At 73.6% G+C, this 111,157-nt stretch carries 108 protein-coding genes and 1 pseudogene (2 of these 109 running past the window's edge); 61 read left to right on the forward strand and 48 right to left on the reverse strand.

What is annotated here, in order from left to right; translation table 11 throughout:
• On the forward strand, positions 1-361 hold the end of the coding sequence (locus tag ACIBK9_RS10530) for a sensor histidine kinase (RefSeq protein WP_397156913.1). The gene continues 776 nt to the left of window position 1, outside the view; 361 of the gene's 1,137 nt are visible here — the last part of the coding sequence; its start codon lies off the left edge, out of view; it ends in the stop codon at positions 359-361.
• Positions 358-963: a response regulator transcription factor gene (locus tag ACIBK9_RS10535; RefSeq protein ID WP_358286887.1), complete on the forward strand. Its 606-nt coding sequence runs from the start codon at positions 358-360 to the stop codon at positions 961-963. Before ACIBK9_RS10530 ends, ACIBK9_RS10535 begins: the two co-directional genes overlap by 4 nt.
• 25 nt (positions 964-988) lie before the next feature.
• Here the strand turns inward: ACIBK9_RS10535 and ACIBK9_RS10540 are convergent, their stop codons facing one another.
• Positions 989-2,092, reverse strand: a complete 1,104-nt coding sequence (locus ACIBK9_RS10540) for an FAD-dependent monooxygenase (protein WP_397156916.1) — start codon at positions 2,090-2,092, stop codon at positions 989-991.
• A gap of 98 nt (positions 2,093-2,190) precedes the next feature.
• On the opposite strand from ACIBK9_RS10540, the gene ACIBK9_RS10545 reads away from it, so the two are divergent.
• Entirely contained in the window at positions 2,191-2,778 is a 588-nt protein-coding gene (locus tag ACIBK9_RS10545; protein ID WP_397156918.1) for a TetR/AcrR family transcriptional regulator, read from the forward strand.
• On the opposite strand, the pseudogene bla reads toward ACIBK9_RS10545, so the two are convergent.
• A pseudogene (gene bla, locus ACIBK9_RS10550) lies at positions 2,771-3,532 on the reverse strand (class A beta-lactamase); the annotation flags it as partial. The gene ACIBK9_RS10545 and the pseudogene bla sit on opposite strands and share 8 nt — an antisense overlap.
• 102 nt (positions 3,533-3,634) lie before the next feature.
• On the opposite strand from bla, the gene ACIBK9_RS10555 reads away from it, so the two are divergent.
• The 11 genes from ACIBK9_RS10555 to ACIBK9_RS10605 all read left to right on the forward strand — a co-directional run bounded on the left by ACIBK9_RS10555 (position 3,635) and on the right by ACIBK9_RS10605 (position 14,550).
• Positions 3,635-4,225, forward strand: a complete 591-nt coding sequence (locus ACIBK9_RS10555) for a TetR/AcrR family transcriptional regulator (RefSeq protein WP_397156920.1) — start codon at positions 3,635-3,637, stop codon at positions 4,223-4,225.
• On the forward strand, positions 4,222-4,977 hold the full coding sequence (locus tag ACIBK9_RS10560) for an ABC transporter ATP-binding protein (RefSeq protein WP_397156922.1): 756 nt from the start codon (positions 4,222-4,224) through the stop codon (positions 4,975-4,977). Before ACIBK9_RS10555 ends, ACIBK9_RS10560 begins: the two co-directional genes overlap by 4 nt.
• Positions 4,962-6,710: a hypothetical protein gene (locus tag ACIBK9_RS10565; protein ID WP_397156924.1), complete on the forward strand. Its 1,749-nt coding sequence runs from the start codon at positions 4,962-4,964 to the stop codon at positions 6,708-6,710. Before ACIBK9_RS10560 ends, ACIBK9_RS10565 begins: the two co-directional genes overlap by 16 nt.
• A gap of 59 nt (positions 6,711-6,769) precedes the next feature.
• Positions 6,770-7,303 (forward strand): PadR family transcriptional regulator, encoded by a 534-nt coding sequence (locus ACIBK9_RS10570; RefSeq protein WP_397156926.1) that lies wholly within the window; start codon positions 6,770-6,772, stop codon positions 7,301-7,303.
• Positions 7,300-8,028 (forward strand): ABC transporter ATP-binding protein, encoded by a 729-nt coding sequence (locus ACIBK9_RS10575; RefSeq protein ID WP_397156928.1) that lies wholly within the window; start codon positions 7,300-7,302, stop codon positions 8,026-8,028. The genes ACIBK9_RS10570 and ACIBK9_RS10575 overlap by 4 nt, the downstream gene beginning before the upstream one ends.
• A 5-nt stretch (positions 8,029-8,033) precedes the next feature.
• The gene (locus ACIBK9_RS10580) at positions 8,034-9,824 is read left to right on the forward strand and encodes an FtsX-like permease family protein (protein WP_397156930.1); all 1,791 of its coding nucleotides are present in this window, start codon (positions 8,034-8,036) and stop codon (positions 9,822-9,824) included.
• 310 nt (positions 9,825-10,134) lie between these two features.
• Positions 10,135-11,292 (forward strand): Cmx/CmrA family chloramphenicol efflux MFS transporter, encoded by a 1,158-nt coding sequence (locus ACIBK9_RS10585; protein ID WP_397156932.1) that lies wholly within the window; start codon positions 10,135-10,137, stop codon positions 11,290-11,292.
• Between the two features lie 151 nt (positions 11,293-11,443).
• Positions 11,444-11,857, forward strand: coding sequence for a helix-turn-helix transcriptional regulator (locus tag ACIBK9_RS10590; protein ID WP_357979097.1), 414 nt, complete (start codon positions 11,444-11,446; stop codon positions 11,855-11,857).
• A 13-nt stretch (positions 11,858-11,870) separates the two neighbouring features.
• A complete protein-coding gene (gene modA / locus ACIBK9_RS10595) occupies positions 11,871-12,674 on the forward strand; it encodes a molybdate ABC transporter substrate-binding protein (protein WP_397156934.1) in 804 nt (267 codons plus the stop codon).
• Between the two features lie 86 nt (positions 12,675-12,760).
• The gene (locus tag ACIBK9_RS10600; protein ID WP_364336169.1) at positions 12,761-13,522 is read left to right on the forward strand and encodes an ABC transporter permease; all 762 of its coding nucleotides are present in this window, start codon (positions 12,761-12,763) and stop codon (positions 13,520-13,522) included.
• Positions 13,504-14,550, forward strand: a complete 1,047-nt coding sequence (locus ACIBK9_RS10605) for an ABC transporter ATP-binding protein (RefSeq protein WP_397156936.1) — start codon at positions 13,504-13,506, stop codon at positions 14,548-14,550. Before ACIBK9_RS10600 ends, ACIBK9_RS10605 begins: the two co-directional genes overlap by 19 nt.
• Positions 14,551-14,668: 118 nt before the next feature.
• On the opposite strand, the gene ACIBK9_RS10610 is transcribed toward ACIBK9_RS10605, so the two are convergent.
• Positions 14,669-15,838: a zinc-dependent alcohol dehydrogenase gene (locus tag ACIBK9_RS10610; RefSeq protein ID WP_397156938.1), complete on the reverse strand. Its 1,170-nt coding sequence runs from the start codon at positions 15,836-15,838 to the stop codon at positions 14,669-14,671.
• Positions 15,835-16,728: an SRPBCC family protein gene (locus tag ACIBK9_RS10615; RefSeq protein ID WP_397156940.1), complete on the reverse strand. Its 894-nt coding sequence runs from the start codon at positions 16,726-16,728 to the stop codon at positions 15,835-15,837. Before ACIBK9_RS10615 ends, ACIBK9_RS10610 begins: the two co-directional genes overlap by 4 nt.
• Positions 16,729-17,080: 352 nt before the next feature.
• Here ACIBK9_RS10615 and ACIBK9_RS10620 point away from each other — a divergent pair, with 352 nt between their 5' ends.
• The gene (locus tag ACIBK9_RS10620; RefSeq protein WP_397156942.1) at positions 17,081-17,833 is read left to right on the forward strand and encodes a hypothetical protein; all 753 of its coding nucleotides are present in this window, start codon (positions 17,081-17,083) and stop codon (positions 17,831-17,833) included.
• 47 nt (positions 17,834-17,880) lie between these two features.
• Here the strand turns inward: ACIBK9_RS10620 and ACIBK9_RS10625 are convergent, their stop codons facing one another.
• A complete protein-coding gene (locus ACIBK9_RS10625; protein ID WP_358286916.1) occupies positions 17,881-18,207 on the reverse strand; it encodes an STAS domain-containing protein in 327 nt (108 codons plus the stop codon).
• Positions 18,204-22,379 carry a SpoIIE family protein phosphatase gene (locus ACIBK9_RS10630; protein ID WP_397156945.1) on the reverse strand — a complete coding sequence of 1,392 codons (4,176 nt, stop codon included), beginning with the start codon at positions 22,377-22,379 and terminating at the stop codon, positions 18,204-18,206. Before ACIBK9_RS10630 ends, ACIBK9_RS10625 begins: the two co-directional genes overlap by 4 nt.
• A 246-nt stretch (positions 22,380-22,625) precedes the next feature.
• Between ACIBK9_RS10630 and ACIBK9_RS10635 the strand changes: the two genes are divergently transcribed.
• Complete coding sequence (locus ACIBK9_RS10635) at positions 22,626-23,873, forward strand: PP2C family protein-serine/threonine phosphatase (protein WP_397156947.1); 1,248 nt, start codon at positions 22,626-22,628, stop codon at positions 23,871-23,873.
• Entirely contained in the window at positions 23,852-24,208 is a 357-nt protein-coding gene (locus ACIBK9_RS10640; protein ID WP_397156949.1) for an STAS domain-containing protein, read from the forward strand. The genes ACIBK9_RS10635 and ACIBK9_RS10640 overlap by 22 nt, the downstream gene beginning before the upstream one ends.
• Before the next feature lie 4 nt (positions 24,209-24,212).
• Here the strand turns inward: ACIBK9_RS10640 and ACIBK9_RS10645 are convergent, their stop codons facing one another.
• Genes ACIBK9_RS10645 through trpB form a run of 3 tightly spaced genes read right to left on the reverse strand, consistent with a single transcriptional unit; the run spans position 24,213 to position 26,974 of the window.
• Complete coding sequence (locus ACIBK9_RS10645; protein ID WP_397156951.1) at positions 24,213-24,968, reverse strand: GntR family transcriptional regulator; 756 nt, start codon at positions 24,966-24,968, stop codon at positions 24,213-24,215.
• Positions 24,969-24,977: 9 nt separating this feature from the next.
• Positions 24,978-25,775, reverse strand: a complete 798-nt coding sequence (trpA, locus tag ACIBK9_RS10650) for a tryptophan synthase subunit alpha (RefSeq protein ID WP_397156953.1) — start codon at positions 25,773-25,775, stop codon at positions 24,978-24,980.
• Positions 25,772-26,974 (reverse strand): tryptophan synthase subunit beta, encoded by a 1,203-nt coding sequence (trpB, locus tag ACIBK9_RS10655; protein WP_397156955.1) that lies wholly within the window; start codon positions 26,972-26,974, stop codon positions 25,772-25,774. Before trpB ends, trpA begins: the two co-directional genes overlap by 4 nt.
• Before the next feature lie 140 nt (positions 26,975-27,114).
• Here trpB and ACIBK9_RS10660 point away from each other — a divergent pair, with 140 nt between their 5' ends.
• A complete protein-coding gene (locus ACIBK9_RS10660; protein ID WP_397156957.1) occupies positions 27,115-27,423 on the forward strand; it encodes a hypothetical protein in 309 nt (102 codons plus the stop codon).
• A gap of 6 nt (positions 27,424-27,429) precedes the next feature.
• Here the strand turns inward: ACIBK9_RS10660 and ACIBK9_RS10665 are convergent, their stop codons facing one another.
• Positions 27,430-28,395, reverse strand: a complete 966-nt coding sequence (locus ACIBK9_RS10665; protein WP_397156958.1) for a helix-turn-helix transcriptional regulator — start codon at positions 28,393-28,395, stop codon at positions 27,430-27,432.
• 52 nt (positions 28,396-28,447) lie between these two features.
• On the opposite strand from ACIBK9_RS10665, the gene ACIBK9_RS10670 reads away from it, so the two are divergent.
• Positions 28,448-29,593 (forward strand): epoxide hydrolase family protein, encoded by a 1,146-nt coding sequence (locus ACIBK9_RS10670; protein WP_397156960.1) that lies wholly within the window; start codon positions 28,448-28,450, stop codon positions 29,591-29,593.
• A 77-nt stretch (positions 29,594-29,670) separates the two neighbouring features.
• Here ACIBK9_RS10670 and ACIBK9_RS10675 read toward each other — a convergent pair whose 3' ends face one another.
• Together ACIBK9_RS10675 and ACIBK9_RS10680 are read right to left on the reverse strand one after the other, a co-directional pair.
• The gene (locus ACIBK9_RS10675) at positions 29,671-30,318 is read right to left on the reverse strand and encodes a response regulator (protein ID WP_397156962.1); all 648 of its coding nucleotides are present in this window, start codon (positions 30,316-30,318) and stop codon (positions 29,671-29,673) included.
• A complete protein-coding gene (locus ACIBK9_RS10680) occupies positions 30,315-31,457 on the reverse strand; it encodes a sensor histidine kinase (protein WP_397156964.1) in 1,143 nt (380 codons plus the stop codon). The genes ACIBK9_RS10675 and ACIBK9_RS10680 overlap by 4 nt, the downstream gene beginning before the upstream one ends.
• Before the next feature lie 110 nt (positions 31,458-31,567).
• Here ACIBK9_RS10680 and ACIBK9_RS10685 point away from each other — a divergent pair, with 110 nt between their 5' ends.
• The gene (locus tag ACIBK9_RS10685; protein WP_397156966.1) at positions 31,568-32,701 is read left to right on the forward strand and encodes an alpha/beta hydrolase family protein; all 1,134 of its coding nucleotides are present in this window, start codon (positions 31,568-31,570) and stop codon (positions 32,699-32,701) included.
• 34 nt (positions 32,702-32,735) lie between these two features.
• Here the strand turns inward: ACIBK9_RS10685 and ACIBK9_RS10690 are convergent, their stop codons facing one another.
• Both ACIBK9_RS10690 and ACIBK9_RS10695 read right to left on the reverse strand, forming a co-directional pair.
• Positions 32,736-33,599 carry an alpha/beta fold hydrolase gene (locus ACIBK9_RS10690; RefSeq protein WP_397156967.1) on the reverse strand — a complete coding sequence of 288 codons (864 nt, stop codon included), beginning with the start codon at positions 33,597-33,599 and terminating at the stop codon, positions 32,736-32,738.
• Positions 33,600-33,757: 158 nt separating this feature from the next.
• Positions 33,758-34,372 carry a TetR/AcrR family transcriptional regulator gene (locus ACIBK9_RS10695; protein ID WP_397156969.1) on the reverse strand — a complete coding sequence of 205 codons (615 nt, stop codon included), beginning with the start codon at positions 34,370-34,372 and terminating at the stop codon, positions 33,758-33,760.
• A 342-nt stretch (positions 34,373-34,714) separates the two neighbouring features.
• Between ACIBK9_RS10695 and ACIBK9_RS10700 the strand changes: the two genes are divergently transcribed.
• Both ACIBK9_RS10700 and ACIBK9_RS10705 read left to right on the forward strand, forming a co-directional pair.
• Positions 34,715-35,299 (forward strand): DinB family protein, encoded by a 585-nt coding sequence (locus ACIBK9_RS10700; protein ID WP_397156970.1) that lies wholly within the window; start codon positions 34,715-34,717, stop codon positions 35,297-35,299.
• Between the two features lie 507 nt (positions 35,300-35,806).
• On the forward strand, positions 35,807-36,619 hold the full coding sequence (locus tag ACIBK9_RS10705) for a hypothetical protein (protein WP_397156972.1): 813 nt from the start codon (positions 35,807-35,809) through the stop codon (positions 36,617-36,619).
• 369 nt (positions 36,620-36,988) lie between these two features.
• Here ACIBK9_RS10705 and ACIBK9_RS10710 read toward each other — a convergent pair whose 3' ends face one another.
• Positions 36,989-37,129, reverse strand: coding sequence for a hypothetical protein (locus ACIBK9_RS10710; RefSeq protein ID WP_397156974.1), 141 nt, complete (start codon positions 37,127-37,129; stop codon positions 36,989-36,991).
• 201 nt (positions 37,130-37,330) lie between these two features.
• On the opposite strand from ACIBK9_RS10710, the gene ACIBK9_RS10715 reads away from it, so the two are divergent.
• Positions 37,331-38,128 (forward strand): maleylpyruvate isomerase family mycothiol-dependent enzyme, encoded by a 798-nt coding sequence (locus ACIBK9_RS10715; protein ID WP_397156975.1) that lies wholly within the window; start codon positions 37,331-37,333, stop codon positions 38,126-38,128.
• 912 nt (positions 38,129-39,040) lie between these two features.
• Here the strand turns inward: ACIBK9_RS10715 and ACIBK9_RS10720 are convergent.
• Positions 39,041-39,475, reverse strand: coding sequence for a VOC family protein (locus ACIBK9_RS10720; protein WP_397157573.1), 435 nt, complete (start codon positions 39,473-39,475; stop codon positions 39,041-39,043).
• A 521-nt stretch (positions 39,476-39,996) separates the two neighbouring features.
• The gene (locus tag ACIBK9_RS10725) at positions 39,997-41,232 is read right to left on the reverse strand and encodes a hypothetical protein (RefSeq protein ID WP_397156977.1); all 1,236 of its coding nucleotides are present in this window, start codon (positions 41,230-41,232) and stop codon (positions 39,997-39,999) included.
• Between the two features lie 772 nt (positions 41,233-42,004).
• Between ACIBK9_RS10725 and ACIBK9_RS10730 the strand changes: the two genes are divergently transcribed.
• Positions 42,005-42,526: a GNAT family N-acetyltransferase gene (locus ACIBK9_RS10730; protein WP_397156979.1), complete on the forward strand. Its 522-nt coding sequence runs from the start codon at positions 42,005-42,007 to the stop codon at positions 42,524-42,526.
• Between the two features lie 428 nt (positions 42,527-42,954).
• Here the strand turns inward: ACIBK9_RS10730 and ACIBK9_RS10735 are convergent, their stop codons facing one another.
• Together ACIBK9_RS10735 and ACIBK9_RS10740 are read right to left on the reverse strand one after the other, a co-directional pair.
• Positions 42,955-43,533, reverse strand: coding sequence for a TIGR03086 family metal-binding protein (locus ACIBK9_RS10735; RefSeq protein WP_397156981.1), 579 nt, complete (start codon positions 43,531-43,533; stop codon positions 42,955-42,957).
• Positions 43,534-43,590: 57 nt separating this feature from the next.
• Complete coding sequence (locus ACIBK9_RS10740) at positions 43,591-44,004, reverse strand: TMEM175 family protein (RefSeq protein WP_397156982.1); 414 nt, start codon at positions 44,002-44,004, stop codon at positions 43,591-43,593.
• Between the two features lie 289 nt (positions 44,005-44,293).
• On the opposite strand from ACIBK9_RS10740, the gene ACIBK9_RS10745 reads away from it, so the two are divergent.
• The 3 genes from ACIBK9_RS10745 to ACIBK9_RS10755 all read left to right on the forward strand — a co-directional run bounded on the left by ACIBK9_RS10745 (position 44,294) and on the right by ACIBK9_RS10755 (position 46,917).
• Positions 44,294-44,890, forward strand: a complete 597-nt coding sequence (locus ACIBK9_RS10745; RefSeq protein ID WP_397156984.1) for a TetR/AcrR family transcriptional regulator — start codon at positions 44,294-44,296, stop codon at positions 44,888-44,890.
• A 216-nt stretch (positions 44,891-45,106) separates the two neighbouring features.
• A complete protein-coding gene (locus ACIBK9_RS10750; protein ID WP_397156986.1) occupies positions 45,107-45,850 on the forward strand; it encodes an SDR family NAD(P)-dependent oxidoreductase in 744 nt (247 codons plus the stop codon).
• A 161-nt stretch (positions 45,851-46,011) separates the two neighbouring features.
• Positions 46,012-46,917 (forward strand): RNA polymerase sigma-70 factor, encoded by a 906-nt coding sequence (locus ACIBK9_RS10755; RefSeq protein ID WP_397156988.1) that lies wholly within the window; start codon positions 46,012-46,014, stop codon positions 46,915-46,917.
• Positions 46,918-46,925: 8 nt separating this feature from the next.
• Here the strand turns inward: ACIBK9_RS10755 and ACIBK9_RS10760 are convergent, their stop codons facing one another.
• Complete coding sequence (locus ACIBK9_RS10760) at positions 46,926-47,903, reverse strand: helix-turn-helix transcriptional regulator (protein ID WP_397156989.1); 978 nt, start codon at positions 47,901-47,903, stop codon at positions 46,926-46,928.
• Positions 47,904-48,023: 120 nt separating this feature from the next.
• Here ACIBK9_RS10760 and ACIBK9_RS10765 point away from each other — a divergent pair, with 120 nt between their 5' ends.
• From ACIBK9_RS10765 to ACIBK9_RS10775, 3 genes are all read left to right on the forward strand, one after another.
• A complete protein-coding gene (locus ACIBK9_RS10765; RefSeq protein ID WP_397156991.1) occupies positions 48,024-48,437 on the forward strand; it encodes a VOC family protein in 414 nt (137 codons plus the stop codon).
• Positions 48,438-48,475: 38 nt separating this feature from the next.
• Complete coding sequence (locus tag ACIBK9_RS10770) at positions 48,476-49,570, forward strand: winged helix DNA-binding domain-containing protein (RefSeq protein WP_397156992.1); 1,095 nt, start codon at positions 48,476-48,478, stop codon at positions 49,568-49,570.
• Positions 49,571-49,668: 98 nt separating this feature from the next.
• Positions 49,669-51,435: a SpoIIE family protein phosphatase gene (locus ACIBK9_RS10775; RefSeq protein ID WP_397156994.1), complete on the forward strand. Its 1,767-nt coding sequence runs from the start codon at positions 49,669-49,671 to the stop codon at positions 51,433-51,435.
• A gap of 13 nt (positions 51,436-51,448) precedes the next feature.
• On the opposite strand, the gene ACIBK9_RS10780 is transcribed toward ACIBK9_RS10775, so the two are convergent.
• Positions 51,449-54,988: a WD40 repeat domain-containing serine/threonine protein kinase gene (locus tag ACIBK9_RS10780; protein WP_397156995.1), complete on the reverse strand. Its 3,540-nt coding sequence runs from the start codon at positions 54,986-54,988 to the stop codon at positions 51,449-51,451.
• 6 nt (positions 54,989-54,994) lie between these two features.
• Positions 54,995-55,699, reverse strand: coding sequence for a TioE family transcriptional regulator (locus ACIBK9_RS10785; RefSeq protein WP_397156997.1), 705 nt, complete (start codon positions 55,697-55,699; stop codon positions 54,995-54,997).
• A gap of 78 nt (positions 55,700-55,777) precedes the next feature.
• Between ACIBK9_RS10785 and ACIBK9_RS10790 the strand changes: the two genes are divergently transcribed.
• Complete coding sequence (locus tag ACIBK9_RS10790; RefSeq protein WP_397156999.1) at positions 55,778-56,962, forward strand: erythromycin esterase family protein; 1,185 nt, start codon at positions 55,778-55,780, stop codon at positions 56,960-56,962.
• 2 nt (positions 56,963-56,964) lie between these two features.
• On the opposite strand, the gene ACIBK9_RS10795 is transcribed toward ACIBK9_RS10790, so the two are convergent.
• On the reverse strand, positions 56,965-58,044 hold the full coding sequence (locus ACIBK9_RS10795) for an ABC transporter substrate-binding protein (RefSeq protein ID WP_397157001.1): 1,080 nt from the start codon (positions 58,042-58,044) through the stop codon (positions 56,965-56,967).
• Positions 58,041-58,574: a SigE family RNA polymerase sigma factor gene (locus ACIBK9_RS10800; RefSeq protein WP_397157003.1), complete on the reverse strand. Its 534-nt coding sequence runs from the start codon at positions 58,572-58,574 to the stop codon at positions 58,041-58,043. The genes ACIBK9_RS10795 and ACIBK9_RS10800 overlap by 4 nt, the downstream gene beginning before the upstream one ends.
• A 364-nt stretch (positions 58,575-58,938) precedes the next feature.
• Between ACIBK9_RS10800 and ACIBK9_RS10805 the strand changes: the two genes are divergently transcribed.
• Positions 58,939-60,309, forward strand: coding sequence for a hypothetical protein (locus ACIBK9_RS10805; RefSeq protein WP_397157005.1), 1,371 nt, complete (start codon positions 58,939-58,941; stop codon positions 60,307-60,309).
• A gap of 26 nt (positions 60,310-60,335) precedes the next feature.
• On the opposite strand, the gene ACIBK9_RS10810 is transcribed toward ACIBK9_RS10805, so the two are convergent.
• From ACIBK9_RS10810 to ACIBK9_RS10835, 6 genes are all read right to left on the reverse strand, one after another.
• The gene (locus ACIBK9_RS10810; protein ID WP_397157007.1) at positions 60,336-61,334 is read right to left on the reverse strand and encodes a HEAT repeat domain-containing protein; all 999 of its coding nucleotides are present in this window, start codon (positions 61,332-61,334) and stop codon (positions 60,336-60,338) included.
• A gap of 6 nt (positions 61,335-61,340) precedes the next feature.
• Positions 61,341-62,009 carry a HEAT repeat domain-containing protein gene (locus tag ACIBK9_RS10815; RefSeq protein WP_397157575.1) on the reverse strand — a complete coding sequence of 223 codons (669 nt, stop codon included), beginning with the start codon at positions 62,007-62,009 and terminating at the stop codon, positions 61,341-61,343.
• 71 nt (positions 62,010-62,080) lie between these two features.
• A complete protein-coding gene (locus ACIBK9_RS10820) occupies positions 62,081-63,475 on the reverse strand; it encodes a cytochrome bc complex cytochrome b subunit (protein WP_397157009.1) in 1,395 nt (464 codons plus the stop codon).
• 159 nt (positions 63,476-63,634) lie between these two features.
• Positions 63,635-64,444, reverse strand: coding sequence for a carbohydrate ABC transporter permease (locus ACIBK9_RS10825; RefSeq protein ID WP_358286995.1), 810 nt, complete (start codon positions 64,442-64,444; stop codon positions 63,635-63,637).
• Positions 64,441-65,292 carry a carbohydrate ABC transporter permease gene (locus ACIBK9_RS10830; RefSeq protein ID WP_397157011.1) on the reverse strand — a complete coding sequence of 284 codons (852 nt, stop codon included), beginning with the start codon at positions 65,290-65,292 and terminating at the stop codon, positions 64,441-64,443. Before ACIBK9_RS10830 ends, ACIBK9_RS10825 begins: the two co-directional genes overlap by 4 nt.
• The gene (locus ACIBK9_RS10835; protein ID WP_358286997.1) at positions 65,289-66,605 is read right to left on the reverse strand and encodes a sugar ABC transporter substrate-binding protein; all 1,317 of its coding nucleotides are present in this window, start codon (positions 66,603-66,605) and stop codon (positions 65,289-65,291) included. Before ACIBK9_RS10835 ends, ACIBK9_RS10830 begins: the two co-directional genes overlap by 4 nt.
• Before the next feature lie 170 nt (positions 66,606-66,775).
• Here ACIBK9_RS10835 and ACIBK9_RS10840 point away from each other — a divergent pair, with 170 nt between their 5' ends.
• The gene (locus ACIBK9_RS10840) at positions 66,776-67,441 is read left to right on the forward strand and encodes an SDR family NAD(P)-dependent oxidoreductase (protein WP_358286999.1); all 666 of its coding nucleotides are present in this window, start codon (positions 66,776-66,778) and stop codon (positions 67,439-67,441) included.
• Positions 67,442-67,547: 106 nt separating this feature from the next.
• Here the strand turns inward: ACIBK9_RS10840 and ACIBK9_RS10845 are convergent, their stop codons facing one another.
• Entirely contained in the window at positions 67,548-68,603 is a 1,056-nt protein-coding gene (locus ACIBK9_RS10845) for a saccharopine dehydrogenase family protein (protein ID WP_397157014.1), read from the reverse strand.
• An 86-nt stretch (positions 68,604-68,689) separates the two neighbouring features.
• Here ACIBK9_RS10845 and ACIBK9_RS10850 point away from each other — a divergent pair, with 86 nt between their 5' ends.
• Positions 68,690-69,670: a helix-turn-helix domain-containing protein gene (locus tag ACIBK9_RS10850; RefSeq protein ID WP_397157016.1), complete on the forward strand. Its 981-nt coding sequence runs from the start codon at positions 68,690-68,692 to the stop codon at positions 69,668-69,670.
• Here ACIBK9_RS10850 and ACIBK9_RS10855 read toward each other — a convergent pair.
• Positions 69,643-70,080 (reverse strand): cupin domain-containing protein, encoded by a 438-nt coding sequence (locus ACIBK9_RS10855; protein WP_397157018.1) that lies wholly within the window; start codon positions 70,078-70,080, stop codon positions 69,643-69,645. The genes ACIBK9_RS10850 and ACIBK9_RS10855 overlap by 28 nt on opposite strands.
• 107 nt (positions 70,081-70,187) lie before the next feature.
• Here ACIBK9_RS10855 and ACIBK9_RS10860 point away from each other — a divergent pair, with 107 nt between their 5' ends.
• The gene (locus tag ACIBK9_RS10860; RefSeq protein ID WP_397157019.1) at positions 70,188-73,460 is read left to right on the forward strand and encodes a BTAD domain-containing putative transcriptional regulator; all 3,273 of its coding nucleotides are present in this window, start codon (positions 70,188-70,190) and stop codon (positions 73,458-73,460) included.
• A gap of 81 nt (positions 73,461-73,541) precedes the next feature.
• Here ACIBK9_RS10860 and ACIBK9_RS10865 read toward each other — a convergent pair whose 3' ends face one another.
• Positions 73,542-74,804 carry a serine hydrolase domain-containing protein gene (locus ACIBK9_RS10865; protein ID WP_397157020.1) on the reverse strand — a complete coding sequence of 421 codons (1,263 nt, stop codon included), beginning with the start codon at positions 74,802-74,804 and terminating at the stop codon, positions 73,542-73,544.
• A 152-nt stretch (positions 74,805-74,956) separates the two neighbouring features.
• Between ACIBK9_RS10865 and ACIBK9_RS10870 the strand changes: the two genes are divergently transcribed.
• From ACIBK9_RS10870 to ACIBK9_RS10885, 4 genes are all read left to right on the forward strand, one after another.
• Complete coding sequence (locus ACIBK9_RS10870) at positions 74,957-75,301, forward strand: VOC family protein (protein WP_397157021.1); 345 nt, start codon at positions 74,957-74,959, stop codon at positions 75,299-75,301.
• An 18-nt stretch (positions 75,302-75,319) separates the two neighbouring features.
• Positions 75,320-76,198: a helix-turn-helix domain-containing protein gene (locus ACIBK9_RS10875; protein ID WP_397157023.1), complete on the forward strand. Its 879-nt coding sequence runs from the start codon at positions 75,320-75,322 to the stop codon at positions 76,196-76,198.
• A gap of 60 nt (positions 76,199-76,258) precedes the next feature.
• Positions 76,259-76,696: an SRPBCC family protein gene (locus tag ACIBK9_RS10880; protein WP_397157025.1), complete on the forward strand. Its 438-nt coding sequence runs from the start codon at positions 76,259-76,261 to the stop codon at positions 76,694-76,696.
• Between the two features lie 78 nt (positions 76,697-76,774).
• Complete coding sequence (locus ACIBK9_RS10885; protein WP_352356660.1) at positions 76,775-77,131, forward strand: PRC-barrel domain containing protein; 357 nt, start codon at positions 76,775-76,777, stop codon at positions 77,129-77,131.
• A 94-nt stretch (positions 77,132-77,225) separates the two neighbouring features.
• On the opposite strand, the gene ACIBK9_RS10890 is transcribed toward ACIBK9_RS10885, so the two are convergent.
• Positions 77,226-78,074 (reverse strand): helix-turn-helix transcriptional regulator, encoded by an 849-nt coding sequence (locus ACIBK9_RS10890; protein ID WP_397157027.1) that lies wholly within the window; start codon positions 78,072-78,074, stop codon positions 77,226-77,228.
• A 104-nt stretch (positions 78,075-78,178) separates the two neighbouring features.
• Between ACIBK9_RS10890 and ACIBK9_RS10895 the strand changes: the two genes are divergently transcribed.
• Positions 78,179-79,660 (forward strand): MFS transporter, encoded by a 1,482-nt coding sequence (locus tag ACIBK9_RS10895; RefSeq protein ID WP_397157029.1) that lies wholly within the window; start codon positions 78,179-78,181, stop codon positions 79,658-79,660.
• A gap of 11 nt (positions 79,661-79,671) precedes the next feature.
• On the opposite strand, the gene ACIBK9_RS10900 is transcribed toward ACIBK9_RS10895, so the two are convergent.
• Positions 79,672-80,433: an alpha/beta fold hydrolase gene (locus tag ACIBK9_RS10900; protein WP_397157031.1), complete on the reverse strand. Its 762-nt coding sequence runs from the start codon at positions 80,431-80,433 to the stop codon at positions 79,672-79,674.
• A 145-nt stretch (positions 80,434-80,578) separates the two neighbouring features.
• On the opposite strand from ACIBK9_RS10900, the gene ACIBK9_RS10905 reads away from it, so the two are divergent.
• Positions 80,579-81,232 carry a class I SAM-dependent DNA methyltransferase gene (locus ACIBK9_RS10905; RefSeq protein WP_397157033.1) on the forward strand — a complete coding sequence of 218 codons (654 nt, stop codon included), beginning with the start codon at positions 80,579-80,581 and terminating at the stop codon, positions 81,230-81,232.
• 12 nt (positions 81,233-81,244) lie between these two features.
• On the opposite strand, the gene mltG is transcribed toward ACIBK9_RS10905, so the two are convergent.
• Positions 81,245-82,159 (reverse strand): endolytic transglycosylase MltG, encoded by a 915-nt coding sequence (mltG, locus tag ACIBK9_RS10910; protein WP_397157035.1) that lies wholly within the window; start codon positions 82,157-82,159, stop codon positions 81,245-81,247.
• Positions 82,156-82,509: a sigma-70 family RNA polymerase sigma factor gene (locus ACIBK9_RS10915; protein WP_397157037.1), complete on the reverse strand. Its 354-nt coding sequence runs from the start codon at positions 82,507-82,509 to the stop codon at positions 82,156-82,158. The genes mltG and ACIBK9_RS10915 overlap by 4 nt, the downstream gene beginning before the upstream one ends.
• 124 nt (positions 82,510-82,633) lie before the next feature.
• Between ACIBK9_RS10915 and ACIBK9_RS10920 the strand changes: the two genes are divergently transcribed.
• The 4 genes from ACIBK9_RS10920 to ACIBK9_RS10935 all read left to right on the forward strand — a co-directional run bounded on the left by ACIBK9_RS10920 (position 82,634) and on the right by ACIBK9_RS10935 (position 85,902).
• Positions 82,634-83,218: an NADPH-dependent FMN reductase gene (locus tag ACIBK9_RS10920; protein WP_397157039.1), complete on the forward strand. Its 585-nt coding sequence runs from the start codon at positions 82,634-82,636 to the stop codon at positions 83,216-83,218.
• Positions 83,215-84,687 (forward strand): DHA2 family efflux MFS transporter permease subunit, encoded by a 1,473-nt coding sequence (locus ACIBK9_RS10925; protein WP_397157041.1) that lies wholly within the window; start codon positions 83,215-83,217, stop codon positions 84,685-84,687. The genes ACIBK9_RS10920 and ACIBK9_RS10925 overlap by 4 nt, the downstream gene beginning before the upstream one ends.
• Complete coding sequence (locus ACIBK9_RS10930) at positions 84,684-85,070, forward strand: MerR family transcriptional regulator (RefSeq protein ID WP_358287032.1); 387 nt, start codon at positions 84,684-84,686, stop codon at positions 85,068-85,070. The genes ACIBK9_RS10925 and ACIBK9_RS10930 overlap by 4 nt, the downstream gene beginning before the upstream one ends.
• A gap of 82 nt (positions 85,071-85,152) precedes the next feature.
• On the forward strand, positions 85,153-85,902 hold the full coding sequence (locus ACIBK9_RS10935; RefSeq protein WP_387674733.1) for an SDR family oxidoreductase: 750 nt from the start codon (positions 85,153-85,155) through the stop codon (positions 85,900-85,902).
• Between the two features lie 20 nt (positions 85,903-85,922).
• Here ACIBK9_RS10935 and ACIBK9_RS10940 read toward each other — a convergent pair whose 3' ends face one another.
• Positions 85,923-86,741 carry a phosphotransferase family protein gene (locus tag ACIBK9_RS10940; protein ID WP_397157044.1) on the reverse strand — a complete coding sequence of 273 codons (819 nt, stop codon included), beginning with the start codon at positions 86,739-86,741 and terminating at the stop codon, positions 85,923-85,925.
• Between the two features lie 148 nt (positions 86,742-86,889).
• On the opposite strand from ACIBK9_RS10940, the gene ACIBK9_RS10945 reads away from it, so the two are divergent.
• Positions 86,890-87,942, forward strand: a complete 1,053-nt coding sequence (locus tag ACIBK9_RS10945) for a P1 family peptidase (protein WP_397157046.1) — start codon at positions 86,890-86,892, stop codon at positions 87,940-87,942.
• Between the two features lie 49 nt (positions 87,943-87,991).
• On the opposite strand, the gene ACIBK9_RS10950 is transcribed toward ACIBK9_RS10945, so the two are convergent.
• A complete protein-coding gene (locus tag ACIBK9_RS10950; protein WP_397157048.1) occupies positions 87,992-89,116 on the reverse strand; it encodes an FAD-dependent oxidoreductase in 1,125 nt (374 codons plus the stop codon).
• Positions 89,117-89,169: 53 nt separating this feature from the next.
• On the opposite strand from ACIBK9_RS10950, the gene ACIBK9_RS10955 reads away from it, so the two are divergent.
• The 6 genes from ACIBK9_RS10955 (at position 89,170) to ACIBK9_RS10980 (ending at position 95,247) form a co-directional block, all read left to right on the forward strand.
• Positions 89,170-89,862, forward strand: coding sequence for a TetR/AcrR family transcriptional regulator (locus ACIBK9_RS10955; protein WP_397157050.1), 693 nt, complete (start codon positions 89,170-89,172; stop codon positions 89,860-89,862).
• 44 nt (positions 89,863-89,906) lie between these two features.
• On the forward strand, positions 89,907-91,091 hold the full coding sequence (locus ACIBK9_RS10960; RefSeq protein WP_397157052.1) for an MFS transporter: 1,185 nt from the start codon (positions 89,907-89,909) through the stop codon (positions 91,089-91,091).
• Between the two features lie 142 nt (positions 91,092-91,233).
• Positions 91,234-92,046 (forward strand): phytanoyl-CoA dioxygenase family protein, encoded by an 813-nt coding sequence (locus ACIBK9_RS10965; RefSeq protein WP_397157054.1) that lies wholly within the window; start codon positions 91,234-91,236, stop codon positions 92,044-92,046.
• Positions 92,047-92,108: 62 nt separating this feature from the next.
• Positions 92,109-92,975 (forward strand): GyrI-like domain-containing protein, encoded by an 867-nt coding sequence (locus ACIBK9_RS10970; protein WP_397157056.1) that lies wholly within the window; start codon positions 92,109-92,111, stop codon positions 92,973-92,975.
• Positions 92,976-93,196: 221 nt separating this feature from the next.
• The gene (locus tag ACIBK9_RS10975; protein WP_397157058.1) at positions 93,197-94,687 is read left to right on the forward strand and encodes a hypothetical protein; all 1,491 of its coding nucleotides are present in this window, start codon (positions 93,197-93,199) and stop codon (positions 94,685-94,687) included.
• Positions 94,684-95,247, forward strand: a complete 564-nt coding sequence (locus ACIBK9_RS10980; RefSeq protein ID WP_397157060.1) for a GNAT family N-acetyltransferase — start codon at positions 94,684-94,686, stop codon at positions 95,245-95,247. Before ACIBK9_RS10975 ends, ACIBK9_RS10980 begins: the two co-directional genes overlap by 4 nt.
• 71 nt (positions 95,248-95,318) lie before the next feature.
• On the opposite strand, the gene ACIBK9_RS10985 is transcribed toward ACIBK9_RS10980, so the two are convergent.
• Complete coding sequence (locus ACIBK9_RS10985; RefSeq protein ID WP_397157062.1) at positions 95,319-96,176, reverse strand: helix-turn-helix domain-containing protein; 858 nt, start codon at positions 96,174-96,176, stop codon at positions 95,319-95,321.
• Between the two features lie 94 nt (positions 96,177-96,270).
• Between ACIBK9_RS10985 and ACIBK9_RS10990 the strand changes: the two genes are divergently transcribed.
• The 3 genes from ACIBK9_RS10990 to ACIBK9_RS11000 all read left to right on the forward strand — a co-directional run bounded on the left by ACIBK9_RS10990 (position 96,271) and on the right by ACIBK9_RS11000 (position 98,497).
• Positions 96,271-96,951 (forward strand): polymer-forming cytoskeletal protein, encoded by a 681-nt coding sequence (locus ACIBK9_RS10990; protein ID WP_397157064.1) that lies wholly within the window; start codon positions 96,271-96,273, stop codon positions 96,949-96,951.
• A 218-nt stretch (positions 96,952-97,169) separates the two neighbouring features.
• On the forward strand, positions 97,170-97,715 hold the full coding sequence (locus ACIBK9_RS10995; protein WP_358287058.1) for an isochorismatase family cysteine hydrolase: 546 nt from the start codon (positions 97,170-97,172) through the stop codon (positions 97,713-97,715).
• Positions 97,703-98,497, forward strand: coding sequence for a GntR family transcriptional regulator (locus ACIBK9_RS11000; protein ID WP_397157066.1), 795 nt, complete (start codon positions 97,703-97,705; stop codon positions 98,495-98,497). The genes ACIBK9_RS10995 and ACIBK9_RS11000 overlap by 13 nt, the downstream gene beginning before the upstream one ends.
• 44 nt (positions 98,498-98,541) lie before the next feature.
• Here ACIBK9_RS11000 and ACIBK9_RS11005 read toward each other — a convergent pair whose 3' ends face one another.
• Positions 98,542-99,507 carry a GDSL-type esterase/lipase family protein gene (locus ACIBK9_RS11005; RefSeq protein WP_397157068.1) on the reverse strand — a complete coding sequence of 322 codons (966 nt, stop codon included), beginning with the start codon at positions 99,505-99,507 and terminating at the stop codon, positions 98,542-98,544.
• 62 nt (positions 99,508-99,569) lie between these two features.
• On the opposite strand from ACIBK9_RS11005, the gene ACIBK9_RS11010 reads away from it, so the two are divergent.
• From ACIBK9_RS11010 to ACIBK9_RS11025, 4 genes are all read left to right on the forward strand, one after another.
• Complete coding sequence (locus ACIBK9_RS11010) at positions 99,570-100,241, forward strand: ArsR/SmtB family transcription factor (RefSeq protein WP_397157070.1); 672 nt, start codon at positions 99,570-99,572, stop codon at positions 100,239-100,241.
• The gene (locus ACIBK9_RS11015) at positions 100,241-101,548 is read left to right on the forward strand and encodes an MFS transporter (RefSeq protein WP_397157072.1); all 1,308 of its coding nucleotides are present in this window, start codon (positions 100,241-100,243) and stop codon (positions 101,546-101,548) included. Before ACIBK9_RS11010 ends, ACIBK9_RS11015 begins: the two co-directional genes overlap by 1 nt.
• A 180-nt stretch (positions 101,549-101,728) precedes the next feature.
• Positions 101,729-102,193 (forward strand): MarR family winged helix-turn-helix transcriptional regulator, encoded by a 465-nt coding sequence (locus tag ACIBK9_RS11020; RefSeq protein WP_397157074.1) that lies wholly within the window; start codon positions 101,729-101,731, stop codon positions 102,191-102,193.
• A 40-nt stretch (positions 102,194-102,233) separates the two neighbouring features.
• Positions 102,234-103,139 (forward strand): NADP-dependent oxidoreductase, encoded by a 906-nt coding sequence (locus tag ACIBK9_RS11025; protein WP_397157076.1) that lies wholly within the window; start codon positions 102,234-102,236, stop codon positions 103,137-103,139.
• A gap of 12 nt (positions 103,140-103,151) precedes the next feature.
• On the opposite strand, the gene ACIBK9_RS11030 is transcribed toward ACIBK9_RS11025, so the two are convergent.
• Positions 103,152-103,994 (reverse strand): LysR family transcriptional regulator, encoded by an 843-nt coding sequence (locus tag ACIBK9_RS11030; protein WP_358287121.1) that lies wholly within the window; start codon positions 103,992-103,994, stop codon positions 103,152-103,154.
• Between the two features lie 73 nt (positions 103,995-104,067).
• Between ACIBK9_RS11030 and ACIBK9_RS11035 the strand changes: the two genes are divergently transcribed.
• On the forward strand, positions 104,068-105,318 hold the full coding sequence (locus ACIBK9_RS11035) for an MFS transporter (protein WP_397157078.1): 1,251 nt from the start codon (positions 104,068-104,070) through the stop codon (positions 105,316-105,318).
• On the opposite strand, the gene ACIBK9_RS11040 is transcribed toward ACIBK9_RS11035, so the two are convergent.
• Positions 105,257-105,784 carry a DUF1062 domain-containing protein gene (locus ACIBK9_RS11040; protein ID WP_397157080.1) on the reverse strand — a complete coding sequence of 176 codons (528 nt, stop codon included), beginning with the start codon at positions 105,782-105,784 and terminating at the stop codon, positions 105,257-105,259. The genes ACIBK9_RS11035 and ACIBK9_RS11040 overlap by 62 nt on opposite strands.
• 165 nt (positions 105,785-105,949) lie before the next feature.
• The gene (locus tag ACIBK9_RS11045; RefSeq protein WP_352356769.1) at positions 105,950-106,324 is read right to left on the reverse strand and encodes a VOC family protein; all 375 of its coding nucleotides are present in this window, start codon (positions 106,322-106,324) and stop codon (positions 105,950-105,952) included.
• 162 nt (positions 106,325-106,486) lie between these two features.
• Between ACIBK9_RS11045 and ACIBK9_RS11050 the strand changes: the two genes are divergently transcribed.
• Positions 106,487-107,611 carry a glycoside hydrolase family 26 protein gene (locus ACIBK9_RS11050; RefSeq protein ID WP_397157082.1) on the forward strand — a complete coding sequence of 375 codons (1,125 nt, stop codon included), beginning with the start codon at positions 106,487-106,489 and terminating at the stop codon, positions 107,609-107,611.
• Here ACIBK9_RS11050 and ACIBK9_RS11055 read toward each other — a convergent pair.
• The 4 genes in view from ACIBK9_RS11055 to ACIBK9_RS11070 are tightly spaced (each overlapping or abutting the next) and all read right to left on the reverse strand, a layout consistent with a single transcriptional unit that may run on beyond the window.
• Entirely contained in the window at positions 107,557-108,720 is a 1,164-nt protein-coding gene (locus ACIBK9_RS11055; RefSeq protein ID WP_397157084.1) for a glycosyltransferase, read from the reverse strand. The genes ACIBK9_RS11050 and ACIBK9_RS11055 overlap by 55 nt on opposite strands.
• Positions 108,717-109,835, reverse strand: coding sequence for a GNAT family N-acetyltransferase (locus ACIBK9_RS11060; RefSeq protein WP_397157086.1), 1,119 nt, complete (start codon positions 109,833-109,835; stop codon positions 108,717-108,719). Before ACIBK9_RS11060 ends, ACIBK9_RS11055 begins: the two co-directional genes overlap by 4 nt.
• Positions 109,832-110,446, reverse strand: coding sequence for a hypothetical protein (locus ACIBK9_RS11065; RefSeq protein ID WP_397157088.1), 615 nt, complete (start codon positions 110,444-110,446; stop codon positions 109,832-109,834). Before ACIBK9_RS11065 ends, ACIBK9_RS11060 begins: the two co-directional genes overlap by 4 nt.
• A protein-coding gene (locus tag ACIBK9_RS11070; RefSeq protein ID WP_397157090.1) for a glycosyltransferase crosses the window boundary here: on the reverse strand, positions 110,443-111,157 show its 3' portion. It continues 386 nt past the right edge of the window; the window shows 715 of its 1,101 coding nt (coding positions 387-1,101); its start codon lies beyond the right edge, outside the window; its stop codon occupies positions 110,443-110,445. Before ACIBK9_RS11070 ends, ACIBK9_RS11065 begins: the two co-directional genes overlap by 4 nt.

The following is a 111,157-nucleotide window of genomic DNA, read 5'->3' on the forward strand; positions in this document are numbered from 1 at the left end:
CACCGAGATCGACGGCGCGGCTGCCCTGCTCGGCGCGGCCGGGGTCGGCACCCGGCTCGACGTGGCCGCGCTGCCGCCGCTGTCCGGCCCGGCCCACGACGCGCTGGCGTGGGCCATCCGCGAGGGCACCACCAACCTGCTGCGGCACAGCGAGGCCACGACCTGCGCGATCACCGTGGCCCGCGGCGGCGGCAGGGTACGGTTGGAGATCGTCAACGACGGCGTGCGCGGCGTCGGGCGGCCGGGATCGGGGCTCGCCGGGGTGACCGAACGCGCCCGCGCGGCGTCCGGCTCGTCGTCCACCGCCGTCCACGACGGCCGTTTCCGGTTGTCGGTCGAGGTTCCCGAGGAAGGCCCGTGATCCGCGTACTGATCGCCGAGGACATGCACATGATCCGCTCGGCCCTGGTCGCCCTGCTCTCGCTGGAGGACGACATGGAGGTCGTGGCCGAGATCGAGCGTGGCGACGAGGTGCTGGCCGCCGCCCTCCGGGTGCGCCCGGACGTCGCGGTGCTCGACATCGACATGCCCGGCCTGGACGGTCTGTCGGCCGCCGAGCAGCTGTCGCAGCGGCTGCCGGACTGCCGCACGCTCGTGCTCACCGGGCTCAGCCAGCCGGGGAACCTGCTGCGCGCGCTGAAGGTGCACGCGCGGGGGTTCATCGTCAAGGACGCCCCCGCCCAGACCCTGACCGACGGCATCCGGCGCATCGCCCGCGGCGAACGGGTGATCGACCCCGAGCTCGTCGCCGCCGCCCTGGAGACCGGCAGCAGCCCGCTCACCGCCCGGGAGACCGAGGTGCTGCGCGCCGCCGCGTCCGGCATCCGCACCGCGCAGATCGCCACCCAGCTCTCGTTGTCGCAGGCCACCGTGCGCAACTACCTGTCGAACGCGATCAGCAAGGTCGGCGGGCGCAACCGCATCGACGCCATCCGCATCTCCCGCGACGCGGGCTGGCTCTGAGCCGCCGGGGTCTTCGGCCACGGCCTCAGAGCGCGTACTCCTTGAGCGGGACCGTGTCGTCGACGTCGTCCGGCATGGGCTCGTCCGGCGCGCCGAAGAACCAGCGGGCCGCGGCCCGGCCGTGCCGCTGGTTGCGCTCGACGTAGTCGCGCATCCGGTGCTCGTAGGCGGCCAGGCCCGCGGCGTGGTCGGGCGCCTCGGCCAGCTCCCCGGCCAGCACGTACGCGCCGATCAGGGCCTGTGAGGTGCCGCGGCCGGAGGTCGGCGCCGCGCAGTAGGCCGCGTCGCCCAGCAGCGTGACCCGGCCGTTCGTCCAGGTGTCCATCACGACCTGGCCGGAGGAGTCGAAGAAGAACTCCTCGGCCTCCCGCATGGCCGCCAGCAGCCTGGGCACCTGCCAGCCCGCCCCCGCGTAGTGCTCGGCCACCAGGCGTTCCTGCTGGGCGCGGTCGCGCCGGTCGTAGACCAGGTCGTCGGCGGCGAACGACAGGCCGACCCGCAGCTCGGTGTTGCCGTGGGCGGTGAAGGCCAGGGCGCTGCGGCCGGGGGTGTTGTGCATCAGGCCCGCGTCCCGCAGGTCCAGGATGTTGCCGGTGGTGAACAGCGCGCCGTAGATGCCGAGGTCGCGCACGTAGCGCGACTCGGGGCCGAAGGCGAGCGCGCGCACCTTGGAGTGCATCCCGTCGGCGCCGACCACCAGGTCGAACGTGCGCGGCGCGGACTTTTCGAACCGCACCCGCACCTCCGCCGCGTCCTGGTCGAGCGCGGTGACGGTGTCGTCGAACAGGTACTCGACGGTGTCGCGGGTGGCCTCGTACAGGACCTTCGTGACGTCGGACTTGAGCACCTCCAGCTCGCCGGAGATCGCCTCGGCGGGCAGCACCGCCAGCGCGTCGCCGGCCTCGTCGACCAGCGTCATGGAGGTCATCGTGGTCGCGTGCCGGCGCATCTCGGCCAGCAGGCCCATGCGGTCCAGCACGTCCAGGGCCGAGCCGCGGAAGTCGATGGCCGCGCCGCCGCCGCGCGGGGCCGGGGCGCGCTCGACGACGGTGACCTGGTGGCCGTGACGGTGCAGCCAGTAGGCGAGGGCGGGGCCGGCGACGCTGCCGCCGGAGATCAGGATGCGCATTGCATGTCCTCTTTCGTCGGTGAACGCTCCACACCGTACGCAGATTTGGGCAAATGCGCAAGACAGTCGTCTAAGGCGTGCGTGCTAGGCTTCCGGCCATGGGAAATCGCGAAGACCTGCTGGCCGGGGCGCGGCGCTGCCTGGAGGAGAAGGGCTGGGGGCGCACCACCGTCCGCGACATCGCCGCGGCCTCGGGCGTGAGCATGGCCGCCATCGGCTACCACTTCGGCTCGCGGGAGGCGCTGCTCAACGCGGCCCTGGTCGAGGCCATGGGCGAATGGGGAGAGAAGGTCGGCGCGGCCCTGGCCGCCCTCGACGACCCCGGCAGGTCACCCGCCGAGAGCTTCGAGGCGCTGTGGGAGCAGCTGATCGGCTCGATCAACGAGCACCGCACGTTGTGGCTGGCCAACCTGGAGGCGCTGGTCCAGGCGGAGCACTCGCCGGAGCTGCGCGAGCAGCTCGTGGCCGGTCAGCGCGAGGGGCGGCGGGGCATGGCCGCGCAGCTCACCGGGGTGCCGGAGGAGGAGATCGCCGACGGCGAGGTGCGCGCCGTCGGCTCGGTGCAGCTCGCGCTGCTGCTCGGGGTGATGGCCCAGTGGCTCAACGACCCGCAGGCCGCGCCCTCGGCCACCGACGTGATCGAGGGGCTGCGGGCCGTCACCGCCCGGTTCGGGCTGGTCAGGTGAGCGAGGCGACGATCACCCGGGTGGCCTCGGCGATCAGCGCCTCCCTGGGCGGCGTGCCGTAACCGGGGCGGTCGGTCATGACGGCCACCACCAGCGGCGCCCCGCCCGGCGGCCACACCACGGCGATGTCGTTGGCCCTGCCGTAGTTGCCGGTCCCGGTCTTGTGCGCCAGCTTCCACCCCTTGGGCAGACCGGCCCTGACGCGCGCCGCGCCGGTGGTCGTGCGCAGCAGCCAGCCTTCGAGCAGCGCGCGCTTGGCCGGGGGCAGCACGTCGCCGAGCAGGATCTCCCGGTAGTCGGCGGCGATCGCGCGCGGGGTGGTGGTGTCGCGCGGGTTCTTCGGGCCCATCCTGTTGAGCTCCGGCTCGTAGTGGTCGATGCGGCTGACCCGGTCGCCCAGCCCGCGCAGGAAGGCGGTGAGCCGGGCCGGGCCGCCGGCGTCACGCATCAGCAGGTTGCCCGCGGTGCCGTCGCTGTGCCGGATAGCGGCGTCGCAGAGCTGCCGGACGGTCATGCCGGTGGCGACGTGCCGCCGGGTGATCGGTGAGATGGAGTCGATGTCGGCCCAGGTGTAGGTGACGCGGTCGTCCAGGTGGCCGAGCGGGTTGCGGTGCAGGACCGCCGCCGCGGCCAGGGCCTTGAAGGTGGAGCAGAACGCGAAGCGCTCGTCGGCGCGGTGGGCCGGCGTGGCGCCGGTGCCGGTGGCCGGCGCGTACACGCCGAGGCGGGCGCCGTGCCGGCGTTCGAGCGCAGCCAGGTCCCCCGGGCCGGTCGATCTTCCCGCCACCACCCTAGGCGTGCCGCCCAGGTCAAACCGTCTTTGCCATCCTTTGAATGACCGTTTAATATCTTGAACGTGCCATCAGGAGAGCGGACGTTCGTCGAGGAGAACCGGCGGGCCCAGATCATCGACTGCGCCGTCGAGGCTTTGGCGACGCTCGGATACCAGCAGGCGTCGATGGCGAAGATCGCCAAGCTCGCCGGCATCACGCCGGGCCTCATCGCCTACTACTTCGGCAGCAAGGACGAGCTGATCGAGGCGGTCGTCGGGCACGCGGTCAAGCTCGCCACCGACCTGATGGTGCCGCGCATCCTGGCGCAGACCACCGCCACCGACGGGCTGCGCGTCTACTTCGAGACCAACCTCGAGTTCATGCGGGTGCACCGCAAACCCCTGCTGGCGCTGGTCGAGATCATCACCCACGACCACGACGGGCCCTACGCGGGCCAGCAGGGCACCGCCATCGACGACATCGAGAAGCTGCTGGCGTGGGGCCAGCAGACCGGCGAGTTCCGGGAGTTCCAGCTGCGGCCGATGGCGATCGCGATCCGCGGCGCCATCGACGCCGTGCCGAGCTACGTGCTGAAGGACCCCGGCTACGACCTCGGCACTCTCGCCGCCGAACTGGCCACCATCTTCACCCTCGCCACCAGGAGAACCTCATGACGCCGGCGCTCGAGATCAACGGGCTGACCAAGAGATTCGGTGACAAGGTCGCCGTCGACGCGATCCACCTCACCGTCCCCCAGGGGTCGTTCTTCGGGCTCGTCGGCCAGAACGGCGCCGGCAAGACCACCACCCTGTCCATGGCCGTCGGCCTGCTGCGCCCCGACGCGGGCGGCGCCACGATCTTCGGCCAGGACGTCTGGTCGGCTCCCGAGCAGGCCAAGGCCCTGGTCGGGGTGCTGCCCGACGGCATGGCCATGCCCGAGCGGCTGACCGGCCGCGAAGTGCTCACCTACCTCGGCCTGCTGCGCGGCCTGCCCAAGGACGAGGTGGCCCGGCGCGCCGACGAACTGCTGGCCGTGCTGGAACTGGACGGCGCCGGCACCACGCTGGTCATCGAGTACTCCACCGGCATGCGCAAGAAGATCGGGCTGGCCACCGCGCTGCTGCACGCGCCCCGGCTGCTGGTGCTGGACGAGCCGTTCGAGGCGGTCGACCCGGTCTCGGCCGCCACGATCAAGCGGATCCTGCGCGGGTTCGTCGCCAACGGCGGCTCGATCGTGCTCTCCAGCCACGTCATGGCCCTGGTGGAGCAGCTCTGCGACCGGGTCGCGGTGATCGACAGGGGCACGGTGGCCGCGGCCGGCACCCTCGACGAGGTGCGCGGCGGCCGCTCGCTGGAGGACACCTTCGTCGCCCTCGTCGGCAATGACGACACCGGCGTGAAGGAGCTGTCGTGGCTGTCACACTGACCCCGCCGAACACCCTGGCCACCATGGCCCGGATGAAGGTCGCGCTCCTGCGCCACGCCTTCCGGGGCACCCGGGCCCAGACCGCGGGCACGGGCGCCGCGCTGGGCGCGCTGCTCGCCGCCGGGACGATCTACCTGGCCTTCGCCGACCCCGAGCTGCTGGCCGCCGCCTACGCGGTGTGGCTGCTGGGCTGGATGCTCGGCCCCGTCTTCATGGGCGGCGGCGACGAGACATTGCGGCCGGAGTACTTCACGATGCTCGGCCTGCCGCCGCGCCGCCTGGCATCCGGGCTGCTGGTGGCGGCCTTCGTCGGCGTCGCGCCGCTGGTCAGCCTGACCGCGCTGCTCGGCCTGCCGATCGCGGGCGCGCGGCTCGGGCCGGTCAACGCCCTGGTGGCCGTGCCCGCCATGGTCTTGCAGCTGGCCGTGTTCGTGCTGCTGTCGAAGCTCGCGGTGGCGCTGGTCGGGCAGGCGCTGCGGTCCCGGGCGGGCGCGATCGCCTCCGGCGTGCTCAACGGCGCGATCCTGGCGGCGCTCGGCCAGATCTGGATCTTCTTCGTGGCCTTCGGCCAGACCGGCATGCCGTCGTTCGTCCGGTACCTGCCCTCCGGGTGGGGGCTGCTGGCCGTCCAGGGCGAGTGGTGGGCGCTGCCCGCCCTGGCGCTCCTGGCCGTGCTGCTGCTCGGCGCGTGGGCGGTGCTGCTGGGGCGGCGCGCGGGGGCGACGCAGCGGTCCGGGCGCACCCGGCGTCCGATGACGGCCGCCACCGCCAACCGGGCGATCGTCGCCAAGGAGCTGCGCACCTGGTCACGTGATCTGGTGCGCAACCACCAGCTCACGTTCGCGCTGTCGTACGCCGTCTGCTTCGCGGCCGTCCCGCTGGTCGTCGGCTGGAACGGCATGCTGCCCTACGCGGGCCCGATCTTCGTCGTGATGGCCGCGGCCATGGCCGCCAACCAGTACGGCGCCGACGGCACCGCGCTCTGGCTGACCCTGATGACCCCCGGCGCGAGCGACGTGCGCGGCCGGCAACTGGCGTGGCTGACGGCGCAGACGCCGGTGGCGGCCGTGCTGACCGTGGCGTTCACCGCGATCACCGGCGGTCCGTGGCCGCTGGTCCTGGCGCTGCTGGCGGCCCTGCTGGGCGGCGCGGCCGGGCTGGTGCCGCTGATCTCGGTGTACGGGCTGGTGCCCGGCACCGACCCGCACCGCCGCGCCGGCAACCCGCTGCGCACCAGCGAGGACGACGGCGGCCTGACCGGGCTGGCCTACCTGACCCTCGCCCTGGTGGCTCTCACCGGGCTGCCCGCGGCGCTGGTCGCCCTCCGGTACGGCTGGGCCGGGGTCGCCGTCGGCGTCCTGACGGGGGCTTTGTGCGTCTGGGGCCTCGGCCTGCTCGCCGAACGCCGCCTGCGCGCGCAGGGCCCCGAGCTGCTGGACCTGATGCGCACCGGCCGCAGGCAGCGGCCCGCCGTGGCCTCCCGCTTCGACCGGCTGTCCACGACGCAGCGCATGGTCACCTGGTGGTGCTTCGGCCTCGGCGCGATCCCGCTGGTGCCGCAGGGCATCCTCGCGGCCGTCTTCGTCTCCAACGACATGCTGCGCCACTCCTGGTTCCTGGCCACGTACATGCCGGCCGGGCTGCGCTATCCGGTCGCCGCCGGGTTCATCCTGCTCGGCCTGGCGATGTACGGCCTGGGCCTGTGGATGATCAGGCCGCGCCCGTCCCTGTAGGTTTTGACACCTCCTACGGCTAACCGCTATCTATTGGCTAACCGTTAGGGGGTGAGGCCGTGCAGGACGCGGTGCTGGCGATGCTCGCCAAGGAGCCGTCGCACGGCTACGACCTGCGCGCCCGCCTGCGGCACAGCCTCGGCCCGCTGGGCGAGTCGATGAACCCCGGCCAGATCTACGTGACCCTGGCCAGGCTGGAGAAGGCCGGGCTCGTCGCCTGCGAACGGGCCGACGGCCTCCCCGAGCGGCCCGACCGCAAGGTCTACGCGCTGACCCCCGACGGCCAGCGCCGGGTGGCCGCCTGGCTCGCCGAGGTCGGCTGGCCGAAACCGGACCTGGCCGAGTTCCATCTCAAACTCGCCGCCGCGGCCGCGGCCCGGCTGGCCGACCCGGTCGAGCTGATCGCGGCGCAGCGCCGCGAGCTGCTGCGCCGCCTGCGCGAGGTCCAGCGGGCGACGCTGGACGAACCGCCCGGATCACCCGCCGGCCTGCTGCTGGAAGGGGTCGTGCTGCGGTTGCGGGCCGACCTGCGCTGGCTGGACGCCTGCGAGCGCACCTGGTCCGGGGCCGAAGACGAAGACGAGGGCGCATGAACGTGTTACAGGCCCGCGGCCTGGTGAAGACGCACGGCCAGGGGCAGAGCCGGGTCCGCGCGGTGGACGAGGTCGACCTGGAGATCCCCCAGGGGCAGACGCTGGCGGTGACCGGCCCGAGCGGCTGCGGGAAGTCCACCCTGCTCCACCTGCTCGGCGGCCTGGAACGGCCCACCGGCGGAGAGGTGTGGCTGGCCGGCCGGCGCGTCGACACGCTGAGCGAGCGGGCCCTGGTCCGCCTGCGACGCCGGTCGGTCGGGTTCGTCTTCCAGGCGTTCCACCTGGTGGAGGAGCTGTCGGCGGCCGAGAACGTCGAGCTGCCCGCGCTGCTGGCCGGCCGCTCGCGCCGCCAGGCCAGGCGGCGAGCCCACGCGCTGCTGGACCGGGTCGGGCTCGCCGCCCGCGCCCGGCACCTGCCCTCGCAACTGTCCGGCGGCCAGCGCCAGCGCGTCGCCGTCGCCCGCGCGCTGGTCAACGACCCGCTGGTGGTGCTGGCCGACGAGCCCACCGGCAACCTCGACACCGCCGCCACCCTCGACGTGCTGAGGATCTTCGGCGAGCTGCGTTCCGCCGGGCAGACCCTCGTGATCGTCACGCACGACGAGCGGGTGGCGGCGACCGCCGACCGGCTGGTCTCGATGCGCGACGGCATGTTCGTCGACGACACCCACCTGGCCGCCGCCCGCCCGCGGGGGCTGGGCGGCCTGATCGGGCTGGAGGACTGACCGTCATGGGCACTGTCCTGCTCGTCACCCGGCTGGTGCTGGCCGACGTGCGGCGGCACCGCGTCCAGGCCGCGATGCTGCTGCTCGCGGTGACCGTGGCCACCGCGACGATGGCCCTGGGCCTGTCCCTGGGCGACGCCAGCCGCTCCCTGTACGCGCAGACCCGCGCGGCCACCGCCGGACCGGACGTGGTGGCACTGTCCGGCGGCTCGGGCCGCGCGGCGACCTCCGCCCTGGCCTCGCTGGCGGACGCCCCCGAGGTGGCCGCGCACCACGGCCCGTACCGCATCGTCTATGCCGACCTCACCGCGCGTGGCTCGACGTCGTCCCAGGTGGTGGTGCACGGCTTCGCCGAGCGGCCCGGCCCGGTCAACCGGCCGCTGGTGACCTCGGGCCGGTGGGTGCGCCCCGGCGGCGCCGTCCTCGAACGCGGCTTCGCCACCGCCCTGGACGTCGGCGTCGGCGACCGGGTCACCATCGCCGGCCGGCCGTACCCCGTCGTCGGGATCGCCGTCACCGCGGCCACCTCCGTCTACCCCTGGGCGGCGCAGATCGGGCCGGGCGGCGGCCCCAGCGACTACGCCGGCCTGGCCTGGCTGACCAGCTCGGACGCCCGCACGCTGGCCTCCGCCCGGCGCCTGCCGGTCACCACGGCCATCGACCTCAGGCTGCGCGACCCCGCCGCCACCGAGGCGTTCCGCGACGCGCACCGCGACCCGGACCTGCGGGTCAACTTCCACTCCTGGCAGTTCACGGCCGAGCAGGACACCGCCATCCTCAAGGACAGCCAGCCGATCCTGGTGGTCGGGAGCTGGCTGCTCAGCTTCCTGGCCGTCACCGGGGTCGCGGCGCTGGCCGCCGGGCGGGCAGCCGCGCAGACGCGCCGGGCCGGGCTGCTCAAGGCCGTCGGCGCCACCCCCGGGCTGATCGCCACCGTCCTGCTCACCGAGTACCTGGCGCTCGCGCTGGCCGGCGACGCGCTGGGGCTGGCGATCGCCCGCCTGACCGCGCCCGCCCTGGCCGGCCCCACGGCCAGCCGGATCGGCGACGCGGCCGAGCTCGGCGGCTCCGTCGTGGTCACCGCGACCGTCCTGGCCGTGGCGGTCGCGGTGCTGTCCACGCTGCGTCCCACGCTGCGCGCCATGCGGACGGCCACCGTCAGCGCGCTGTCCGCGACCGCGCGCCCGCCCCGGCACCGGCCCCTGATCACCGCCCTGTCGGCGCTGCTGCCCACGCCGCTCCTGCTCGGGCTGCGGCTGACCGCCCGCCGGCCCGGCCGGGCGGTGCTCCAGGCGTGCTCCACCGCCACCACGGTGATCGCGATGGTCGCCCTGCTGACCCTCCACGTCCAGCCGGAACGCGGCTACGGCCTGGACGGCTCCTCCGTGCTGCCCAACCTGCGCGGCGAGCAGGACCGCCGGCTGATGCTCGCCGTCACCGCCCTGCTGATCGTCCTGGCCATCGTCAACACCGTCACGCTCACCTGGACCACCGCCATGGAGGCGCGCGCCACCATGGCCGTCGCCCGCACGCTCGGCGCCACTCCCGGGCAGGTCGCCGCGGGCCTGTCCAGCGCCCAGCTGCTGCCCAGCCTGCCCGGCGCCGTCGTCGGCGTCCCCCTGGGCCTCGGCCTGCTCTCGCTCTTCGCGGCCGGGAACTCGGTGCAGGCCCCCTTCTCATGGCTGGCCGCCGCCGTGCCGGCCACCCTCCTGGCGACCGCGGCGTTCGTCGCCCTGCCCGCCCGGCTGGCCGCCCGCCGGCCCGTGGCCCAGGCACTCAGCGCCGAGACCACGTGACCGGCCGCGCGGGAACCCGGTGGACGGCTTCCATGATCTCCGGCTAGGGTGTGGCGCATGTCCGGTCCCGAGGCGTCAAGACGCTAGCCACCGATCGTCGGTGGCTTCTCGTGATGTCCTGCGGCCGCGCCGTCCCTGAGACCGCGCGCCCCTCCGGCATCCGATCACCTTCGTACGGACCGGTTCCTCCCGGCTGTTCCGCCACCGTCGTGGCGTCGAACCCGGGCCTTCCCTCCTCGCGGTAGCGCCCGCGCCCCGCTGTGCCGCCGGCGCGCCGCGTTCCTTCGTGCTGCTTTTTGGAGTACCGCTCGTGCCTTTCGCCATCTACGTTCTCGGGCTGGCCGTGTTCGCCCAGGGAACGTCGGAGTTCATGCTGTCCGGGCTGGTTCCGGCCATCGCCGCCGACCTGGGCGTGTCCGTCCCGGCCGCGGGCGCGCTGACGTCCGCGTTCGCCGCGGGCATGGTCGTCGGGGCGCCGCTCATGGCGCTGCTCAGCCTGCGCTGGCCACGCCGGCAGGCGCTGCTCGTCTTCCTCGTCGCCTTCGTGCTCGTGCACGTGGCGGGCGCGCTCACCACCGACTTCGCCGTGCTGCTAGTCACCCGCGTCCTCGGGGCGCTGGCCAACGCCGGTTTCCTCGCCGTGGGCCTGGCGACGGCGGCCGGCATGGCCGCCCCCGACGCCAAGGGCCGGGCCACGTCCGTCCTGCTCGGCGGGATCACGCTGGCGTGCGTCGCCGGGGTGCCCGCGGGCGCCGTGCTCGGCCAGGCGTTCGGCTGGCGGTCGGCGTTCTGGGCGGTGGCGCTGGTGTCGCTGCCGGCCGTCGTCGCGGTCGTGCGGTCGGTGCCGGCCGGCGGGCAGGAGAGCGCCCGTCCGCGGGCCCGGCACGAGCTGCGGGCGTTGCGCGAGCCGCGCCTGCTGGTCGCGCTGGCGCTGGGCGCGCTGGTCAACGCCGCCACCTTCGGCACCTTCACCTACCTGTCGCCGCTGCTCACCGAGGTGAGCGGCGTCTCCGAGGGGTGGGTGCCGGTGCTGCTCGCGCTGTTCGGGCTGGGGTCGTTCGCCGGGGTGACCGCCGCGGGCCGGCTGTCGGACGCGCGGCCGGCGCTGGTGCTGGTCGCGGGCGGGCTCGCCTTGCCGGCCGGGTGGGCGCTGTTCGCGGTCGCGGCGGACGTTCCGGCCGCGGCGTTCGTGCTGGTCTTCGTCCAGGGCGCGCTGTCCTTCGCGGTCGGCTCGACCCTGATCGCCCGCGTCCTGTACGCCGCCGCCGCGGCGCCCTCGCTCGGCGGCTCCTTCGCCACGGCGGCGCTCAACGTGGGGGCCACCGCGGGCCCGGCGCTCGGCGGCGCGGCCATCGCCGCCGGGCTCGGCTACCGGTCGGCGCTGTGGGTCAGCGCCCTGCTGGTGGTCGTGGCGCTCGCCGTGGCGGCCGTTGTCCACAGGTCGCCGGCGAGCGTCACGCCGCGCTGACGCGGGGCGGGAAGATGGTCCGGCGGCGGTGACCGGGCGCGGTCGCCGGGCGTGCTCTCGTGAATGCGATGGCATGCCCGATGATCGGGTCGCTGTTGCGTAGCCAGGCGGGGCTTCAGGGTGGATTATGCGGAAGGTAGGGTGTGGGCTTGTGACGACGTTCCGGATCAGCGAGGCCGCGGCGCTGCTCGGGGTCAGCTCCGACACCGTCCGGCGGTGGGTCGACGCGGGCCGGCTGGCGGCCGAGCGCGACGAGCACGGCCACCGGCGCGTCGACGGCGCCGACCTGGCGGCCTTCGCCCGCTCGCAGATCGAGTCCGACGGCGAGGGCGGCCGCTCCTCGGCGCGCAACCGCTTCCGCGGCATCGTGACCGAGGTGATCCGCGACGCGGTGATGGCCCAGGTCGAGATCGCCGCCGGGCCGTTCCGCGTGGTGTCGCTGATGAGCCGGCAGGCGGCCGACGAGCTGGGCCTCCAGGTGGGGGTGGTGGCGGTCGCCGTGATCAAGTCCACCAACGTCGTCGTGGAGATCCCCGGCCACGAGCGCGTGGCCAGTCAGGTGTGAGGAGCCCCCCTTGGTGTTCAGGCGTCTTTCCCGATGGTCGATCGCCCTGCCCGTCGCCTTCGCGCTGGCCGGCCTGGCCGGCTGCGGCTCGGGCGCGCCGGCCACGTCCGCCTCGTCCGCTCCCGCCGCGTCCGCCGGTGGGGGCGCCGGGGAGGTGACGGTGTTCGCGGCGGCCTCGCTGACCGGCACGTTCACCGAGCTCGGCAAGCGCTTCGAGAGCGCCCATCCGGGAACGACGGTGAGGTTCAACTTCGGCTCCAGCGCCACCCTGGCCCAGCAGATCGTCCAGGGCGCCCCCGCCGACGTGTTCGCCGCCGCCAGCCCGGCCACCATGAAGACGGTCACCGACGCCTCCCTCGCGGGCGCCCCGGCCACGTTCGTCCGCAACAAGCTGCAGATCGCCGTGCCCGCCGCCAACCCGGCCAAGGTCGACGAGCTGAAGGACCTGGCCGACCCCGCGGTGAAGGTGGCGCTCTGCGCCGAGCAGGTGCCGTGCGGGGCCGCCGCGGTCAAGGCGCTCGGCGCGGCCGGTCTCAAGGTCACGCCGGTGACCCTGGAACAGGACGTCAAGGCCACCCTCACCAAGGTGCAGCTGGGCGAGGTGGACGCCGCGCTGGTCTACCGCACCGACGTGATCGCCTCCGGCGGCAAGGTGACCGGCATCGACTTCCCCGAGGCCGCCCAGGCGATCAACGACTACCCGATCGCGGCCCTGACCAAGGCCCCGGCCGGCGACCTGGCCAAGCAGTTCGTCGACCTGGTGCTGTCCCAGCAGGGCAAGGACGTCCTGGCCAAGGCCGGTTTCGAGGCCGCGTGAGCGCTCGCTCCCGGCGTCCGGGCCCGGCGGACCCGCCCGCCGGGCGCCCGGCCGCGGGCCGTGAGATCTCGGGGCGGGCGCCGTGGATGCTGGTCGTGCCCGCGCTGGCGGGGCTGGCGTTCCTGGTGCTGCCGCTGGCCGGGCTGCTGATCCGGGCCCCCTGGTCCACGCTGCTCCAGCGGCTGGCCGAGCCGCACGTGCTGGAGGCGCTGCGGTTGTCGCTGCTGTGCGCCACCGTCGCCACGGCCTTCTGCCTGCTGCTCGGCGTGCCGCTGGCCTGGTTGCTGGCGCGGGTGTCGTTCCCGGGGCGGCGGCTGGTGCGCGCGCTGGTCACCGTGCCGCTGGTGCTGCCGCCGGTGGTCGGCGGCGTGGCGCTGCTGCTGGTGCTGGGGCGGCGCGGCCTGGCCGGGCAGTGGCTGGAGTCCGCCTTCGGCATCACGCTGCCGTTCACCACGGCCGGTGTGATCGTCGCAGAGGCGTTCGTCGCGATGCCCTTCCTGGTGATCAGCGTGGAGGGCGCGCTGCGCGGCGCCGACCAGCGCTTCGAGGAGGCCGCCGCGACGCTCGGCGCCTCCCGCTGGACGGTGTTCCGCCGGGTGACGCTGCCCATGGTGATGCCGGGCGTGGTGGCCGGGGCCGTGTTGTGCTGGGCGCGGGCGCTGGGCGAGTTCGGGGCGACGATCACGTTCGCCGGCAACTTCCCCGGCACCACCCGCACGATGCCGCTGGCGGTCTACCTGGCGCTGGAGACCGAGCCGGAGGCGGCGATCGTGCTCAGCCTGGTGCTGCTGGCCGTCTCGGTGGTCATCCTGGCCAGCCTGCGCGACCGGTGGGTGAGCGCGCCGTGACCCTCGACGCCCGTCTGGTGGTCACCCGGCCGGCCTTCACCCTCGACGTCTCGCTGCGGGTCGCCGCCGGCGAGGTGGTGGCGCTGCTCGGCCCCAACGGCGCCGGCAAGACCACCGCCCTGCGCGCCCTGGCCGGGCTCACCCCGATGACCGGCGGGCGGATCAGCCTGGGCGGCGCGCCGCTGCACACGCTGCCCGCCGAGGGCCGCCCGATCGGCATGGTCTTCCAGGACTACCTGCTCTTCCCGCACCTGTCGGCGCTCGACAACGTCGCCTTCGGGCCGCGCTGCCAGGGCGTGCCCAAGGCCGAGGCCCGCCGGACGGCCGCCGCGCTGCTGGAGCGGGTCGGCCTCGCCGCCCACGCCGCCGCCAGGCCGCGACGGCTGTCCGGCGGGCAGGCGCAGCGGGTCGCCCTCGCCCGCGCGCTGGCCGTGCGGCCCGAGTTGCTGCTGCTGGACGAGCCGCTGGCCGCGCTCGACGCCCACACCCGGCTGGAGATCCGCTCCCAGCTGCGCCGCCATCTGGCCGACTTCGAGGGCGCGACCGTGCTGGTCACCCACGACCCGCTCGACGCGATGGTGCTGGCCGACCGGCTGATCGTCATCGAGCACGGCACGGTCGTGCAGGAGGGCCCGCCGGCCGAGGTCGCCCGCCATCCGCGTACCGACTACGTGGCCCGCCTGGTCGGGCTCAACCTCTATCGCGGCGTGGCCGAGGGCGTGCGGGTCAAGGTCGGCGAGGTGCTGCTGCACACGTCGGAGGAGCTCGACGGGCCGGCGTTCGTGGCCTTCCCGCCCGCGGCCGTGGCGTTGTACCGCAGCCGCCCCGACGGCAGCCCGCGCAACCTGTGGCAAGCCCGGATCGAGGGCATCGAACGGCACGGCGACAACGTGCGCGTGCACCTCGACGGCCCCCTGACGGCCTTCGCCGACATCACCCCGGCCGCCGTCGCCGACCTCGACCTGACCCCCGGCCAGCGGATCTGGGCCTCCGTCAAGGCCACCGAGACGCACGCCTACCCGGCCTGAACGGGGTCCTGGTCATACGCCGCTCACCGTCGCTGTGGCCCGCCGCTCCGCCGCCTTGGCGGAGCGGCGGGCCGCCGAGGAAATCGGGCGGAACCGGCTATGGGCCGCGAAGGCGGGCTTACGGAGTGAGGACGACCTTGTTGCACTCGTCCTGCTTGTGCTTGAACAGCTCGAACCCGCGCGGCGCCTCGCTGAGCGGCATGCGGTGCGAGACGACGAAGCTCGGGTCGATCTCGCCCGCGCGGATCCGCTGCAGCAGCGGCTCGGTGTAGCGCTGCACGTGGCACTGTCCGGTGCGGATGGTCAGCGACCGGTTCATGACGGTGCCCATCGGGAACTTGTCGACGAATCCGCCGTAGACGCCGATGACGGAGACCACGCCGCCGTTCCGGCAGGCCATGATGGCCTCGCGCAGCGCGTACGGCCGCTCGGTCTCCATCCGGGCGGCCTGCTTGGTGCGGTCGTAGGCGTACATGGCGGGGGTCGGGTGGTGGGCCTCCATGCCGACGGCGTCGATGCAGGCGTCGGGGCCGCGCCCGCCGGTCATGTCGCGCAGTGCGTCCAGCACGTTCACCTCCTCGTAGTTGAGCACCTCGGCGCCGGTGCGCTGGACCCGCCGCAGCCGGTACGGGAACCGGTCGATGACGATGACCCGCTCGGCGCCGAGCAGGAACGCGCTGGCCGCGGCGAACTGCCCGACCGGCCCCGCGCCCCAGATCGCGATGGTGTGGCCCGGCTTGATGTCGCACATCTCCGCACCCATGAAGCCCGTCGGGAAGATGTCCGACAGGAACAGCACCTGCTCGTCGGTCAGGTCGTCCTCGATCTTGATGGGGCCGACGTCGGCGAACGGGACGCGCACGTACTCGGCCTGCCCGCCGGCGAAGCCGCCCAGCATGTGGGAGTACCCGAAGATCCCGGCGGGCGCGTGGCCCATCAGCTTCTCGGCCATGCCCGCGTTGGGGTTGGAGTTCTCGCACAGCGAGTACAGCTCGGCCTCGCAGGCGAAGCAGGCCCCGCAGGCGATGGGGAACGGCACCACGACGCGGTCCCCGGCGTGCAGGTTGCGCACGCCGGGGCCGACCTCGACGACCTCGCCCATGAACTCGTGGCCGAGGATGTCGCCCTTCTTGACGGTCGGGATGTAGCCGTCCACGAGGTGCAGGTCGGAGCCGCAGATCGCGGTCGAGGTGACGCGGACGATCGCGTCACGCGCGTTGAGGATCTGCGGGTCCGGGACGTCTTGGATCTCCAGGCGGTTGCGGCCCGCCCACACGTTGGCCTTCATGCCCGTCCTCCGATCGGTTGTGCGGGACGCTGGTGGAGCTGGCGCCGGGCGCGGTGCCCCTCGGGGCTGCCCTCGGAGCGGACCACCTCGCCGGTCTCCATGACCTGTTTGAAGCGGCGCAGGTCGTCGCGGAGCTGCTGCTCGGGGTGTTCGCCGAACATGCGGGCGACGGCGGCGGCGAGCTTGCGGCCGGGCGCGCCGTACTCCAGGGAGACGTCCACGACCGTGCCGTGCCCGGCGGGACCGTCGGTGAAGCCGACCAGGCCGGCGGTGGCGATGCCGGTGCCGGGAACCGACCGCCAGGCGATCAGGTCGCCGAACCGCTCGTCGATGATCTCGGCCTCCCACTCCAGGTCGACGATCGGGCCCTTGGCCTTCCAGCGGGAGTGGCGCTGGTTGATGGTGCGCACCGAGTCCAGGTGGCCCATGAACGTGGGCAGGTTCTCCAGGTCGCGCCAGAAGCGGTAGACGTCGTCGCGGGGCTTGTTGATGGTGATGGAGGCGCGCACCTGCAGCGGGCCCTTGGCCTTGGCGGTGCCGCGCCGGGCGCAGGCGGCGTCCAGGACGGTGAGGCCGGCGACGGCGCCGAGCGCGGCCAGCGCGCGGGTGCGGCGGGCGCCGGTGCGGCCGGCCGCGGCCCGGCCCAGGACGCCGAGGTCCATCGTGTCGCCGGCGACCCTGGTCCACACCCACTGAGCGGGGTTCTTGGCGCCGAGCAGCAGCGCGGCGTGCAGGAGCTCGCGCCCGCCGACGAGCCTGGCGACGGCCGTGGCCCCGGGCGCGTCGTCGACGCCGCACAGGCGGGTCACCGCCCGTGGTGCCCCCAGTTGCGCCGCGCCCAGCGCGAGGCTGGCCCACCCGAGCGCACGGGCGAATTTGTCGGTCATCATGTGTCCTAACGCAGGTTGCAGTGGTTGATGCGTACGCCGCAGGCGGCCTCCGGTCTGCTGACGCCCCCGCGTCCCTTGCCCCCGACAAAACGGCTGACACCAGCGGATTCAGGCAAGAAAGGTGGAGGTCGTCTGGATGGTCGTCCACGACGGGCCGGACGTCGCCATGTCGTGCCGGCACGAGGAGCCCGAACGCCGCAGGTCGTCGGGCGACCGGCTTGCCCGACTGGACGATATCCACCTGGACCTTGTCCATCCCGGCGCCGGAGCATCACCCGATACACGATGCATGTGCCGCGCGACTGTGGGTATTCGGTCCCGGGATCCACCCGGCTACCGGCGAGGAGCGCTCATGGCCATCAGTGAGCAGCATCGGCCGGAGATCGTCGTCGGGCTCGTGGCGACCCCGCCGGACTATCCGGCGCAGGTGGTCGCGCGGCTCGCCGCCGAGCTGGCCGACCGGCTCGCCGAGCAGGTGGACCCGCACGTGCGGTGGACCGTCCGGGCAGGCTGGGGTGACGTGGCGCCGCGCCGCGACGGCGGGGTCGAGGCGCTGCTCGACGATCTCGCCCGCCGGCGCGCCGACGCCCGGTGGGACGTCGCGATCTGCCTGACCGACCTGCCGCTGCACACCGAGCGGGTGCCGCTGGTCGCGCAGACGTCCGCCCGGCGCCGCGTCGCGGCGGTGTCCCTGCCCGCGCTGGGGCTGTGCCAGCTGCGAGCGCTCCGCGCCGCCATCCCGGGTCTCGTGAGCCGGCTGCTCACTGACACCTCCGAGGACCGGGAGACATCGGCCGAGCTGGCCCGGCTGTTCAACCTGGGCACGGTCCTCACCCTCACCCTGGCCGCCGCGGTGTCCTATCTGGTGCTGTTCGCCGGAACGACACTCGTCGCGGCGCTGCTGATCGACACCTCCGTGCTGGCACGGAACCTGCAGCGGCCGGTCGATCTCACCGACTATCTGAAGCTGGCCTGGATCATCAGCTCGCTGGCCACCGTCGGCGGCACGATCGGCTCCGGGCTGGAGGACGAGGACACGGTGCGGGCCGCCGCCTACGGCTACCATCCCGAACCCGGCGGCTGGCGGGACGAGCGGGACGCGTGATCCCCGCCTCGGGCCAGGGCGTGTCCAAGAAGCGCAGCCGGCGGCGTTCAGGCGCTGTGGCCGTCCTGGGACGGGTCGACGTACGTGATCTCCTGGATGGCGGCGACGTCGGCGAAGCCGGCGATCGTCAGGACGGGTTCGAGCACCGGGTTGGCGACGAGCCGGATCCGTGAGGCGTGCGTGAACAGCACGGTCAGGCCCGCGCTGTCCAGGTACTCCACCTCGCTCAGGTCGACGAGCACCATGCTGTCGCCGGTTCGGGCCAGCGCCTCCTCCAGGGCCCCGGCGTTGCTCATGTCGATCTCGCCGGCGGCGGCCAGCACCTGGGTGCCGTCCGGCCGCGTCGAGGCCGCAAGGGTCAGAGGGGTGGTCATGAGCTGATCCTCGCTTGCATGTCGACGGTGGTACCGGCCGCGCCGGGTTCGATGGTGACCTCGTTCATCAGGGCGCGCATGAGCGCCACGCCCCGGCCCCGGTGCGGGTTCGCCTCCGGCTCCGGAGGCTTCCAGCGGCCGGTGTCGGCGACGGTGAGCCGCAGGTCGCCGGGGGTGGCGACGGCCCGCAGGCGGATCGTCCGGCCGGGGGCGTTGCGGTGGCCGTGCTCGATCGCGTTGGCGCACGCCTCCCCCGCCGCCACGAGCACGTTCTGCACCAGCGAAGGGGTGAGCTGGCAGCGGGCCAGCCACTCCCGCAGTGCCGAGCGCACGGGGGCGAGCTGGCTCGACTCGGCCGGGAAGTCCACCTCCAGCGGGGCGGGCTGGCGGTAGAGCAGCAGCGCGACGTCGTCGTTGAAGCCGCCGTCCGGGGCGAGGGAGGACATGACGTCGCTGGCCAGTTCCTCGATCGGGATGGACCGCCCGACCTGGACGGCGGTGCTGGCCTCGCCGATGCCCGCGGTCAGCGGACGCCGCCGCCGCTCGACCAGGCCGTCGGTGTAGAGCAGCAGGGTGGACCGGGGCGGCATGGTGCACCTGGCCTCGGTGCGCCCGCGGGCCGACCGTACGGCCAGCGGCGTCGAGCGGCCCTCCTGCAGCAGCTCGGTGCTGCCGTCGGCGTGGGCCAGGATGCCGGGGGGATGGCCGGCGCTGGAGTAGACGAGGTCGCCGGTGGCGGTGTCCAGGACGCCGCAGAAGGCGGTGGTGCACTTGGCGCCCGGGATGAGGGCGGCGAACCGGTCGAGCGCGGTGAACACCTGGGCGGGCCCGGCGTCCTGGAGCAGCAGGGCCCGGCAGGCGCTGCGCAGCTGTCCCATGACGGCCGCGGCCTCCAGCCCGCGCCCCACGCAGTCGCCGACGACGATGCCGATGCGCTCGCCGGACAGCGGCACGATGTCGTACCAGTCGCCGCCGACCTCCAGCGGGCTGGTGGCGGGCTCGTAGCGCACGGCGAAGCCGCTGGGCAGCCGGGACGGGCCGAGGATGGCGCGCTGGAGCGCCACGGCCGCCTCGCGCTGCTGGTCGAGCTGGTGCACCCGGTGCAGCGCCTGGCCCAGGTGGCCGGCCAGCAGCGCCAGCAGGGTCTGGTCCTCGTGGGTGAACGGCCGGTTCTGGCCCACGTCGATCCAGACGGCGAGCAGGCCCTCGGGGTGCTCCAGGGTGATGCCGGCCCCGTCCGTCTCGGAGGCGACGGCCCGCAGGGGCGGCTGCTCGCGCAGGCCCGCCAGCTTGGCCCGCACCTGTTCCGGCAGGTCCTGCCAGGCCGGGCCGGACGGCGCGGCGACCAGGCCGCGGGAGCCGTCCTCGTCCCAGACGACGGCCGCGACCTGCCGGGCGTGCCAGACCTCCTGCAGCGCGTCCAGCCCGCCGGCCAGGGCGTCGTTCATGTTGCCCGCCTGCGAGACGCGCAGGCCCAGCGCGGCGAGCGCGCTCTCGCGCTGCACGAGGTAGTGCTCGGCGGTCACGTCCCGCAGGGTGCCCACGACGCGGCGCCGCCGGGTGTCTGGGTCGGTGACCGAGTTGAATGTGACCGCGACCCACACCTGGTGCCCGTCGCGGTGGGTGACGGGGATGACCGCGCTGCCCCTGCCCTCGCCGACGAGCCGGCCGAACGCCTCGGCGACCAGGCCGTGGGCCTGCGGGTCGCGCTGCTCGTCCGGCCACCAGGGGTGCCGGGGCCGGTAGGGCAGGCCGTCGGGGCCGTAGCCGAGGATGTCGGTGAACGCCGAGTTGATCTCGATCACCGCGCCGTCCTCGTCGGTCACGAAGAACGCCTCCTGCAAGGAGTCGATCATGGCGTTGCGCCAGCGGGTGTGATGGTTGCGCAGCCGCGCCAGCTCCACGTTGGCCCGCGCCCGCGCCAGCAGCTCGGCCGCGGAGAACGGCTTGACCAGGTAGTCGTCGGCGCCCGCCGCCAGGCCCTCGATCGAGGCCTCCTGCCCCGCGCGCGCCGACAGCAGCAGCACCGGCACCCCGGCGGTACGCGGATCGGCCCGCAGGGCCGCGACCAGGGCCAGGCCGTCCAGGCGCGGCATCATCACGTCGCTGACCACGAGGTCGGGCTCCTCGGCGTGCACGGCGTCGAGCGCCTGGAGACCGTCGCCGACGGCGGTGACGTGGTAGCCGGCGCCCTTGAGCAGCCGGACGAGGTACTCGCGCATGTCCCGGTTGTCGTCGGCGATCAGCACCCGGGCCGGCGGGCCGGCGCTCGGCCCCTGGGAGCCGCCGCCGTCCGCCGAGACGTCCGAGGACGTCCCCGCGCCGGTGACGTCGTCCTCGGGCAGCCAGCGCAGCGCCTCCTGCACGAACGGCTCGGCGCCGGACGGGACCGACTCCGCCGGGCGGGCCGGCACCAGGCTCCCGGCCGGGAGGTGGTCGGCGCCGAAGGGCAGCCGGATGGTGAAGGTCGTGCCCTTGTCCTCGGCGCTCTCGGCGGTGATCGTGCCGCCGTGCAGGCCGACGAGCTCCTGGACGAGAGCCAGCCCGATGCCGCTGCCCTCGTTGGAGCGGGAGCGGGCGCTCTCGATCCGGTGGAACCGTTCGAACAGGCGCGGCAGCTCCTCGGCCGGGACGCCGATGCCCGTGTCGGAGACGGTCACCACGGCCTGCCCGTCCCGCACGCCCACCTGGACGGCGATCGAGCCGTCGAAGGTGAACTTCAGCGCGTTGCTCAGCAGGTTGAGCACGACCTTCTCCCACATGGTCCGGTCGATGTAGACCGGTTCGTCCAGCGGCGGGCAGTCCACCTGGAAGGACAGGCCGGCCTTGTCGACCGCCGAACGGAAGACGCTGGCCAGGTCGGCGGTCGCCGCCGCCAGGTCGACCGGCTCGTAGCGGGCCTGCATGCGGCCGGCCTCGATCCGGGAGAAGTCGAGCAGCGTGTTGACGAGCCGGCCCAGGCGCAGGGCGTTGCGGTGGACCACCTCCAGGTCCTGGCGCACCTCGGGGGCGGCGCCGGCCAGCGTGTTCCGCAGCTCCTGCACCGGGCCCATGATCAGGGTGAGCGGCGTGCGGAACTCGTGGCTGATGTTGGAGAAGAAGACGGTCTTCGCCCGGTCGAGCTCGGCCAGCTCCTCGGCCCGCCGCTGCTGGGCCTGGTAGCTGCGGGCCGAGGAGATGCCGGTGGCGACGTGCCCCGCGGCCAGCTCGACGAACCCGCGGTACCCGTCGTCCAGGGCGCGGTAGCGGTTGAGCGCGGCCACCAGGAACCCGTACGGCCTGCCTCCCTGCTGCAACAGCGGCATCACCAGCGCGTGCGTGGGCGGCTCCGGCCATTCCCCCGGCGGCAGCCCGGCGTACGGGGCCGCGTCGAGCGCCACGAGCGCCGGCTCGCCGCGGGCCGGGGCCTGGACCGGCCACACCGCGTCCGGGTCGCCGGGCGGGACGACGGCAGGGGCGGCCGGATGCCCGGCGGGCAGCCCGGTCGAGCCGGCCAGCCGCGCCCGGCCGTCGTCGTCGAACAGGTACGTCAGGGTGAAGGGCAGGTCCTGGAGGTTGCGGCCGAGCTGGCGGCAGGCGAAGGCGAGCATCTCCTGCTCGGTGCGGACCACGCTGGGGTCGGAGCCGAGATCGCGCAGGGTGGCCATGCGGCGTTCGCCGATGACCCGCTCGGTCTCCTCGCTGACCACGCAGAGCATGCCGACCACCGAGCCGTCGTCGTCGCGCAGCGGGCTGTAGGAGAAGGTGTGGTACGTCTCCTCCGGGTAGCCGGCCCGCTCCAGGAACAGCAGCAGCGCCTCGTCCCAGGTCGCCTTCCCGGTGGTCAGGACGGCGTCGATCCGCGGGCCGATGTCGTCCCAGATCTCCGCCCACACCTCGCGGGCCGGCCGGCCCAGCGCCCACGGGTACTTCTGGCCCAGCGTGTCGCGGCGGTAGGCGGCGTTGCAGAAGAACGTCAGCTCCGGCCCCCACGCCATCCACATGGAGAACCGGGACGACAGCAGGATGCTGACCGCCGTCTGGAGGCTCTGCGGCCAGTGCTCCGGACTGCCGAGCGGGGTCGCCTCCCAGTCGACCTCGGCCAGGTCGCGGCCGACCTCGTCGTCCACGGTGAAGATCCCGGCACCGGCCGCCGCCGCCGGCCGCCGCTCACCGTGGTCGTCGTGTGTCATCCGGCTCCCCCTCGTTCGCTGCGGGCGCGCCTACCCCGCGTCGCGCCGGTGATGCCGCCGCGGCCGTGGACCAGCAGGTCAGGTATCACCTCGACCGTAGGTAGAATAGGGCAAATCACTCCGGGGGTCGGGCCTCCGCCCCTGCTCGGCGCCTGTGCCGGCGGAGCTGAGCGGAAGGAGCCGGACGTCAGCACCGCCCAAGACACGCACCGCGCGGCGGCCCTTCAGGGGCACGAACTCCCCGCCGTGCCGGGCCAGGCGACGCTGGACCGGGTGGCCTCGCTGGCGGCGCGCATGTTCCAGGCCCCCATGGCGACCGTGACGTTCGCCGGTGACGAGGGGGTGCGCCGGGTGGCCGCCCACGGCACGCCGGCCGGCTCGTTCCCCGGCGGCTGCGAGGAGAGCCTGTGCGCCGCCGTGCTCGCGCGGGGCGAGGTGTGCGTGATCCCGGACGTCACGGCCGACCCGGCGATGGCCGCCGATCCGTCCGGCGGGACCGGCGTGCGCTTCTTCGCGGCGGCCCCGATCACCGTCCCCGACGGCCGCTGCGTGGGCAGCGTCAACGTCATGGACGTCCGTCCCCGGCAGGCCGCGGACGAGGACGTCAGCGCCCTGCGCGATCTGGCCGCCCTGGTCATGGACGAGCTGGAGCTGCGCCTGGCCGCCTCGCGCACCCTGGCCACCGAGCGCGCGTTGCGCGCCGACGCCGAGCGCCTGGCGCGCACCCTGCAGCAGACGCTCGTCCCGCACACCCTGCCGGAGGTGCCGGGCCTGCGCGCGGCCGCCGCCTACCACCCCGTCTCGGTGGACGAGGTCGGCGGCGACTTCTACGACCTGTTCCCGCTCGACGGCAACCGCTGGGCGTTCTTCCTCGGGGACGTCTGCGGCAAGGGCGCCGACGCGGCCGTGCTGACCTCGCTCGTCCGCTACACCCTGCGCGCCGCCGCCGTCTACGACCCCGACCCGTGCGCGGTGCTGGCCAACCTGGACGCGGTCCTGCAGCAGGAGCACGCCGGTCAGGTCATGCCGCCGCCGTACTGCACGGCGGTCTTCGGCGTGCTCGACCCGGTGGCGGGCGGCTTCGAGGTCACGCTGGCGGGCGGCGGGCATCCGCCCTCGCTGGTGGTGCGCGCCGCAGGCGCGGTCGAGGCCGTCCATCCCGAGGGCGGGCAGCTCATCGGCATCCTGCGCGACCCGTACTTCGCCCAGGTGAGCACCCGCCTGGGGCCCGGCGACGCCCTCCTGCTCTACACCGACGGCCTGACCGAGGCGCGCACCGGCACCGGGGCCAGGCTGGACGATGAGGGCCTGGCCGCCTATCTGGCCGCCGCCGCCCCCACCAGCGCCGACGGCCTGCTGGCCACGGTGCACAAACTGATCACGACCCTCGGCGACGGCGTGTCGGACGACACCGCGGTGCTCGCCCTGTCCGTCCCCGCCCGCTCGACGGGCGTCTGTTCTGAGGAGCCCCAGTGCAGCACGACCACGGTCTGACCATCACCTCTCAGCCCCACTCGGGACGCGTCCGCGTCCTCACGGTGGCCGGCGACCTCGACCACCACACCTCCCCCCGCCTGCACGAGGCCCTGGACGAGCTCGGCCTCGCGCCCGGCGACGGCCTGGTGATCGAGATGTCGGGGCTGCGGTTCTGCGACTCCACCGGCATCTCCGTGCTGGTCAGCGCCCATCAGCGGGCCCAGGACGCGGGCGCCGGCCTGGCGCTGGCCGGGCTCAGCCCGGACATCGAGCACCCGTTCAAGATCATGGGGCTGACCCGCCTGCTGTCCTTCCACGACGACGTCGACAAGGCCGTCGCCGCCCTGCGGTGAGGCGCTAGCTGGTGGCCCGCCAGGCGAGCGAGAGGCCGGTGGCCGCCCGTTCGGTACGGATCTCCATCATGGTGCCCAGGATGGTGGCGTGGTCGGACACGACGGGAACGCCGTCGGGCGTGTAGGTGATCCGGGTGCTGACCAGCACGGCGCTGCCCTCGGGCTCGTTCAGGCGGCGCGCGGCGGCGGCGTCGAGCAGGCCGGGCCCGACCACCTCCGACGCGCGGGCGACCGCCACCCCCGCGTCGGCGAGCGCCGCGTAGAGGGAGACGGCGGTGAAGTCACGGTCGCGGATCTGGTCGGCCACCGGCCTGCGCACCCACGACACCTGATGGACGGCCGCCCGCCCGGCGAACTCCCGCACCCGCTCCAGCCGCAGAGCCGTGTCGCCGGGACGCAGCCGCAGCTCCGCGGCGATCCGGTCGGGGGCCCGGCGCATCGCCCGCCCGGCCACCACGGTCCGCACGTCATGACCCTGTTCCCGCAGGTCGTCGGCCAGGCTGCGGAGCGAGCCGAGCTGGTAGGCCAGGTGGGGCGGGGCCACGTACGTGCCCTTGCCGGGCCGCTGCACGATCAGGTGCTCGTCGCTGAGCTCACGCAACGCCTGGCGCAGCGTCATGAGGGTGACCCCGTAGGAGGCGCTCAGCTCCCGTTGCGGAGGAAGCGCCTCTCCGGGGGCGTAATGGCCCGACCGGATCTTCGCGGCGAGGTCGGCGGCGATGGCGCGGTATCTCGCCTCGTGCCCGGCGTCGGGGGTCATCGTGGTGCGTCACTCCTGGTCGAGGGCCTTCCGCAGGGTCGCGACGAAGGCCCGCAGGTCGTCCGGCCCGGCGCCGTCGAGCACCCGCCGCATGACCGCGGCCCCGACCACCACTCCGTCGGCGTGCCGGCCGGCCTCCCGCGCCTGGTCAGGCGTGGAAATGCCAAATCCTAGCAAGATCGGCCGGTCGGTGCCGCGTCTGAGCCGGGCGGTGAGCTCCGCCGCCGAGGCAGCCAGGGTGGCCCGCTCGCCGGTGGTGCCCATCAGCGACACCGCGTAGACGAATCCGCGGCTGCGGCGCGCGATCTCGGCCAGCCTCGGCTCCGGCGTCGCCGGTGAGGCCAGCAGGACCAGGTCGATCCCGGCGGCGGCGGCCACGTCCGCCAGCTCGTCCGCCTCGTGCACCGGCAGGTCGGGCACGATCAGGCCGTCGACGCCGGCCCGCCGGAGCGCCGCGCAGAACGCCTCGGGCCCGTCGTGCAGCACGAGGTTGTAGTAGGTGCTGGCGATCAGCGGCACGCCCACGTCCCGCACGTCGGCCAGGTCGGCGAGGATCCGGCGGGTGCTCGCCCCCCGGGCCAGCGCCGCCTGGCTCGCCTGCTGGACGGTGACGCCGTCCAGCGTGGGGTCGGAGAAGGGCAGGCCGACCTCGACGGCGTCCGCGCCGGCCGCGGCGAACGCCCGCAGGTAAGCCGTCCACCCGGGCGTGATGCCGCCGGTGACGTACGGCATGAGCAGGGCGCGGCCGGTGTCCCGGCGGGCACGCAGGTGGCGCTCGACCGCGCCGGGGGTCAGGATGTCGGTCACAGCAGCTCCTTCAGGGCGGAGACGTCCTTGTCGCCCCGGCCCGACAGCGTCATCAGGACGGTCGATCCGGCGGGCAGCTCGCCGCCGGCCGCGCGGATCACCCAGGCCAGGGCGTGCGCCGATTCGAGCGCCGGGACGATGCCCTCGGTGCGCGCCAGCCGCAGCGCCGCGGCGACGGCCTCCTCGTCGGTCACCGTGACGTACCGGGCCCGGCCCAGTTCGCGCAGGTGGGCGTGCTCGGGGCCGACGCCCGGGTAGTCCAGCCCGGCGGCGACGGAGTGGGCCTCGACGATCTGGCCGTCGTCGTCCTGGAGGAACAGCGAGCGGCAGCCGTGCAGGACGCCGAGCCTGCCGCGGGCCGCCCCGGCGCCGCCCTCCGCCTCGACGCCGACGAAGCGCGCCGTGGTGCCGGCGAAGCCGGCGAACGTGCCGGCCGCGTTGGAGCCGCCGCCGACGCAGGCGACGACGTGGTCCGGGACGCCGGTCGGCTGGCCGGCCGCGAACTGGGCGCGCGCCTCCTCGCCGATGACCCGCTGGAAGTCCCTGACCATCCACGGGTAGGGGTCCGGCCCGATGACCGAGCCGACGCAGTAGTGGGTGTCGCCGGTGACGCCGACCCAGTGCCGCATCGCCTCGCTGGTGGCGTCCTTGAGCGTGCGGCTGCCCGTGGTGACCGGGACCACCTCGGCGCCCAGCATGCGCATGCGGAAGACGTTCAGGCCCTGCCGCTCGATGTCGCGCTCGCCCATGAAGACGGTGGCCTCCAGCCCGAGCAGCGCGGCGGCGGTCGCGGTGGCCACGCCGTGCTGGCCCGCTCCCGTCTCGGCGATCAGCCGGCGCCGGCCCATCCGCCTGGCGAGCAGCGCCTGGCCCAGCACGTTGTTGATCTTGTGGGAGCCGGTGTGGGTGAGGTCCTCGCGTTTGAGGAGGAGCCGCACGCCCAGCTCCCCCGACAGCCGGCGGGCCGGGGTCAGCGGGGTCGGCCGTCCGGCGTGCAGCGCGAGCAGTTCGGCCAGCTCGCCGCGGAAGCCGGGGTCCGCCCACGCCTGCCGGAACGCCTCGTCCACCTCACGGCACGCCTCCACCAGGGACTCCGGCGCGTACCTGCCGCCGTACTCGCCGAACCGGCCGCGGGCTCCCGGCTCGCCCATCAGCCCGGCCGCCGGGACGGGCTCGCGCAGTGGCGTCGCTTCTCGCATCCTGCTCACCTCGTTCTATAACTCTGACAAGAGTTCTATAACAGTGAGTGTGGCATGGCGACCGCCGGCCGCGCCACCCCGGCCCCGACTACGTCGCGGCGAACGGGGAATCTGGCACTTTCGAGCCGGAGGAGATCGTGATGAGCACTGAGGAGAGCGCGGGCGTGCGTCACGGGTGGGTGGACGACGTCCCCGTGGCATGGATCGAGCCACCGTGGCGTTGTGGCTCCCGCACCTGCGCGCTGGACGACCCGGGTCGCCTTCTGCCGCAGGGGCACGCGGGCGGCCATGCCCAGTGGTGGTTCGACCGCCTGAACCCGCTCACCAACATCGGCGCCCACGCCCACGGCCCGGCCATCGCCTTCGAGTGCGGCGCCGACGACAGCCGCGACCCGGAACTGACCCGCCGGTGCCTGGCCTGGCTCGCTCAGCCCGACGGGCAGCCGTAGCCGCGGTCACGCCGGATCGGCATCGGGGACGGCTTCGAGAAGACGGGCGGCGAGGGCGCGGACGTGCCGGACGAGCTCGGGCGGCTCGTGCACCTCGAACGGCACGCCGAGCTGCGCGACCCACATCGCCAGCTCGTCCAGCGAGTGCGACCCGGCGGACAGGACGCAGGAGCCGTCGCCGACCGGCTCGACCACCGCCATGGTCGGCGGCATCCGGGCGGCGACGACGTCCACCGGCGCCCGCACCGTGAACCGCCCCTGGTAGCGGTAGGGATCGACGGAGATCCGCTCGGAGACGTAACGCACGAGGTCGGCGGCGGGCGGCTCGCGAGGCGTGAAACGCGGGCCGTTCGGGGTGTGCAGCCGCAGCCGGTCGACGCGGAACGTGCGCCAGTCCGCCCGGCCGGTGTCCCAGGCCACCAGGTACCAGCGGCGACCCGAGTTGACCAGCCGGTACGGCTCCGCGGCACGGCGATCCCCGACGCCGTCGTGGGAGCGGTAGTCGAACCGCAGGCTCTCCCGGCGGCGGACCGCCGCGGCGATCGCCGTGAGCGCGGCCGGGTCCACCGCCTCCGCCGCCCCCGCCAGCGGGACCGTGACCGAACGCAGGTCGCCGACGCGGTGCCGGAGCCGGGCCGGCAGCACCTGTTCGAGCTTGGCCAGGGCCCGGACCGAGGTCTCCTGGATGCCGGTCACGCCGGAGACCGCCGCCGTGCCGAGCCCGATGGCGACCGCGACCGCCTCCTCGTCGTCGAGCAGCAGCGGCGGGAGCCCGGCCCCGGCGCCGAGCCGGTATCCGGCCGTGCCCGGGGTGGCGTCGACGACGTAGCCGAGCTCACGCAGCCGGTCGACGTCGCGGCGGACCGTGCGGGGCGAGACGCCGAGCCGTTCGGCCAGCTCTGCGCCCGACCAGTCCCTGGGGGTCTGCAACAGCGACAACAGGCGCAACAAACGCGCCGACGTCTCCAGCATGCCGTCCATCCTAGGACCGGAGCTGTCCTAACCCCTGCCTATGGTCATGGACATGAACGACGACCCGCGCATCCACCCGTTCCGCATCGACATCCCGCAGGCCCAGCTGGACGACCTGCGCGCCCGGCTGGCGGCGACCCGCTGGCCGGACGAGCTGCCCGGCGTCGGCTGGTCCTACGGCGTCCCGGTGGGCTACGCGAAGAGGCTGGCCGAGTACTGGCGCACCTCGTTCGACTGGCGGGACGCCGAGCGGCGGCTGAACGCCTTCGAGCAGTTCACCACCCCCATCGACGGGCAGAACGTGCACTTCCTGCATGTCCGCTCCCCCGAGCCCGGCGCGCTGCCGCTGATCGTCACGCACGGCTGGCCGGGCTCGGTCGCCGAGTTCATGAACGTCATCGGCCCGCTCACCGACCCCGCGGCCCACGGCGGCGACCCGGCCGACGCCTTCCACGTCGTCGCCCCCTCGATCCCCGGCTTCGGCTTCTCGGGCCCCACCACCGAGCCCGGCTGGGACCTGGAGCGGGTCGCGCGGGCGTGGGCCGAGCTGATGGACCGCCTCGGCTACCCCCGGTACGGCGCGCAGGGCGGTGACAGCGGCTCGGTGATCTCGCCGATGCTCGGCCGCGCCGCGCCAGGGAACGTCGTCGGCGTGCACGTCAACGGCGCGCTCGGGTTTCCCAGCGGCGACCCGGCCGAGCTGCGCGAGCTCACCCCCGCCGAGCTCGCCCGCCTCGCTCAGTACCAGGACCAGGATCGGGCCGGTTACGCGATCATCCAGGCGACCCGGCCGCAGACCCTCGCGTTCGGGCTGCACGACTCCCCCGCCGGGCAACTGGCGTGGATCGCGGAGAAGTTCAAGGAGTGGACCGACCCCGCCCGCGAGCTGCCCGAGGACGCGGTGGACCTTGACCAGTTGCTCACCGACGTGAGCGTCTACTGGTTCACCGGGACCGCCGCCTCCTCGGCCCGCCTCTACAAGGAGGGGCAGAAGGGCTGGGGCGCGGTGGCCGAGTACTCCGGGCTGCCGCACGGCGTCGCCGTCTTCCCCGGGGACGCCGGGGTGCGCCGGATCGCCGAGCGCGAGCACAACGTCGTGCACTGGTCGGAGTTCGACCGCGGCGGCCACTTCGCCGCCATGGAGGCCCCCGACCTGTTCGTCGAGGACGTCAGGACCTTCTTCCGCCCCCTGCGCTGACTCCTCGGCTCGCCGCGGGCCGCCGGGGCCGGAGCGCGCCGCCGACGGTCAGCTCGGGTCGGCGTCGTGCAGGACGGTCAGCCCAGGTCGGCGTCGTGCACGAGGATGGCGGCCTGCACCCGGTTGGCCAGGGCCAGCTTGCTCAGCACCCGGCTGACGTGCGCCTTCACCGTGGCCTCCGTCAGCCTGAGCTCCCGGCCGATCTCGGCGTTCGACAGGCCGCGGGCCACGGCCCTGATCACGTCCTCCTCCCTGGCCGTCAGCGCCGCGAGCCGTCTGCGCGCCGACTCGGCACGGGAGGGCGCCCGGTCCACGAACGAGCCGATCAGCCGCTTGATGACGGTGGGGGACAACATGGCCTGGCCCGCCGCGACCGTCCGGACGGCGGCGGCCAGGTCGCGCGGCGGGGTGTCCTTGAGCAGGAAGCCCACCGCGCCGAGCCGGAGCGCCTCGTGGACGTACTCGTCCAGGTCGAACGTGGTGAGCATGATCAACTTGGGCGCGTCGGGGGCGGCCAGGACGCGGGCGGCGGCGGTCAGGCCGTCGGCGCCGGGCATGCGCACGTCCATCAGGACCACCTCGGGCCTGAGCCGGGCCACCGCGGCCACGGCTCCGTCGCCGTCGGCCGCCTCGCCGACGACCACGATCTCGCCCGCCGCCTCCAGGATCATCCGCAACCCCGACCTGACCAGCGCCTCGTCATCCACGACCAGGACGCGGATCATGCGGCGGGGATCCCGGCCAGCACCTGGAAGCCGCCCTCGTCCCGGGGACCGGCCTCCAGCCTGCCGCCGGCCAGCTCGACGCGTTCGCGCAGCCCCACCAGGCCCCAGCCCGAGCCGGGCAGGTCGCCGTCCGCCGCCGCGCAGGACCGGTTCCGGACCAGCACCTCCAGCTCGGCCGGCCGGTATCGGACGTAGACGTCGGTCTCGGCGTCGCCCGCGTGTTTGTGCACGTTGGTCAGCGCCTCCTGGACCACCCGGTAGGCGGTGCGCTCCGCGGTGGGCGGCAGCGGGCGGGGGCGTCCCTCGTCGTGGCGGTTGACCACGATGCCCAGGGCCCGGGACTGGTCGAGCAGGCGGTCGAGGTCGGCCAGCGTGGGTTGCGGGCCGCGTCCCGGATCTGCTGAGCGCAGCACGCCCAGCACCTCCCGCAGGTTCGTCAGCGCCTCCCTGCCCACGCCGCCGATCAGCGCGGCGGCCTCGGCCGTACGGGCGTCGGGGGCGTTGACCTCCAGCGCCCCGGCGTGCAGCACCATCAGGGACACCCGGTGGGCGACCACGTCGTGCATCTCCCGCGCGATGCGCGCCCGCTCCTGGTCGCGCGCCTGGTCGGCGCGGAGCACCTGCTCGCGCAGCAACTGCTCGGACTGCTCGCGCATCGCGTCGAGCACCTGCCGCCGGGCGCGCACCCACAGGCCGGCGACCAGCGGCAGCCCGAGCATCGCGCCGCCCATCAGCAGCACGTTGACGGCAGTGCCCGCGACCAGCGCGCGATACCCCTCGTTCCAGGACGACACCAGCCCCGCGAGCGCGAACAGCGCGACCGCGCCGGCGACGTAGAGCCACAGGTCGCGACGGCGGCGGAGCCGCGTGCCCGCGTAGTAGGAGGCCACCACCGCGGCGGGCCACATCACCAGCCAGAGGTGGGCCACCGCGCCCACCGCGACGAGCGGCCACAACCACCGCCGCCCGAGCGCGGCGGCCAGCCCGCAGCACGCCGCCACCGCCACGAGCACCGGCAGGGGCAGCGCGGACCGCACCCCTGCCGAACCGGTCACCGAGGCCATGGACAGCAGGAGAACCGTCGTGCCGAGCGCCCACGGCGTGACCCGTTCGGCGATCGTCGATGTCCGGTCAATCATGGCCAGAGGCTACAAGTCCCGGCAGGCCACCCATCCCCTACGAAAGTCGCACGTGGCCTGTGACTTTCGCCGGGGACGGTCCGGCGGGGGTGCGCGGCACGGTGGAGCGCATGCACAAGATCCTTGTCGCGGGTGCCCTCGCGCTCGCCGCCGCCACTCCGTACCTCGCCCAAGCCGCGACTGCTGAAGCCGTGACCACCGCGCCCGTGCCCGCGCTGCCCGCGCCGACCGGTCCCTACCCGATCGGCAAGGTGGACCTGCACCTGGTGGACCGCGGCCGCCCCGACCCCTGGGTGACCGGCCGCGACGCCCGCGAGCTGATGGTCTCCCTCTGGTACCCAGCCCACAGAGGGACGGGCAGGCCGGCGCCGTACCTCACGCCGGAGGAGTCGGAACTGGTCCTCAAGGGCGTGCCGCAGCTCAAGGACCTCCCGTCCGACACGCTCGCCAGGACCAGGACGCACGCCCGCGCCGACGCCCCCGCGGTCAGGCGGAAGGGCGGATGGCCCCTGGTGGTCCTGTCACCCGGCATGACGCTGCCCCGCGCGACGATGACCTCGCTGGCCGAGGAGTTCGCCACCCGCGGCTACCTGGTGGCGGCCATCGAGCACACCTACGAGTCGGTCGCCACCACCTTCCCCGGCGGCCGCACCGTCACCTTCGAGGCCGGCAAGGCCGGTCAGACCCCCGAGACGGGCGAGAAGGTGGCCCGGGTCAGGGCCGCCGACACCGAGTTCGTCCTCGACGAGCTGGACCGGAGCAGGCGCTGGAACGCGCTGATCGACGAGCGGCGCATCGCGATGGTCGGACACTCGGTCGGCGGCCAGAGCGCCGCGCACCTGCTGCCCGCCTCCCGGCGGATCAAGGCGGTGGTCAACCTCGACGGCACCTACAATCCGAAGACCCCCGCCCAGCCGCTGGACAAGCCCTTCATGATGATCGGCAATCCCCGGCACCAGCCGAGATCCGGCGGCCCCGACGGCTCGTGGGACACGTTCTGGCCGCACGTGACCGGCGACTGGAAGCGGTGGCTGACCGTGACGGGGGCCGAGCACATGAGCTTCATCGACTACGCGGTGCTCCAGCCGCAACTCGGCCTGCCCAAGACCTCGATCGACGGCGAACGCGCCATCGCGATCACCCGCAGGTACGTCACCGCCTTCTTGGACCTGCACCTCAAGCACAAGCCCGCCCCCGTCCTGGACAGGCCGTCACCGGACTGGCCCGAGGTGCGCTTCTGGTGACCACGAGCCCCGCTCGTGCACGGCAGGTTGCCGGTTATCGCCCGGTGTGCCGGAGGATCGCGGCGGAGATCCGAGGAATCACCGGCGGCGGGAACCCGTGCCCCATTCCCTCGATGGGCAGGAACTCGCTGCCGGGAATCGCCGCCGCCAGGGCCTGGCCGTGAGCGAAGGGCGCCATGGGATCGTCCGAGCCGTGAATCACCAGAGTCGGAGCGGTGATCGAGCCGACCAGCCCGGAACGGTCGCGGGAGGCGAAGGCCGCGAGGATGTGGTTCTTCGAGGCGTGGCCCGCCTCGGTGGCGTTCTCGATCTCCCGCTCGATGATCGCGCGCGTGGCCGCCTCGTCGAACGCCGTCAATCGTCCGGCGAGAATGCGGGCCAGCTTGAGATGGGATTCGACGTGCTCCTCCCGGGTGCCGGGCGGGCTGGCGATCTGTTCGGCGTCCCAGGCGGCCAGTCGTGGATCGCGTACCGTGCCCCGGAAGGTGTTGGTCGCGGGGTCGAGGGGCTCGGCGCTCGACATGATGACCGTCAGGCTGCGCAGCCGGTCAGCGTGTTCGAGCGCGATCTCCTGGGCGATCATGCCGCCCATCGACGCGCCGACCACGTCCGCCGTGGCGATGCCCAAGCCGTCGAGCAGGCCGATCGCGTCCTGGGCGAGGTCGATCATGGTGTACGGGCTGGCGTCGTAATCCACGCGGCCGGACAGCCCGGTGTCGCGGTTGTCGTAACGGATGACGTACCGGCCTTCCTTCTGGAGAAGGCGGCAGAGCTCGTCGGGCCAGGTGGCGCCTCGGGCGCCGAGCCCCATCACGAGCAGCAGCGCGGGGTCGGCCGGGTCACCGGACGTCTCGCACCACAGGCGGATCCCGTTGGCCTCGACCATGCGTTCCATCATTCTGCCCCTCGTTCTGGCTCGCACCAGTGGCGACGACTGGCGCTACGACGTCCCGTACGAGGACGGGCGCTCACGGACCGTGCGCCGAGTCCGCTCCCACAGCGCCCTCCCACGATCAAAAAGTATATACACGTTAACTTTTGCTTGATCCAGAGCCGTCACAATCCAGCCGGCACATGCAGGACGGCGAGCACCTGGGCCCGCAGGTGCGCGCTCAGCGCCCCGATGTCATCGCTCAGCCGGGCGGCGAGCACCGCCGTCACCATCCCCATGACGGAGGTGACGGCGATCCGCGCCGCGAGGTCCGACAGCTCCGGCCGCACCTCGATCAGCAGCCCGACCCATTCCTCACGTATCTGCCGCATCTGGCGGTTGAGTCGCCGCCGATCCTGCTCCGGCAGCCACAGCAGCTCGGCCTGCATGATCAAAGTCAGACTCCGGTTCTCGACGGACGACCGGGAGAACCAGTCCACCAGGGCGATCAGCGCCTCCCGCGGGTCCCGGTCCCGGCCGGCCAGCGCGGCTTGCGTCCCCTCCTGAAGGCGTTCCAGCGACAACTCGATCAGGGCGAGGAGGATGGCCTGCTTGCCGGGGAAGTGCCGGTAGACCGCGGGCCCGGAGATGCCCACCGCGGCCCCGATGTCGTCGATCCCGGTGTCGGCGTAACCGCGCTCCACGAAGAGCCGGGCCGCCTGCAGCAGGATGACCCGCTTGCGCACCCCATGTTTGCGCCCCTGCGAGATGAGCGATTCCAGCTCGTCGGACTCGGCCACGTACGCACCTCTCTGAAAGAAACGGCAACCACGGTTAACATATTGGATGGAGGCCGGCCAGGCACACCGCGGAGGGCGCCCAGTCAGCTCCGGGCGGTTCCAGCAAGTCGAACCCCTTCACCGCCACGTGCACCGCCAGCTCCCGCAGCGAGTTCGATCTGATGGCGCGTGCGAGCCGTGGGCGGCCACGTCCTCCTCGGACGGCAGGCGCGGCGTGAAGCGCGTCCCCGGCGGCCCGAGCGGCTGCTCGATCCGGTCGACCCGGAAGATACGCCAGTCGTCCTTGGCCGCCTCCTACGCCAGTACAGCTACCACCGGCGCAGCCTGACAGGATCGTGACCCATGATTGACGACTTCGCGAAAGACAACCTGCACGAGAGACTGCGACGGGACCGCAAGGCGCTGCTCTGGAAACTCGACGGCCTGTCCGAATACGACGCCCGCCGACCTCTGACAGTGACCGGGACCAACCTCCTCGGCCTGGTCAAACACCTGGCCACCGTCGAGGCCAGGTACTTCGGCGAGGTCTTCGACCGCCCTTCCCCGGAACCGCTGCCCCGATGGCAGGACTCCAACGGCAGCGATCTGTGGGCGACCGAGGACGAGACTCGCGATCAGATCATCGGGTTCTACCGGCGCACGTGGGAACACTCGGACGCGACGATCATCGAGCTGCCCCTCGACGCCCCCGGCCACGTGCCGTGGTGGCCGGAGTCAACGCCGGCCTGGCACATGAACCTGTTCGCCATCATGGTCCACGTCCTCGGCGAGTCCACCCGGCATGCCGGGCACGCCGACATCCTGCGCGAAAGCCTCGACGGCCGGACCGGGTCGCGCGCCGAGTACGAGGAGCAGATCGACGAGGAAGCCCGTGCAGCCTACTGCGCGAAGATCGAGCAGGCCGCCAGGACGGCCAGAACCAACTAGGGCTCGACCCGCATCGCGCCACCGTGGCCGCGCCCTTGGCGGGGCCGCGGTTCACCGCCGCCCCCCACCAGGCCCTCACCCGATTTCGGGGCAGGCGTCCTCGTCGCCCGGGTCCGTCCCGACCCGGCGCCATCGACAGACGTCCTCGGCCCAGGACGATGCCGCTCGTTCGGTGGCCGGGGTAGCCGAACCGGTACGACACGGCGGCCATCGCAGCGTCCGCCACGGGTGTCCGGGCCGAGGACGAGCACTCGCCGCAAACCAGCAGCCATGAGGCCCCGCCGCCCACCGGAGCTCCCGCTGACTTCACCCTCAGGAAGGGCGCAGTGATTTCGGATCGCCCCCCACCTGGTCTCCCGCAGGGCCGCTAGCCGCGGCCTCCATGGTGGGCACGCAAGGTCCGCGTTGGAGGCGCACTTCGATGAACGGGCTTCGCCGTACTGGATGGGATGTCTGGATGAACCCTCCAGGCCGGCGGGGCGTCCTTTTGGTATGAAGAGATCGCGGTTGACCGTCATCGCGCTGCTCGTGTCGTTGTGCGCCTGCGGCCAGTCCGGTGCCGGCCCGGTGCCTTCTGTGGCCGGGACCGAGACGATCGTGTTGCCGCGGGCCGATCAGCCCAAAGCGCATCGGCCCACCCTGGAGCGGCTCAAGCGGGAGGCGGCGTCGTCGGGCCGCCCCCTGGAGGAGGTCGTCAAGCGGTACGCGACCCGGGTGGCTGCCACCTCCTCGCCCAGGCCGACGGACTTCGAGGGTTACGACCCTGCGGTGACCGACCCGGACGTGGTCATCGACGGCATCCCCTACGCCGAGCTGGTCGACCTCGGGGCCGTCGCCAGATCGGAGGGCATCTCCTACGAGGAGGCCATCGACCGCTTCGGCTCACAGTCGTCCAACAGCCAGGTGATCGACAAACTCCATGCGGAGTTCCCTGACGAGATCTCCGGCGTCAGCTACGTCGACGGCCAGCGGGGGCTGCGCGTCGGCTTCAAGGGTTCCATCCCGGCTCGCGCGATCGAGCTGGCCAGGACCCTTCCCGTGGAGGTCACCCTGATCGGCGGCAAGGGATTCTCGGCCTCGGAGCTCCGGCAGGCCCAGGACACGGTCGTCTCCTGGCTCCGGTCCCGTCCTGAGGTGGCCACGATGACGGCGCACCCAGATGAGGAGACCGGCCAGGTCAAGGTCACAATCCAGCCGAAGGTGATGCCGGACGATGCCGAGGAGTTCAAGCGTGGTCTGCAGCTCCCGCAGCCGGACAATCCGCACATCACCGTCGAGGTCACGCTCTCCGCCGAATCGGTCGCCGTTCGGCCGCAGTGAGGGCTGCCGAAGCCCCCGCGCGCGCACGGCCCGAATTCAGCGCCCAGGAGCCCCCGGCATGACTCCGCTCGATCGCACTCTTGCCAGAGCCCTCACCGAGGTCGTCATCAGGCTGGACCTCAGCGCCAGGCAGCTGACGGCCTGGGAGACACCGGCGACGCCCGGGCTACCACCTGAATGACGACCCGTTCGCCGAGCCGGCGATCGCGAGCCCGGTAATCAGGGCAGATTCGAGCGCTGTTGCCGGCCACGAAGCCTCTCCAGCGCGGCCGCAACCTCATTGACCTGCTCAGGTTTCCGGGTGCTCCACTCGGAGACCCCGTTGAACCATCGGTTCCAGACCGCGCCCACAGCCTCGGCGGTGACCTCTTACTCACCGCGCACCAGAGCGGTCAGATCACGCACTTCAGGGTCGTACTCGTCCTCGGGAGCCCCCATGCCCAACAGACCTTCGGGGTCGTACTGATTGATCAGAACACGGACAGCGGCGGCCACCTGATCATCCTTCATGCCTCCAGCATGCCCCGGCGCCTCCGGGCCTTCCCATCACTTGCCGAACATGCCTGGCGGGCCTTCAAGCAGTCTTCGCGATCGGTGATCGCATGCTCAGTGCACAGCCCCAGCCGCTTGACCACTTCTGCCGCGACCTCGTACGCATTGACCGAACCGCCCCGCTACCGGTCCCGGGATCGACGGTGATAGACATCCGGCGTGGAAAAGAACCTGGAGTTCCCTGACCTGCTGCGACTGATCGATGAACGGTCGACCGCCTTCCGCGCCACGGTCGCCGCCGCGCCCAGTCTCGACGCACCGGTGCCGACCTGCCCCGAGTGGAAGCTGTTCGATCTGGTGAAGCACCTGGGCGGGGGAGACCGTTTCTGGGCCGCCATCGTCGGCGCGGGGCCTGCCGACGCTCCCCCGGCCGAGGCAGCCGCCGCGCGCGCCGCGCTGGAGGTGCCGCGGGAGCGCGAGGCCCTGCTGGCCTGGCTGGAGGAGTCCACGCGACTTCTGCTGGGCGTGCTGCGGGAGGCGGGCCCGGACGCCGGCTGCTGGGCGTGGTGGAGTGCCCTGCAGACGCCACGGACCTCCGGCGGAGTCGCCCGGCACCGGGTTCAGGAGAGCGCCGTGCACACGTACGACGCCCAGCTCGCCGCGGGCGCCCCGCAGCCGGTGCCGGCCGAGATCGCCCTCGACGGTGTCGAGGAGTTCCTGTTCACCTGCGTCGCGACGCCCAGCGCCTGGCCGCACAAGCCCACAACCTTCGACTTCCACGCCGCCGAGGGCCGCTCCTGGCGCCTCACGGTCGACGGCGACGGCGCACGCTCCACCCGCATCCCCGGGCCCACTGCCGCGACCGGCGAGGACCGGGACGCAGCCGGCGCCTCCGTCCACGGCACGGCCAGCGAGTTGGTCCTCTACCTGTACGACCGTATCCAGGCCGGCTCCTTGCACGTTGACGGAGACGCAACGCTGCTCGACCTGCTCCGCGCCTGGGAGCCGGAGGAATAGGCCTCCGGGATCGGACCGAAAGTTTGGCGCTATAAAGGCGATCTTGACGACGATTTCGGCGGCGAGTGCCGTTTGCCGTGGTTGAGCGCCCCGGCGTGCCTGCTCATGCCTGTGGATCTCCTCTCACCTGACTGGACTCACGAGCGCTGGAGGCACTGGCGGGTGAGCGCCGTCCGGCGACAAGACTGGGAGGGCGGTGCATGCGCCCGTTGGCGGGGCTGGCGCTGTAGACCATCGCCACGGTAGCGGCGCCGTACAGGAGCCAGGGCCAGGCGAGCGCTCCAGGAGGGAGCCGGCAGCCGGCAGAGCAGCCACAAGATCGGTCCGGTCAGCGCCCAGGCCGACCAGATCGCCTCTCCTCCCATGGGCAGGCCGGCGGCATGGGCGGTGAGGCAGGCGTGCACCGGCGTGGTGACGACCTCGGCGCCTGCCACGCAGACGGCCAGGGGGGGGTGTGCTCCAGCGGGCGACGGATTGCCTGGCGCGAAGTCCCGCATTTCGGGGCGCTGGGGCAGCTGATCGCGCGGCAAGGGCCGGCGGACGGGTTCTCCCCGGCGGTGCACAGGTGGTCGGCGAAGAGGCCGGGGCAGATCGAGCCGCCCCGCCCCTCGTAGGGCGGGCGGTGGGCAGACCGCTCAGGACGCCGGCGACTCCTCGCACCTGGATCGGGCTGGCCGTGCTCGTCCTGCCGATACTCCTGATCGCGATCGACGGCATGGTGCTGGTCTTCGCGCTACCCGCCATCACCACGGACCTTCAGCCGTCGGGCACCGAGCAACTGTGGCGTTTCCTGGGCCGCCATGCCATCGCTTCGTCCGGACCTTCCGAGGGAAGGAGAGCTGACGGACAGCTTCCCCATGGGAGCCGATCGGCGAGTCAGGTCTGTGCCACGTGCAACGGGACAGACGTTCGTCAGCTCAGGCAGAACTCGTTGCCCTCGACGTCCTGCATCACGAGGCACGACTCGTTTTCTTCATCGGCGGGCAGGAGCCGCACGCGTTTCGCGCCGAGAGGGATCAATCGTGCGCATTCGGCCTCAAGGGTTGCCAGTCGCTCTGCACCGACGAGTCCGGTGCCGACCCGCACGTCAAGGTGCAGCCGGTTCTTGGTGACCTTGCCTTCGGGAACGCGCTGGAAGTACAGCCGCGGACCGACACCCGAGGGGTCGCTGCACGCGAACCAGGAGTCCTGCTGCTCGGGCGGCAGTGTGCGATTGAAGTCGTCCCAACTGGCGAACCCCTCAGGCGGTGCCGGCGGGACATACCCCAACACCTCGCACCAGAAGCGGCCGACACGCTCAGGTGAAGCGCAATCGAAGGCGACTTGAATCTGCTTAACGGATGCCATGGGAAAATCCTCCCATACGGCACTATGCGTGCCGTAATCGCTCACCTTGCACCCCGGGCCGGATTGGCAAGGCACTGAAAAGATCCACAGCTCCAGCCTGAACGCCGCGCCCACCCGCCTGCCCGGCATCTCGACGACTTCCTCACCGGCCCGGCCAACGCCAGCCGTTCCGCGCACACCCGGCGCGCCTACCGCGGCGAACTGATCGCCTTCGCCGCCCGCAAGCTGCATCGCGTCGCAGCAACCCGAGTGGAGGGCCTCCGAGGTGCGTTCTCAGCAGCCCGCGGTGCGGGTAGGGCGCGGCCCGGCGTGCGGGCAGGGCAGTGCGCGTCATGGGCGGCCCGAAATTGATTCGCGCAGTCGGCGGGCCGAGGGGCGGTCCAGCGTGCGGTTCGGGCAGTTTGCGGTGCAGGTGATGCGCGATGCGGCGTGTGGTTCTGGTTGTCTGCGGCCTGCCGGGTGTTTCTGGTTGATGCCCGGTCCGCGCTGCCCGCAAGTTCGTTGCCCGGGGTCGCCCGCGGTCAGTCGGCCTGTGCCGCCTGTGGTTCAGGGCCGAGGGCTCGTTGGGTGAGTTCGGCGGCGACCGCTCGTTCCCGCAGGAGGGCGGCCTCGGCGCGTGCGGCGTCCAGTTCGGCCCGTACGTCCGCCAGGCGCATGCGCTCCAGCCGCAACTCCCCCAGCAGCTGGTCGCGTTCCTTGACCGCCGCCGCGGCCCGTACCTTCTCCCGGGCGTGTTGTCTGCGCTCCTTGGCCAGCGCCGCGGCGGCGTCCTCCTCGGCGGCCGCCAGCTTCCGGACCAGGTCGCCCACCTCGGTCGCGGCCTGGGCGGCCTCCCGCTGCGCGACCGCCCGGTCCCGCTCGGCCTCTGCGGCCGCACGTTCGGCACGTTCGGCCCGCTCAACGGCTCGCTCCCGCTCCTGCGCGGCCGCCTCCTCCCTGGCCGTGGCCGCGATCACCACCCGCTCGGCCAGCTCGCGCGCCCGCCCGGCCGCCGCCGCCTCCTCCCGGGCGCGATCTCTCTCCTCCCGCGCCCGGTCCGCCTCCAGCCCGGCCTGTACGGCCTGCGCCCGCGCCTCCTCGGCCCGCTCCTCGGCCGCCTCCGCCTGCTCGGCCAGCTCCTGGACGACCTGATCCCGGGTCTGCTCGGTCAGCTCCGCCTGGCGCGACGCCTCCTTCACCCGCCGTTCGGCCTGCTCGGCCCGCCGGACCGCCTTCTCGGCGGTCTGCAACGCCTGCCGTTCGGTGCTGGCCGCCTCGCGCAACGCGGCCAGGGCCTGCTCGCGGGCGCGTTCGGCGTCCTGCAGCGCCGTCTCACGCTCGATCTCGGCCTCCTCCAGCCGGGCTCGCATCTCGGCGGTCTGCCGGCGCGCGTGCTCGGTGGCCTCACGAGCCAGGCGTACCTGCTCGAAGGCCTGCTCCCGTTCGGTGCGGGCGATCGCCACGCGGGTGTGCGCCTCTGCCTGGACGGCGCTCAGCTTGGCCTCGACCCCGGCCGGGCTCAGCTCGTCGGACAGGGCCTTGGCCAGCGGCTCGATGGCCGCGAGAAGCCCGGTCTCCATCCGGTCGTACAACTGCTCGGCCCTGGCCAGCGCGCCTTCCAGCCCGGGGGTGGCCCGCCGCAGCTCGCGCTCCCGCTTGGCCGCCGCCTGGCACCCCTTCTCCGGACAGTACGACTTCGGCCGCCCGCGCCCCGGCCGCTGCTCGATGGGAGCTCCACAATGCTCGCAAGGCGTCACCACGCCGACCTCCGCAGTCACGGCGACACCCTAACATTTTCTAATTTCTGGAAATTCAAATCCCGAAATTGACCATGCGCATGCGAGGTCGGGATGAAGTCGCCACCGCAGCGACGTCCGGGAGCGGTAGGACCTCGCCACCGCAGGTCAGCGCCCTGCCCGCGTGAACGGCCGGACGTCCGCCACTGAGCGCAGACCCGGCCGCGCCGCCTCCGGCCCACCGGACGGACATGCAACGTCTCCGGCGTGTCGCCCTCTTCGCGTCTCCGCCGCTCGCCACAATGCCGTGTCGCACCGACAGTTCGTTCGTGTCCGCCACCGTGCCGGACGTGACCACCAGCTCCACGTTCCCGCGCGCACACTCACAGGACGATGACCAGCTCGTACGATTCGCGCCGCCCTCGTCGGGCTCGGCGCCACGTCGCGCCACGCGGTGCGCAGGGCTGGCCGACGGGGCAGCGCGAACACCGCCATGAGCCCGCACGCGGTGACCGTGCGTTGCTGTGCCGGGACGCGCCCGCTGTGGCCGCGCGTGCGCCCGGCGCGGCCGCCCGCCTGCGGCCGCCGCCGGTGGCTGTTCGTCCCTGTCGTGCCGGTGGAGCCTGCCGTCGAATTACCCGCCGTCAAGGAGCGGCACGGCGCCGAACGTCGTCAATGCCGGATTCCGCTCCGACGCACAGGGATTGGCGGGAAGACGGAGCATCTGCCGCCGCTCGCGAGCCGTCCGGGGGCCGGCCATCCGGCACATCGCGCACCAGGTGAGGGACTTAAACTGCACATCGTGTTTCCTCCAGTGAAGATCATCTCCAATGGGTTGGTGATTCGTGAGTTCGGGCCGCAGGATGCGGTGCCTGTGGCGGCATTCGTGGCCTCCGGGGATCGAACGGCCCTGCCCCCCGGCTCTCCACAGATGGTCGCCGACGTGCACGAGTGGCTGACCGACACCGTGCACCGGCGACGGCTGGACAGCGAGGGCGTGCACCTGGCGATCGTGGAGCAGGCCACCGGCGAGATTGTCGGCAGTATCGGGTTGCGCGACACAGACTGGGAGGCCGGCCGTACCGAGATCGGTTACGGAATTCACACTGGTCAGCGCGGCCGCGGCTACGCGACCGAGGCCGCGCGCGCAGTTGGACGGTGGGCGCTCGTCAACGGTGGGATACGGCGTGTTCAGCTGCGCTCCCGGATCGACAACGCCGCTTCCCTACGGGTTGCCGAGAAGGCCGGATACCAGCGGGAGGGCACCGTGCGGGTCGCGGAACGGGACGGGTGCGAGGCTCATGACCTGGCCGTCTTCTCGATGATCGCCCCATGAGCAGCCGCAGAAACTGAAGAAACCGCCGCTCGTGATCCGGGCGGACCTTCACCGACCAGCGGTCCGCCCTCGCCGTGCCGGTCACCGTGGCGGACCGGCGACGACCTCCAGCTCCACGTGGCGGGTCAGGTCGAGCTCGAAGCGCCCTCGGTTACGCAGAGCCACCTCACCTCCGGTCGCTCCGACCCGAGCGGCCGGCCTTGGAGGCCGGCCGCAGTCGAAGGTCGAGCCAAATCTCGTCCCTACCCCGCACCCGTGTAGATCGCGCGTACAGGGCCAAAAGTCGTCGGTGAAATCATCCACCGCTCAACGTGGCCGAGCTACTGATATCCCGGCTCACCTGGGCCCCGGACGGCAGAGCCCATGCTGCGCCGGCCGAGCCGCCCACGCCTCACCTGGCCGGAGATCTGGTCACGGTCGCCTGCACGTCACTTGGCCCGATGCGGGGCGAGGTCGCGGCCAAGGAAGGCCAGCAGCCGCCGGTGGGCGGGTGCGCCTGCGGGCTGATGAAGTTCGAGGCCGAACATTGCGGGGCGGCGGAAGGCGTCGAAGTCCATGCCGCGCATGGTGGCGAGCAAGTCGTCGCAGGCCTGCTCGTCCACCAGCGTTTCCTGGTCGGTGGCGATCGCCAGGTCGACGCCGTGCACCAGGACCTCGGTCAGATGGATGAGTGCGGCCATCGGCCCGGGCACTTCCCCGAACCCCAGCCGCACGGTCGTCTTCAGGGCACCCTCGCGGTGCCAGGCCGCGAGGTCGAGCCGGGCGGCTCCGAGAAAAGCGCCCTGCGGGTCGGTGCCCAGCCAGTCATCCTCGTGCTCGCCGCCGGGGTCGGTGCCGGTGAGCTCGGCGGCGAAGATGCGCATGCCGCCGACCAGGTGGTTGAGCTCGGTACGCACGTCCCATCCCGGGCAGGGTGTGGGGGCGGTGAGCTGCTCGTCGGTGATGCCCTCGACGATGGTCGCGGTCATGTGGACGGCCTGGTCGATCCGGCCGATGGTGTCGGTCATCTGGTTGCTCTTTTCGGTACTCATCGTGCTTGGGGATTGATCAGGTCCGGCCCGGGTTCACCGCTGGGGTTCACGGGTTGCCCCGGCTTCGAATCGGGCGGGCGAGTGCGGAGGCGGACGGCGAGGGGTCCGCCGTAGCGGCGAACAGGTCTGCGCCATCGGGTTGGTGATCGATGCGCCGATCATCGCGGTCGGGAACGGCTGGAAGGCGACCAGGAGCAGGACCGGCGCGTGCCGGAACGCGAACCCCTTCGCCGGCCGGCGGACGATGTCCTTCAGCTGGTGGTGGCGGCGCCACACCCACCGTGGCAGGAGGAACGCCAGCGCGAACGCCGACAGGAGCCCCGCTGGTCGACCAGGAAGTCCCACAGCACGGGCCCGGACTCCCCGTTGCTCCTCGTCCGGGCGCTCCAGTTCCACCGCCCGCGGCGTCGTCGCAATCGCGAAGATCGCACCGGTGAAGAAGGCCAACCTCTCGGGAGTGAGCCCATGCTCCGGCCGCGCATCTGCGCTCGCTGGTGCACTTGCCGGCACCAGGCGTCCTCGTCGCCGTCCGGGATGGCCTGTGCGGTTCCGATCACCTCGCCCAGGTCGGCCCCGCCGCGGGGGGCGAGGGACGCCGCACTAAGGGACTCGAAGAGGAACTTCATGGCGGACTCCCCTCATGGAACGAGACGGAACGGGACCGTCTCGACATGTCGCACCTTAGCCCCGGCCCGACCCGAGACGCAACCGTTCCGTCTCGGGTATGCTCGGTGGCATGAGTCGATCGCCAGCAGCTCGCCCGCCCGGCGGGCCCGTGCTTCAGGGCGCCGTCACCGACGCGATCCGCACCGCCTTCTTGGAAGAGCTCGCCGAGGTCGGATACGGAAGGTTGTCGCTGGAGGCCGTGGCCCGGCGGGCCGGCTCGGGCAAGGCCGCCATCTACCGGCGCTGGCCGTCCAAGGAAGCCGTGACCATCGACCTGATCGCCCAAGTCTCCATCGCCGCAACCGACACCCCCGACACCGGAACCCTGCGCGGCGACGTCCTGGCCTTCCTGACCGCGGTCGACGCGGCGCTCCGGCATCCACTGGTGTCGCGAATTCTGCCCGACCTGTTCGCTGCGGGCGTCCACCATCCCAACATCGCCGACTCTCTGCGCGACAGGGTCGGTGGAGCTCGACGCGAGAAGGCGGTCAGCGTCCTGCGGCGGGCCGTGGAACGCGGAGAACTCGCGCCCGACACCGACTTCGAACTCGGCCTGGACCTGCTGGCGGGCCCCCTCTACTGGAGCACCACCGTCCGCCAGGCCCCCGCCGACCCGGCCCGCCTGCAGCGGCTCGCGGACAAGGTGGTGGCCGCCCTCGCGGCATGACGAGGTGCCATCCGACCACCCGGCGACTTCAGCGGCCGTGGCGACGCGACCGGAGAAGGGCCGCCGACGCTCTTCGGAAGCGCCCACCGGCAAACCCGGCACGGAAGTCGGTGACGGTCGTCGACCAATGCCAGGCTCTACCCCAGCTCGGAACGGCCCGTTGTGACGTCGCTCACAAACTGTCACAGCCACGGAGGGGGTTCCGTCTTAGAGCGCATGACGAACACGGAACGCACCACCGCACTGATCACCGGCGCCAACAAGGGGCTCGGTCTCGAAGCCGCCCGCCGCCTCGGCGCACTCGGCTGGACGATCTTCCTCGGCTCCCGCGACGAGGCCCGCGGGCAGGCCGCCGCCGCCCGGCTGGCCGAGGACGGCATCGACGTGATCATGATCCCCCTGGACGTGACCTCCGACGCGTCCGTGAACGAGGCCGCGCGGCTCGTCCGCGAGCACACCGACCACCTGGACGTGCTGGTCAACAACGCCGGCGCGCCGGGGAACGCCGTCCCGCCCGCGGACGCCACCGCCGCGGAGATCCACGCGGTCTACGACACCAACGTCTACGGCCCGGTCAGGGTCACCCACGCCTTCCTGCCGCTGCTCCAGGCCGCCGAGCACCCGCGGGTGGTGATGGTGTCCAGCGGCGGCGGCTCCTTCGCCGTCGTCACCGATCCGGACCAGCCGGTCTCGAAGATGCACGAGCTCGCCTACAGCTCCTCCAAGGCGGCCCTGAACATGATCACCGTCCGGTACGCCCACGCGCTCCCGCACATCAAGTTCAACGTCGCCACCCCCGGCGAGACCGCCAACCACAAGTTCGCCGCCACCGACATGAACCGTCACACCGGCCTGCTGACGGTCACCGAGGGCACGGACTCGATCGTCCGGCTCGCGACCCTGGGCCCCGACGGCCCGACCGGCGTCTTCGTCGACCGCCTCGGCCCGATCGCGTGGTGACCTCGGTGCGCCACCGGACCGGCCTCCCTGGTCACGAGGAGGTCCAGCCGCACGGCTACCCTGCTGGGCGTCGTACGCAAGCACCTCCGGACGGGAAGGCCGAGCAGATGAGCCGCGGTACAGGAGCCGACGCGACCGCCCCCCTGGCGGAGGAGCCGGACGTGACCGGATACCGGCCGCTGCTGTTCTCCATCGCCTACGGGATGACCGGTTCCGTGGGCGACGCCGAGGACATCGTGCAGGACGCGTTCCTCGGCCTGACCAGGGCGCGCAACGCGGGCACCGTGATCACCGAGCCGAAGGCGTACCTGACGACCGCGGTGACGCGGCTGGGCATCGACCACCTGCGCTCGGCGCGGGTGCGACGGGAGACGTACGTGGGCGAATGGTTGCCCGAGCCGGTCGTGGCGCACCCCGGCGAGCCGGGGCCGGCCGAGCACGCCGAGCTGGCCGACTCGTTGTCGATGGCGTTCCTCGTGCTGCTGGAGTCCCTGTCGCCGGTGGAACGGGCGGTGCTCATGCTGCGCGAGGTGTTCGGGTACGGCTACCAGGACGTCGCGCGGATCACCGGCAAGACCGAGGTGAACTGCCGGCAGATCCTCGCCCGCGCCAGGCAGCGCGTCGCCGCCGGACGGCGGTCCCGCGACAACGCGCCGACCCGGGTGCGGCGGGCGGCGGGCGAGGAGCTGGCCCGCAGGTTCTTCGACGCGGCCGACGGCGGCGACCTGGACGCGCTGCTCGGCATGCTCGCGCCCGACGTGGTCCTGCACGGGGACGGCGGCGGCAAGGCCCAGGCGATGGCCAGACCGGCGGCCGGGGCGCCCCGCGTCGTCAAGATGCTGATCGCGGGGCTGCGCCGGGTCCGCGCGCTCGGCGTCACGGTACGGACGGCCTGGGTCAACGGCCGCCCCGGCGCGGTCATGTACGACGCCGAGGGACGCGTGGCGGGCGTGGTCGAGCTGGACGTCGCCGACGGCGTGATCCAGGCGATCCACTCGGTGGTCAACCCGGACAAGCTCGCCCATCTCGGCCCGGTCTCCGACGTCGCCCGCCTCCCGGAGAAGTGAGCCGGGGGTCAGGAGGAGGCGGCGGCGGTGTAGCGGCGGGCGAGCTGGGCGAAGGCGTCCTTGAGCTCGGCGGGGCCGACGACCTCGATGTCGGCGTCGAACCTGCCGAGCGCGGCCGCCAGCCCCAGCCACGACCACGAGCCCATGACGATCCGGCAGCGGTCCGGCCCCGCCTCCTCGACGAGCCCGTCCCGGACGTAACGGGACACGACCGCCGCGGGCAGCGCGAGGATCACCTCGCCGCGGCAGGGCCAGTCGCCCGCCGCGTCCGAGCCGCGGAAGCGCGCGGTGACGAAGGCGGCCACCCCGCCGCCGGGCAGCTCGCGCGGGGTGAAGCGCGGCCCGGTGGGCGTGCGCGGCCGGATGCGGTCGGCGCGGAAGGTGCGCCAGTCCGCGCGGTCGAGGTCCCACGCGACGAGATACCAGCGGCCGCCCCAGGTGACGAGGTGGTGCGGCTCCACCCGACGGGGCGGTGGCAGCGCGCCGCCGTCGTCCGCCTCCGGCGGGTAGTCGAAGCGCAACACCTCACGGGCATGGACGGCGGCGCTGAGTGCGACGAGCACCCCACCCGCGACCTGCGGCTCGGGCCGTGCGCCCGCCCGTTCGACGGCGGTCACCTGGAGGGTGTCGATCCGGTGGCGCAGCCGTGCGGGCATGACCTGCCGCACGGTGGTGAGCGCCCGTGCCGCGGCCTCCTCGATGCCCGCCCCGGCGGTGGCGGCGATCTGGAGCGCGATGGCCAGCGCGACGGCCTGCTCGTCGTCGAACAGCAACGGCGGCAGCTCGCTGCCCGCGTCGAGCCGGTAGCCGCCGTCGGGGCCCTTGATCGCCGCGATGGGGTAGCCGAGGTCGCGCAGACGGTCGACGTCGCGGCGCACGGTGCGCGGGCTGACCTCCAGCCGTTCGGCGAGCAGCGCCCCCGGCCAGTCGCGGCGCATCTGGAGCAGCGAGAGCAGGGCCAGCAGGCGTGCCGAGGTCTTCTGCATGTTTCCATGGTGCCGCAAGAAGAGGCCACAACCTGACCGCTTCCTCCGCCAGCATGGGCATCGCAACCGGGGGCCGGACGGCTCCCGGCGACCATGAGCCGAACCGGCGAGGAGCCTGCCATGTCTGTAAATGTCGTGATCCATCTGAACTTCCGGGGCGAGGCCGCCGCTGCGCTCGCGTTCTACCGGTCGGTGTTCGGCGGGGACGTCACCACCGTGACCTACACGGACGCCGGGAACGTCCAGGACCCCGCCGACGCCGGCCGGGTGATGTGGGGCCAGGTGGCCGCGCCCGGCGGCTTCCGCCTGATGGCCTACGACGTGCCCGCCCACCTGCCCTGGGACCAGGGCGAGAACGCGTTCTTCGTCTCGCTCGGCGCGGACACGGCCGAGGAGGCCACCGCGTACTGGGAGGGGCTGGGCGCGGGCGCGACCGTCGTGCGGCCACTCGGGCCCGCGCAGTGGGTGCCGCTGCACGGCATGGTGCGCGACCGCTTCGGGGTGACCTGGATCGTCGAGCACGGCGCGTCCTGAGCGCGGCAAAAAGAGCGCCCTGAACACGGGAAGAAGAGATGACCGTTCTGAGCACCAGGGCGCTCAACCGCGCCACGCTCGCCCGCCAGTTGCTGCTCGACCGCGCCGGCCTGCCGGTCCTCGACGCCGTCGGGCATCTGTGCGGCCTGCAGGCGCAGGAGCCGCAGGAGCCCTTCACCGGGCTCTGGTCACGGCTGCGCGCCTTCGACCCGGCCGCGCTGTCGGACCTGCTGACCGGCCGGGACGTGGTCCGGACCCACCTGATGCGGCGCACCGTCCACCTGGTCACCGCCGCCGACGTCCTGACCTGGCGATCCAGGCACGACGCGATGCTGCGCCAGCGGGTGCTCGGCGTCTACCGCCGCGAGCTGGCCGGGGTGGACCTCGACGAGCTCGCGGCGGCCGGACGGGCGGTGCTGGCCGACGGCGAGCCGCGCTCGATGTCGCAGCTCGCGCGGGCGGTGGCCGATCGCTGGCCCGGGCCGGGGCCGCGGGCGCTGGGCGAGATGCTGGTCGCCGCGCTGGTCCCGATGGCGCAGCTCCCGCCGCGCGGGCTGTGGCGGACGCGGGCGGGCGTGCGCAACCTGCCGTTGTCGTCCTGGCTGGGGCGGGAGGTGGACCCGCCGTCCGCCGACGGCTCCGATCCCGTGGGACAGGCTCTCGTACGGCGTTACCTGGCGGCGTACGGCCCCGCCGCCACGGCCGACCTGCGCGCCTGGTCCGGCCTGGCGGGCCTGCCCAAGGCCGTGGCGGCGGTACGCGACGAGCTGGTCGCCTTCCGGGACGAACGCGGCCGCGAACTGCTGGACCTGCCCGGCGCGCCGCGCCCCGACCCCGGCACGCCCGCCCCCGTGCGGTTCCTTCCGGCGTTCGACAACGCGATACTCGGCTACGACGACCGCGACCGCATCATCGACCGCGAACACCGCGGCCTGTCGGTCGCCGGCGCCCGGACGGTCCTGGTGGACGGCCGGGTCGCGGCCACCTGGACCGTCGAGGACGGCACCGTGCTCGTCACGCCGCTGCGCGGCCTGTCCCCGGCCGAGCGCGCCGCCGTCGGCGAGGAGGGAGGTGCCCTGGCGTCGTTCCTCTCCGACGGGGCCGGCGACCGCACCCGGATCCTCGGCGGCTGAACACATCCCCATAAGCTCGTCCATACTGTCAGGACCGCGGGCGCCCTGGTGACGGACGGGCCGGCGGGTAGGAGGTGGGGACGAGAGGAGCCGACACCATGAACGTGCCCGAGCACGACGCCGGGCCGCACCGGCCGCAGGACGGACGTCCCCGCGGGCTGCGCGACCTGACCCACGCGGGCGGGTACGTCGTGGACGACGGGGGCCGGATCGTCGAGGTCGCCCCGCGCACCGAGGCGCTGCTCCGCCGTCCCGCCGCCGAACTGCTCGGCGCGGACGCCCACGACCTGCTCCACCGCGGCCCGCGCGGTGAGACGCTGCCGCGCAGCCGGTGCGCGATGCGACGCCCGCTCATCACCGGCGGCACCTCCCAGGGCGAGCGCGAATGGCTGGCGTGCGGCGACGGCTCCCTGCTGCCGGCCTCCTGGCTGGTCACACCCTGCCTGCTGGCCGACGGCAGGACCGGGGCGCTGGTGCTCTTCCACGACGCCGACGAGCCCGGCGCGCAGATCCCCGAGCCGGCGCACGAGACGTCGATGTCCGAGCTTGACCGGCTGGCCCTGCTGGCCGAGACCACCACGACGCTCACCGCCAGCCTCGACGTGGACGAGACGCTGCGCCAGCTCGTCCGCCTGGTGGTGCCGCTGCTGGCGGACTGGGTGGTGGTGGACCTGCTCACCGAGCACGGCGGCGTGACCCGCGCCGCCGTCGTCCACCACGAGGACGGCGTCCTGGTGCACCACGAGGACCTGGAGGGGCCGATGCCCGCGGTCCCCGAGGAGTCGCCGATGCCGCTGTCGCGGGCGTTGCGCGGGGTCACCGCGACGCTGGCCGGGCCGGAGACCTACCAGGGCGCGCCCGACTCCGGCATCGCGGTCTTCCAGCAGGAGCTGTTCCGCAGGACCGGCATGCACTCGGCGGGCATCGCGCCCATCCGCGGCGTGCGCGAGGTGGTCGGGGCGCTGACGCTCGGCCGCGCCGAGCGGCCCGGCGCGTTCACCACCGCCGACCTGCTGCTGGTGGAGGACATCGCCCGGCGCGCCGGGCTCGCCCTGGACAACGCCCGCCTGTACGAGCGGCAGCGCCGGGTCGCCGAGACCATGCAGCGCCACCTGCTGCCGCGCCTGCCGTCGGTGCCCGGCCTGGAGATGAGCGCCCTCTACGTGCCCGCCCCCCGCGCCTCGCAGGTCGGCGGCGACTGGTACGACGCCTTCACCATGCCCGACGGCGCCACCGCCCTGGTGATCGGCGACGTGGTCGGCCACGACCTGGAGGCCGCCGCCGGGATGGCCCAGGTCTGCAACATGCTGCGCGCCTACGCAGGCGCCGAGCAGGACCTGCCCAGCGCCATCCTCGACCGGCTCGACCGCGCGGTGGTGCGCATGGCGCAGGCCACCATGGCCACCGTCGTCCTGGCCCGGCTGGAGCACACCGACGACGGCCGCTGGCTGCTGCGCTGGAGCAACGCGGGCCATCCGCCGCCGCTGCTGGTCGAGCGCGACGGCCGTACCCGTTTCCTGGAGGAGGGCCAGGGCCTGCTGCTGGGCACCGGCATCCGCGGGGAGCGCGCCGACGCCGTCGTGGAGCTGCCGCCGGGGTCCACCCTCGTGCTCTACACCGACGGGCTGATCGAGTCCCCGAGGCATTCCCTGGACGAGGGGCTGGCCCGCCTGAGCCGGTACGCCGCCTCCCACACCCACCGGCCGCTGAACGCGCTCGGCGACATGCTGCTGGCACGCGTCCGGCCCGAGGACAACGACGACGACGTCGCCATGCTGACGCTGCGCGTGCCGCCGCGCGTCAAGGCCCTGGACGGCCTGCGCGGCGGCGTGCTGAACGGCGACCGGGGCCTGCCCGCGATCTGACGACCGGCGCGCGTCACGACCGTCCGCGCCGCGCGCCCGGGCAGACGTCCCGGTAGGGCACGTCCTTCAGGTGCCGCCGCCACTCCTGCGGGCTCATCGTGCGGCCCGCGCGCTCGCACACCAGGCGGGCCACGGACTCGGCGCCCACCGGGATCCGGATGATCGTCCCGGAGGTGTTGCCCGAGACGTACAGGGTCTGGTCGTCGGGGCTGAAGGCCAGCCGGTCGAGGATGCCGATGGGGAAGGAGCCGATCCGCTCCCGCGAGCCGACGTCCCAGACCTGGACGGTGTAGACGTCGTCGAACGTCTCCCCGATGGACCTGCCGATCAGCGCGAGCAGCGAGCCGTCGTGGCTGAACAGCACGGTCTCGACCTGCGCCCGGGCGGCCACGCGCAGCGCGGGCGGCAGTTCGCGGCCGCCGGCGACGTCCCACAGCTCGACCGTGGCCGAGCCGAGGGCGAGCACCTGCGCCGTGGGGCTGAGCGCGATCGCCAGGCCCGACCGGTTGAAGCCGGGGCCGACGGCCTTGCCGGTGCGCAGGTCGTAGACCTTGCCGGTGGCGGTCACCACGCCCGTGCCGTCGCGGGTGGACACGATGGTCTCGGTGGCCGTGGCCAGGGGGTGGCGGGCGAGCGTCCGGCCGGTGCCGGCGTCGAGGACGACCAGCTCGTTGCGGGCGTCCCGCTGGCTGAGCTCCTTGAGCGACAGCACCAGGCGGCGGCCGTCGGGGGTGAACGTCTTCGACAGCACGAACTGCGTGCGCGGCACGGCGTGGCGCCACAACCGGCGGCCGGTGGCGACGTCCCAGAGGCCGGCCGAGGAGTCCGCGCCCTCGGCGGACAGCCGGGCGCCCGCCGGGTCGAACAGCTGCCCGGTGACGCCCGCGCTGCCGGCCATCGGGACGCCGAGGCGGCCGCCGTCCCACACCCGGACCGGCCCCGAGTCCTTGGTGGCGGCGGCCAGGCGGCCGTCCTGGCTGAAGGCGTCCAGCTCGTAGCCCTGCGGCAGGCGGGTGGAGGGGAGGCGGGAGGTCAGGTCGGCGGTGACGGTCGAGTTGTCGAGCACGTAGCGGACGGTGTGGCCGTCGGCCTCCAGCCAGACGTCCTCGGGCTCGCCCTCGGCCTGGTAGAGGGCGACCTCGTCGCCGTCGTCGGCGTCGAGCAGGTGCAGGGTGCGGCCCTCGACGGCCAGCATCCGGCGGCCGTCGGAGCTCAGTCGCAGCCGTCCGGCCAGCGTGTCGTCCAGGGCCGACTCCTGCCAGAAGGGCCGGTCGGCGTCGGGCACCTTCCTGGCGGTGGCCAGGTCGAAGGCCGCGATGTCGCCGTTGGCGCACAGCAGCCGCCTGCTGTCCGGCGTGAACGCCACCACCGGCCCGCACGCCTTGGGCAGGCGGGTGTCCACGGTGAGGCCGGGCAGGCGGATCACCTTGAGGCCGCCCTGGTTGGGCCCGACGCCCGCGATGTAGGCGCCGGAGGGCGCGATCGCCGGAGCGACGCCCGCCTCCAGCTCCGGGGTGTAGGAAGCGCCGGTCCTGGTGTCCCACAGGAAGTCCAGGGTGCTGTCGCGCATCACCGCGGCCAGGTTCTCGTTGCCGTCGAAGGCGACCTGCACGCCGGAGCTGCCCTCGCCGACGCGGTGCTCGCGCAGCTTGGCGCCCGTCCTGGCGTCCCAGGCGTAGGCCGTGTCCCTGCTGACCACCACCAGCGTGCGCCCGCTCGGGCTGAGCGCCGCCGCCGACGGCAGCGCGTCCAGGCCGCGCGGCCACCGCCAGAACGCGGTCTGCCGTCCGGAGGGCACGTCGTAGACCCGCACGCCGTCCTCGCCGGCGATGGCCCGGACGCGCCCGCCGGCCGCCGACGCCGACGCCGAGACGCCCTTGCCGCCGGGGTCGCGGAAGACGGCGCTCTCCGGCATCGTCAGCGAGGTCGTCAGGCTCCGCCGGGTGCCGGGAGTGGGGGCCAGCCGCCAGCCCGCCACGCTGAGCAGCATCGCCGTGACCGGGTCGCTCGTCCGCAGCCGGTCGGCCTCGGCGGCGGCCTGCCGCCCGACCGCCTGGTCGCGCTGCCGGCCCGCCAGGCTGCTCTGCTCGGTCACCTGCCTGCCGCGCAGCACGGCGAGGCCGCCCGCGGCCAGCGCCACCACCAGCAGCCCGGCCAGCGCGGCCGTGGTCAGCCGCCGGCGGCGCACGCGCCGTCTGGCCAGGCCGGTGCCCGCGGCCAGGAAGTCACGTTCGAGCGGGGTCAGCGTGATGTGCCTGCGGCCGGTGGCGGCCCAGGTCAGCGCCTGGTCGAGGCGGCTGCCCTGGAGCAGGTCGCCGTCCTTGCGGCCGTTGCCGGCCCACTGGCGGGCGGCGTCGCTGAGCTGGCCGAGCACGGCGAGCCCGTCGCGGTCGCCGTCCACCCAGACGCGCAGCCGCGGCCAGGCGCGCAGCAGCGCGGGACGCGACAGCGCCACCGCCTCGTTCTTCTGCGTCACCAGGTAGGAGAACACCTGGAGGATGTGCTCGATCGCGCGCGTCTCCCCCTCGGAGCGCCCGGCCAGCAGGTCCTCCTTCAACGCCCAGCGCACGGCCTCGTGCCCGTCCTCGGTGACCGTCACCAGGCGCAGGAACACCTCGGCGGCCAGCTCGCGCTCCTCGGGCGCGAGCGCGCCGTAGGCGTCCTCGGCGATCGTGCCGAGCGCCGGGTCGCCCTGCTCGGGCACGTGCACGCCCCTGGCGGCGCGGCTGCCCGCCGTCAGCAGCCCGCGGGTGTCGGCGCTGTTGCCGCTGACCAGGGCGAGCAGCAGGTCGCGGGCGGTGGGACGGGCCGCCGGGTCCTTCTCCAGCGCGGCCGACACCAGCGAGGCCAGCCGGGGCGGCAGCCCGCTCAGGTCGGGCTGGCTCGACAACACCCGGTGCATGACCCCGCCGAGGTTGTCGGCGCGGAACGGGTCCTCGCCCGTGGCGGCGAACACGATGATCGCGCCCCAGGCGAACACGTCGGCGGGCGCGCCCGCCCGCTGCCCGGTGAACACCTCGGGCGCCATGTACGTGGGCGTGCCGGCCACCTCGCCGGTCCTGGTCAGCGACATGTCCAGGGTGCGCGCGACCCCGAAGTCGATCACCCGCGGGCCGTCGGTGCCCAGCAGCACGTTGTCCGGCTTCAGGTCCCGGTGGATCACGCCCGCGTCGTGCACGGCGGTCAGGGCGGTGGCGATCGCCGTGGCCAGCCGGTGCAGGTCGTCCCCGGCGAACCGGCGTCCCTGCTCGACCGCCCGGCGCAGGCTGGGGCCCGGCACGTACTCGCTGACGATGTACGGCCTGCTGCCCGACAGGTCGCAGTCGAGCACCCGCGCCGTGCAGAACGACGCCACCCGCCCGGCGGCGGCCGCCTCCTTGGCGAACCGCTCACGGCTCACCGGGCTGTCGGCCATGTGCAGGACTTTGAGCGCGACCCGGCGGCCTTCGGGGTCGTAGGCGTCGTACACCACCCCCTGGCCCCCGGACCCGAGCCGTCCGGCCAGCCAGTATTGCCCTATACGCTGCGGTTCTCCGGCGTTCGACGCTTCCACGGCGTGTTAGATGCCCTCTCCGGTCGCAAAGTTCCCCTCGCGCAGGTAGGCGTCCAGCGCGCCGGCGGCGGTGAGCATGGCCAGGCCCCTGGCCGTGAGCCGGTCGTGCCAGTCGCGCAGCGTCGCCTGCAGGGGTTCCATGCCGCCCGCCGCGCGCACCTGCTCCAGCACCTGCCGGATCTGCTCCAGCCCGTAGCCGCCGCGCCGCAACTGGTGGGCCAGCAGCACGTCGCGGACGTCGGCGGCGGTGTAGACCCGGTAGCCGGTACGCGGGTCGCGCCGGGGCACGGTCAGCCCGGCCCGCTCCCACTTGCGCAACGTCGCCGGCTTGATGCGCAGCCGGCGGGCCAGCGGGCCGATGAACGTCACGCCCGGCTCCGGCTCGCGCGGCGGCGCCAGGTCGCGCAGCGCGCGTTCGACGGCCTCCAGCGTGCCGCGATCCTCGGCGAGCTGGGCGTGGCCGTCGTCGATCAGGCGCAGCGCCTCCTCGACGCCGCCGCCGTTGACGGCCCGCATGATCGCCGTCGCGGTCGCGTGCCCGTGGGCGGGGATCAACGCCAGGAACGTCCGCAGCGCCGCCGCGTGGCGCGGGGTGTAGACGCGGTAGCCGCGCGGGGAGCGCTTGGACGGCGGCAGGATCTCCGCGTCCTCGTAGTTGCGCACCGCCTGCGTGGACAGGCCGTGCTCGCGCGCCAGGTCGATGGGCCGCATGTTGAAGGTATGCCCTCCTGCCCGCTGGGGAGATCGGCCAGAAGTCTACACTAGAAGTTCAACGATACGGTTGAAGGCATGACGACCTCGATCCGGGACGCCGCCCAGGCGTTCACCGGCGGCGCCCTCGCCGCGCTGCTGCCCCCCGGCGTCCGCGTGCTGGGCCTGGGCGAGCCCACGCATGGCGTCGAAGCCTTCCTGGAACTGCGCAACGAGCTCTTCCGTCACCTCGTGGAGCACGAGGGCTACCGGTCGATCGCCATCGAGAGCGACTGCCTGGCCGGCCTGACCGCCGACGCGTACGTCACCGGCGGCGACGTCACCCTCGACGAGGCGATGAGCCGCGGCTTCAGCCACGGATTCGGCGCCTCGCCCGCCAACCGCGAGCTCCTGCGCTGGATGCGGGCCCGCAACGAGCGGTCCGCGCCGCGCGACCGGCTGCGCTTCGACGGCTTCGACGCCCCGGTCGAGATCACCGGCCCGGCCGCCCCACGCCCTGCCCTGACCGCCCTGTACGACCACCTGGCCCCCCACCTCGACCTGCCCCTGACCCGCGACGCCCTCGACGCGCTGCTCGGCCCCGACGAACGCTGGACCGATCCGGCCGCCCTCACCGACCCCTCCCGGTCGATCGGCGGCACGCCGGAGGTCAAGGAACTCCGCCTGATCGCCGACGACCTGGGCGTGCTGCTGACCGCGCACGCCCCCCGTCTGGCGGCCGTCACGTCCGAGGGCGACCGTTGGCGGGCCGGCCTGTACGTCCGCACCGCCTCCGGGCTGCTGCGCTACCACGCCGCCATGGCCGACCCCTCGCCCGCCCGCCTCGGCGCGCTCATGAGCCTGCGCGACACGATGATGGCCGGCAACCTCGACGCGATCGTCCGGCGCGAGGAGCGCCGGGGCCCGACCCTCGTCTTCGCCCACAACCGCCACCTGCAGCGCGACGAGAGCCGGCTGTGGTTCGCGGGCGAGCCGCTGCGATGGTGGAGCGCGGGCGCCGTCCTCGCCGCCGATCTCGGCGACCGGTACGCCTTCGCCGCCGCCGGGTTCGGCTCGCGGGGCGCCGACGTGCCCGCGCCCGGCACCCTCGAAGGCATCCTGTCGGCCCTGCCCGAGGACCGCGTCGTCGTGGACCCCCGCCGCCTGGCCGGGGCGCTCGGCGGCACGCCGGCGCCCCGCGTCCCGGCGGACCACACCTACCTGTCCCTCGACCCCGCCACCGTCCACCAGGCGGACGCGATCGTCTTCCTCAAGGAGATCTGAGCTCAGCCGCCCTTCGCGACGGCCGTCCCGAGGTCCGCCGGGCGGGCGATGAACCGGTGGGCGCGCGCCAGGTCGGCGATCCGCTGCAGCTCCGCGAGGTCCAGTTCGGCGGGGAAGGAGCCGATCTCGGCTTGTGCCGCCGCCGCCCCGGTGATCTTCGTGTAGCTGGTCAGCGCGTCGCGTACCTGCCGGGGGTCGGTCGCGATCAGCTGTTGCGCCTTGGTCAGCGCGCGCCGGAAGGCCGCCAGCGTGCGGGGGTTCTCCCTGATCCACCGGTCGGTGGCCGACATGCCGGCGGTGTACAGGTTCGCGAACCCGCGGGTCATCGGGTCCTCCACGATCCGCGCGCGCCCGGTCTCACGGCCGACAGTGACGTACGGCTCCACCAGCAGCGCGGCGTCGACCTGCCCCTTGTCCATGGCGAGGAGCATCTCGGGGTAGGGCTTCTCGACCAGCAGGACGTCCCGGAACGTGAGCCCGGCCCGCTTCAGCGCGGCCTCCAGCGCCAATGGCCCGAGCCCCTTGAGGTTCGGGACCGCGATCTTCTTCCTCCTGAGGTCGGCCACGGTCCGGGTCCTCGACCTGGGGTGCACGGCGATCGCGAAGCTCCCGGGCGCGGCCCGGTGCAGGCCGGAGACGATCCGCAAGGACTTGCCGCCCTCGTTCATCTTGAAGAGCGAGGCGTAGTCGGTCTGCGCCAGGTCCAGCCTGCCCAGGTCGAGCTCCGGGGCCGCCGCGGCGGCCCCGGAGACGATCTGCGGGACGACCGTCAGCCCCTCCTCCCTGAAATAGCCCTGGCCCAGCGCGACGAACACCGGCGCCGACTCCACACTCGCCACCACGCCGACCTCGACGACGGACCGCTCGGGCGGCTGGGCCGGGCGCACGGCGGCGCGCGGCTCGCCGGGCAGCGCCCGCACGCCGACGGTGGCGGCGAGCACGACGACGACCACCACCACGGCGGCGGCCAGGGCCATGACGTTGCGCCGCCTGCGGTGATGGGCTTCGAACGCCCTGGTCGCCAGGTCGCGCTCCGGCATGTCCTCCGCGATGCGGCCGAGCTGATCTCCGAGCCAGGTCATCGGCGTGCCCCCTCACTGTGGGCCGGGTCGTCCAGGACGGGCAGTCTGGGCCCCAGCTCGGGGGCCAGCGTCCGCAGGCGGGCCAGCGCGTGGTGCGCCTGGCTCTTGACGGTGCCGACCGAGCAACCCAGCAGGTCGGCGACCTCGCGCTCGGTCCGGTCCTCGTAGAAGCGCAGGACGAGCACGGCGCGCTGCTTGGGCGTCAGCCGCATGAGCGCCTGGCGCAGCACGATCCGCAGCACGGCGGAGTCATCGCTCACGTACGCGCGGTCGGGCGGCTCGGCGCTCGGCACCTCGTGCGAGCTGCGGCGACGTCGCCACGAGATGTACTGGTTCACCATCGTCTTGCGCGCGTAGGCGTCAAGGTTGCCGACGTGGCGTAACCTCGACCACCGCCCGATCATCCGGACGAACACGCTCTGGAGGAGGTCCTCCGCGAGGTGGACCTCTCCGGTGAGCAGGTAGGCCAGGCGCGTCAACGGGCGTTGGTGAGCATCAACGAACGCCCGGAAGGCGGTGTCGCGATCCAACGTCTCTCCTTAGTCTCGATGCCCTCCAGACGCTGTGGGCGTGGCGAAAGGTTGGCACCCATGAGAAGCGTGTGACGGGCCCCTGCCACCGCGGTTCATTTATCGGTATTTAATAAATGATGTCGTCAAGGCGCATTCTCCTCGCATGGCGGCGCGCGATACACGCTCGTTAAAGTCGGGGTAACGTCAGGCTCCACGGATTCCCCGACCAGAGGACGAGCCGATGAACTGCGGTCACTGCGACAGCCCCAACCTCGCCGATTCCCAGGTCTGCGCGAATTGTGGCCGCCATTTCCAGGGCGATCGCCCGGCCGCGACGGAAGTCACCCGATATCTCTGCATCGCCATGATGCTCGACGCGAAAGTGCGTAATTCCACCATTCGCTCGATTCTTCATGACCGCTTCCGCGCCGTCGCCCAGTCCCCCGGCGTCGACCTGGCCACGATGCTCAAGTACGGCCTGATGGCCCGAAGACGCCAGCATGTGCGCGACGCCGTGCTGGCCGTGCTCGCCGTGGCCACCCTGGCCCTGCTGTCCAGCCCGCTCGTCCTGCTCCCGATCTTCCTGGCCTGGCTCGTCGTCTTCGCCGAGCTCTACGACGCCCACGAGTCGGTCATCCTGACCAGGCTGACCCGCGACTCCTTCGACCCGGCCGAGGCGCCGCTGCCCAGCTCGCCCGCGCTGCGCGACCATCTGGTGGACATCGCCGACCGCGGCGCCGGGAACGTCACGGTGTTCGCCGACTACTCCCCTTTCGTCGGCTACGGCAGCAGGATCAACAACTGGTCGTTCACCATGAACGTCGCCAAGGCCCGGCCCGGCGAGACGGTCGTGCCCTTCGCGGTCGGCGAGCTCTACGACCGGGTGGCCGCCGAGATCGCCGCCCTCGGCCTGCCCGGTCTCACCGTCGGCGACAAGCTCTTCGTCAACGGCCTCGACCTGCGTTACGAGACCGACCCCGAGCTCCAGGCCGCCGTGCTGCCCGACGCCCTCCTGCCGCCGGTGCCGACGGTGAGCGAGCGGTTCATCCACCAGCTGCGCGACAACCCGCGCACGCGGGCCCGCCCCTACCTCACGGTGAGCGTGACCGGCTGGGAGGGCGAGGTGGTGATCTCGATCTTCCTGCGGTTCGTGCTGCTCGCCGAGAAGGGCATGATGTTCACCGAGGCCGGCTACTCGCTGCTGCCGCCGCTGCGGGAGGCCTACCGCGACGTCGACCGGCTGGTCAACTGCGCGCCCTCGGAGCGGATGGCCCGCATCGCGCTGTCGGCGCTGCGGCGCACCGCCGCGGGGCTGGTGCTGGCCCTGCCCAACACCCTCGCCGCGCTCTCGGAGCCGAGAAGGCGCAGGCGGCAGCAGAAGGCGAGCATCAAGGCCATCCGTGGCCACACCTTCAACTACGGCGCGGCCTACAACCCCCGCGAGCACGCCACCGACCACCTCTACCACCGCTACTTCCAGCAGCTCGACAAGGAGATGTACGTCAAGGCCGCCGAGCAGCGCATCATGGACGCCGTCGCCGACTTCCTGGAGGAGCACAACGTCGACGTGAGCGACCTGCGCGACCGCCAGACGACCATCCTGAACAACGGCATCTTCGTCACGGGCCAGGCCCAGGTCACCGGGGCCAGCATGGCGGCCGGCACGGGCGCGGTCGCGCGGGTGGAGAGCCGCATCAGGCAGGGGGTCGGCCAGGCCGCCGCGGCGGCGCAGCGCCGGACCCCGGCAGGGTGACCCGCTCCCCGAACGGGGCCGAGCGCTCATCGCGTGTCGCGCAGCCCCAGGATGTAGGTCGCGGTGAGCGCGACGGCGCGGTCGTCGTCCTGCGCCAGGTCGGCGAGGGCGCGTGCCGCGGCGGCTCCCGGGATGTCGGCGAGCGCCTGCGTCAGCCGCCGGCGCGCGGACGGCTCGGCGCCACGCCGGGCGAGGCGGTCCACGAGCCCGGCGGCGATCGGGTCCGCCGCGCCGGGGCGGCCCGCCAGCGTGCTCAGGGCGTCGGCCGCGTCGACGTCGTTCGTCCCCTCGACGACCATGTCGATGAGCGTGGGGACGGCGTCGTCCACGCCGCGTGCCCCGAGCGCCAGGGCCGCGTAGCGGCGGACCACGACGTCGGGGCTGGTCAGGGCGTCCCGGAGCAGGGCGGTCGCCGTGGCGTCCGGGAGCTCGGCGATCGACTGGACCGCGCGCTTGCGCACCTCGGCCGCCGGTGCGTGCAGACCCTGAGCCAGCAGCGCGGCGGCGCCCTCGCCCGACTGCGCCAGAGCCCATCGCAGGGCTCCGGCGACGTTCGGGTCGCTCTCGCCCAGCGCCGCCTCGACCAGCGCCTCCACCGGGACCTCGGCGACCGCGGACAGCGCCGCGCTCTGGCGCCGGCCGGCGTTCTTCGACCCGAGCCCCTGCAGGAGGGAGACGACCTGGAGCACGTCGTCCCAGCCGGCGGGGTCGGCGGCGTCGATCCGGCGCAAGCGCGTGAGCAGCTCCGTCTCGGCCGCGATGCGCTCCCGGGTGCGCCGGATGAGGTCCTCGACGAGCCCGGACGGCGTGAAGCCCGGATCGTCGAGCGCCCGTCCGACGTCACGCAGCGACAGGCCCAGCGACCGCAGGCTCTCGATGTGGAAGATCCGCCGGATGTCCTCGCCGGAGTACTCGCGATAGCCGGCGTGACTGCGGCCCGTCGGGCGCACCAGCCCGAGCGCGTCGTAGTGGCGCAGCATGCGGGCGCTCACCCCGGACCGTCGCGCGACGTCGCCGATCAGCACAGCCCATCATCCCTCCTGGCCGCCGGCGCCGAGGGCCACGACGCGCTTCGCCTCCTCGATCGCGAACTCGAATCCGGCCTCCGGGTCGCGCAGCAGCCGTTCCGTGGCCCCGGCGTGCGTGCGCACGCCGGGATCCGGGTCGGCCATCGCGGCCCGCAGCACCGGCTCGATCACCTCGCCGAGCGCGACCAGCGCCCGGCTGAGGCTCAGCTGGGTCTCCCGTCGGCCGCGCCCGAGCTGTGTCGACAATACTTCGGCCAGTCCGGGCTTCTCCTCTTCGGGTGCCAGCAGCACCGCGGTCCGCCAGGCGCTCCGCGCCACCTCGTCGTCGGCGTCGGTCAGCAGCTCGCGAGTGATCGCCGGCCACGCCCGCCGGTCGCCGATCTTGGACAGCGTGTGCAGCGCCTGGCTGCGGGCCTGCGCGCGTTCCGAACGCAGCTCGCCGAGCAGCCTCGGGACCGTCAGCTCCGCCGGGTGGCGGGTGAGCGCCCAGGTGAGCATGTCGCGCACGTGGAACTCCGGCTCGACCGCGCAGCGCTCGACGAGCGCGCCGACGAGGCGCGGGTCCGGCGTCGTGCCCACCGCCAGGGCCGCCCGCAGCCGTACGGACGGGTCGCCGGCCGCCAGCCCTCCGACGGCGCCGCTCGGGTCCGGGTCCTGTTCCTGCCTGGTCATCGGGACCACCTCCTCGGCGACCAGTGAAGACCTTGTCACAGTGTCAAGGTCAAGCGGCCCGGCCCGCCCGGTCAGTCGCGCGGCGCGGTGACCGCGTGCTGCCGCTCGGGCTCCAGGTGCATCGGGCGTTCGTGGAAGCCGCCCTGCGCGCTCCGGACGATCACGCCGCTCTCCGGCCCGTGCTCCGCGTCGTGCCGGTCCTGGAGGCGCAGGCCGAGGCAGAGCCGGTGGGTCAGCCAGAAGGCGACGACCGGGCCGAGCAGGACGGCGTACCTGAAGAAGATCGTCACGGCCTCCACCGAGAGGTGGAACTGGTGGGCGAGCTGGTCGTTGGCCGCGGCTGCCCACAGCAGCCCGTAGAAGGCGACCCCGGCGGCGGCGACGGCGGTTCGCACGGGCGCCTCGCGCGGCCGGTCCAGCACGGCCGGCCCGGTCGCCTCGGCGGCCAGGCGGCTCCTGCTCTTGGGCCGGCCGAGCGCGTCGCGCCGGCCGGGACGCCGCAGGACGAGGCGCTCGCCCAGCGGGTAGCCGGCCAGGACGGTGAAGAACACCCCGGGGACCACCAGCGTGGGCACCAGGACGGCGAGGCTGAGCGTGTACCCCCCGATCGTCAGCTCCCAGCCCGGCATGATCCGCAGAGCGCCGTCGAGGAAGCCCATGTACCAGTCGGGCACCGAGCCGGCCGAGATCTGGCCGGGCCCGGCCGGGCCGTACAACCAGATGGGGGCGATCTGGAAGGCCAGGCCGAGGATGACCAGGACGCCGATCGTCGTGCCCGCCATCAACGGCCGCACGCCCGCCCGAGCCGGGACCGGCGCGGCGAACCGCGAGTGCCCGTGCCGCCGCACCAGCCATTCACGGGCGGCCAGCAGCGCGACCATGGCCGCCGGGATCACCAGCACGTGCGTCCAGTACATGGTGGGGATGATGCTGTCGCCGGGGAACCCGGCGCCGAAGAGCAGCTGCGCGCCGTACGACCCCACGACGGGGATCGACAGCAGCACCGACTGGATCAGCCACAGGCTGCCGCCGGAGAGCATGTCGTCGGGCAGGATGTTGCCGGTCTCCCCCGCGGCCATCCCGAGCGGCAGCAGCGTCACCCAGATCAGCCACTGCGGCACGCGCGGCCGCCGGAACGCGCCGGTCACGAACATGCGCAGCAACTGCATCGCGACCGCCGCCACGAACACCAGCGCCGACCAGTGGTGCACCTGCCGGACGAAGAGCCCGCCGCGCACCTCCAGGCTCAGCCGCATGGTCGAGTCGAACGCCCTGCTGACCGGGACGCCGCTCAGCGGCGTGTACACGCCGTGGTAGAGCACCGGGGACATGTCCGGGTCGAAGAACACCATGAGGAACAGCCCGGTCACCACCAGGACGGCGAAGGACCAGATGGCCACCTCGGCGAACATGAACGACCAATGACCGAGCCCCGACGACTGACGTTTCCGCACCGATGAGCGCATCGGACCCTCCTCGTTTCGCCTTCGCCTTCAAGACGGGATCGGCGACCGAGATGTGACGTCGAGGAGGGTGAGTTACGTCATAACGGGTCGTTCCCGGCGGCGGGGCCTGCCGGAGCGCGGGCACTCCGGCAGGCCGACGTCAGCGGCGGGGCCGCGGCCTCACCCCTTCACCGCTCCGCCGAGCAGCCCGGAGACGAACTGCTTCTGGAAGACGAAGAAGATGAGCATCAGCGGCAGCGTGGCCAGCAGCGCGCCCAGCATCAGGCCCGAGTAGTCGACGCGGGTCAGCCCGGTGAGGTGGCTGAGCGCGACCGGCAGCACGTACTTCTCCTCGCTGGTGAGCATGAGCAGGGGCCAGATGAAGGAGTTCCACTGGCTCATGAACGTGAAGATGACCAGCGCGCCGAGCTGCGGCCGGACCACGGGCAGCACGATCCGGTAGAAGATCCGCAGGTCTCCGGCGCCGTCCAGGCGTCCGCTCTCGATGAGCTGGTCGGGGAAGTCGAGGAAGGCCTGGCGCATGAGGAAGATGCCGAACGAGTTGGCCAGGAACGGGATGACGATCGACTCGTAGGAGTCGACCCAGCCGATGCTGGCCATCATCTGGAACAGCGGCACCAGCAGCACCTGGAACGGGATCATCATCGTCGCCAGGATCACCGCGAGCAGCAGGCCGCGCCCGCGGAAGCGGTACTTGGCCAGGCCGTACCCGCCCATGGCGCTGACCAGCACGGACAGCGCGGTGTAGACGAGAGCCGTGCCGAGGCTGTTGAGCACCACGCGGGAGAAGCCGATCGTCTCCTCCAGCGACCGCAGGTTGTCCAGCAGGTCGTCCCCGGGCAGGAACGGGGGCGGGCTGCGGAACAGCTCCGACGTGTCGTGCGTGGAGGCGACGAACATCCAGTAGAACGGCGCGATGCTGACCACCGCGCCGGCCGCCATGAGCAGCCAGAGCAGCAGGCGTTTCATGACTTCTCCTTCCCGAACCACTTGAACTGGGCGTAGGAGAGCACCCCGATGAGCAGCACCACCACCCAGGCCATCGCCGCGGCGTAACCGAAGTCGAACTGCTTGAATCCGACCTGGTAGAGCAGCAGGATCGGCGAGGTGGTCGCGTCGTCGGGGCCGCCGTCGGTGAGCAGCTTGTTCTCGTCGAACAGCTGGAGCGTGCCGATCGTGGAGGTGATCGAGCAGAACAGGATCACCGGCTTGAGCTGCGGCACGATCACGCTGACGAACGACCGCAGCGGCCCGGCCCCGTCGATCGAGGCGGCCTCGTACTGCTCCTTGCCGATCGCCTGCAGGCCGGCCAGCAGGATGATCATGTTGTAGCCCGTCCACCGCCAGGTGATGGACGCGATCAGCGCCACCCGCGCCCAGGCCGGGTCGTCCAGCCAGGCGATCTCGACGCCGAGCAGCTGGTTGACCATGCCGCCGTCGGTGCGCAGCAGCACCCGGAAGACCACCGCGTAGGCGACCAGCGTCGTCACGGCGGGCAGGAAGTACGCGATCCGCAGCGTGGCGCGGAACCGCAGCCACGACTGGTTGAGCACGTACGCCAGCGCCAGCGCCAGCGCGATCATGATCGGGACCTGCACGACCAGGATCAGCCCGACGTTGACCAGGGACTGCAGGAACCTGTCGTCGTGCAGGAGGCGCTGGTAGTTCTCCAGGCCGGCCCATTCGGTCACGCCGTCCTCGGTCCGCTGGAGGCTCTGCCAGAGGCTGGCCCCCAGGGGGTAGGCGAAGAAGAGCGCCAGCAGCGCGGCGGCGGGCCCCGCGAAGATCCAGGGGACCAGGCGGCGCCGAACGATCATCCGATCTCCCGCTTCGTGGCGGACGCGATCTGCTCGGCCGCCTCGTCCAGCACGGCCTTGGGGTCCTTGCCGCCCACCACCGCACGCTGCAGCAGCTTCTTCAGCAGCTCACTGGCCTCGGCGTCGTCGTCGGTGGACTCCACGGCCGGGATGGCGCGCACCTGGTCGGCGAAGATCTTGTTGACCGGCTGCCCGTCGAAGTACTCGACCGGCTCGGAGAAGTACGGGTCGGCCAGCGCGGGCAGGTAGGCCGGGAAGAGCGACTCCTGCTTCATCATCGACAGCTGGCTGTCCTTGTTCGCCGTGACGAACTCGACGAACGCCCACGCCGCCTGCTGGTTCTTCGTCTGCCCGGTGACCGCCAGCATGGACCCGCCGTTGGCCGAGGTGCGCACCCCGCCCGGCTCGAAAGCGGGCAGCGGGATCACGCCGAACTTGCCCTTGAGCTCCGGCATCTCCGACACCAGCGTGCCCGTCCACCAGACGGCGGTGGGCGCGACGGCCGCCTTGCCCTCCTTGGTCGCGGTGACCCGGCCGTCCCAGCCCTGCTCGTTCTGCAGCAGGCCCTTGTCGTTCATCGTCTTGATCAGGGTCAGCGCCTTGACGGCGGCCGGGGTGTTGACCGCGACCTTGCCGTCCACGAACCTGCCCTGCTTCTGCTGCTGCAACAGGGTGGTGAACAGCGGCTCGCTGTTGCCCAGGTCGGAGACCATGAGCTTCTTGCCGGTCTTGGCCTTCAGCGTCTCGCCGGCCTTGATCAGGTCGTCCCAGGTCTGGATGTCCTCGGCCTTGATGCCGGCCTGCTCGAAGTAGTCGCGCCGGTAGAACAGGCCGACGGGCGCGGAGTCCCACGGCAGCGCGAACAGCTTGCCGCCCTCGCCGGAGGCCGTCTGCCACTTGGCCGGGTCGAAGTCGGCCTTCAGCTTGCCGGCGACCGGCCCGAGGTCGGCCAGCCCGTTGGGGAAGTTCTTGGCGTAGCCGGGGACTCGCTCGTCCTCAAGGTGCACGACGTCGGGCAGGCCGGTGCCCGACTGCATGCCGACCGTGACCTTCTCGTAGATGTTGTCGTAGCCGACGTCCGTCACGTCGATCTTCACCTTGGGGTGCAGCTTGGTGAACTCGGGCGCCAGACGCTTCAGGGCGGTCGCACCCACGTCGAACGACCACACCTTGACCTCACCGGACAACTCCGCGGGGGTGGACGCGGCGATCGAGGGAGCGGGCCCCTTGGCCGTGCCGGTTCCGCCGGTGGCGCATCCGGCGGCGAGAAGTCCGGTGGCCAGCAGCCCGGCGGCGATTGTGTGGATCTTCACGGTGACCTCTGGATCTGTAACATGTCACACTCTGAATACTGAGTGCTGAGTAACGTACGCTGAATACGCTTGGTGCACCAGAGGTGAAATCGAACCGTTCCCGATGGATGTGAGCGGACGGGCGGAAAGGCCGTTGCGTCCTGCTCGTCCTGCCGGAATGATCGGCCGCCATGGGGAACGTGCTGCTGACCGGCGCCACCGGAGGAATCGGACGGCCGCTGGCCGCCGCGCTCGGCGCGGCCGGGCATCGGGTGATCGCCGTCGGACGTGACGTCGGGCGGCTGGACGTCCGCGGGATCGAGGCCGACCTGGCCGACCCCGCGTCGCTGGCCCCCGCCATGGAGGCGCTGACGGCGGAGCTCACGGAGATACGCGCGGTGGTGCACTGCGCCGGCATCTCCCCCGTAGAGGCCGTCGCCGAAGCCGGCCCCGACACTTGGCGGCGGACGATGGCGGTGAACGTGGCCTCCGCCGCCGAGCTCGTCCGGCTCGCGCTGCCCGCGTTGCGGCGGTCCAAGGGCCATGTGATCTTCGTGAACGCCTCCCCCGGGCTGACCGGCGTCCCGCGCTGGTCGGCGTTCGTGGCCAGCAAGGCGGCGCTGCGCGAACTGGCCGACTCGCTGCGCGAGGAGGAGGCCGTCCACGGGGTCCGGGTCACCACGGTCTACCCCGCGGCCACGGCGACCGACCTGCTGGGCGAGGTCAGGGCCGCCTTCGGCCGCCCGTACGACCCGCAGGCGTGCATCCGGCCGGAATCGCTGGCCGCGATGGTCGTGTGGGCGCTCAACGCGCCGGCCGACTCCTACGCCTGCGAACTGTCGGTGCTGCCGGGCTGAACCCGCCCGCGGCGGCGTGGATCGGCCCCCGCCGCCGGCGCGCGGTGTCCACCAGGGCCTGGCGGGAGGATCGCCGCGACCCGCACGTGGTCCAGGCGCGCGAGGGTCAGCGCTGCGCCGCGGTGTCGAGCTCGACCTCGATGTGGGGCGACAGCGCCCGCAGGAAGTCCGGCGCGTCGAAGACGCGCCCCGCCGAGGCCACCCCGGCGGCCCTCGTCCGGCCGGTGAGGACGCGCTCGACGGCCTCCACCGCGAGCGGCGCGCTGACGGCGTAGATGTCCCGGCCGCGGGCCACCGCCCGGCGTTCCCCGGCGCCCGAACGCACGACCACGTCCACGACGAACGGCTGCGCCGACCGCCCGTGCTCGTCGGCCGCGACCGGGGCCGGGGTGTCGGGGTTCACCACGTCCGTGGCCGCCTCGACCGTCATGTAGTTGCGCACCTCGGGGATGTTCAGGTGGCTCGGGACGGTCACGATGTCGGCCATCGAGAACTCCGCGATGACGTCGCGCGTCCCGGTCGGCTCGGGGAAGGACCACTTCCCGGCCGGCGCCCGGTCGTCGCGGTACTCCAGCCGGCCGCCGGCGTGGCGGACGCGCCGGCCGGCGCGCCGCTCCCTGGAGACCTTGCCCGCGGCCCGGGTGCCGGTCGTGGGGTGCCAGCTGTCCAGCCCGTAGGCCACGTGCGCCTCGTCGGCGCCGGTCCAGTCGTCCATCGCCGCCGTGACCAGCAGGTCGCCGAGCCCGCCGAAGAAGGCCATCGCGGGCACGATCACCGCCCCCGCCTCCCGGGCGCGCTCCGCGAACAGCTCGAAGGTGTCCACGTTGGCCTCGATCTCGGCCGCGACGTCCACGTACGGGACGCCGGCGCGCAGGGCCGCCTCGATCACGGGGGCGGCCGTGGCGGCGAAGGGCCCGGCACAGTTGATCACCGCGGCCACGCCGTCCAGGACGCGGTCCAGCGCCGCCGGATCGTCCACCGACGCCTGCCTGACCGCCGGCCCGGGGTACCTCTCGGCCAGCGCCTTGAGCGCGTCGCCGTCGCGGCCCGCCAGGACGGGCGCCAGCCCGCGCCGCAGCAACTCCGCCACCACGAAACGGCCCGTGTGCCCGTACGCGCCGTAGACCGCCACCGCGGAGCCGGTCGTCCTCATCTGTGTCATGTGCGCATCAGCCATGCGGACATCCTGGCGGTCCACCGCGTCACCGCACGAGCGTCCGGAACGACATGATGCGTACAATTCCGGACGTGACCACAGTCGCGGTAGCCGTCGCCGACGGGATCCTGCACTTCGAGCTGGCCCTGGCCTACGAGCTGTTCAGCTCACCCCCGCCCGTCCCCGTCGAACGCTGGTACGAGCCGGTCATCTGCGGAGCCGGTCCCGTACGGGCCGACGGGCGGTTCCTGCTCGAACCCGACGCCGGGCTGGACCGGCTCGTCGGGGCCGACACGGTGATCGTCCCCGGCTGGGCAGAGATGGACGAGGAGCCGCCGGCCGACCTCGTCGCGGCCGTGCGCGCGGCGCACGAGGCGGGCGCGCGGGTCGCCTCGCTGTGCACGGGCGCGTTCGTCCTGGCCGCGGCCGGCCTGCTGGACGGACGGCGGGCCACCACCCACTGGGCCCACACCGAGACGCTGGCCGCCCGCCATCCCCGGATCCAGGTCGATCCCGACGTGCTCTACGTGGACGAGGGCAGCGTGCTCACGGCCGCGGGCAAGGCCGCCGCCCTGGACCTGTGCCTGCATCTGGTCCGCCGCGACCACGGCTCGGCGGTCGCCAACGCGATCGCGCGCCGCCTGGTCGTGGCGCCGCACCGGCCCGGCGGCCAGGCCCAGTTCGTCGCCACCCCCGTCCCCGAGCCGCACGGGCATCCCCTCAGCGACCTGCTCGCCTGGGCGGGCCGGCACCTGGACCAGCCCCTGACGGTGGAGGACCTGGCCCGCCGGGCGAACCTGAGCTCGCGCCACCTCGGCCGCCACTTCAGGTCCATGACCGGCACCACCCCGTTGCAGTGGCTGCTCACCCAGCGCATCCGCCGCGCCCAGGAGCTCCTGGAGACCACCGACGACGGCGTGGACGCAATCGCCGAGGCCACCGGCATGGGCACCGCGGCCACGCTGCGCCGGCACTTCAACCGCACGGTCGGCGTGCCTCCGGACGCCTACCGGCGCACCTTCCGCGCCCGCGGGGCGACGCCCGCTCAGCGGCCGGCGGGGTGGAAGTCGTAGGGCTTGGAGTCGTACACGTAGTAGACGCAGTCGGCGCCCGCGGCGCACTTGCCCCAGTGCTCGGCCTTCGACGGGTAGTACAGGTAGTCGCCCGCGCCGATCCGGTACGTCTTGTGGCCCTTGACGTTCCACAACATCACGCCGGAGACGCCGACGACGTGCTCGGGGCTGGTGTGCCAGTGCGGCGGGAAGGGCGTGCCGGCCTTGAGGGTGAACACGGCCTCCGAGGGGCCGGTCTTCGGGTCGCCCTTCAGCTGCACGAACGTGCAGCCCTTCAGTCCCTCGCAGGGTGATCCGGCCTCCTTGTGCGAGTGGTGGACGACCTTGCCGGGGCCCGAGTCGGCGTACGCGCTCGGGGCGCCGAGCACCATGAGCGCCAGCGAACCGGCCGTGATCATTTTCTTGAGCATCTCGATCTCCAAGTGGACTGCGGTCCGAATATGTCCGGCAACGTATCGGACTGCGGTCCGGTTAGTCAAGGGCGCACGACCCGCCGCCGCGTGCCAGACTCCTGGCCATGGCGGACTCGACCAGGCCGGACGGCGACGGCGGACAGCTGCGCGTGGGCGTCCTCGGCCCTCTGTCGCTGGTGACCGCCGGTGGCCCGGCGCGGGTCGGCGGCGCGCGGCTGCGGGCGCTGCTGGCCAGGCTGGCCCTGGACGCCGGTCGGGCCGTCCGGCCCGAGACCCTGGCCGAGGCGTTGTGGGACGACGCGCCGCCGGAGGCCCCCATGCACGCGCTGCAGTCGCTGGTCTCCCGGCTCCGGCGCGTACTCGGGCATCCCGGGCTGCTCACCTCCGGCCCCGCCGGGTACCGGCTGGCCGTCGAGCCGGACTCCGTCGACGCCGTGCGGTTCGAGCGGCTGGTCAGGCAGGGGCGGGCGGCCGCTCGGGACCGGCCCGCCGAGGCGGCCGCCGTCCTGCGGGAGGCCCTGGGCCTGTGGCGCGGACCGGCCCTGGCCGACGTGCGGACGGCGCCGTTCGCCGCCGCCGAGGCCGACCGGCTCGAACGCGCCCGGCTGGCCGCCCTGGAGGACCGCATCGAGGCCGACCTGACGCTGGGCGCTGACCCGAGGCTGGGCGGTGACCTCGGCCTGGTCGCTGAGCTGGAATCGCTGGCCGCCGCCCACCCGCTGCGCGAGCGCCTGCACGCCCAGCTCATCCGGGCGCTCGCCCGCGACGGGCGCGGGGCCGAGGCGCTGGCCGCCTACCAGCGCATCCGCGCCCGGCTCGCCGACGACTTCGGCGGCGACCCGGGACCGCACCTCCAGCAAGCCCACCTGGCGGTCCTGCGCGGCGACCTTCCCGGCCCCCGCCAGGCGGCCGGTCCCCCCGTGCCATCCGGGCCGCATGGGCCGTCCAGGCCGTTGCCGTCGAGCCGGTCGCATGGCAATCTCGACGTCCCGCTCACCAGCTTCGTGGGCCGCGACGAGGACGTGCGGCGGGTGACCGGCCTGCTCGGCCGGGCACGGCTGGTCACCCTGGTCGGCCCCGGCGGGGCGGGCAAGACCCGGCTGGCCGGCGCGGTCGGCCGGCGGCTCACGCCGTCCGGCGGGGTGTGGTTCGTGCCGCTGGCCGCGGTGGGGCCCGACGACGTCCCCCGCGTGCTGCTCGATCTGCTCCGGACGCGCAAGGAGGGCGCGCCCGCGCGGGCCGAGCCGGACGACCTGGTCGAGCTCCTCGCGGACGACGACCTGGTCCTGGTGCTGGACAACTGCGAGCACGTGATCGAGGCCGCCGCCACGCTGTGCGGGACGCTGCTCGGCCGCTGCCCGCGGCTGCGGGTGCTGGCCACCAGCCGCGAAGCCCTGCGCATCGACGGCGAGACCCTGCACCCGGTGACGCCGCTGGACCTGCCAGAACCGGGCTCGACGCCGGAGGCGGCACGGTCCGTGGCGGCGGTCCGGCTGTTCCGCGACCGCGCCGCCGCCGTACGGCCCGGCTTCGTCCTGGAGGGCGGCGCGCTGGCGGCGACGGTCGAGATCTGCCGTCGCCTCGACGGCCTGCCGCTGGCGATCGAGCTGGCCGCCGCCCGGCTGCGCGTCCTGCCGGTCGAGGCCGTCGCGGCCCGGCTGGACGACCGGTTCCGGCTGCTCACCGCCGGCAGCCGGACGGCGCTGCCGCGCCACCGCACCCTGGCCGCCGCCGTCGCCTGGAGCTGGGACCTGCTCGACCCCGGCGAACGGTCCCTGCTGGAACGGCTGTCCGTCGTGCGCGGCAGCTTCACCGAAGCCGCCGCGGCCGCCATCGGTGGCTCGGAGGCCGCGGTGGCCATCGGCGGGCCGGGCGACGTGCCGGAGTTGCTGGCGGCGCTGGTCGACAAGTCCCTGCTGCACCTGGTGGACTCCGCCGACCCGGCCGAGCCGCGCTACCGCCTGCTGGAGACCATCCGCGAGTACGGCCTGCAGCGCCTGGCCGAACGCGCCGAGGTCGCCGCCACGCGCGACCGGCACGCCCGGTTCTTCCTGCGGCTGGCCGAGGCCGCCGACCCCCGCCTGCGCACAGCGGACCAGCTCCGCCCGCTGGCCCGCCTGTCGGCGGAACGGGACGACCTGTCGGCCGCGATCCGCTGGACGGTCGAGTCCGGGGACGCCGGACGGGCCGTGCGGTTCGGCGTCGCGCTGAGCTGGTACTGGTTCCTGCGGGACTTCCCGCCGGAGTCGCTCGACCTGCTCGGCCGGGTGCTCCAGGCCGACGGCCCGGCCGACCCGCGATCCCGCGCCCTGGTCGCGGCCGCCCACGCGATCGCCACCGTCGAGGCCGCCGGGCCGGAGGAGACCGACGCCGCCTTCGACCGGATCAGGACGGCCCTGGCCCAGCTCGTCCCGGGCACGCATCCCATAGTCGAGATGGCCCGCCTGGCGGTCGGCATAGCCGCGAAGGGCGACCACGCCGTACCGGCCGAGGGGACGGATCCGTGGAGCCGGTCGCTGGCGTTGCTGGTCAGCGGCGTGCTGGCCATGAACACCGGCCACCTCGCCGAGGCCGAGGACACGCTGGCCCGCGCGCTGGCCGGGTTCGAGCAGCTCGGCGAGCGGTGGGGACAGGGCATGACGCTGAGCGCCCTCGGCTCGGCGCTGGTCCGGTCCGGCGCGGCGGCCGCCGCGCCCGCCCTGGCCGAGCGCGCCACTCGGTGCTTCCGCGAGCTCGGCATGCCCGAGCACACCATGGAGAACGAGGTGGCCGCCGCGCTGCACCGGGCGGAGTCCGGCGACGTGGACGGCGGCCGGCGGGACCTGACCGGCCTGCTCGACCGGGCCGGACGCAGCGGGTCGGCCGAGTCGAGCACCCAGGCGCGCCTGGGGCTGGCCCGGCTGGAGCTGGCCGCCGGGCGGGCGGCGGCGGCCCGCGAGCACGCCCTGGCCGGTCTGGCCTGTGCCCCTCCCGATCGATCCACCACGCCGCCGCTGACCGCGCTGCTGCTGGGCGTACTGGCTCGGGCGGACCTCGCGGAGGGGTTCCCCGACCGCGCGGCCCGCCGGCTCGACCATCCGGCGGTGCGCCTGACGCTGACCTGGCACACGCCGGTCGCGGCCGCGACCGCGGTGGTGGCCGCCGCGATCGAGCTCGGCCGGGACCGGCCGGAACGGGCCGGCCGACTGCTCGGGGCCGCCACCGTCCTGGGCGGTTGGACCGGCCCCGGCGACCCCGACCTGCGGCGGCTCACCCGCCGGGCCGAGACCGCCCTGGGCCCCGCCACGTTCGCCGCCGCACACGCGGGCGGCGCGGCGATGTCACGAGCACAGGCCGAGAGCCTGGTGACAGCAGCCGTCACGACGCCGCCCAGCTAGCGCCGCCCAGCCGTCGCCGCCCGGTCAAGCACCGCTCAGCCGACGGCGCTCGGTCACCGCGCCGCCCGGTCAACGCGCCGTTCAGCCGGCGCCCGGCACCGGCTTGCCGAACATCGTGCAGGTCACCGCCGTCTGCAGCGCCTGGACGGCCTTGGCGAGCTTCGGGTCGGCCTCGAACTCGGCCCAGTACTCCGACGCGACGAGCACGGTGGCCGTGCGGCCGCCTGTCCGGTCGGTGAGGCCGGTGGTCAGGTAGCCCGGCATGCCGCCGTCGTGCCCCCAGAACGTGCCGCACGGATGGGCGGCGGTCTGGATGCCCAGCCCGTAGCCGGGCCCGTCCGGCTGCCGCGGGTCCATCGGGACGGTGGTGCGCAGCTGGGCGAGCTGGGCGGCGGGCAGCAGCCTGCCGGACATGAGCGCGGCGTGGAAGCGGGCCCAGTCGCGGGTGCTGGACACCACCGCCCCGGCCGGGCCGCCCCAGCCGGGGTCGTGGCCGGAGACGTCCACATGTCCGTCGTGGCGCGGCCCGGCGAGCCGCCGGAACGCGGCCGGCACCGCGGGCGGCTGGTGGGCGGCGTCCGGCTCGTAGCCGCGGGCGTACGGGCCGCGCCAGGCGGGCCCGGTCGCGTAGTAGGTATGAGCGAGGCCGAGCGGCCGGGCGATCCGGTCCCTGACCAGGCCGGCCAGGCTCGCCCCGGTGACCCGCTCCAGGACCGCGCCGACGGCGGCATAGCCGGTGTTGCTGTAGGACCACTTGGCGCCGGGCGCGAACAGCGGAGCGTGCTTCACCCCCAGGGCGAGCAGTTTCGCCGGGGTCCACCGCCGCCGGTCCTTGCCGAGCAGCGAGGGCCGGATCGCGGGGTCGTCGGTGTAGTCGTACAGGCCGCTGGTGTGGTTCAGCAGCATGCGCAGCGTGATCGCGCCGCCGCCGGGCACCTGGCCGGGCAGCCACTTGTCCACCGGGTCGGTCAGGGCGAGTCTGCCCTCGGCCACGAGTTGCAGCACCAGCACGGCGACCATGGTCTTGGTGTTGGACCCCATGCGGAACTCGTCGCCCGCCTTGAGCACGTGGTCGCGTCTGGTCCAGGCGGCCTGCTCGGCGATCTCGACGGGCCGGCCGCGGCCGTCGTCGACCCGGACGAGCACGCCGGGCGCCCCGGCCGCCACCACCTCCCGCGCCAGGCGCTGCAGCAGGGCGGGCGTCCCGTCCAGGGCCGGCCGGGACGTGGCGGCGGCCGGGAGCGCCGCGACCACGGCCAGGCCCACGGCCGGCACGGCGGCCGTGAGCGCGCGCCGCCACCGCGGCCGGGCAGCCCGCCGGGACGGGACATCACAGGGGTACATGAACCGGTTCCTCCTCCATCGGGTGACACCAACGCCCTCACCCTCCGGCCCCCCGCTCACAAACCGCACACATCCCGCTGTCAGCCCGCCGCCGCGACGATGAGTTCGCCCCACCGGCGGAGTCTTCACAGCGACGGGAAGGAGTGGTCCGAGTGGATCTGTACAGCGTGGTGTGCGTACGCGACCGGGCGGCGGCGCAGCAGTGGTACGAGGCGTTCTTCGGCCGCCCGGCGGACGAGGTCGTCGGCGAGGAGCACCTGTGGCAGGTCGGCGAGAACGCGTGGGTCGTCATCGACGACCGGCACATGCGGGCCGCGCGCGTCGGCGGCACCATGATCACGTTCGGCGTGTCCGGCCTCGACGACATCCTGGCCAGGCTGGCCGGGCACGGCATCGAGCACGGGCCCGTGGAGACGTACGGCAACGGCGTGCGTCACGTGGACGTCCTCGACCCGGACGGCAACAGCCTCTCGCTCGCCGAGGCCCCGCAGCAGTGATCCGGTTAGGCTCGGGACGTGTTCGACTCGCCCGACTTCGACCTGGCGCCCTACGCCGGCCTCGACACCTCGGCGTACGTGCGGCACACGTACAACAGCTGGGACGACGCGGGCTGGCGGTCGCTGCTGGTGCAGGGCTTCCGGCACGCGCCCGAGGCCGAGCACTTCGCCCTGCCCGCCGTGTCCGACCTGCATCTCGTGCTCTGCGTGGCGGGGAACGCCGACCTGCGGATGCACGCGGGCGGCAGGCCGGCCCGGCGGCGCTGGGTCCCGGGCCACCTGGAGCTCATGGTCCCCGGCCGGGCCAGGTCGATCAGCTACCGGGCGGCGGCCGGGCTGCGCACCGTCCAGGTGCACGTCCCCGCGGCGGCCGTCCGGCGGGCCGCCGACGCGCTGGGCGGTCGCGAGCCCGACCTGGAGGCGACCGCCGCGGCCCTGGCGGCCGGTGATCCGGTCGTCGAGCAGCTCCTGCGCGCGCTGCCGGGCCGCGCGGCGGCCGGCGACCTGTACGCCGAGTCCGCCGCCGCCTTCCTCGTGACGCACCTGCTGAGCCAGGGCGGGCCCGAGCGCCTGCCCGGCCCGGAGCACGCGGCCGTCCGGGCGGCTGTCGCCATCATGACCGAGCGCCTGGCCGAGCCGCTGACGCTGGCCGCCGTCGCGGCCGAGGTGCATCTGAGCGTGTACCACTTCGTCCGGGTGTTCCGGGAGGGCACCGGTCAGACGCCCCACCGGTACCTCACCCGGTTGCGCGTCGAGGAGGCGCGGCGGCTGCTGTCGTCCACCTCGCTCAGCGTCGAGCAGATCGCCGGGCGGTGCGGGTTCGCCGGTGCGGGCTCGTTGTCGTCGGCCTTCCTGCGGCAGACCGGCGTGCGGCCGTCGGCGTACCGCAAGAACTGACCGATCGACGGCAATCGTGCGCATGGCCTCCGGACGGGGCCGGTGCCTACGTTGGGGCTCATGCCGTACTCCTTCGCCGTGACCGCCCGCTCGCAGGCCGTCCCCGAGGCCGTCTTCGCGGCGCTCACGCACGCCGCCACCTGGCCGTCGTGGTCGCCGATCGACTCCGCCGACGTCGAGGGCGGCGATCCGGCGGCCCGGCAGCAGGTGGGCGACACCAGGGTCTTCCGCACCGGGCGCAACGTCTCGCGCGAGCGCGTCGTCGAGCTCGTCCCCGACCGGCGGTTCGTCTACGACAACCTGGGCGGTCCGTTCCGCTCCTACCGCGGGACGGTCGAGCTCGCGCCGGCCGCCGGCGGCGGCACCGACATCACCTGGTCCGCCGCCTTCGAGCCGAGGATGCCGCTCTCGGGTGGCTTCTGGCGGTGGTACCTGACCCGTTTCGTGCAGGGCATGGCCGACGGCCTCGCCGCGTACGCCGCCCGCGCGGCAAAGTGACCGCGCCCCGATGTTTGGCGCGGCTGACCCGGGAAGAGTGGGTGGGCAACGTTCTCTAGATCATCAGGAGGAAACCCCTTGTCTCAGGACATGTGGAGCTACGGTTCCGACGTCTACGGCGACAAGACTCTCGACGTGGTCGGCTTCGACGTCGAGGCCACCGACGGTTCGATCGGCTCGGTGGACGAGGCGAGCCACACCGTCGGCGACAGCTACCTGGTGGTCGACACCGGTCCGTGGATCTTCGGCAAGAAGGTCGTGCTGCCGGCCGGCACCGTCACGCGGATCGACCCGCAGGAGCGCAAGGTCCACCTCGCGCGGACCAAGCAGGAGATCAAGGACTCGCCGAAGTTCGACGAGGACGCCGTGTACAACGACGACGTCCACCGCAACGAGGTGGGCGCGTACTACAGCCGCTTCAACGGCACCGTCTGACGTAACCCGGGTACCCGCCGGGCGCGACGCGCGCCGCAGCAGCTGCCAAGGCCCCACAGCTCTGCGACCGGCGGGCCCCCGAGGGCCGGACGTCTCAGGATGTCCGGCCGCTCTGCTGGGTCAGGATGCGCAGGGCGTCGGCGGAGGACGGGTCGGCCGGGGTGTAGATCTCGACCCGGTGGTCGGGGCTGTCGGGTTGCAGCCAGACCTGGTAGTCGACGTCGACCGCGCCGACCGTGGGATGCCGCAGGCGCATCGTGCCCACCGTGCAGTCGGCGACCTCGCCCACCGCCCACAACGCCGCGAACTCCGCGCTGTGCATCGTCAGCTCCCCGATCAGCTCCGCCAGGCGGGCGTCCGAGGGGAAGCGGCCGGCGGTGAGCCGGAGGTAGGCGACATGGATGCGGGCTAGTTCGTCCCAGTTGCGGTGCAGGTCGCGGAAGAGCGGATCCAGGAAGAACATCCTCGGGACGGACGGGCGGTCCGCCGGATCCCACGGCGCCTCGAACGGCAGATGCTCCCCCATCAGCGCATGACCCGTACGGTTCCACGCGAGCACGTCCCCACGCCGGCCGAGCACGACCGCCGGCGTCGTGTCCTTCAGCGACTCCAGCAGCGCGAGCACCCGCGGATGAGGCTCCTCCACGGGCGGCCGGGACAACCGGGACCGGGCCGGTTGCCGGGCGAGATTGTGCAGGTGGACGGTCTCGATCCGGTCGAGCCGCAGCACCCGCGCCAGAGCGTCGAGCACCTGCTCCGAGGCGGTCTCCGCCTGCCCCTGCTCCAGACGCGTGTAGTACCCGGCGCTCACCCCCGCGAGCTGCGCCAGCTCCTCGCGCCGCAGCCCCGGGACCCGGCGGGCCGTCCCGAACGTGCGCAGCCCGATCGCGGCGGGCGTGACCCGGTCACGACGGCTCTTCAGAAACGCTCCGAGACTCTCCACGCCACCGAGCCTAGGCCGACCGGCGGGCCGCGTGGGTACACCTGCTGGGTGCACCCACGCCAGGGGGATGGTTGCCGGGCGCGTCCTGCCCGAGTGTCGGCGCCATGTATCGACAGCACACGCGCACTTCCCCGGGCCTGCGGGCCTGGCTCGGTCTCCTGGTGATCCTCGGGCCCGTCCTGCTGGTCTCCATGGACGGCTCGATCCTGTTCCTGGCGATGCCCCGGATCAGCCAGGCCCTCACGCCCACCGCGGGCCAGGCCCTGTGGATCCTCGACGTCTACGGCTTCGCCGTCGGCTCCCTGCTGATCGCGTTCGGCAACCTCGGCGACCGGTACGGGCGGCTGCGGCTGCTCATGACCGGCGCCGCGGTCTTCGGCGCCGGCTCCACGGCGGCGGCGTTCGCGCCCAGCGCCGAGCTGCTGATCGCGGCCCGCGCGCTGATGGGCGTGGCGGGCGCGACCCTGCTGCCGTCGGCGCTGGCCGTGCTGAGCGAGCTGTTCGCCGACCCGCGGCGCCGGGCGCAGGCCATCGGCGTGTTCGCCGCGGCGTTCGCGGCCGGGTTCGCCGCGGGGCCGATCGTGGGCGGCGTGCTGCTGGAACGGTTCTGGTGGGGATCGGTCTTCCTGGTCAACCTGCCCGTCCTCGCCCTGTTCCTGGTCTTCGCGCCGATCCTGCTGCGCGAGGTGCGGGCGACCCGCGCCGGGCGTGTGGACGTGCCCAGCGTCGTGACGTCCGCGGCCGGGCTGCTGCTCGCGATCTACGCGCTCAAGCACGCCGCCGCCGAAGGGCTGTCGGCCGTCCCGGTCGTCGCGGGGGCGGCCGGGGCGGGGCTGCTGGCGTGGTTCGTCCGCAGGCAGCGCGGCCTGGCGCAGCCGCTGATCGACTTCTCGCTGTTCCGCGACCGGGTGTTCACCGTGGCGATCGTCACCGGGCTGCTGCCGCTGGCGGCGTGGTCGGCGACGGCGTACCTGTCGGGCGTCTACCTCCAGTCCGTCCTCGGCCTGCCCGTGCTGGACGCGGCGCTGCTCGCGCTGCCCGGCGCGGTCGTGCTCACCGTCACCTGCGTCGTCACGCCGTTCGTGGTCGACCGCGTCGGCCGGCGGGCCGCGCTCGCCGTCTGCCACTTCTCCGTCGCGGCGGGGCTGCTGCTCCTGCTCCCGACGGCCGTCATGGGCGGTGCCGGCTGGTACGTCGCGTCCACGGTCGTCGCGGGCGTCGGGTACGGCATCTCGTTCAGCGTCGTCGCCGACACCGCGGTCGGGGCCGTACCGCCGGAGCGGGCCGGAGCGGCGGGGGCGCTGGCCGAGACGAGCAACGAGATCGGCAACGCCCTCGGGATCGCGCTGCTCGGCTCGCTCGCCGCCCTGGTCTTCCGGCTCCGTGGGCCGGACCTGGCCCCCACCCTGGACGAGACCCTCCAGCTGCCCGCCCTCGTGCCGGCGGCGGCCGCGCAGGCCGAGGCGGCGTTCGTCGCCGGGCTGCACGTGGCCGCGGCGGTGGCCGGGGTCCTGCACGTGGTGCTCGGCGTCGTCGCCCTGCTGCGGGCGCGGGTGCGGGACGCCCCGCGGCCGGTCGGCCCCTGAGGGGCGGCTCCTCAGCCGTCGGTCAGGAAGGCAAGGGCGTCGGGGGCGAATCTCCTGTCGGTGAAGGTGCCGCTGTGGCTGCGGCCGGGGTAGACGACGAGCTGGGCGTCGGGGATGCCCTCGACCGTCTGCCGGGCCAGGTCCAGGGGGTAGACCAGGTCGTCGCCGCCCTGGATCAGCAGGGTGGCCGCCTTGATCTCGGACAGCCGGCCGCGCAGGTCGAAGCCGTCCTCGGCGTTGAGCACGGTGACGGCGTCGGCGTGGTCGGCGCGCCCGCCGTCCGACAGCCACAGCAGGCCCCTGAGCAGGACGCGGCCGAGGGCCGACGCGGTGACGATCTCGGCCAGCGCGGGGCTCGGCCGCCTGCCCCGGCGGGCCCGTTCGATGTAGCCGCGCTGGGCCCGCCGGCCGGCCGGACCGAGGGTGCAGGCCGTGCCCGCCAGGACGAGCCGGTCGACCAGGCCGGGATGGTCGGCGGCCAGTTGCAGGGCGATGGATCCGCCGGTGGACAGGGCCAGGACGTTGACCGGTCCGTCGAACGTGGCCCTGATCGCCCGGGCGAAGATCGCGGCGAGGTCGGCCATCGTCGTGGTGGACGGCAGCCCGGGCGGGCGGTTGACGACGTACACGGTGAAGTCCCGGGTGAACGGCCGGACCAGCCGCATCGTGGACCAGCGCGTCATGCCCGTGGGCTTGGCCGCCTGCGGGGTGTAGATCAGGACGATCAGGGGCGGCCCTTCGCCGGCCGACAGGTACGGCAGGTCGTTCAGCATGGGGGATCCCTTCCGTGGCCGCGCCGGCCGACTGTATCCGTATGAACAGCTTGGATTTTTGTTCACAGCATACGCGAGCACGGGCGGCCCGTCGGGGCGTCGACGGCTCTGCGGCACCCGAGCCGATGGGCTACAGTCGTCCGCCATGGCCGACTCCTCCTACCTCACGGCGACGGCGCGCGCCTACGACGCCGTCGCCGACCTGTACGCCGACCTCGCCCGCGACTCGCTCGACCGCCTGCCGCTGGACCGCGCGCTGGTCGCGGCGTTCGCCGAACTCGTCCGGGCCGCCGGGCCCCGGCCCGTGGTCGAGGCCGGGTGCGGCCCCGGGTACATGACGGCCCACCTGCGTGACCTCGGCCTGGACGCGTTCGGCGTCGACCTGTCCCCCGCGCTGCTCGACATCGCCCGCAGGGACTACCCCGGCCTGCGTTTCGAACTCGGCTCGATGGACGCCCTCGACGTGGCCGACGGCGAGCTGGGCGGCCTGATCTCCTGGTATTCCATGATCCACGTGCCGCCGGCGGAGCTGCCGCCGTACCTCGCCGAGTTCCGCCGGGTGCTGGCCCCCGGCGGCCACTTCCTGGTCGGCTTCTTCGAGTCCGAGGGCGGGCCGGTCACGGAGTTCGACCACAAGGTCACGCCTGCCTACCGGTGGCCGATCGACGAACTGGCCGACCTGGCCCGCAAGGAGGGGTTCGTCGAGGTGGGCCGGATGCTGCGCGAGCCGCTGGAGGACGAACGCTTCCGCCGCGGCCACCTGCTGATGCGCGCCGCGTCCCCCGACGACGCACACTAGACGAACGGGCGCTCATTCTCGGTAGCCGGGCTTCCGGGCGCGTTCGGTGAGTTCGGTGTACTCCTTTTCGGTCGTGGCGAAGCCCAGGGTGCCGCGCTTCGGGTCGGTGAGCACGAAATACAGCCAGGAGCCCGCGGCCGGTTGGAGGGCGGCCCTGAGCGCGGCCGCGCCGGGGTTGGCGACGGGCCCAGGAGGCAGGCCCTTGTGACGGTAGGTGTTGTACGGCGAACGCATCCGCACGTCCTCGACCGTGACGGGCCCGCGACGCCTGCCGAGCGCGTAGCGGACCGAGCTGTCGACCTGCAGCGACATGCCGCGGGCCAGCCGGTTGCGCAGGACGCGGGCCACCTTCGGCATGTCGGCCTCGGTGGGCGATTCGGCCTGGACGAGACTGGCCACGATGACCACGTCCAAGGCGTCGGGCCGGGCGGCCAGGCCGAGTTCGTCCGCCGTCGCGCGGAAGCGGGCCACCATCTCGCCCAGGATCTCGGCCGGGGCGGCGGAGCCGGCGAACCGGTACGTGCCGGGGAAGGCGAAGCCCTCCAGCCCGCCCTTCGCGTACGGAGGCAGGCCGAGCGCCCGGCCGTCCCCGGCGGCCTTGGCGAACGACTCCGCGGGCCTGCCGGTCACCCGGGCGAGCTCGGCGAACAGGCCGGAGACCCGCTCGCCGTCGTTGACGACCTCCACCTGAGCCCGTCCCGGACCGGGCCGCGCGGCCGCGGACGCCCCCGGGCGGCCCGGCTCCGGCGCGAGCGCCCGGACGGCCACCGTGCCCCCGGCGGCCAGGACGACGACGGCGGCCGCCGCCGCCAGCGCGACGCCCCTCCGGCGGCCAGGACGATGCGGGAGGAACCGGGCGGGAGGCGGTGGCGGCTGCTCGTCCGCCATGTCGGCGAGGGTCTCACGCAGCAGGTTCTCGATGTTCAACGGAACTCCCTCACGGCGCTCAGCTCGGGGGCGGTCTTCTTCAGCCGCTCCAGTGATCGGTAGATCTGGCTGCGGACGGAGCCCACGCGCACACCCAGCAGGTCCGCGATCTCGGTCTCCGACTTGTCCTCGAAGTAGCGCAGGACGAGCATGGTCCGCTGCCGGGGCGTCAGCCGGGACAGCGCCGCCCGCATCGTCAGGCGCAGGTCGGCCGCGTCGGCGTGCCCGTCGCCGGGCCGGAGGTCCTCGGCGGCGTGCCGGTCGCCGGTCAGCAGGTACGCCGTGCGGAACAGCGCCCCCGACCGGTCGATGACGAACTGCCGCAGAACCGCCTCGAAGCCTGGATCCACCCGTCCTCCTCCTCATGTCACCCATCAAGGACGAGCGGGCGTCCCGGAACTATGCCGGACGCCGGGAAGGCCCAGAATTCGGCGACTTGAGTTCGCCCATAGGCGAACTCCTAGCGTCCATGCCATGACGGAAACCAACGCCGACAGCCGCCTCCGGATCGCCGTGGTGATCGGAAGCGTGCGCAGGCCCAGAATGGCCGACCCGCTCGCCGCCTGGCTGGAGCGCGAGCTCAGCACCATCGACTGGCTCGACCTCGACATGATCGACCTGGCCGCGGTCTCGCTGCCGATGCACGAGCTGCAGCCCGGCGGAGGGGCCGCGTCCCCGATCGGCGACGCGCTCGCCGGCGCCGACGGGTTCGTGTTCCTCGTCCCGGAGTACAATCACAGTTTCCCCGCCGCCGTGAAGAACGCGATCGACTGGCACTTCACCGAGTGGGCGTACAAGCCGGTCGCGTTCGTCGGGTACGGCGCCTCCGGCGGCATCAGGGCCGTGGCGCAGTTGCGCATGGTCTTCCCCGAACTGCGGGCCGCCACGGTCCGCGAGTCGGTGCTGATCCCGATGGCGTGGGAGCACCTGGACGCCGGCGGCCGTTTCGTCCCCCCGCCGGGCACGACGCAGGCACTGCACACGACGATGGGCGAGCTGCGCACGTGGGCGCGGGCACTGCGGTCCGTCCGCGTCACGGACCCGGCCGGTCGGCGGTGAGCAGGCTGACCGGGCCGGAGCTGCGCGCCGCGGTCGTCCTGATGGCCGGCGGGCTGCTCGCGGTGCTGGACGCCACGATCGTCGTGGTGGCGCTGCCCGCGCTGATGGCGGCGTTCGGGGCGTCGCTGAGCTCCGTGCAATGGGTCGTCACCGCGTACGCGCTCGGGATGGTGGCGACGATGCCGCTGGCCGCCGGGCTGGCCGCGCGCTGGGGCGCGCGGCGCGTGTACCTGGCGGCGCTGGTCGGCTTCGCGGTCGCCTCCGCCGCCGCCGGCGCGGCCGGCGGCCTGGACGGGCTGATCGCCGCGCGGGCGGCGCAGGGCCTCAGCGGCGGCCTGCTGGCGCCGCTGGGGATGGCGATCGGGTTCGGCGCGGTCGCGCCCGAACGCCGCAGCCGGATGACGGCGGTCACCGGGGTGCCGATGCTGGTCGGGCCGATCCTGGGCCCGCTGCTCGGCGCGGCGCTCCTGGGCGCCGGCTCCTGGCGCGCGCTGTTCTACGTCACCGTGCCGCTGGCGCTGCTGACCGCCGCGGGCGCGCCTGCCTGGTTGCCGGCCGGCCCCGCGGGCGGCCGGCGGGTCCGGCCGGACCTGGTGGGGGCGATCCTGCTGGTGCCCGGCATCGTCGCGGTGGCCTACGGCATCAGCGCCCAGGACAGTCCGGCCTGGACGCGGATCGCCGCGGTGGCCATCGGCGCGGTGCTGGTCGCGGCCTTCTGCGCCCGGGCGCTGAGCCGTCCGGAGCCGCTGCTGCGGATCCGGCTGCTCGGTGATCCGACGTTCGGCCGGGGCGCCGCGGTGCTCGCCCTGTACGCCGCCCCCTACTTCGGCTCGGCTCTGCTGATGCCCACCCATGTCCAGACGCTGCGTCTCGACAGCGCCTCGGTCACGGCGGCGCTGATGGTCCCCGGCGCGGTCGGCATGGGCCTCAGCCTGCAGGTCGCGGCCCGGCTGCTGGAACGGCTCGGCCCCCGGCGGGTCGTCGGCACCGGGCTCGGGCTCGTGATCGCGTCCGGCGTGGTCCAGGTGATCATCCTCGCGCCGGACACCCCGTACCCGGTGCTCGGGCTGTTCGCGCTGCTCCAGGGAGCGGGCACCGGCGCGATCATGATGCCGACGATGTCCAGTTCCAGCCGGAACCTCCACGGCCCCGACCTGGCCTCGGGTTCCGCGCTGTTGTCACTGGTGAGCACGGTCGCCAACGGCATGGGCACCGTGGCGGTCGGCGCGCTGTTCACGGCGCTGACCGCCACGATGACCGGCGGCGCGTCGCTCGCGGCCCTGGCCGCCATGGACGCGGCGGACAGGGCGGCGCAGGCGGTCACCGTCACCGACGCCCTGCGGCTGACCCAGGCGGCGGCCCTCGTCGTGATGTCGGTGGCCCTCGTCGTACGATTGCGCTCTCCGGCCCGGCACTCGGCGACACCGGGCCGGCGGGAGTCGGCTGAGAGGACGGTGAGCGCGCCATGACCGTCACCGACCGTCCCGGCTCCGAGACGATCCCGGCCTCCCTCACGGTCGGGCAGGTGGCCAGGGCCGCCGGGGTGACGCCCAACGCCGTCCGCTTCTACGAGCGCTACGGCGTGATCACCGGCCACCGCAACAGCGGCAACGCCCGCCGCTTCACCGTCGACGCGGTCTGCCGGATCAAGCTCGCCCTCGCCGCGCAGCGGGTCGGCATCACCCTCAAGGAGAGCGCCGACATCCTCTCCGGCATCCCGCCCCTGTCCCGCGACCTCGGCCAGTGGATCGCCGCGGGCGAGGAACTGGTCCGGATCGGCCGGGCCCGCATCGACCAGCTGCAGACGACCGTGAACGAGCTGGCCACCCTGGACTTCCTCCAGTCCCCTTGATCGCCCTGCGGGCGTCGAGCGGCACGCCTGCCGCCCGCCCGCGGCCTTCGGGTGACTCATCCCCGATCGACAGGAACACATCATGAGCAACCTCCATGGCAAGACCGCGCTCGTCACCGGCGCGAGCAGAGGGATCGGCCGGGCCATCGCCCAGCGCCTGGCCGCGGACGGCGCGCGCGTCGCGGTCCACTACGGCGGCAACGACCAGGCCGCCGCGGAGACCGTCGCCGCGGTCGAGGCGGCGGGCGGGCAGGCGTTCGCCCTGCGGGCCGAGCTGGGCGCGCCCGGCGACGCCGACCGCCTGTGGGCCGCCTTCGACGCCCGCGCCGACGGGCTGGACATCCTGGTCAACAACGCCGGCATCCTCAACGACGAGCCCGGCATCGAGCACGTCACCAGACGGCAGTTCGAACGGCTCTTCGCGGTCAACGCCACCGCCCCGTTCTTCGTCACCCAGCTCGCACTCCCCCGCCTGCGTGACGGCGGCCGGATCGTCAACGTCTCCACGATGCTGACCCGCGGCTCGGCGATGCCGACGGCGATCAGCTACGCCATGTCCAAGAGCGCGCTCGACGTGCTCACCTCGACGCTGGCCAAGCAGCTCGGGCCGCGCGGGATCACCGTCAACACCGTGGCGCCCGGCGTCATCGACACCGACATGCACCAGGGCAGACTCGTCGGGGAGGCGCTGACCTGGTTGTCGTCGCTGTCCCCCATGGGCCGCGTGGGCACCCCCGCGGACGTGGCCGACGCGGTGGCCTTCCTGGCCGGCGACGACAGCCGCTGGGTGACCGGCCACTGGCTGGACGCCTCGGGCGGCACCCTGCTCTGACGGCGCGCCCCGGCCAGCCCCTACCCGAGCAGCCGCAGCACCCGCTCGGCCTGGACCGCCAGCGTGCCCGGCGGGTTGTGCGGCGCCGCCGGGCCGCCGGGGCCGAGCTGGAGGAACCAGCCCAGTGCGATCAGAAGACGGAAGGCCCGCACGCGCCGGGCCTCCGCCGGGGTGAGGTCGACCAGGGCCAGCAGTCGCCGCGCGTCCAGGGCGCCGTCGAGGCGGGAGATGTGCTCGCACAGCTCGCCCAGCTCGAAGGCGCGATCGTTGCGGCCGGAGTCCTCCCAGTCGATGAGCCGGACGCGGCGGTCGTGCTCGTCCCACAGGTAGTTCGCGCGGTTGCCGTCGGCCATCCCGAGAACGGGCGGACGGGGATCGGTGGCGAGGCCGTCGGGCGCGGAGGAGTCCAGCCACGCGACGCCCGCGCGGTACGCCTCCCGCACCACGGGTTCGTCGCCGAGCTCGGGTCGCCGACCGGCCCAGGCGCGAGCCTTGGCCACGGCCGCCACGGGCCCCCAGGAGGCGGGGCCGACCGTCTCCACCACCTGGCGCGGCAGCCGGTGCAGCCGGTTCAGGGCGTCGGCCGTCGCCTGGATCTGCTCGCCGGTGGCCTGCTCGCCGCGCAGGACGCGGCCGGGCAGCCGGCTCATCACGATCAGCGGCGGACGGCCGTCGAGCGCGGCCCGCACGGGGACAGGGGCGAGGCCGGGGGCGTGTTCGGCGAGCAGGGTGAGCGCCTGCCATTCCCGGCGCGGCTCTCCCCGCCCCCACGAGGCGTACCGCTTGATCACGACGTCGTCATGGAATTCGAGGTCGTGCGTGCATCGGCCGGCCGTCATCTGCCCGTCGCGCCCCTTCCGGTCCCGTGCGGCCGGCGGGCGGGTGGCCCTCCGACCAGGTCTCCCGCGAGGGGACGGAAGGGCTCCGAGCCTATCGGTCGCCGAGGGGCACGCGTCGGCTGAGCGGAGCCCCGACAATGGGAACATTATGGACAATCACCTCACCGCAGCCACGAGGGGACGCGCGCGGGCGCGCGAACTGGGCGTCGTCGTCGGCACACTGCCGACCGGGCCGTTGAACGCGATCACCGACGTCGAAGGCGTCCTGGTCGGCCACACTACCCTCGACGACGGCGCCGACCTGCACACCGGGGTCACCGCCGTCGTCCCCCGTCAGCTCACCGCCGAAGGGCGGTCGCTGCCCGCGGCCGTGTACGCCGGCAACGGCTACGGCAAACTGGTCGGCTCCACCCAGATCGACGAGCTCGGCGTGCTGGAGTCGCCCGTCGTGCTGACCGCCACGCTGTCGGCGTTCCGGGCGGCGGACGCGCTGCTCACCTACCTGATGGACCGCAGCCCGGAGGGCATCTCCTTCAACCCGGTCGTGGGCGAGACCAACGACGGCTTCCTGTCCGACATCCGGCGCCGCCCGATCACCGAGCGGCACGTGCTCGACGCGCTGGAGGGTGCGTCCGGCGGGCTGCCCGCCGAAGGGTGCGTGGGAGCGGGCGCCGGGACGACGGCGCTGGGCTACAAGGCGGGCATCGGCACCTCGTCCCGGCGGCCGGTGGCCGAGGGGGCCGCGGTGACGGTCGGGGCGCTCGTCCAGGCGAACTTCGGCGGCGTGCTGACCGTGGGGGGCGTCCCGATGCCGGTCGAGGAGCTCGTCCCGGGGGCCACCGGCGAGGAGCCCATCGGCAACTCCTGCATGATCGTGGTGGCCACCGACGCGCCGCTCGACGCGCGTCAGCTCGCCCGCCTGGCCCGCCGGGCGATCTTCGCGATGGGCCGCGTCGGGGCCTCGTACTCCAACGGGAGCGGCGACTACGCCATCGCCTTCAGCACCGCGTCGCCGGAGCTCCCGCGCCTGCCCGACGCCGGCCTGAACCCGCTGTTCGCCGCGGTCATGGACGCGGTGGAGGAGGCGCTGCTCAACTCGCTGTTCACCGCGACGACCACCACCGGCGTCCGCGGCCGGACCCGTCACGCCGTTCCGTACGACCGGCTGCCGCGGACCGGCGCGGGAGAGCCGGTCGGCTAGCTGTTCCGTCCCGTGAGGTCGGGCACGCGGCCGGCGGGCGGCAAGCCGGTCAGGACGCCTGGACCGCGTCGAAGACGGCGATGGCCGTGGCGGGATCCGGGCCGACGAGACGTTCCAGGCCGTCCGCCGTCATCTTCGCCCACCTGCCGGCCCGTTCCCACATCCGTTCCTCGAAGGCGCGGACGGCCTCGTCCGGATCGCCGGGGCCGGCGGCCAGGGCCTCGGCGAGCTCGGCGCCCTCCAGCATCGCCAGGTTCGCGCCCACCCCCAAGGGCGGCATGAGGTGGGCGGCGTCCCCCAGGAGCGTCAGTCCGGGGACGTGGTCCCAGGTGTGGGAGACGGGCAGGACGTAAAGGGGGCGGTCGGCGAACGCGGTGCCGCGGCGCAGGAGGTCGAGCACGGGGTCGGCCCAGCCCTCGAACAGCGCCAGCAGGCGGGACCGCACAGCCTCGGCGCCGTCCGGGCCCGGGTCGGTGTCCGCGTGCCGGTCCAGCGGCGCGCGGAACTGGGCGTACACCTTGACGTGGCCGCCGCTGTTGCGCTGGGCGACGATGGCCCGGTTCACGCCGTAGACGGCCACGGAACCGTCGCCGATCAACCGGGCGAGGTCCGGGTGGCGGGTGTCGACGTCGTCGAGGGAGGTCTCGACCGCGGTGACGCCGGTGTACTGCGGCGTCGCGGCGGAGAGCGCCGGGCGGACCCGGGACCAGGCCCCGTCCGCGCCGACCACGAGGTCGAACGTCTCCTGCCGCCCGTCGGCGAAGCGGAGCAGCACGCCGTCCCGCGTTCCGGGCGTCACGTCCGTCACGGCGTGCCCCCATCGGACGTCCAGGGAGCCGAGCAGCAGGTCGCGAAGCTGCCCGCGGTCGATCTCCGGATTGGCCCGGTCGTCCGGACGGGGCCGCCAGTCGCGCAGCACGGTCCCGTCAGGGGCCAGGATGCGCATGGCCTGGCCCTCGGGACGGGACAGCGCCTGGAACTCGGCCAGCAGCCCCGCCTTGTCCAGCGCGCGCTGGCCCATCCCCTCGTGCAGGTCGATCGTGCCGCCCGGAGGACGGGCGTCGGGCGCGGCATCGCGTTCGAAGACGGTGACGGGATGGCCGTAGCGGTGCAGGACGCGGGCGAAGGTGAGGCCCGCGGGGCCGCCTCCCACTACGGCGATACGTTGTCTCATGTCGATACACTGTATTGCCGCGAGACGCTGTATCGCAACAGTACGATGTATCCATGACTGTGTGGGACCGTCCGGAGCCGCCGACCCGCCCCGCGCCGCTCGACCGGCAGCGGATCGTCGCCGCGGCCGTCGCGCTGGCCGACGAGGGCGGGCTGGAGGCGGTGTCGTTGCGCAAGGTCGCCGCCCGGCTCGACGTCGGCCCGATGCGGCTGTACGGATACATCTCCACCAAGGAGGAGCTGTTCGACCTCATGGTGGACGAGGTCCACGCCGAGATCCTGCCCGACGGGCCGCCCGGCGACTGGCGGGAGGCGCTGCGCGGCCACGCGGTCCGCACCAGGCAGGCCGCCCTCCGTCACGAATGGCTGGCCGACCTGCTCGGCGGCCGTCCGAGCCTGGGCCCGAACGCCCTCGCCGTGACCGAACGCACGCTGGCCGCCCTCGACGGCCTCGCCGACCTCGACACCGTCATGCACGCCGTGCAGACCGTCGGCGCGTACCTGACCGGCGCGATCAGGCGCGAGATCGCGCAGCTGCGGGCCGAGCGCGCCACGGGCCTGTCCAAGCTCGACTGGCAGCGCGCCTACGGCCCGCACGTGAGCCGGATGCTGGCCACGGGCCGCTACCCCACGCTGGCCAAGTTCGTGCACGACGGCACGGAGGTGGCCGCCGAGGAGTCCTTCGTGACCGGCCTGGAGTGGGTCCTCGACGCCGTGGCCGCCAGACTCGACCGGCCGGACGCGTGACGCTCCCCACACCGCCTTCCGGGGAGCCCTCCACGCCGCCCCCTGTGCCGCCTTCCGGTTCCGCCGCGGCGGCGCCCGCGGCGGCGGGCCGGCGGATGTGGCCGCTGTACGCGGCCGGGTTCACCACCGCGTTCGGCGCGCACGGCATCGCCGCCAACCTCGGCGGGTTCTCCACGGACGCGGTCACCTCGCTGCTCGTCCTCGGCGGGCTGCTGGCCCTGTACGACGGCGCCGAGGTGCTGCTCAAGCCCCTGTTCGGCAGCCTCGCCGACCGCATAGGCGCCCGTCCGGTGCTGGTGGGCGGGCTGGTGGCGTTCGCGGTCGCCTCCGGCCTGTACGTCGTCGCCGACAGCCCCGGCTGGTTGTGGGCCGCCCGCCTGGGCCAGGGAGCGGCGGCCTCGGCGTTCTCACCGTCGGCCTCGGCGCTGGTGGCCAGGCTCAATCCGGCCGCCAAGCTCGGCCGGGCCTTCGGCGGCTACGGCTTCTGGAAGTCGATCGGCTACACCCTGGGCCCGCTGCTGGGCGGCGTGCTGGTGTGGGCCGGCGGCCTGCGGCTGCTGTTCGCGGTCCTGACCGTGCTGGGCGCGGCGGTCGCCGTGTGGGCCGCGCTGGCCGTGCCCGCGGTGCCGCCGCTGCCCAAGGTCCGCCAGACGGTGCTGGACCTGGCGCGGCGCCTGGCCGATCCGGCCTTCCTCGCGCCGACCGCCGCGCTGGCCGGGGCCACCGCCGCGCTGTCGGTCGGCGTGGGCTTCCTGCCCGTGTCCGGCCGGGCCGCCGAGCTGGGCACGGTCGCGACCGGCGCGGCGGTGTCCGTCCTGGCGGCGTGCGCGGCGGTGGTCCAGCCCAGGGCCGGGCGGGCCCTCGACGAAGAGCGTCTGTCGACCCGTACCGGCCTGCTGTGCGGGCTGCTGGTCACCGCGGCGGGGCTGGCCTGCGCCATGCTGCCCGGCCTGGCCGGCATCCTGTCGGCCGCCGTGCTGATCGGGGCCGGGACGGGGCTCATCACCCCGCTCGGTTTCGCCGCCCTCGCCGCCCGCACCCCGGCCGAACGCATGGGCCAGACCATGGGCGCCGCCGAACTGGGCCGGGAGCTGGGCGACGCCGGCGGCCCGCTGCTCGTGGCCGGCGTCGCCACCCTGGCCTCGCTCACCTACGGTTACGCGGCCCTCGCACTCCTGCTCGCCGCCGGCCCGCTCGTCGCCCTCGCCCTGCGCCGCCGCACCCATTGAAGAACCGCCACGCCGGCGATCCCTCGCCGGGGTGTCCCACAGCATGGCCCCCACGAGCCCGTGCCGGCTCAGTCTCATACCCGACAAAGGTGGTACGGAAGATGTCGGGCCACCGGGGCCGGTGTCGTCGCAGGCTGGCGGCATGAATGACACGACCTTGGTATCCCGTTTCCTCCGCGACGGCTTCGTGAAACTGGAGGGAGCCGTCGCGCCGCGCGTGGCCGCAGACTGCGCGCGGCTGCTGTGGCGGGAGACGGGTTGCGACCCCGACGACCCGTCGACGTGGACGCAGCCCGTGCACTGGGTGGGCGGCATGGCGCAGGGACCGTTCGCCGCCGCGCCCAACTCCCCCTTCCTGCACCACGCGTACGACCTGCTCGTCGGCGCGGGCCGCTGGGAGCCGCGCTACTCGCTCGGCACGTTCCCGCTGCGCTTCCCCCACGAGGACGAGCCGGAGGACGCGGGCTGGCACATCGAGGGGAGCTACCTGCCGGAGGGCGAGACCTGGTACTTCACGAATCTGCGCTCCCAGGGACGGGCGCTGTTGATGCTGTTCCTGTTCAGCGAGGTCGGCGAGGAGGACGCCCCGACTCGGATCCGGGTCGGCTCACACCTCGACGTGCCGAAGGTGCTGGAGAAGTACGGAGAGGACGGGGCGAGCGGGCTGACCCTCGCGCCCGATGTGGTGGCGGCGTCCGACCACCGGCCACTCGCCCTCGCCACCGGGTCCCCGGGCGACGTCTTCCTGTGCCATCCGTTCCTGGTGCACGCCGCGCAACCGCACCATGGGGTGCGACCGCGCTTCATGGCCCAGCCGCCGCTGATGCCGGCCGCGCCGTACGAACTGGAGCGGGCTGACGGTGCGTACTCGCCCGTGGAGATCGCGATCCGCCGGGGCCTGGGACGGGACACCCCCGGTCCGGACGGGGACGGCGCCGGCAGCAGCGCCGGGTAGACCTGCTTCACGGCTATCGTCGGCAAGATGGCCGTGAAGAGGGACGAGGACGGAGGCCAGCCATGCTGGAGCGGCTGAACCAGGCCCTGGAGCACATCGAGCGCCATCTCGACCAGGCCATCGACGTGGAGCAGCTGGCACGCATCGCGGCCACCTCCGAGCACCACCTGCGCCGGATGTTCTCCGCGCTCGCGGGCATGCCGCTGTCGGAGTACGTCCGGCGTCGTCGGCTCACCCTCGCGGGCGCCGAAGTGCTCGCGAGGCGTGAAACGCTGCTGGAGATCGCGGTGCGCTACGGCTACGGCTCCGGTGAGGCGTTCGCGCGGGCGTTCCGTGCCATGCACGGCATCGGACCAGGCGAGGCCCGGCGTACCGGCGCCGCACTCAACTCCCAGTCCCGGATGGTCTTCCGTCTCGTCATCGAAGGGAGAAGCAGCATGCGGTACCGCGTCGTGGACAGGGCGGACTTCACCGTCGTCGGGTTCAGGACCCGGGTACCGCTGGTGCACGCGGGCCCGAACCAGGCGATCATGGACTTCGTCCGTGGGATCGACGCACAGACTCTGGAGCGCCTGGAGAAGCTGTCGGACCAGGAGCCGCACGGCATCGTCGCGGTCTGCGACGACATGGACCCCAGCCGCGCCGAGGGCACCGAACTCGACTACCACCATGGCGTGATCACCTCCGCGGCCGCTCCGGAGGGCACGACCACGCTGGACGTCCCGGCCGGTACGTGGGCGGTCTTCACCACCTCCGGGCCGGCGCCACAGGCCATCCAGGAGCTGTGGCGGGACGTGTTCACCGAATGGTTCCCGTCGAACCCGTACCGCACCCGCACCGGTCCCGAGATCCTGCGCATCCACCTGTCGCCGGACAAGACCGAGGCCGACGCCGAACTGTGGCTCCCGGTGGAACCCGAGCACAGCTGAACACCGCGGCGCTGTGGACATCGCCGCCATGGCGATCACGACGCTGCCAAGCCTCGCTCTCGCCCGCCGACGCTCGTCCGGGACCAACGGCGGCGGCCCACGGAGCGAGCGCCAATGCTCCCGGAACCGAAGGGCCGCCACGACAGCGAGGCGGCCTGGTGACAGCGGGGTGACAGGCGTCGTTCGGGGCGTGTTAGGCGTCGATCCCTATAACCGTTGGCATGTCGATCACCGACCTCCTCCGCCGGGAATGGGCCGCGTTCCGCCGTCCCGGCCGCCTGACCGCCCTTGCCGTCGCGGTCCTCGCCGTCATCGGGCTGGGCCTGTTGTCGGCGTCCGGGAGCCGCTCCTCCTGCGACGGCCCCTGCCCCGCCACCCCCGTGGCCGCCGACGGCTCCGCCGTCGGCGACACGTTCTGGTTCCTGCACCGCGGCCTGGGCCGCCAGGGCGCCATCACGGTCCGGATGACGTCCATGACCGGGACGATCACCTACCCCCCGCCGAACCACGACAGCATCGTCGCCGGTCTGGTGCCCTGGGCGAAGGCCGGGATCATCGTCAAGGACGGCCCGCGCCAGGGCTCCCGTTACGCGGCCCTGGCCATGACCGGCGCCCACGGCGTGCGCTTCCAGTACGACTACCGGCACGACGTGGCGGGCAGCCGCGACCGGCTCCCCCGCTGGCTGCGCCTGACCCGCTCCGGCGACACCATCACCGGCGCCGAGTCCGCCGACGGCAACCGTTGGCACACCGTAGGCACGGCGACGATGGCCGGGCTGCCGGACACCGTGCGGGTCGGCCTGTTCGCCACCTCGCCCGGCGACCTCACGCTCCGCGAGACCGGCCTCGGCGGCGCGGTGGAGGAGTCGCGGTTCACCCAGGCCGTCGGCGTCTTCGACCACGTCACCGTCGAGGGCGGCGACGGCGGCTGGGTCAGTGAACCCGTCGGTCAGATGAACCAGACCGACTGGGAGAAATACCACAATCCCTCCGGAGCCGTGCGGAAGGGCGAGGTCGTCACGGTCAGCGGCACCGGCGACATCGGCCCCCTCGGCGAGGACAGCCCGCGCGTCGTCGAGAACCTCCTGGCCGGGCTGGTGATCGCGCTCGCCGTCGTGCTCGTGGTGGCGGCCCGCCTCGGCTCGCGCACCGCCCGGGAGGCGGTCCCGCGGCGGGTGGTCGCCGCGCGCGCCGCCGTCGCAGGGGTGGCCGCCTTCGTGACCGGGCTGGTCGCCGCGGGGGTGGTCCTGCCGGTGGGCATCGCGATCATGAAGGGGAACGGCGTGCCGGCGCAACCGCTGCCGCTGCTCACCGGGGCGCGGGTGATCGCCGGCGCCGGCCTGGTGCTCGCGCTCGGCGCCGTCCTCGCGTACGGGCTGGGCGTGTGGCTGCGCCGGGCGGCGGCCCTCGTCGCGCTCGCGCTGGTCGCGCTGCCGTACGGCCTGACGGCGTTCCCGCTGCTGCCCGACGCCGTCGCCGGGTGGCTGCTGCGGCTGACCCCGGCGGCGGGCTTCGCCGTGCTGCAGACGCGGGTGGAGTATCCGCAGGTGACCGCCCATTACGCGCCCTCGGCGGGATACTTCCCGCTGCCCGGGTGGGCCGGGCTCGCCGTGCTGGGCGCGTACGCGGCGGTCGCGACGTGGTGGGCCCTGCGCCGCGGGGCCGCGCCGGTACCGTCCGCGCCGCCCGGTTCTGGCATCATCGCCGGATGATCCCCATGACGACCGACCGGCTGCTGCTGCGTCTGCCGGACGACGACGACCTCGCCCCCTTCACCGCCATGAACGCCGATCCGGAGGTCATGCGGTACATCGGCGACGGTTCCGTCCTGCCGCCGGACCCGGACCGCACGGCGGCGTGGATCGCGCGCGCCCGGCGGGAATGGCAGGAAAGCGGGCACGGCCCGCTCTCCGTCGTCGTGCGCGAGACCGGGCTGACGGCCGGCTGGGTCACCTTGACGGTGCCCGCGTTCCTCCCCGAGATCCTGCCCGCCGTGGAGATCGGCTGGCGGCTCGGACGAGCGTACTGGGGCAACGGCTACGCCACCGAGGCGGCCGGACGACTGCTGCGGTTCGGGTTCGCCGAGTGCGGCCTCGACCGGATCGTCAGCATCCGTCACGTGGACAACCAGCGGTCCCGCCGGGTGATGGACAAGCTCGGCCTGCGGTTCGCGTTCGAGACGGTGGTCCCGGGCCACGGACGGCCGGTCGCCGTGCACGAGATCACCAGAGCCGCCCACGAGGAGCCGTCACCTCACCCGCGCCTGCCGTAGACGCCGGCTGGCGGTTCCTGCGCCGCCATCCCCTGCGCTGCGCCTGGTCGGCGGCGGCCGGGCCTGAGCCGCTAGGCGAGGTCGCGGGGAGGCCCGGAGGGCCAGGCGACGTCGTCCACCGCGAGGAACGGCGAGAGCGCGACCGCGGCCGGCGTCACCCCCGCGAAGGTCATGACGTCCCTGTGCAGGTGCGACTGGTCGGCGTAGCCGCTCTCGGCCGCCACCAGGGCGGCCCGCTCACCGGCGGCCAGACGGTGGGCCGCCTGGTCGAAGCGGATGAGCCGGGCGACCCGCTTGGGCGTGAGGCCGACCTGGGCGCGGAACCGGGCCCACAGGCGCTTGCGGCTCCAGCCGGCCTCGGCGGCGAGCCGCTCGACGGGCACCCGCCCGCCGCTGGCCGCCATCCGCCGCCACGAGAAGGCGACCTCCGGATCGGCGGCCCGGCCCTGGTCGGCCCGCCTGGCCAGCGCGTCCCGCGCGATCGCGAACCGGTCCTCCCACGACCGGGCGGCCCGCAGCCGCTCCTGGACGCGTTCGGCCTCGCGCCCCCAAAGGTCGTCGAGCGCGACCACCGTGCCGCTCAGCTCGGCGGACGCGCCCAGGACGGCGTGCGCGGCCATCGGCGACAACCGGATCTGCAGGCACTCCATCCGGCGGGTCAGACCGCTCCCTCGCACCTGCCGGGGCGCGAGGCCGGCGACGACGCGTCCGAGCTGCCGGGAGCCGCGGTCGTCCTCGATGACGAACGGCTCGTCGCCGAGGTCGAAGAGCAGGGTGACCGCGGGGTGCGGGACCAGGGCGAGGTCGCGGAACTCGTTGGCCCGGTCGCTGAACCCCGCCATGACGACCCCGGGCAGGCCGCCGGGCCGCGACGGGACGGTGATCTCCCATCCGGGCACATGACCGCGAACCGGCACAACTGACCGCACCCCGCCATCGTACGAGCCCCGCGCCGCGGGTGATCTCGGCGGCCGGGACCACGCCCGGCGAACAGCAGCCGGCCTGATTGCTAGGGTCACGCGCATGCGATCGACTTATCTCGCCTGGGACGACGCGGTTGACCTGTTCGAGCGGCGCGGCCTGCCGAAGGAGACGTACGGGAACCTGTACGAGGAGGAGTACATCCTCGTGCCCGGTCCCGCCACGGTGACCGGCGAACTCCCCCTCGACGAGCACGAGCGCACGCCGTGGCGCGAGCACACCCCCGACGCCGCGACCGGCTACATCGTGGACGGCGACCTGCTCGTCGACGGGAACGTCACCGACGTGGACGACGGCTCCGCCGCGCTGATCGTCCTGGGCGACCTGCGGGCGCGGAACGTCTACCTGGCCGGTGACGCCAAGCTGGTCGTGCGCGGCCACGTGACGGCCGAGACGTTCGTCGGCGACATGACCGACAAGCTGGTGATGATCCATGGCGACCTGCGCACCACCGTCTCGATCTTCTGGAACGAGTTCTGCCCCGACCTGATCGCCGGCACCCTGCACGGCAGGGCCCTCACGCCGGCCTACCTCGACCTGTCCGACGCCGGTGTCGGCGCCCTGGCCGACCCGTCGCCCGAGGTCCCGCTCAGCCGCCTCCTCGTGCCGGAACTGCTGATCAGCGGCGCCCCCGGCCCCGACGACCTGCCCGAGATCGGCGTCCGCGGCGACGTCCTGCGCGACCGCCTGCTGTCCGGCCTGCCCCTCACGATCGCAGGATGAGCCCCGGACGCCGATCGCGCATGACAGGCGTTTCCGCTGGGCAGATCCTCCATGGCAGGTGACGTAACCCCTTGATCGGCGCAATTCCGGCGCGCCGGAAGACCGTCGCCGTCACGCTCCGGTTGCTGATATCTCAACTCTTGCCTACTGTGATCCCAGTTTGACCGGAGGGGACGCGGGCCGTCGCGCCCGCCGGAAACACTGGACGGAGCAATGTCGTGACCACTGCACTCATCATCGGCGACCTCCAGCGGGGCATCACGGGCGGTTACCCGTTCGCCCAGCAGGTCGTGCCGCCGCTCACCGAACTGCTGCCCCGCGCCAGGGCGGCCGGCGTCCTGGTGGTGTTCGTGCACTTCGCGTTCCGGGCCAACGGGGCGGACGTGCCGCCCGGCAGCGCGCTGATGAAGTCGTTCTTCGAGGCCGGCGACGCCTTCCACGAGGGGTCGGCCGGAACCGAGCTCGCCCTGCCGGTCGCCGACGAGGACGTCGTCGTGCTGAAGCGCCGCGCCAGCGCGTTCGCCGGGACCGACCTCGACCTCGTGCTCCGCGCGCGGGGCGTCACCACTGTGGCGGTCGCCGGGGTCGCCACCAGTGCGATGGTGGCCGCGACCTGCTACGACGCGGCCGACCGCGGCTACCAGGTGACAGTGCTGAGCGACGGCTGCGGCGACGGCGATCCGGCGCTGCACGACTTCTTCGTGGACGCCGTCTTCCCGAGCCGGGGGTTCGAAGTGGTGTCGTGCGACAAGTGGCAAGTTTGATCGCGGACGGGCGGGAGGCGTCCCGGCCGCTTCACCCCGTGACCGGCGCGATGGCTCACCTGCCCGCGTTGCTGCTGGTCGGCCAGGAGGTCACCGGCCTCGACCGCACCGGCCAGGCGTACCGGGCGATCCGGCGTCAGATCATCGACCTGACGCTGCCGCCGGGCAGCAGCTTCAGCGAGGCGTCGCTCGCGCGGCAGTGGCAGATGAGCAAGACGCCGGTGCGCGAGGCGCTGGGCCGCCTGCGGCGCGACGGGCTCGTGGACGCCCTGCCGCGAGCCGGTTACGTCGTCAGCCCGATCACCCTCCAGGACACCGACGACCTGTGCGCGCTGCGCACGCTGCTGGCCGGCGAGAGCGCCGCCGCCGCCGCGCGCCGCGGCGTCGAGGGCCCGGCGCTGGAGCGGCTCGAAGAGCTGGCCGAGGTGCCCGGCGCGCTCGCGGCGGGCGAGGCCGACCTGGAGCAGTCGCTGCGGGCCGGGATCGAGTTCGAGGCCGTCATCGCCGACGCCGGCGGCAACGGCCGGTACGCCAAGGCGATCGTCGGCGTGCTGGACGAGCTGGAGCGGGTGCTGCGGATGGCCGCGTTGATCGCTCCGGAGGTCGCGAGCCCGCCCGGGGAGCTGGCGGGCGTCCACGAGCGCCTGCGCGCCCGGGACGCGGACGGCGCCCGCGAGGCCATGCGCGGCCGGTGCGAGCGCGTGCGCCGGGACGTGTCGCGGGTCCTGACCAAGAGCGCTTCCGTCAGCCGGGCCGGCATCGAGATGCCACCCCGGACGTAGGCCCATCGCTCGGGACGACGCGACCAGGCTCCAGGAAACACTGTTCACGGTCGGCTGAGGACCGCCGTCGGCCCCTGCTGGAGCCGCGACCGGCGGGGCCGCGGTCCTAGTCCCGCGATGATCTGATCGGCGGTGACGTCGGGGTCACGACAGGTGATGTCATTGATGCCCGCCATCACGATCACCGTTCGCACGCCCGGCTTGTCGAGCACGTCCCGCTGGAAGCGGGCGAGGGCGCGTTCGCCGAAGAGCGGGTGGTCGCAGAGGACCCGGTTGCCGGAGATCCCGCTGTTCAGGACGGTCAGCCGGGCGCCGGAGGCGACGAGGCGCTCGGCGAGCTGGTCGGGGTAGCGGTTGTCAGCGTCCGGGGTGGAGGCGGTGCCGTCGGTGACCGAGTCGCCGAAGGTCACCACCGCGCCGCGGGCCGAGGCGCCGAGCACGTCGACGCCGCTGAGGAAGTACCACGACTGGGTGGTGTCGGTGAAGTCGGTGCCGCGCGGGTCGAACCGGTGGTCGCCGGACGCCCGGTAGCTGGTGGCCGAGGAGATGTCGTGGAAGGTGGCGGGTCCGGTCGCGCCATGGAAGTGGAGGGTGACGGCCAGCCGGTCGAGCGCCTCCAGCCGGAGCGGGATCGGGTCGCTGACCAGCTCCTGGCCGGCCTCGACCACGGCGTCCGCGCGCCGGGAGAAGGTGACGGCGCGCAGAGTGCCAGGACGTACGGCGGCGCCGGTCGCGGCCTTGGCGATCGTCGCCCCGTTCACGGTGACAGGCGCGGTGCCGTACCGGTTGGAGATGGTGATGCGGAGGGCGGCTCCCGGCCCGGTGACGCGGAGCACCTGACGGACAGAGTGGCGTTCGATGCCCTGTTCCGACCAGTTGGACGACCACGGCAGCCCGCCGGGTGAGGGCTGCTGGACGGCTGCCGCCCAGGCGCCCGTCCAGCGGGGCTGCGTCGTACCGCCTTGGGCGGGGACGGCGGTGAAGGCGAGGGTGAGCGCGGCCAGGCGCATTGCAAACATCTCTTCGCGAACAAGTCTTTGCGAAGGACTGTTTGCGGTCTACGCTGCCTGACATGACCGAACCCTCCGAGAGCGTGGTCGTCCTCGACGCCAAGGGCCTGCGGGCGCTGGCCCACCCGGTACGGGTGCAACTCGTGGACCTGCTGCGCAAACACGGCCCGTCCACCGCCACCCGCCTGGCCGAACGCCTGGGGGTGAACTCGGGCACCGCCAGCTACCACCTGCGCAGGCTCGGCGCCGCCGGATTCGTCGCGGAGGACACCGAGCGCGGCAACGCCCGCGAACGCTGGTGGCGCTCTGTCCACCACGTCACCCGGCTCACCGATGACGAACTGTCGGAGCGGGAGCCCGAGGCGGTGCTCGCCTACATGCAGTCCATCGCCGCCCTGTACGGCCTGCGCACCCAGCGGACGCTCAACGAGCTGCCGACCATGCCGGCGGAGTGGCGGCGGGTGCTCGACCTCAGCTCCGTCGCGCTGCGGATCACGCCGGAGGAGGGGCTTCGGTTGCGCGAGGAACTGGCGGAGGTCGTCGACCGCTACCGGCGCGACACGCCCGGCCAGCCGGCGCCCGAAGGGGCCGCCCGGGTCTCGCTGATCACCCAGCTCCTGCCCGAACTGCCCGAAACAACCGATCCGCCCGAAACGACTGATCCGTCCGAGACGACCGAGCTGCCCGAGTCGGCCGAAGCGCCAGAGCCCCCCGAGTCGACCGAAGGTGCGTGATGGGGGCGCGCGAGTCGTTACGCCCGATGGCCGGCCTGCTCGCGGCCATGACGGTGTCGCTGACCGCGACGCGGGTGTCGGCCATCGCGTTGCCCTGGTTCGTCCTGACGACGACCGGGAGCCCGGCGCGCACCGGGATGGTGGCGTTCGCCGAGATGGCCCCGTACGTGCTGGTCAAGGCGCTGGCCGGGCCGCTGGCCGACCGGGTCGGGCCGCGCCGGATCTCCTGGATCGGGGACGTGGTGAGCGCCGCGGCGGCCGGGGCGGTCCTCCTCCTGCACGCCCTGGACCTGCTGCCGCTGGGCGCGCTGATCGCCCTCGTCGCGGTGGTCGGCGCGGCCCGCGGTCCGGGCGATCTGGCCAAGGAGATCATGATTCCGGAGGCGGCCGAGCGCGGGCGGGTGCCGCTGGAGCGCGCCACCGGGCTGATGGGCGTGACCGAGCGGCTGGCCCAGACGGTGGGGCCCGCGGCGGGCGGGGCGGTGGTGGCGCTGCTCGGACCGCTGGCCGGCCTGGGCATCAGCGTCACCTGCTTCGCGCTCGGCTCGATGATCGTGACGTGGGCGCTGCCGCGCGGCATGGGACACCGCGCTTGGGCGGAGGAAGCCCCGGAGGCGAAGGAGGGCTACTGGCGGCGGTTCGGCCAGGGCTTCACGTTTCTGCGCGGCGAACCGCTGCTGCTGTCCGTGGTCGTCATGGTCGGCGTCACGAACCTGCTCGACGCGGCCTTCAGCCAGGTGCTGGTGTTCGTGTGGGCCAGCGAGTCCGGTCACGGCGCCGCCGTGGTGGGCCTGAACAGCAGCGTCATGGGGTTGACGGCGGTCGGCGGCAGCCTGGTCGCGGCCGCCGTGGCGCACCGGATGCGGCGCAGGCCCGTGTTCTTCGTGGCGTTCCTGCTCGCCGGACCGACCCGGTTCCTCGTCCTGGCGGTGGATCCGCCGTTGTGGGCCATGGTGGCGGTGTTCGCGGTGGGCGGGTTCGCCGGCGGGTTCCTCAACCCGATCCTCGGGGCGATCTCCTACGAGCGGGTGCCCCGGAGCCTGCTGGGCCGGGTCAACGCGCTGAAGGACTCCCTCGCCTGGGCCGGCATCCCGCTCGGCGGGCTGGTGGGCGGGGCGCTGGTGGCGGTCGCGGGGCTGACGCCGGTGCTGCTCGCCGGCGGGGCGGTCTACGCCCTCACCACGAGCCTGACGGGGCTGCGGCCCGAGTGGCGGCAGATGGACCGGCTCCGCGGCCAGGGCCCGCCCGTCCCTCCCGCCTCGCCGGCGCTGCCCGCGCCGCCGGTCGCACGCCGGCGGCGATCTTGAGGAGCACCACGCCACCGATGATCGCGGCGAACGAGGCGAGCTCGGTCGGCGTGATCTTCTCCTTGTAGATCAGCGCGCCGAGGACGACCGTGCCGATCGAGCCAATGCTTGCATGTGCATGTATGCTTTTGTCAATCCCGCGTCCGAGAGACCGGGTCCTCAGAGAAGGAGGAGGCTTCCATGGCTCCGACGGCACCCACTCCGCACCCGGCCCCGGCGCCCTCGGCGGTGTCCAGCTCCTGGAACGACGTCCTGCTGCTGCACGCCCGCGTGGAGAACGCCCTGGCCACGGCCCTCCAGCGGCGGCACGGCATCGGCCTGTCGGAGTACCGGGCGCTCGGCCATCTCGCCACCTCGGACGCCGGCGAGCTGCGCATGCAGGAGCTGGCCGACCGGATCGGGCTCAACCAGAGCTCCGTGACCCGGCTGGTGACCCGGCTGAACACGGCGGAGCTCACGTACCGGGACCTGTGCCCGGACGACAAGCGCGGGGTCTACACCGTCATCACCGACGCGGGCCGGGCCCGCTACGCCGAGGCGAACGTCACCTACGAGGCGACGCTGAGGACCGCCCTGGAGGAAGCCGCCCAGGCCGGCCCTCGGCTGGCCGCGGCGCTGCCGGCCCTGGGCCTGCTCGACCGGTGACCCCGCCATTCCCCTTGTTTCGAATATCGAGGAGTTGAACATGCGTGCTGTGCGGATCACCCGCTTCGGCGGCCCGGACGTCCTGACGGTAGCCGAGGCGCCGCCGCCCCGGGCCTCGGACGGCGAGGTGCTGGTGAGGGTCGTCGCCTCCGCCTTGAACCCGGTTGACGACAAGACCCGTGAAGGGGCCATCGGAGAGGGCACCCCTCCCCTGCCGACGACCCTGGGATGGGAATTGGCGGGCATCGTCGTGGACAGCCGGGACGACGCGCTGCCCGTGGGTGAACGGGTCTTCGGCATGTCCCACCAGCTCGGCACCGGCCGGGGGACGTGGGCCGACCTCGTGGCCATGCCCGTCGGCTCGCTGGCCGTGGCGCCGGCGGCGGTCAGCCTGGTGGAGGCGGCGACGCTGCCGTTGCCGGGGCTCACCGCCCTGCAGACGCTCGACTGGCTGGACGTCCGGGCGGGCGAGCGGCTGCTGGTGGCGGGCGCGGCGGGCGCGGTGGGCGGGCTGGCCGTGCAGCTGGCGCGGGCGCGCGGCGCCCGGGTGGACGCGCTGGTCTCCAGGCCGGCGCAGGTCGAGGTGGCTACCGAGCTGGGGGCCGAACGGGTCACGACCGACCCCGCCGACCTTCCGGCGGGGGCCTACGACGCCGTCTTCGACACCTTCGGAGCCTTCGCCGTCGAGGCCGTGGCCGACGGAGGCCGTTACGCCTCCGTCGCCACCCAGGCCGGGCCGGTGCCCGACCTGTCCCGTCGATCGGTCCGCACCACCGTCAACCAGGTGCGCGAGGACGGCCCCGGCCTCGCCGAGCTGGCCAAGGCCGTCGACGCGGGTCAGGTCAGGACCCGGGTCGAGGCCCAGTACGGCCTGCAGGACGTCGGTGCGGCCCACGAGCACTTCCGGCGCGGCCGGCTGAGCGGCAAGATCGCCCTGTTGTTCTGAGCCCGGCGGCGCTCAGATCATCCGGCGCAGCGCGGTCTCCACGGCGTCGATCAGCGCGTCTCCCTCGGTCTGCGGGTGCCGGGCCAGGCCGAGCTCGACGTCGGGCAGGGCGGGCAGGGCGTCCGGGTCGTGGCAGGCCATGTCCGGTTCGAGGTTGCCGGGCATGAGCGCGGCGACCCCGAGCCCGGCCCGCAGCGCCGCGAGCACCCCGGCCAGGCTGTTGCTCTCGAACACCGGCCGCCACCGCCGGCCGGTGCGGTCGAGCGTCTCCACCACCGACGTGCGCCACGCGCACGTCCCGGTGAACAGCACCACCGGCAGCGGATCGGCGGCGGGGTCGACGCCCTGGCCGACCGCCCACACCAGCGGGCGCCGCACGGTCCAGCGCGGCGGCGCCGGGAGGTCGGTCGCCTCGTCGAGCACGAGCTGCACGCGGCCCGCGTGGTAGGCCTCCCGGATCGTGACCCCGGAGAGGCTCAGCACCTCCAGCGTCGCGCCGGGGTGCAGCCGGGCCAGGTCGGCGAGGGCCTGCGGCAGCTGCGCCGCGGCCAGGTCCTCCAGCAGCCCGACGCCGCAGCGGCCGGTGAGCGCGCGCCCGGTCGCGGTGAGCGCCTGCGCGGAGAGCGACAGGATGCGCTCGGCGTAGGGCAGCAGCTCCTCCCCCGCCCGCGTCAGCGACACGCCGGACGGCGACCGGTGGAGCAGCGGGCGGCCGACCGCGCTCTCCAGCTTGCGCAACTGCTGGCTGAGCGCGGGCTGGGTGTGCCCGAGCGCGGTGGCGGCGCGGCTGATGCTGCCCGCCCGCACAGCCGTGACGAACGACCGCAGCAACGACGTGTCCAGGTCTCTGGCCATAAGCATCCATTATGCCGGGACCAACGAAAAAACGTCTTCCTATGGCCTGCGGGGATGACCTAGCGTCGCCCGGGTGACCGGATACCGACAGGTTCTCGCCGTGCGGGGGATGGCGGCGCTGCTGGGCGTCTCGCTGCTCGCCCGTGCCGCGATCACCGCCGACGTGACCGCGCTGACCATGTACGTCGTGCTGCGCCTGGACCTGGGCTACGTGGCGGCGGGCGGGGTCGCGGCCGCCCTGACCGCCGGGGTGGCGCTGGGCGGGCCACTGCTGGGCCGCATGACGGACCGGCGGGGGCTGCGCGCCGTGCTCACGATCACCGTCGCGTCGCAGGCGCTGTTCTGGGCGAGCGTGCCCGTCCTGCCGTACGCGGTGCTGCTGGGCGCCTCCTTCACGGCGGGGCTGCTGATGGTGCCGGTCCAGGCGGTGACCCGGCAGGCGATCGCCGCGATGACGACGCCGGGGCAGCGGCGAGCCGCGTTCGCACTGGAGTCGGTGCAGGGCGAGCTGGCGTACATGGTGGGGCCGGCGGTGGTGATCCTCTGCGCGGCGGAGCTGTCTCCCCAGGCCGTGGCGTGGGGGCTCGGGGCGGTGATCGTGACCGGCGGGATCGGGATCGCCCTGCTCGATCCGCCGCTGCGGGCCGAGGGCGAGGTGGAGACCGGCTCGCCCGCCCGTCCGGCGCGCCGGGAGTGGCTGGACCGCCGCATGGTCGCCATGCTGGCGATGGGGTTCGGCGCCACGGCCCTGCTCAGCGGCATCGACCTGGCCATCGTGGCCACGCTCAAGGAGGCGGGCCAGGTGTCCTGGGCCGCCGTGGTCGTGGTCGTGTTCGGCGTGACCTCCGTCGCCGGCGGCCTGGTCTACGGCACGCTGCGCTGGCCGATGCCGACGTGGCTGCTGCTCGGCCTGCTCGGGCTGCTGACGATCCCCGCCGGGCTGGCCCACGACTGGCGCTGGTTGTGCCTGGCCGTCGTCGGCGCCGGGCTGCTCACCGCGCCGACCCTGTCCACGGTGGCCGACGCGGTGAGCCGGCTGGCGCCGGCCGGCGTACGGGGCGAGGCCACGGGCCTGCAGGCGTCGGCGGCGAGCGCGGGCTTCGCGCTCGGCTCGCCGATCGCCGGGCTGGCGATCGACGCCGCACTGCCAGGTGGCGGCTTCGCGGCCGCCGGTCTGGCCGGCCTCGCCGCGGCCCTCGTCGGGCATCTGCTGTCCCGCTCCCGGCGGGCGGACGACCGCCCGCCGGGCCGGCAGCCTGGACCTACATCAGCAGAAAGGAGAAGTCCTGTTTCGTCCTCCGATTCGGTGGGATGTCGATCTTGATGCGGCGGGCGACCTCGTCCCGGCCGACGCCCAGCCCGAGGCTGATCAGCCGTTCGGGACGCAGCGGGACGGGATCGTCGAAGGCGACCGTGATCCGGACGGGCCACGGACTCTCCGGAACGGGCGGCGCGTCGAGCTCCCAGCACCCGTCCCAGTCGAGCGCGTACCGGTTCCGGCGGGCGGTCGCCGGGTCGAGCAGGGCCCGCGCCACGAGGGACGGCGAGTTGCCCGAGTACCCGGCCAGCAGGCCGGCGTCCAGCGAGCGGACCGGAACCCGGTCGTGGACGGTGAGCTTGCCGGTCCGGTCACAGGCCACGCAGTTGACCAGGAGCCAGACGTCGAGCAGCTTGCCGTTGGCGTTGACGCGGAACCGGCCGTCACCGACGGTGGCCCGCCCGGACGGACAGGCCACGCACCGCAGGACGAGCAGGGGCAGGCGGGTGCGCCGCACCACCCAGGGCAGCACGATATGAGGATGTGAAGACATGATCTCTCTGAAGACCTGACGAAGAGCACGGAGAACAGAGCCGACGGCGTCCGTCGGCGACCGATGCGCGGGAAGGTGTCAGGTCTAAAGAGCAGGCGGCGTCATGCGCGCGATGTCCTCACGAAGGGGTTGGTCAGGGGGCGCTCAGCTCAGGCGGGCGCGCAGCAGGCAGAACTCGTTGCCCTCGGGATCGGCCAGGACGTGCCACGGCTCCTCGCCGGTCTGGCCGACGTCGGCCGGACGCGCCCCGAGCTTGAGCAGGCGGTCGAGCTCGGCGGCCTGGTCGCGGTCGGTGGCGTTGACGTCGAAGTGCAGCCGCAGCGGGCCTGCCTTGGGCTCGGTGGTGGGGTCGAAGACCAGGGTGGGCTGCAACCCGCCGAACCCCTCCCGCGGGCCGATCTCCACCGAGCCGTCGTCCGGGGTGTCGAGCACGACGAAGTCGAGCACCTCGCACCAGAAGGCGGCCAGGCCGTGGGCGTCTCGGGCGGGCACGATCAGTTCGGAGATGCGGCAAGCCATGATCGGCACCCTACCGGCCGCCGGCCGCCGCCCTCCAATGCTTAACGCCCCCGGCGACGTGCGGCCCCGGCATCCGCGGCGATCACTTTGCAGTGGCTTGATCACCATCGTTCTCTCTCCGGGTACGTGAGCTGATACACCCTGTAAGGGAGGGGGCGGGCGATGACCGTGAGGATGGCATGGGTCTGCGCGCTGCTGGCCGTGGTCGCCGCGGTGATCCCGCCGGCGCTGAGCGCCAAGCGCGCCAAGGAGCCGTCCGCCGCCGCCCGCGCCGCCCGCGCCGACCTGTCGTCCGTGCCGTTCGGGGTGTTCCTCGCCTCCGACTGGCGCGGGCCGCACCTGCTGGGCGCGTTCGAGTCGTGGCTGGGGGCGGAGGTCCGGGTGGGGCGGACGTACGTGCCGGGCGAGGCGTGGAACGCGCTCGGCGGGCCGGACTTCGTCCTGCAGCCGTGGATGCGGTGGCGGGCGGCCAAGCCGGGGCGCATGCTCGTGCTCAACGTGCCGATGGTCATGCCGAACGAGGGCGACCTGCCGGACGAGGCGGTGTCGGTGCTGCTGAACGCCGGCGCGGACGGCGCGTTCGACCCGTACTTCGACCGGCTGGCCCGGACGCTGGTGGCCGGCCGCGCGCCGGACACGGTGATCGTCCCGGGCTGGGAGATGAACGGCCTGACCTACTCCAGCCGCTGCTCGGCCGACCCGCCGGCGTGGCAGGCGTACTGGCGGCGGATCGTCGCCGTGATGCGGGCGGTGCCCGGACAGCGGTTCCGCTTCGACTTCAGCCCCAACCGCGGCCCGGACGCCATCGGCTGGACCGAGTGCTACCCCGGTGACGACGTGGTGGACATCATCGGCATGGACAGCTACGACCAGGGCCCCGGCCACCGGTTCGCCGACTACGTCGACCAGCCGTACGGGCTGGAGGCGCAGGCCGACTTCGCCGCCGCGCACCGCAAGCCGATCTCCTTCCCCGAGTGGGGGCTGTTCCGGTACGGGGACCGGCCGGAGTTCGTGCGCGACATGCTCGACTGGATCGCCCGGCACGACGTGGCCTACCACTCGATCGTGGACTACTGCCCGCACGGCGTCTGGCAGTGCCCGGCCAACCCGCGCTCGTCGCGGGTGTTCCGGCAGCTCATGCGCGACCCCGGCTTCCGGCGCGGTCCGTCGGCGCCGCCGACCACCCCGCCCGCGCCCGCCCCTGAGCCGAGCGGGAGCGGGTCGCCGGGGTCTCAGCCCCGCCCGGCCGTCACCGACGCGCCCGCGGCGGCACCGCCCGCGGCCTGACCCGGCCGGGCCAGGCGCAGCGTGTGCGCCGCCAGCCGGTCAAGGGTGACGACGAGGTCGAACTCGGCCGCCCGCGACGGCGCAGCCCGTTCCTCCGCGCGCCGCACGGCCGGATCGGTCAGCCGGGCCACGATCGCCGCGGCCAGCGCCCGCGGCTCCTCCGGCTCGACGAGCGCTCCGGTGGCCGGGGTGACCACCTCCGTGAGGCCGGAAACGGCGGCCGCCACCACGGACCGCCCGCTGGCCATGGCCTCCAGCACGGTCAGCGGCAGCCCTTCCCAGCGGGAGGGCAGCACGACCAGGTCGGCGGCGGCGTACCAGGGCCGCGGGTCGGCGCCGGCCCCCGGCATGAGGACGCCGGGCGGCGCGTCGCGGCGCAGGCGGGCGAAGTCGTCCCCGTCGCCGACGAGTGCCAGGCAGGCGTCCGGCACCCGGGCCGCAACCTGCCGCCAGGACTCCACCAGCAGGTCCTGGCCCTTCTGGCGGGTGATCCGGCCGACGCAGACGACCAGCGGCGCGTGCGGGGACAGGCCGAGGCCCCGGCGGGCGGCGACGCGCTCGTCCGGCGTGACGGGACGGAACCGGGCCAGGTCCACGCCGTTGCGGACGACGGCCAGCGGGCCGCCCACGCCCGCGTCCCCGGCCTGCCGGTGCTCCCCCTGGCCGACGCAGAGCACGAGATGCGTCCACCGGGTGGCGGCACGCTCCCAGGAGGCGGCCGCGGCGGCGAGCGTGCCCCGGCCGGCCAGCCAGGACCAGCCGTGCGGCTGGAACAGCGTCGGCACGCGGCCACGCACCACCACCCGGCCGACCAGCCCGGCCTTGGAGGAGTGCAGATGCACCACGTCGGGACGGAACCGGCGCACGATGCGACGGAGGACGGCGGCGGCGGCCAGATCGGCCGGATGCGGCGCCCGTACGGCGGGCCAGGGCAGATGCGACAGCCCGAGGGCGGCGAGCCGCTCGCCGAGCGGTCCGCGCGGCGGCGCGGCGACGGCGACCGTCCAGCCCCGCCGGCGCTGGTCGGCGCAGGCGCTCTCGACGTAGGCCGCGACGCCGCCCTCGGTGGGCTGGGTGACGTGCAGCACGCGCGGGGTGAAGGTCGTCATCGCGGCCTGCGCAGGACCCGGTCGAGCGCCTCCCAGCGGCCCCGGAGCGCCCGGCCGCGCACCCGGGCGCGGGCGGCGAGGGCGTAGAGCGTCGCGGCCGGCGTCCTGGCCAGCAGGAGCCGGTTGCTGACCGCCGGCCGGCCGCCCCATTTGGTCTTGTGGGACTCGGCCCCGCGCAGCAGCGACATCGTCGGCCGGCCCAGCCGGTGCGCGAGCCCGAGGTCGGTGCGCAGCAGCATGGTCACGACGTCGATCTGGCCGCGCAGGTCGGGGTGGGTGCCGTAGAGGTAGCCGCCGACGAAGTCCTTGCCCACGAGCAGCAGGTCCACCGCGACGACCCGGCCGTCCAGGTGGTATTCGGTCAGCTTGGCCTGCCGGTCGGTCAGCAGCCGACGGGCGGCTCGGGCCAGGTGGGCATGGAAGCGCGGCCTGGTGTGCTCGACGTTGATGCCACGGCCCTGCCACTGGAGGGCGTGCAGGTCGAGCAGGCGCGCGACGGCGTGCTCCGCCTCGTCGGCCGGTACGTCCCGGACCTGGATAGGGGCGTCGTCCACGCGTCTGAGCTCGCGGCGCAGCTTGGTGCCGTTCCTGCCGGGCAGCCCGGCGAGCAGCTCGTGGAGGGGGACGCCGGGCAGTTCGACGCAGGTCGAGGCGGGCAGCCGCCAGGAGCGGCCCGGCCAGGCCGCCGCGAGCCGTTCGGCGTCGGCCCCCGGGCGCACCTCCGGCAGGTCGAGCACGTCCCATCCGGGCAGCTCGGCCAGGGCCCGGCCGAGCGCCGCCGCCAGGTCGGGGTCGCCGTCCTCGATCAGCACGTCCGTGTAGTCGGACTGGTCGCCGCCGAGCGGCCGCAGGACGCGCAGCCCCGCGCGGCGGACGGTCATGACGGGGGCCGCGGCGACCAGCCGTCCCCGCCGGCGCAGCAGGACCACGTTCAGGCCCGGGTCCTCGCCGTAGGTCTCCCACCAGGACGACAGCCAGGCGTGCGACTGGAACGGCGTCGCCGCCGGGGAGCGGTCGTGCAGGCCGGCCCACTCCCCCGCCAGGGCGTGCAGGCGTTCCGCGCCGGTCACGACCTCGGTGGCCAGGTCCGGGGCCTGGCGGATCGCGGTGGTCATGCCGACGCCGTCTCGGCCGGCCGGCGCGCGGGCGGGACCTGCCGGTCGTCCTGCCGTGGCCCGGCGGGGGCAGCCAGCCAGATCAGGGCGGCCAGCAGCAGGCCGCCGGCCGTGCTGACGGCGGTGGCGAGCAGGGGCCGCGGCGAACTGGGCGTGGCGGGCGGCACGGCGGGGGCGAAGCTGGACAGCCGGACGCCGGTGTCGGCGCTGTGCCGGTTGGCGTAGGCGGTGAGCGCGGCCGTCGCGCTGTTGGCCCGCCGGGCGGCCTCGTCAGGGGTGCCGGCGAGGGCGGCCAGCCGGATCAGCGGCGCGTCCGGCGAGGCCGACGCCTGCAGCGTGGTCCGCAGCAGCTCGCCGTCGGCCAGGTAGGCGTCGCCGGTCCCGGCGAGCAGGCCGGGGTGGACGGTCACCCTGGCGTAGGCCTGCGCGAATTCGGCTTCCTGGGTGGGCACGCCCTGCCGTACCGAGCTGACGACCGCGTAGGCGTCAGCGGTGTAGACGGGCTCCTGGGTCAGCGAGTACGCCAGCCCCGCCCCCATGCCGATCAGCGGGAGCGCGAGCAGGGACCAGGTGCGGAGCGCGCCGGCGGCGCGCTGGACCGGGTGAGTCATGACAGCCTTTCCTGGTGGCGCCTGGTGAGCAGGCGGTCGTAGAGGTCGTGCAGGCGCCGGGCTTGCCGGCGCACGTCGTAGCGGTCGAGGGCCGGGAGCGGCGGCAGGCGGGTGCGCGGTCCGTCACGGAGCGCGGCCAGCTCGGCGGCCAGCCGGTGGGGCGGCACCCGGCGGGCGCCGGGCACCGACCCGGGGGGCAGGTCGTCGATCGCCGGGCAGGCGCCGTACAGCACGGGCAGCCCGGCGGCGAGCGCCTCGACGACGGCCAGGCCGAACGTCTCCTCCTGCGAGGGGGCGGCCAGCACGTCCATGGCCGACAACAGGGCGGGCACGTGCACGCTCTCCCCGGCGAAGACGACGCGCCGCCCGACGCCGAGCCGCTCGGCCAGCGAGCGCAGCCGGGGTTGTTCCGGCCCGGCGCCGACGAGCAGCAGCACCGCGCCGTCCAGCCGCGGCAGCGCCTCGACCAGCAGGTGGAAGTTCTTGCCCGCCACCAGGCGGCCGACCCCTCCGACGACGAACGTCTCCGGCGGGATGCCCAGGCTCAGCCGGGTCTGGCCCGCGGCGCGCGGATCGTGGCGGAAGGCGGCCAGGTCCACGCCGTTGGGGATGGTGACGACGCGCGAGGGCGGCAGGCCCCAGCCGTGCAGCCGGTCGGCCACGGTGGGCGAGACGGCGACGACGGCGTGCGTCAGCCGGGCGCTCGCCCGG

Source organism: Nonomuraea sp. NPDC050227 (assembly GCF_044459705.1).
GTDB lineage: Bacteria > Actinomycetota > Actinomycetes > Streptosporangiales > Streptosporangiaceae > Nonomuraea.

Coding starts and splice junctions, on each gene's coding strand:
- ACIBK9_RS10785 (WP_397156997.1), bottom strand. CDS start 55,699: ATGCGGCCCATCGACCTGGCGCGCGAGCACGGCCTGTCCACGCAGGCG.
- ACIBK9_RS10830 (WP_397157011.1), bottom strand. CDS start 65,292: ATGATCGTTCGGCGCCGCCTGGTCCCCTGGATCTTCGCGGGGCCCGCC.
- ACIBK9_RS10580 (WP_397156930.1), top strand. CDS start 8,034: ATGGGCACTGTCCTGCTCGTCACCCGGCTGGTGCTGGCCGACGTGCGG.
- ACIBK9_RS10610 (WP_397156938.1), bottom strand. CDS start 15,838: ATGAAGGCCAACGTGTGGGCGGGCCGCAACCGCCTGGAGATCCAAGAC.
- ACIBK9_RS10690 (WP_397156967.1), bottom strand. CDS start 33,599: ATGATGGAACGCATGGTCGAGGCCAACGGGATCCGCCTGTGGTGCGAG.
- ACIBK9_RS11010 (WP_397157070.1), top strand. CDS start 99,570: ATGACCGAACCCTCCGAGAGCGTGGTCGTCCTCGACGCCAAGGGCCTG.
- ACIBK9_RS10700 (WP_397156970.1), top strand. CDS start 34,715: ATGATTGACGACTTCGCGAAAGACAACCTGCACGAGAGACTGCGACGG.
- ACIBK9_RS10920 (WP_397157039.1), top strand. CDS start 82,634: ATGACGGAAACCAACGCCGACAGCCGCCTCCGGATCGCCGTGGTGATC.
- ACIBK9_RS10545 (WP_397156918.1), top strand. CDS start 2,191: ATGGGAAATCGCGAAGACCTGCTGGCCGGGGCGCGGCGCTGCCTGGAG.
- ACIBK9_RS10935 (WP_387674733.1), top strand. CDS start 85,153: ATGAGCAACCTCCATGGCAAGACCGCGCTCGTCACCGGCGCGAGCAGA.
- trpB (WP_397156955.1), bottom strand. CDS start 26,974: ATGCGAGAAGCGACGCCACTGCGCGAGCCCGTCCCGGCGGCCGGGCTG.
- ACIBK9_RS10675 (WP_397156962.1), bottom strand. CDS start 30,318: ATGATCCGCGTCCTGGTCGTGGATGACGAGGCGCTGGTCAGGTCGGGG.
- ACIBK9_RS10645 (WP_397156951.1), bottom strand. CDS start 24,968: ATGACCCCCGACGCCGGGCACGAGGCGAGATACCGCGCCATCGCCGCC.
- ACIBK9_RS10895 (WP_397157029.1), top strand. CDS start 78,179: ATGTATCGACAGCACACGCGCACTTCCCCGGGCCTGCGGGCCTGGCTC.
- ACIBK9_RS10955 (WP_397157050.1), top strand. CDS start 89,170: ATGACTGTGTGGGACCGTCCGGAGCCGCCGACCCGCCCCGCGCCGCTC.
- ACIBK9_RS10745 (WP_397156984.1), top strand. CDS start 44,294: ATGAGTCGATCGCCAGCAGCTCGCCCGCCCGGCGGGCCCGTGCTTCAG.
- ACIBK9_RS11020 (WP_397157074.1), top strand. CDS start 101,729: ATGGCTCCGACGGCACCCACTCCGCACCCGGCCCCGGCGCCCTCGGCG.
- ACIBK9_RS11050 (WP_397157082.1), top strand. CDS start 106,487: ATGACCGTGAGGATGGCATGGGTCTGCGCGCTGCTGGCCGTGGTCGCC.
- ACIBK9_RS11065 (WP_397157088.1), bottom strand. CDS start 110,446: ATGACTCACCCGGTCCAGCGCGCCGCCGGCGCGCTCCGCACCTGGTCC.
- ACIBK9_RS10945 (WP_397157046.1), top strand. CDS start 86,890: ATGGACAATCACCTCACCGCAGCCACGAGGGGACGCGCGCGGGCGCGC.
- ACIBK9_RS10860 (WP_397157019.1), top strand. CDS start 70,188: ATGGCGGACTCGACCAGGCCGGACGGCGACGGCGGACAGCTGCGCGTG.
- ACIBK9_RS10845 (WP_397157014.1), bottom strand. CDS start 68,603: ATGACACAGATGAGGACGACCGGCTCCGCGGTGGCGGTCTACGGCGCG.
- ACIBK9_RS10900 (WP_397157031.1), bottom strand. CDS start 80,433: ATGCTGAACGACCTGCCGTACCTGTCGGCCGGCGAAGGGCCGCCCCTG.
- ACIBK9_RS10735 (WP_397156981.1), bottom strand. CDS start 43,533: ATGACCGACACCATCGGCCGGATCGACCAGGCCGTCCACATGACCGCG.
- ACIBK9_RS10865 (WP_397157020.1), bottom strand. CDS start 74,804: ATGTACCCCTGTGATGTCCCGTCCCGGCGGGCTGCCCGGCCGCGGTGG.
- ACIBK9_RS10750 (WP_397156986.1), top strand. CDS start 45,107: ATGACGAACACGGAACGCACCACCGCACTGATCACCGGCGCCAACAAG.
- ACIBK9_RS10660 (WP_397156957.1), top strand. CDS start 27,115: ATGAGCACTGAGGAGAGCGCGGGCGTGCGTCACGGGTGGGTGGACGAC.
- ACIBK9_RS11025 (WP_397157076.1), top strand. CDS start 102,234: ATGCGTGCTGTGCGGATCACCCGCTTCGGCGGCCCGGACGTCCTGACG.
- ACIBK9_RS10680 (WP_397156964.1), bottom strand. CDS start 31,457: ATGATTGACCGGACATCGACGATCGCCGAACGGGTCACGCCGTGGGCG.
- ACIBK9_RS10765 (WP_397156991.1), top strand. CDS start 48,024: ATGTCTGTAAATGTCGTGATCCATCTGAACTTCCGGGGCGAGGCCGCC.
- ACIBK9_RS10825 (WP_358286995.1), bottom strand. CDS start 64,444: ATGAAACGCCTGCTGCTCTGGCTGCTCATGGCGGCCGGCGCGGTGGTC.
- ACIBK9_RS10575 (WP_397156928.1), top strand. CDS start 7,300: ATGAACGTGTTACAGGCCCGCGGCCTGGTGAAGACGCACGGCCAGGGG.
- ACIBK9_RS10795 (WP_397157001.1), bottom strand. CDS start 58,044: ATGACCTGGCTCGGAGATCAGCTCGGCCGCATCGCGGAGGACATGCCG.
- ACIBK9_RS10625 (WP_358286916.1), bottom strand. CDS start 18,207: ATGACCACCCCTCTGACCCTTGCGGCCTCGACGCGGCCGGACGGCACC.
- ACIBK9_RS10560 (WP_397156922.1), top strand. CDS start 4,222: ATGACGCCGGCGCTCGAGATCAACGGGCTGACCAAGAGATTCGGTGAC.
- ACIBK9_RS10790 (WP_397156999.1), top strand. CDS start 55,778: ATGACGACCTCGATCCGGGACGCCGCCCAGGCGTTCACCGGCGGCGCC.
- ACIBK9_RS10980 (WP_397157060.1), top strand. CDS start 94,684: ATGATCCCCATGACGACCGACCGGCTGCTGCTGCGTCTGCCGGACGAC.
- ACIBK9_RS10630 (WP_397156945.1), bottom strand. CDS start 22,379: ATGACACACGACGACCACGGTGAGCGGCGGCCGGCGGCGGCGGCCGGT.
- ACIBK9_RS10940 (WP_397157044.1), bottom strand. CDS start 86,741: ATGACGGCCGGCCGATGCACGCACGACCTCGAATTCCATGACGACGTC.
- ACIBK9_RS11015 (WP_397157072.1), top strand. CDS start 100,241: ATGGGGGCGCGCGAGTCGTTACGCCCGATGGCCGGCCTGCTCGCGGCC.
- ACIBK9_RS10965 (WP_397157054.1), top strand. CDS start 91,234: ATGAATGACACGACCTTGGTATCCCGTTTCCTCCGCGACGGCTTCGTG.
- ACIBK9_RS10600 (WP_364336169.1), top strand. CDS start 12,761: ATGCTGGTCGTGCCCGCGCTGGCGGGGCTGGCGTTCCTGGTGCTGCCG.
- ACIBK9_RS10905 (WP_397157033.1), top strand. CDS start 80,579: ATGGCCGACTCCTCCTACCTCACGGCGACGGCGCGCGCCTACGACGCC.
- ACIBK9_RS10665 (WP_397156958.1), bottom strand. CDS start 28,395: ATGCTGGAGACGTCGGCGCGTTTGTTGCGCCTGTTGTCGCTGTTGCAG.
- ACIBK9_RS10620 (WP_397156942.1), top strand. CDS start 17,081: ATGGCCATCAGTGAGCAGCATCGGCCGGAGATCGTCGTCGGGCTCGTG.
- ACIBK9_RS10855 (WP_397157018.1), bottom strand. CDS start 70,080: ATGCTCAAGAAAATGATCACGGCCGGTTCGCTGGCGCTCATGGTGCTC.
- ACIBK9_RS10975 (WP_397157058.1), top strand. CDS start 93,197: ATGTCGATCACCGACCTCCTCCGCCGGGAATGGGCCGCGTTCCGCCGT.
- ACIBK9_RS10770 (WP_397156992.1), top strand. CDS start 48,476: ATGACCGTTCTGAGCACCAGGGCGCTCAACCGCGCCACGCTCGCCCGC.
- ACIBK9_RS11005 (WP_397157068.1), bottom strand. CDS start 99,507: ATGCGCCTGGCCGCGCTCACCCTCGCCTTCACCGCCGTCCCCGCCCAA.
- ACIBK9_RS10775 (WP_397156994.1), top strand. CDS start 49,669: ATGAACGTGCCCGAGCACGACGCCGGGCCGCACCGGCCGCAGGACGGA.
- ACIBK9_RS10615 (WP_397156940.1), bottom strand. CDS start 16,728: ATGATGACCGACAAATTCGCCCGTGCGCTCGGGTGGGCCAGCCTCGCG.
- ACIBK9_RS10815 (WP_397157575.1), bottom strand. CDS start 62,009: ATGACCAGGCAGGAACAGGACCCGGACCCGAGCGGCGCCGTCGGAGGG.
- ACIBK9_RS10880 (WP_397157025.1), top strand. CDS start 76,259: ATGCCGTACTCCTTCGCCGTGACCGCCCGCTCGCAGGCCGTCCCCGAG.
- ACIBK9_RS11045 (WP_352356769.1), bottom strand. CDS start 106,324: ATGGCTTGCCGCATCTCCGAACTGATCGTGCCCGCCCGAGACGCCCAC.
- ACIBK9_RS10950 (WP_397157048.1), bottom strand. CDS start 89,116: ATGAGACAACGTATCGCCGTAGTGGGAGGCGGCCCCGCGGGCCTCACC.
- ACIBK9_RS10990 (WP_397157064.1), top strand. CDS start 96,271: ATGCGATCGACTTATCTCGCCTGGGACGACGCGGTTGACCTGTTCGAG.
- ACIBK9_RS11060 (WP_397157086.1), bottom strand. CDS start 109,835: ATGACCACCGCGATCCGCCAGGCCCCGGACCTGGCCACCGAGGTCGTG.
- ACIBK9_RS10840 (WP_358286999.1), top strand. CDS start 66,776: ATGGGGAACGTGCTGCTGACCGGCGCCACCGGAGGAATCGGACGGCCG.
- ACIBK9_RS10930 (WP_358287032.1), top strand. CDS start 84,684: ATGACCGTCACCGACCGTCCCGGCTCCGAGACGATCCCGGCCTCCCTC.
- ACIBK9_RS10540 (WP_397156916.1), bottom strand. CDS start 2,092: ATGCGCATCCTGATCTCCGGCGGCAGCGTCGCCGGCCCCGCCCTCGCC.
- ACIBK9_RS11030 (WP_358287121.1), bottom strand. CDS start 103,994: ATGGCCAGAGACCTGGACACGTCGTTGCTGCGGTCGTTCGTCACGGCT.
- ACIBK9_RS10820 (WP_397157009.1), bottom strand. CDS start 63,475: ATGCGCTCATCGGTGCGGAAACGTCAGTCGTCGGGGCTCGGTCATTGG.
- ACIBK9_RS10760 (WP_397156989.1), bottom strand. CDS start 47,903: ATGCAGAAGACCTCGGCACGCCTGCTGGCCCTGCTCTCGCTGCTCCAG.
- ACIBK9_RS10670 (WP_397156960.1), top strand. CDS start 28,448: ATGAACGACGACCCGCGCATCCACCCGTTCCGCATCGACATCCCGCAG.
- ACIBK9_RS10685 (WP_397156966.1), top strand. CDS start 31,568: ATGCACAAGATCCTTGTCGCGGGTGCCCTCGCGCTCGCCGCCGCCACT.
- ACIBK9_RS10720 (WP_397157573.1), bottom strand. CDS start 39,475: ATGGCATCCGTTAAGCAGATTCAAGTCGCCTTCGATTGCGCTTCACCT.
- ACIBK9_RS10970 (WP_397157056.1), top strand. CDS start 92,109: ATGCTGGAGCGGCTGAACCAGGCCCTGGAGCACATCGAGCGCCATCTC.
- ACIBK9_RS10710 (WP_397156974.1), bottom strand. CDS start 37,129: ATGAAGGATGATCAGGTGGCCGCCGCTGTCCGTGTTCTGATCAATCAG.
- ACIBK9_RS11055 (WP_397157084.1), bottom strand. CDS start 108,720: ATGACGACCTTCACCCCGCGCGTGCTGCACGTCACCCAGCCCACCGAG.